117 protein-coding genes, 1 pseudogene and 2 riboswitches (1 of these 120 only partly in view) are annotated in these 115,343 nt (G+C 46.0%); of the genes and pseudogenes, 16 read left to right on the forward strand and 102 right to left on the reverse strand.

Annotation, left to right across the window (positions count from 1 at the left end; all coding sequences use genetic code 11):
• Window positions 1–19 precede the first annotated feature (19 nt).
• From THEAE_RS21365 to THEAE_RS23920, 29 genes are all read right to left on the reverse strand, one after another.
• Window positions 20–1,054 carry a recombinase family protein gene (locus tag THEAE_RS21365; protein ID WP_245605579.1) on the reverse strand — a complete coding sequence of 345 codons (1,035 nt, stop codon included), beginning with the start codon at window positions 1,052–1,054 and terminating at the stop codon, window positions 20–22.
• A gap of 61 nt (window positions 1,055–1,115) precedes the next feature.
• On the reverse strand, window positions 1,116–1,355 hold the full coding sequence (locus THEAE_RS21370; protein ID WP_001071508.1) for an SHOCT domain-containing protein: 240 nt from the start codon (window positions 1,353–1,355) through the stop codon (window positions 1,116–1,118).
• A gap of 178 nt (window positions 1,356–1,533) precedes the next feature.
• Window positions 1,534–2,235: an N-acetylmuramoyl-L-alanine amidase gene (locus THEAE_RS0115570; protein ID WP_000776688.1), complete on the reverse strand. Its 702-nt coding sequence runs from the start codon at window positions 2,233–2,235 to the stop codon at window positions 1,534–1,536.
• A gap of 31 nt (window positions 2,236–2,266) precedes the next feature.
• Entirely contained in the window at window positions 2,267–2,707 is a 441-nt protein-coding gene (locus THEAE_RS0115575) for a phage holin family protein (RefSeq protein WP_000659472.1), read from the reverse strand.
• Between the two features lie 76 nt (window positions 2,708–2,783).
• Window positions 2,784–5,138: a phage tail protein gene (locus tag THEAE_RS0115580; protein ID WP_028988103.1), complete on the reverse strand. Its 2,355-nt coding sequence runs from the start codon at window positions 5,136–5,138 to the stop codon at window positions 2,784–2,786.
• Between the two features lie 13 nt (window positions 5,139–5,151).
• Window positions 5,152–5,655, reverse strand: a complete 504-nt coding sequence (locus THEAE_RS0115585; RefSeq protein ID WP_028988104.1) for a hypothetical protein — start codon at window positions 5,653–5,655, stop codon at window positions 5,152–5,154.
• Window positions 5,656–5,670: 15 nt separating this feature from the next.
• Complete coding sequence (locus tag THEAE_RS0115590; protein WP_028988105.1) at window positions 5,671–7,608, reverse strand: siphovirus ReqiPepy6 Gp37-like family protein; 1,938 nt, start codon at window positions 7,606–7,608, stop codon at window positions 5,671–5,673.
• Window positions 7,609–7,610: 2 nt separating this feature from the next.
• Window positions 7,611–8,462 carry a phage tail family protein gene (locus THEAE_RS0115595; protein WP_028988106.1) on the reverse strand — a complete coding sequence of 284 codons (852 nt, stop codon included), beginning with the start codon at window positions 8,460–8,462 and terminating at the stop codon, window positions 7,611–7,613.
• 13 nt (window positions 8,463–8,475) lie between these two features.
• Window positions 8,476–10,896 (reverse strand): phage tail protein, encoded by a 2,421-nt coding sequence (locus THEAE_RS0115600; RefSeq protein ID WP_028988107.1) that lies wholly within the window; start codon window positions 10,894–10,896, stop codon window positions 8,476–8,478.
• Window positions 10,897–11,098: 202 nt separating this feature from the next.
• Complete coding sequence (locus tag THEAE_RS0115605) at window positions 11,099–11,485, reverse strand: hypothetical protein (protein ID WP_028988108.1); 387 nt, start codon at window positions 11,483–11,485, stop codon at window positions 11,099–11,101.
• Window positions 11,486–11,496: 11 nt separating this feature from the next.
• Window positions 11,497–12,087, reverse strand: a complete 591-nt coding sequence (locus THEAE_RS0115610; RefSeq protein ID WP_028988109.1) for a major tail protein — start codon at window positions 12,085–12,087, stop codon at window positions 11,497–11,499.
• A gap of 3 nt (window positions 12,088–12,090) precedes the next feature.
• Window positions 12,091–12,432, reverse strand: coding sequence for a hypothetical protein (locus THEAE_RS0115615; RefSeq protein ID WP_028988110.1), 342 nt, complete (start codon window positions 12,430–12,432; stop codon window positions 12,091–12,093).
• Window positions 12,429–12,860, reverse strand: coding sequence for an HK97-gp10 family putative phage morphogenesis protein (locus tag THEAE_RS0115620; RefSeq protein ID WP_028988111.1), 432 nt, complete (start codon window positions 12,858–12,860; stop codon window positions 12,429–12,431). The genes THEAE_RS0115615 and THEAE_RS0115620 overlap by 4 nt, the downstream gene beginning before the upstream one ends.
• A 5-nt stretch (window positions 12,861–12,865) precedes the next feature.
• Entirely contained in the window at window positions 12,866–13,201 is a 336-nt protein-coding gene (locus THEAE_RS0115625) for a head-tail adaptor protein (protein ID WP_028988112.1), read from the reverse strand.
• A gap of 1 nt (window position 13,202) precedes the next feature.
• Window positions 13,203–13,523 carry a head-tail connector protein gene (locus tag THEAE_RS0115630; RefSeq protein WP_028988113.1) on the reverse strand — a complete coding sequence of 107 codons (321 nt, stop codon included), beginning with the start codon at window positions 13,521–13,523 and terminating at the stop codon, window positions 13,203–13,205.
• 26 nt (window positions 13,524–13,549) lie between these two features.
• Entirely contained in the window at window positions 13,550–13,762 is a 213-nt protein-coding gene (locus THEAE_RS0115635; RefSeq protein ID WP_028988114.1) for a head fiber protein, read from the reverse strand.
• Window positions 13,763–13,774: 12 nt separating this feature from the next.
• On the reverse strand, window positions 13,775–14,968 hold the full coding sequence (locus tag THEAE_RS0115640; protein WP_028988115.1) for a phage major capsid protein: 1,194 nt from the start codon (window positions 14,966–14,968) through the stop codon (window positions 13,775–13,777).
• Window positions 14,969–14,987: 19 nt separating this feature from the next.
• Window positions 14,988–15,677, reverse strand: coding sequence for a head maturation protease, ClpP-related (locus THEAE_RS0115645; protein WP_028988116.1), 690 nt, complete (start codon window positions 15,675–15,677; stop codon window positions 14,988–14,990).
• Window positions 15,678–16,922, reverse strand: coding sequence for a phage portal protein (locus THEAE_RS0115650; RefSeq protein WP_028988117.1), 1,245 nt, complete (start codon window positions 16,920–16,922; stop codon window positions 15,678–15,680).
• Window positions 16,923–16,965: 43 nt separating this feature from the next.
• On the reverse strand, window positions 16,966–18,570 hold the full coding sequence (locus THEAE_RS0115655) for a terminase large subunit (protein ID WP_028988118.1): 1,605 nt from the start codon (window positions 18,568–18,570) through the stop codon (window positions 16,966–16,968).
• Window positions 18,571–18,658: 88 nt separating this feature from the next.
• A complete protein-coding gene (locus THEAE_RS0115660) occupies window positions 18,659–18,847 on the reverse strand; it encodes a DUF5049 domain-containing protein (protein ID WP_028988119.1) in 189 nt (62 codons plus the stop codon).
• Between the two features lie 78 nt (window positions 18,848–18,925).
• Window positions 18,926–19,153 carry a DUF4314 domain-containing protein gene (locus tag THEAE_RS0115665; protein WP_028988120.1) on the reverse strand — a complete coding sequence of 76 codons (228 nt, stop codon included), beginning with the start codon at window positions 19,151–19,153 and terminating at the stop codon, window positions 18,926–18,928.
• Window positions 19,150–19,842: a hypothetical protein gene (locus THEAE_RS0115670; protein ID WP_028988121.1), complete on the reverse strand. Its 693-nt coding sequence runs from the start codon at window positions 19,840–19,842 to the stop codon at window positions 19,150–19,152. Before THEAE_RS0115670 ends, THEAE_RS0115665 begins: the two co-directional genes overlap by 4 nt.
• Window positions 19,843–19,942: 100 nt before the next feature.
• Complete coding sequence (locus tag THEAE_RS0115675) at window positions 19,943–22,102, reverse strand: DNA cytosine methyltransferase (protein WP_028988122.1); 2,160 nt, start codon at window positions 22,100–22,102, stop codon at window positions 19,943–19,945.
• Window positions 22,095–23,336 carry a site-specific DNA-methyltransferase gene (locus THEAE_RS0115680; RefSeq protein WP_028988123.1) on the reverse strand — a complete coding sequence of 414 codons (1,242 nt, stop codon included), beginning with the start codon at window positions 23,334–23,336 and terminating at the stop codon, window positions 22,095–22,097. The genes THEAE_RS0115675 and THEAE_RS0115680 overlap by 8 nt, the downstream gene beginning before the upstream one ends.
• Window positions 23,317–24,492 (reverse strand): methionine adenosyltransferase, encoded by a 1,176-nt coding sequence (gene metK / locus THEAE_RS0115685; RefSeq protein WP_152910825.1) that lies wholly within the window; start codon window positions 24,490–24,492, stop codon window positions 23,317–23,319. The genes THEAE_RS0115680 and metK overlap by 20 nt, the downstream gene beginning before the upstream one ends.
• A 20-nt stretch (window positions 24,493–24,512) precedes the next feature.
• On the reverse strand, window positions 24,513–25,064 hold the full coding sequence (locus THEAE_RS0115690; protein ID WP_012102995.1) for a P27 family phage terminase small subunit: 552 nt from the start codon (window positions 25,062–25,064) through the stop codon (window positions 24,513–24,515).
• A 111-nt stretch (window positions 25,065–25,175) separates the two neighbouring features.
• Window positions 25,176–25,298 (reverse strand): HNH endonuclease, encoded by a 123-nt coding sequence (locus THEAE_RS23915; RefSeq protein WP_268761089.1) that lies wholly within the window; start codon window positions 25,296–25,298, stop codon window positions 25,176–25,178.
• A gap of 14 nt (window positions 25,299–25,312) precedes the next feature.
• On the reverse strand, window positions 25,313–25,435 hold the full coding sequence (locus THEAE_RS23920; RefSeq protein WP_425426436.1) for a hypothetical protein: 123 nt from the start codon (window positions 25,433–25,435) through the stop codon (window positions 25,313–25,315).
• Window positions 25,436–25,646: 211 nt separating this feature from the next.
• Between THEAE_RS23920 and tnpA the strand changes: the two genes are divergently transcribed.
• The 3 genes from tnpA (at window position 25,647) to tnpC (ending at window position 27,984) form a co-directional block, all read left to right on the forward strand.
• Entirely contained in the window at window positions 25,647–25,967 is a 321-nt protein-coding gene (gene tnpA, locus THEAE_RS0115700; protein WP_028986164.1) for an IS66 family insertion sequence element accessory protein TnpA, read from the forward strand.
• Window positions 25,964–26,320: an IS66 family insertion sequence element accessory protein TnpB gene (gene tnpB / locus THEAE_RS0115705; protein WP_028986163.1), complete on the forward strand. Its 357-nt coding sequence runs from the start codon at window positions 25,964–25,966 to the stop codon at window positions 26,318–26,320. The genes tnpA and tnpB overlap by 4 nt, the downstream gene beginning before the upstream one ends.
• 71 nt (window positions 26,321–26,391) lie before the next feature.
• Window positions 26,392–27,984 carry an IS66 family transposase gene (gene tnpC / locus THEAE_RS0115710; RefSeq protein ID WP_039944592.1) on the forward strand — a complete coding sequence of 531 codons (1,593 nt, stop codon included), beginning with the start codon at window positions 26,392–26,394 and terminating at the stop codon, window positions 27,982–27,984.
• Between the two features lie 267 nt (window positions 27,985–28,251).
• Here tnpC and THEAE_RS0115715 read toward each other — a convergent pair whose 3' ends face one another.
• The 7 genes from THEAE_RS0115715 to THEAE_RS0115755 form a co-directional block, all read right to left on the reverse strand.
• Entirely contained in the window at window positions 28,252–28,665 is a 414-nt protein-coding gene (locus THEAE_RS0115715) for a DUF1492 domain-containing protein (protein ID WP_036174995.1), read from the reverse strand.
• Window positions 28,662–28,883 (reverse strand): hypothetical protein, encoded by a 222-nt coding sequence (locus THEAE_RS0115720; protein WP_028988127.1) that lies wholly within the window; start codon window positions 28,881–28,883, stop codon window positions 28,662–28,664. The genes THEAE_RS0115715 and THEAE_RS0115720 overlap by 4 nt, the downstream gene beginning before the upstream one ends.
• Window positions 28,880–30,241 carry a DEAD/DEAH box helicase gene (locus THEAE_RS21375; RefSeq protein ID WP_039944510.1) on the reverse strand — a complete coding sequence of 454 codons (1,362 nt, stop codon included), beginning with the start codon at window positions 30,239–30,241 and terminating at the stop codon, window positions 28,880–28,882. The genes THEAE_RS0115720 and THEAE_RS21375 overlap by 4 nt, the downstream gene beginning before the upstream one ends.
• Window positions 30,222–30,503: a VRR-NUC domain-containing protein gene (locus THEAE_RS0115740; protein ID WP_019155138.1), complete on the reverse strand. Its 282-nt coding sequence runs from the start codon at window positions 30,501–30,503 to the stop codon at window positions 30,222–30,224. Before THEAE_RS0115740 ends, THEAE_RS21375 begins: the two co-directional genes overlap by 20 nt.
• Before the next feature lie 219 nt (window positions 30,504–30,722).
• Window positions 30,723–33,089 (reverse strand): virulence-associated E family protein, encoded by a 2,367-nt coding sequence (locus tag THEAE_RS0115745; protein WP_028988129.1) that lies wholly within the window; start codon window positions 33,087–33,089, stop codon window positions 30,723–30,725.
• Window positions 33,086–33,520, reverse strand: coding sequence for a DUF7768 domain-containing protein (locus THEAE_RS0115750; protein WP_019155140.1), 435 nt, complete (start codon window positions 33,518–33,520; stop codon window positions 33,086–33,088). Before THEAE_RS0115750 ends, THEAE_RS0115745 begins: the two co-directional genes overlap by 4 nt.
• Window positions 33,520–34,329 carry a phage antirepressor KilAC domain-containing protein gene (locus THEAE_RS0115755; protein WP_425426404.1) on the reverse strand — a complete coding sequence of 270 codons (810 nt, stop codon included), beginning with the start codon at window positions 34,327–34,329 and terminating at the stop codon, window positions 33,520–33,522. The genes THEAE_RS0115750 and THEAE_RS0115755 overlap by 1 nt, the downstream gene beginning before the upstream one ends.
• A gap of 539 nt (window positions 34,330–34,868) precedes the next feature.
• Between THEAE_RS0115755 and THEAE_RS0115765 the strand changes: the two genes are divergently transcribed.
• The 3 genes from THEAE_RS0115765 to THEAE_RS0115780 all read left to right on the forward strand — a co-directional run bounded on the left by THEAE_RS0115765 (window position 34,869) and on the right by THEAE_RS0115780 (window position 38,311).
• Window positions 34,869–35,201, forward strand: a complete 333-nt coding sequence (locus THEAE_RS0115765; RefSeq protein ID WP_019155143.1) for an alpha-helical endospore appendage domain-containing protein — start codon at window positions 34,869–34,871, stop codon at window positions 35,199–35,201.
• Window positions 35,202–35,337: 136 nt separating this feature from the next.
• Window positions 35,338–35,739, forward strand: a complete 402-nt coding sequence (locus tag THEAE_RS21380) for an alpha-helical endospore appendage domain-containing protein (RefSeq protein WP_019155144.1) — start codon at window positions 35,338–35,340, stop codon at window positions 35,737–35,739.
• Between the two features lie 139 nt (window positions 35,740–35,878).
• Window positions 35,879–38,311 (forward strand): choice-of-anchor A family protein, encoded by a 2,433-nt coding sequence (locus THEAE_RS0115780; protein ID WP_019155146.1) that lies wholly within the window; start codon window positions 35,879–35,881, stop codon window positions 38,309–38,311.
• Here the strand turns inward: THEAE_RS0115780 and THEAE_RS23925 are convergent.
• From THEAE_RS23925 to THEAE_RS0115805, 6 genes and pseudogenes are all read right to left on the reverse strand, one after another.
• Window positions 38,304–38,498: pseudogene (locus THEAE_RS23925) on the reverse strand (transposase); the annotation flags it as partial. The gene THEAE_RS0115780 and the pseudogene THEAE_RS23925 overlap by 8 nt on opposite strands.
• Before the next feature lie 267 nt (window positions 38,499–38,765).
• Entirely contained in the window at window positions 38,766–39,536 is a 771-nt protein-coding gene (locus tag THEAE_RS21385; RefSeq protein ID WP_316245673.1) for a DUF4825 domain-containing protein, read from the reverse strand.
• 731 nt (window positions 39,537–40,267) lie between these two features.
• Window positions 40,268–41,251: a tRNA dihydrouridine synthase gene (locus tag THEAE_RS0115790; protein ID WP_019155150.1), complete on the reverse strand. Its 984-nt coding sequence runs from the start codon at window positions 41,249–41,251 to the stop codon at window positions 40,268–40,270.
• A 596-nt stretch (window positions 41,252–41,847) separates the two neighbouring features.
• On the reverse strand, window positions 41,848–42,531 hold the full coding sequence (locus THEAE_RS0115795) for a helix-turn-helix domain-containing protein (RefSeq protein WP_019155151.1): 684 nt from the start codon (window positions 42,529–42,531) through the stop codon (window positions 41,848–41,850).
• 323 nt (window positions 42,532–42,854) lie between these two features.
• Window positions 42,855–44,288 carry a 23S rRNA (uracil(1939)-C(5))-methyltransferase RlmD gene (gene rlmD, locus THEAE_RS21390; RefSeq protein WP_052330076.1) on the reverse strand — a complete coding sequence of 478 codons (1,434 nt, stop codon included), beginning with the start codon at window positions 44,286–44,288 and terminating at the stop codon, window positions 42,855–42,857.
• Window positions 44,289–44,296: 8 nt separating this feature from the next.
• Window positions 44,297–45,406 (reverse strand): site-2 protease family protein, encoded by a 1,110-nt coding sequence (locus THEAE_RS0115805; protein ID WP_052330078.1) that lies wholly within the window; start codon window positions 45,404–45,406, stop codon window positions 44,297–44,299.
• Between the two features lie 171 nt (window positions 45,407–45,577).
• Here THEAE_RS0115805 and THEAE_RS0115810 point away from each other — a divergent pair, with 171 nt between their 5' ends.
• Both THEAE_RS0115810 and THEAE_RS0115815 read left to right on the forward strand, forming a co-directional pair.
• On the forward strand, window positions 45,578–45,919 hold the full coding sequence (locus tag THEAE_RS0115810) for an LSm family protein (RefSeq protein WP_028988132.1): 342 nt from the start codon (window positions 45,578–45,580) through the stop codon (window positions 45,917–45,919).
• A gap of 86 nt (window positions 45,920–46,005) precedes the next feature.
• A complete protein-coding gene (locus tag THEAE_RS0115815) occupies window positions 46,006–46,653 on the forward strand; it encodes a L,D-transpeptidase family protein (protein WP_028988133.1) in 648 nt (215 codons plus the stop codon).
• Window positions 46,654–46,804: 151 nt separating this feature from the next.
• Here the strand turns inward: THEAE_RS0115815 and THEAE_RS0115820 are convergent, their stop codons facing one another.
• From THEAE_RS0115820 to THEAE_RS0115845, 6 genes are all read right to left on the reverse strand, one after another.
• Window positions 46,805–47,011, reverse strand: coding sequence for a DUF1657 domain-containing protein (locus THEAE_RS0115820; protein WP_005585510.1), 207 nt, complete (start codon window positions 47,009–47,011; stop codon window positions 46,805–46,807).
• 84 nt (window positions 47,012–47,095) lie between these two features.
• Window positions 47,096–47,446: a stage V sporulation protein AE gene (gene spoVAE / locus THEAE_RS0115825; protein ID WP_028988134.1), complete on the reverse strand. Its 351-nt coding sequence runs from the start codon at window positions 47,444–47,446 to the stop codon at window positions 47,096–47,098.
• Window positions 47,443–48,453, reverse strand: coding sequence for a stage V sporulation protein AD (gene spoVAD, locus THEAE_RS0115830; protein WP_028988135.1), 1,011 nt, complete (start codon window positions 48,451–48,453; stop codon window positions 47,443–47,445). The genes spoVAE and spoVAD overlap by 4 nt, the downstream gene beginning before the upstream one ends.
• Before the next feature lie 2 nt (window positions 48,454–48,455).
• Window positions 48,456–48,938, reverse strand: a complete 483-nt coding sequence (gene spoVAC / locus THEAE_RS0115835; RefSeq protein ID WP_028988136.1) for a stage V sporulation protein AC — start codon at window positions 48,936–48,938, stop codon at window positions 48,456–48,458.
• Between the two features lie 119 nt (window positions 48,939–49,057).
• Entirely contained in the window at window positions 49,058–49,912 is an 855-nt protein-coding gene (locus THEAE_RS0115840) for a DUF421 domain-containing protein (RefSeq protein ID WP_028988137.1), read from the reverse strand.
• An 11-nt stretch (window positions 49,913–49,923) separates the two neighbouring features.
• Window positions 49,924–50,130: a DUF1657 domain-containing protein gene (locus tag THEAE_RS0115845; RefSeq protein WP_028988138.1), complete on the reverse strand. Its 207-nt coding sequence runs from the start codon at window positions 50,128–50,130 to the stop codon at window positions 49,924–49,926.
• A gap of 138 nt (window positions 50,131–50,268) precedes the next feature.
• Between THEAE_RS0115845 and THEAE_RS0115855 the strand changes: the two genes are divergently transcribed.
• Entirely contained in the window at window positions 50,269–50,721 is a 453-nt protein-coding gene (locus tag THEAE_RS0115855) for a YhcN/YlaJ family sporulation lipoprotein (RefSeq protein WP_028988139.1), read from the forward strand.
• 29 nt (window positions 50,722–50,750) lie between these two features.
• Here THEAE_RS0115855 and trmB read toward each other — a convergent pair whose 3' ends face one another.
• The 12 genes from trmB to coxB all read right to left on the reverse strand — a co-directional run bounded on the left by trmB (window position 50,751) and on the right by coxB (window position 61,901).
• Window positions 50,751–51,392, reverse strand: coding sequence for a tRNA (guanosine(46)-N7)-methyltransferase TrmB (gene trmB / locus THEAE_RS0115860; protein ID WP_028988140.1), 642 nt, complete (start codon window positions 51,390–51,392; stop codon window positions 50,751–50,753).
• 65 nt (window positions 51,393–51,457) lie between these two features.
• Window positions 51,458–51,808 carry a hypothetical protein gene (locus tag THEAE_RS0115865; RefSeq protein ID WP_005585501.1) on the reverse strand — a complete coding sequence of 117 codons (351 nt, stop codon included), beginning with the start codon at window positions 51,806–51,808 and terminating at the stop codon, window positions 51,458–51,460.
• A 34-nt stretch (window positions 51,809–51,842) separates the two neighbouring features.
• Complete coding sequence (locus THEAE_RS0115870; protein ID WP_039945367.1) at window positions 51,843–52,568, reverse strand: pseudouridine synthase; 726 nt, start codon at window positions 52,566–52,568, stop codon at window positions 51,843–51,845.
• Between the two features lie 99 nt (window positions 52,569–52,667).
• Entirely contained in the window at window positions 52,668–54,017 is a 1,350-nt protein-coding gene (locus THEAE_RS0115875; protein ID WP_028988142.1) for a glucose-6-phosphate isomerase, read from the reverse strand.
• Between the two features lie 239 nt (window positions 54,018–54,256).
• Entirely contained in the window at window positions 54,257–54,832 is a 576-nt protein-coding gene (locus tag THEAE_RS0115885; RefSeq protein ID WP_039944511.1) for an SCO family protein, read from the reverse strand.
• 46 nt (window positions 54,833–54,878) lie between these two features.
• On the reverse strand, window positions 54,879–55,811 hold the full coding sequence (gene cyoE, locus THEAE_RS0115890; RefSeq protein ID WP_028988144.1) for a heme o synthase: 933 nt from the start codon (window positions 55,809–55,811) through the stop codon (window positions 54,879–54,881).
• Window positions 55,789–56,730, reverse strand: coding sequence for a COX15/CtaA family protein (locus THEAE_RS21395; RefSeq protein WP_052330079.1), 942 nt, complete (start codon window positions 56,728–56,730; stop codon window positions 55,789–55,791). The genes cyoE and THEAE_RS21395 overlap by 23 nt, the downstream gene beginning before the upstream one ends.
• 233 nt (window positions 56,731–56,963) lie before the next feature.
• A complete protein-coding gene (gene ctaG, locus THEAE_RS0115905) occupies window positions 56,964–57,875 on the reverse strand; it encodes a cytochrome c oxidase assembly factor CtaG (RefSeq protein WP_052330081.1) in 912 nt (303 codons plus the stop codon).
• 118 nt (window positions 57,876–57,993) lie between these two features.
• On the reverse strand, window positions 57,994–58,299 hold the full coding sequence (locus tag THEAE_RS0115910) for a cytochrome C oxidase subunit IV family protein (protein ID WP_028988146.1): 306 nt from the start codon (window positions 58,297–58,299) through the stop codon (window positions 57,994–57,996).
• A 3-nt stretch (window positions 58,300–58,302) separates the two neighbouring features.
• Window positions 58,303–58,917 (reverse strand): cytochrome (ubi)quinol oxidase subunit III, encoded by a 615-nt coding sequence (locus THEAE_RS0115915; protein WP_005585493.1) that lies wholly within the window; start codon window positions 58,915–58,917, stop codon window positions 58,303–58,305.
• Window positions 58,914–60,782, reverse strand: coding sequence for a cytochrome c oxidase subunit I (gene ctaD, locus THEAE_RS0115920; RefSeq protein ID WP_005585492.1), 1,869 nt, complete (start codon window positions 60,780–60,782; stop codon window positions 58,914–58,916). Before ctaD ends, THEAE_RS0115915 begins: the two co-directional genes overlap by 4 nt.
• Before the next feature lie 36 nt (window positions 60,783–60,818).
• Window positions 60,819–61,901, reverse strand: a complete 1,083-nt coding sequence (gene coxB / locus THEAE_RS0115925) for a cytochrome c oxidase subunit II (RefSeq protein WP_005585491.1) — start codon at window positions 61,899–61,901, stop codon at window positions 60,819–60,821.
• Between the two features lie 357 nt (window positions 61,902–62,258).
• Between coxB and cls the strand changes: the two genes are divergently transcribed.
• Together cls and THEAE_RS0115935 are read left to right on the forward strand one after the other, a co-directional pair.
• The gene (cls, locus tag THEAE_RS0115930; protein ID WP_005585490.1) at window positions 62,259–63,683 is read left to right on the forward strand and encodes a cardiolipin synthase; all 1,425 of its coding nucleotides are present in this window, start codon (window positions 62,259–62,261) and stop codon (window positions 63,681–63,683) included.
• A 43-nt stretch (window positions 63,684–63,726) separates the two neighbouring features.
• Window positions 63,727–65,493: a UbiD family decarboxylase gene (locus THEAE_RS0115935; protein ID WP_005585489.1), complete on the forward strand. Its 1,767-nt coding sequence runs from the start codon at window positions 63,727–63,729 to the stop codon at window positions 65,491–65,493.
• A gap of 39 nt (window positions 65,494–65,532) precedes the next feature.
• Here THEAE_RS0115935 and THEAE_RS0115940 read toward each other — a convergent pair whose 3' ends face one another.
• The 6 genes from THEAE_RS0115940 to THEAE_RS0115975 form a co-directional block, all read right to left on the reverse strand.
• Window positions 65,533–66,069, reverse strand: a complete 537-nt coding sequence (locus THEAE_RS0115940; protein ID WP_028988148.1) for a DUF420 domain-containing protein — start codon at window positions 66,067–66,069, stop codon at window positions 65,533–65,535.
• A gap of 262 nt (window positions 66,070–66,331) precedes the next feature.
• Complete coding sequence (locus THEAE_RS0115950) at window positions 66,332–66,772, reverse strand: OsmC family protein (protein ID WP_005585484.1); 441 nt, start codon at window positions 66,770–66,772, stop codon at window positions 66,332–66,334.
• A 142-nt stretch (window positions 66,773–66,914) separates the two neighbouring features.
• The gene (locus tag THEAE_RS0115960; protein WP_005585483.1) at window positions 66,915–67,466 is read right to left on the reverse strand and encodes a 1,2-dihydroxy-3-keto-5-methylthiopentene dioxygenase; all 552 of its coding nucleotides are present in this window, start codon (window positions 67,464–67,466) and stop codon (window positions 66,915–66,917) included.
• 1 nt (window position 67,467) lies between these two features.
• Window positions 67,468–68,187 (reverse strand): methylthioribulose 1-phosphate dehydratase, encoded by a 720-nt coding sequence (mtnB, locus tag THEAE_RS21400; protein ID WP_084213587.1) that lies wholly within the window; start codon window positions 68,185–68,187, stop codon window positions 67,468–67,470.
• A gap of 4 nt (window positions 68,188–68,191) precedes the next feature.
• On the reverse strand, window positions 68,192–68,866 hold the full coding sequence (locus THEAE_RS0115970; RefSeq protein ID WP_005585481.1) for a 2-hydroxy-3-keto-5-methylthiopentenyl-1-phosphate phosphatase: 675 nt from the start codon (window positions 68,864–68,866) through the stop codon (window positions 68,192–68,194).
• Window positions 68,863–70,083: a 2,3-diketo-5-methylthiopentyl-1-phosphate enolase gene (locus THEAE_RS0115975; protein WP_028988149.1), complete on the reverse strand. Its 1,221-nt coding sequence runs from the start codon at window positions 70,081–70,083 to the stop codon at window positions 68,863–68,865. Before THEAE_RS0115975 ends, THEAE_RS0115970 begins: the two co-directional genes overlap by 4 nt.
• 81 nt (window positions 70,084–70,164) lie before the next feature.
• A riboswitch (SAM riboswitch) is annotated at window positions 70,165–70,347 on the reverse strand.
• A 363-nt stretch (window positions 70,348–70,710) separates the two neighbouring features.
• Window positions 70,711–70,882, forward strand: a riboswitch (SAM riboswitch).
• Window positions 70,883–70,958: 76 nt separating this feature from the next.
• On the opposite strand from THEAE_RS0115975, the gene mtnK reads away from it, so the two are divergent.
• Together mtnK and mtnA are read left to right on the forward strand one after the other, a co-directional pair.
• On the forward strand, window positions 70,959–72,176 hold the full coding sequence (gene mtnK / locus THEAE_RS0115990) for an S-methyl-5-thioribose kinase (RefSeq protein ID WP_005585479.1): 1,218 nt from the start codon (window positions 70,959–70,961) through the stop codon (window positions 72,174–72,176).
• Window positions 72,173–73,258 carry an S-methyl-5-thioribose-1-phosphate isomerase gene (gene mtnA / locus THEAE_RS21405; protein WP_039944513.1) on the forward strand — a complete coding sequence of 362 codons (1,086 nt, stop codon included), beginning with the start codon at window positions 72,173–72,175 and terminating at the stop codon, window positions 73,256–73,258. The genes mtnK and mtnA overlap by 4 nt, the downstream gene beginning before the upstream one ends.
• An 86-nt stretch (window positions 73,259–73,344) precedes the next feature.
• Here the strand turns inward: mtnA and THEAE_RS21410 are convergent, their stop codons facing one another.
• The 14 genes from THEAE_RS21410 to THEAE_RS0116065 all read right to left on the reverse strand — a co-directional run bounded on the left by THEAE_RS21410 (window position 73,345) and on the right by THEAE_RS0116065 (window position 85,983).
• Entirely contained in the window at window positions 73,345–73,734 is a 390-nt protein-coding gene (locus tag THEAE_RS21410) for a hypothetical protein (protein ID WP_052330083.1), read from the reverse strand.
• 35 nt (window positions 73,735–73,769) lie between these two features.
• Window positions 73,770–75,272: an FTR1 family iron permease gene (locus THEAE_RS0116005; RefSeq protein ID WP_028988150.1), complete on the reverse strand. Its 1,503-nt coding sequence runs from the start codon at window positions 75,270–75,272 to the stop codon at window positions 73,770–73,772.
• Window positions 75,273–75,582: 310 nt separating this feature from the next.
• Window positions 75,583–76,521: a magnesium transporter CorA family protein gene (locus THEAE_RS0116010; protein WP_005585473.1), complete on the reverse strand. Its 939-nt coding sequence runs from the start codon at window positions 76,519–76,521 to the stop codon at window positions 75,583–75,585.
• 365 nt (window positions 76,522–76,886) lie between these two features.
• Window positions 76,887–77,405: an NUDIX hydrolase gene (locus tag THEAE_RS0116015; RefSeq protein ID WP_028988151.1), complete on the reverse strand. Its 519-nt coding sequence runs from the start codon at window positions 77,403–77,405 to the stop codon at window positions 76,887–76,889.
• A 67-nt stretch (window positions 77,406–77,472) separates the two neighbouring features.
• On the reverse strand, window positions 77,473–78,594 hold the full coding sequence (locus THEAE_RS0116020; RefSeq protein ID WP_028988152.1) for a methyl-accepting chemotaxis protein: 1,122 nt from the start codon (window positions 78,592–78,594) through the stop codon (window positions 77,473–77,475).
• 195 nt (window positions 78,595–78,789) lie between these two features.
• Window positions 78,790–79,743, reverse strand: a complete 954-nt coding sequence (locus THEAE_RS0116025) for a c-type cytochrome (RefSeq protein ID WP_028988153.1) — start codon at window positions 79,741–79,743, stop codon at window positions 78,790–78,792.
• Window positions 79,744–80,143: 400 nt separating this feature from the next.
• The gene (locus THEAE_RS0116030) at window positions 80,144–80,728 is read right to left on the reverse strand and encodes an NAD(P)/FAD-dependent oxidoreductase (protein WP_005585308.1); all 585 of its coding nucleotides are present in this window, start codon (window positions 80,726–80,728) and stop codon (window positions 80,144–80,146) included.
• 199 nt (window positions 80,729–80,927) lie between these two features.
• Window positions 80,928–81,455, reverse strand: a complete 528-nt coding sequence (locus THEAE_RS0116035; protein ID WP_245605580.1) for a hypothetical protein — start codon at window positions 81,453–81,455, stop codon at window positions 80,928–80,930.
• A 71-nt stretch (window positions 81,456–81,526) separates the two neighbouring features.
• Window positions 81,527–82,636: a S8/S53 family peptidase gene (locus tag THEAE_RS0116040; protein ID WP_005585310.1), complete on the reverse strand. Its 1,110-nt coding sequence runs from the start codon at window positions 82,634–82,636 to the stop codon at window positions 81,527–81,529.
• Window positions 82,637–82,718: 82 nt separating this feature from the next.
• Window positions 82,719–83,147, reverse strand: coding sequence for an RNA polymerase sigma factor (locus tag THEAE_RS0116045; protein ID WP_211233510.1), 429 nt, complete (start codon window positions 83,145–83,147; stop codon window positions 82,719–82,721).
• A gap of 96 nt (window positions 83,148–83,243) precedes the next feature.
• Window positions 83,244–83,462: a hypothetical protein gene (locus THEAE_RS21415; RefSeq protein WP_005585425.1), complete on the reverse strand. Its 219-nt coding sequence runs from the start codon at window positions 83,460–83,462 to the stop codon at window positions 83,244–83,246.
• Window positions 83,463–83,846: 384 nt separating this feature from the next.
• Window positions 83,847–84,443 carry a hypothetical protein gene (locus THEAE_RS0116055; protein ID WP_005585427.1) on the reverse strand — a complete coding sequence of 199 codons (597 nt, stop codon included), beginning with the start codon at window positions 84,441–84,443 and terminating at the stop codon, window positions 83,847–83,849.
• Window positions 84,444–84,465: 22 nt separating this feature from the next.
• Complete coding sequence (locus THEAE_RS22260) at window positions 84,466–85,470, reverse strand: hypothetical protein (RefSeq protein ID WP_028988156.1); 1,005 nt, start codon at window positions 85,468–85,470, stop codon at window positions 84,466–84,468.
• 84 nt (window positions 85,471–85,554) lie between these two features.
• The gene (locus THEAE_RS0116065) at window positions 85,555–85,983 is read right to left on the reverse strand and encodes an RNA polymerase sigma factor (RefSeq protein ID WP_211233511.1); all 429 of its coding nucleotides are present in this window, start codon (window positions 85,981–85,983) and stop codon (window positions 85,555–85,557) included.
• A gap of 699 nt (window positions 85,984–86,682) precedes the next feature.
• Between THEAE_RS0116065 and THEAE_RS0116070 the strand changes: the two genes are divergently transcribed.
• Window positions 86,683–87,714: a restriction endonuclease gene (locus THEAE_RS0116070; protein ID WP_005586655.1), complete on the forward strand. Its 1,032-nt coding sequence runs from the start codon at window positions 86,683–86,685 to the stop codon at window positions 87,712–87,714.
• A gap of 813 nt (window positions 87,715–88,527) precedes the next feature.
• Complete coding sequence (locus tag THEAE_RS21425) at window positions 88,528–89,154, forward strand: stage II sporulation protein M (protein WP_005586657.1); 627 nt, start codon at window positions 88,528–88,530, stop codon at window positions 89,152–89,154.
• Between the two features lie 66 nt (window positions 89,155–89,220).
• Here THEAE_RS21425 and THEAE_RS0116085 read toward each other — a convergent pair whose 3' ends face one another.
• From THEAE_RS0116085 to THEAE_RS0116135, 11 genes are all read right to left on the reverse strand, one after another.
• Window positions 89,221–90,921, reverse strand: a complete 1,701-nt coding sequence (locus tag THEAE_RS0116085; RefSeq protein ID WP_005586658.1) for a sugar phosphorylase — start codon at window positions 90,919–90,921, stop codon at window positions 89,221–89,223.
• Window positions 90,887–92,065 (reverse strand): glycerate kinase, encoded by a 1,179-nt coding sequence (locus THEAE_RS21430; protein WP_052330086.1) that lies wholly within the window; start codon window positions 92,063–92,065, stop codon window positions 90,887–90,889. Before THEAE_RS21430 ends, THEAE_RS0116085 begins: the two co-directional genes overlap by 35 nt.
• Window positions 92,066–92,085: 20 nt before the next feature.
• Window positions 92,086–94,440, reverse strand: a complete 2,355-nt coding sequence (locus THEAE_RS0116095) for a glycoside hydrolase family 65 protein (protein WP_028988158.1) — start codon at window positions 94,438–94,440, stop codon at window positions 92,086–92,088.
• 53 nt (window positions 94,441–94,493) lie between these two features.
• Window positions 94,494–95,534 (reverse strand): Gfo/Idh/MocA family protein, encoded by a 1,041-nt coding sequence (locus THEAE_RS0116100; protein WP_005586661.1) that lies wholly within the window; start codon window positions 95,532–95,534, stop codon window positions 94,494–94,496.
• A gap of 84 nt (window positions 95,535–95,618) precedes the next feature.
• Window positions 95,619–96,425, reverse strand: coding sequence for a sugar phosphate isomerase/epimerase family protein (locus tag THEAE_RS0116105; protein WP_005586662.1), 807 nt, complete (start codon window positions 96,423–96,425; stop codon window positions 95,619–95,621).
• A 31-nt stretch (window positions 96,426–96,456) separates the two neighbouring features.
• Window positions 96,457–97,515, reverse strand: coding sequence for a zinc-dependent alcohol dehydrogenase (locus tag THEAE_RS0116110; RefSeq protein ID WP_005586663.1), 1,059 nt, complete (start codon window positions 97,513–97,515; stop codon window positions 96,457–96,459).
• A 35-nt stretch (window positions 97,516–97,550) separates the two neighbouring features.
• Entirely contained in the window at window positions 97,551–98,393 is an 843-nt protein-coding gene (locus tag THEAE_RS0116115) for a carbohydrate ABC transporter permease (RefSeq protein WP_005586664.1), read from the reverse strand.
• Window positions 98,387–99,271 carry a carbohydrate ABC transporter permease gene (locus THEAE_RS0116120; protein WP_028988159.1) on the reverse strand — a complete coding sequence of 295 codons (885 nt, stop codon included), beginning with the start codon at window positions 99,269–99,271 and terminating at the stop codon, window positions 98,387–98,389. Before THEAE_RS0116120 ends, THEAE_RS0116115 begins: the two co-directional genes overlap by 7 nt.
• A gap of 31 nt (window positions 99,272–99,302) precedes the next feature.
• Entirely contained in the window at window positions 99,303–100,649 is a 1,347-nt protein-coding gene (locus tag THEAE_RS0116125; protein WP_005586667.1) for an ABC transporter substrate-binding protein, read from the reverse strand.
• A gap of 50 nt (window positions 100,650–100,699) precedes the next feature.
• Window positions 100,700–101,722, reverse strand: a complete 1,023-nt coding sequence (locus tag THEAE_RS0116130; RefSeq protein ID WP_005586669.1) for a LacI family DNA-binding transcriptional regulator — start codon at window positions 101,720–101,722, stop codon at window positions 100,700–100,702.
• Between the two features lie 223 nt (window positions 101,723–101,945).
• On the reverse strand, window positions 101,946–102,233 hold the full coding sequence (locus THEAE_RS0116135; protein WP_005586671.1) for a DUF1294 domain-containing protein: 288 nt from the start codon (window positions 102,231–102,233) through the stop codon (window positions 101,946–101,948).
• 269 nt (window positions 102,234–102,502) lie between these two features.
• On the opposite strand from THEAE_RS0116135, the gene pepT reads away from it, so the two are divergent.
• On the forward strand, window positions 102,503–103,747 hold the full coding sequence (gene pepT / locus THEAE_RS0116140) for a peptidase T (RefSeq protein ID WP_039944515.1): 1,245 nt from the start codon (window positions 102,503–102,505) through the stop codon (window positions 103,745–103,747).
• A gap of 161 nt (window positions 103,748–103,908) precedes the next feature.
• On the opposite strand, the gene THEAE_RS0116145 is transcribed toward pepT, so the two are convergent.
• The 11 genes from THEAE_RS0116145 to THEAE_RS0116195 all read right to left on the reverse strand — a co-directional run.
• Window positions 103,909–104,856 (reverse strand): C40 family peptidase, encoded by a 948-nt coding sequence (locus THEAE_RS0116145; protein WP_342665764.1) that lies wholly within the window; start codon window positions 104,854–104,856, stop codon window positions 103,909–103,911.
• A gap of 109 nt (window positions 104,857–104,965) precedes the next feature.
• On the reverse strand, window positions 104,966–105,901 hold the full coding sequence (locus tag THEAE_RS0116150; protein ID WP_005586676.1) for a S66 peptidase family protein: 936 nt from the start codon (window positions 105,899–105,901) through the stop codon (window positions 104,966–104,968).
• A 35-nt stretch (window positions 105,902–105,936) separates the two neighbouring features.
• On the reverse strand, window positions 105,937–107,559 hold the full coding sequence (locus THEAE_RS0116155) for a peptide ABC transporter substrate-binding protein (protein WP_005586677.1): 1,623 nt from the start codon (window positions 107,557–107,559) through the stop codon (window positions 105,937–105,939).
• Window positions 107,560–107,580: 21 nt separating this feature from the next.
• Complete coding sequence (locus THEAE_RS0116160; protein WP_039944516.1) at window positions 107,581–108,621, reverse strand: ABC transporter ATP-binding protein; 1,041 nt, start codon at window positions 108,619–108,621, stop codon at window positions 107,581–107,583.
• Window positions 108,622–108,626: 5 nt separating this feature from the next.
• Window positions 108,627–109,544 carry an ABC transporter permease gene (locus THEAE_RS0116165; RefSeq protein ID WP_028988162.1) on the reverse strand — a complete coding sequence of 306 codons (918 nt, stop codon included), beginning with the start codon at window positions 109,542–109,544 and terminating at the stop codon, window positions 108,627–108,629.
• Between the two features lies 1 nt (window position 109,545).
• Window positions 109,546–110,478, reverse strand: coding sequence for an ABC transporter permease (locus THEAE_RS0116170; protein WP_005586679.1), 933 nt, complete (start codon window positions 110,476–110,478; stop codon window positions 109,546–109,548).
• Between the two features lie 12 nt (window positions 110,479–110,490).
• The gene (locus THEAE_RS0116175; protein ID WP_005586680.1) at window positions 110,491–111,315 is read right to left on the reverse strand and encodes a M55 family metallopeptidase; all 825 of its coding nucleotides are present in this window, start codon (window positions 111,313–111,315) and stop codon (window positions 110,491–110,493) included.
• 245 nt (window positions 111,316–111,560) lie between these two features.
• Entirely contained in the window at window positions 111,561–112,766 is a 1,206-nt protein-coding gene (locus THEAE_RS0116180) for a serine hydrolase domain-containing protein (protein ID WP_005586681.1), read from the reverse strand.
• Window positions 112,767–112,997: 231 nt separating this feature from the next.
• Window positions 112,998–113,480 carry a DinB family protein gene (locus THEAE_RS0116185; protein ID WP_005586683.1) on the reverse strand — a complete coding sequence of 161 codons (483 nt, stop codon included), beginning with the start codon at window positions 113,478–113,480 and terminating at the stop codon, window positions 112,998–113,000.
• Window positions 113,481–113,573: 93 nt separating this feature from the next.
• Window positions 113,574–114,929 (reverse strand): aspartate kinase, encoded by a 1,356-nt coding sequence (locus THEAE_RS0116190; protein WP_005586685.1) that lies wholly within the window; start codon window positions 114,927–114,929, stop codon window positions 113,574–113,576.
• Between the two features lie 105 nt (window positions 114,930–115,034).
• On the reverse strand, window positions 115,035–115,343 hold the final stretch of the coding sequence (locus THEAE_RS0116195) for a TatD family hydrolase (protein WP_005586687.1). Its footprint extends 483 nt past the window's final position; the window shows 309 of its 792 coding nt (coding positions 484–792); the start codon falls outside the window, past its right edge — the gene reads right to left on this strand; the stop codon is at window positions 115,035–115,037.

Here is a 115,343-nt window from a genome sequence, read left to right on the forward strand (position 1 = left end):
GCCACCTATATTCATCCATTTATGGAAGTAAGCGATTCGAAAATGGCTCAATTTTTAAGTGATCGACCTGGCTCAATTTATTGTTGACAAAAACAATAATTTTACTGGAGAAAGAATATCGATTTAGATATTTGCTGTTGCGTTTTTCGATGCTTTTTTCTTTTGCTCTCTGATTAAGAATGGCATCTACTGCTTGAAAATCCTCATGGCTGATAATTGCCTCATGATGGTTTTCTACTAGATACATATTTTTCTCACCATAATTAGTGTGCCTGTTAAAATGGCTGTCAGTATAAGTCTTTTGTAAAATAACATCGCCAGTATATTTTTCATTGGTCAGAATCCCTCGAATCGTAGTAGCTGTCCAACGACCGCGTCTTTTTGAAGGGATACCCTTTTGATTAAGATCATTTGCAACTTTCTGTGTACCTTTTCCCGATAATACCTCTGCAAAAATATACTTCACAACTTCAGCCTGCTTGGGGTTTACTATCATCTGACCGTCAATATTTTGATACCCATATGGTGGGTAGGAAATTTTAAAGGTTCCGTTTTGAAATCGTCTTTGAATTGCCCACTTAGTATTTTCTGAAATGGAAATTGACTCACTTTCTGCAAGCCCACTTAAAATGGAGAGCATCAATTCACTTTCCATTGAACCCGTATTGATATTTTCCTTCTCAAAATAGATATGAACCCCAAGGTCTATCAGTTTTCGAACCATCTCCAAGCAGTCTGTAGTATTTCTCGCAAATCGGCTGATGGACTTTGTAATAATTAAGTCAATCCTTCCAGTTTCACAGTCTGATAACATTCTAAGCAGGTCAGAGCGGTTTTCCTTTTTCGTGCCACTGATTCCCTCGTCATAATATAAGCCTGCATATTCCCATTCTGGATTCGCCTTTATATAAGTCTCATAATGAGCCTTTTGCGCTTGCAAGCTGACTAGCTGTTCATTACTATCTGTTGAAACTCGGCAGTAGGCAACTACTCGTGTTTTTGGCTTAATAAAAGAGTTGGCTAGATTCCCTTCTATTTTCGTTATCTTTTTCATCCTCTCACCTCCTTCTTGGTAGGTCACATATTACCTCTGAAACCCTTATATATCAACGGTTTCAGGGCATTATCTCAGCTAAAAAGGGGGAGAATGTTTGGCGATTGAGTGCATCTATCTTGTTGAATTCTACTTCAGTTATTAAGCCTTTTTCGAGCATCTTTCTCAGCAATTTTTCTGCCTGAATATAATCAAACTCACGTTGTAACTGTTCCTGTGACACTCTCTTAAGTGCGGTGGTGTTTTTGTCTATAACCTCATCCGAGATCTTCGTAACTTTTTTATCCTCGTGCTGATTCACTAGGAATCACCTCCTACCTAATAGCCGTGGGAACAGGTCGAAGTTGAGGATTTGTAGAATTTAATTAAATCAAGGCATAAAAAAAGAGCCTGCAAGGGAAGAACCCCCGCAGGCTAGATAAATTAATAGTTTAATATTTTATTTAGGAATCTCGATGATTTTTAACTCGCTCAATTTGTTAATCATACTTAATAAATGCATCCGTAAAGCCTGCCTTTTTAGCCTTGGCAAGCTGTGCCTCAGCATTTGCTTTGTCCGAATATGCACCAATTTGCACACGGTAATATTTCTTATTCACCAGCTCAACTGTTTTATTTTCAGCACTTAATAGTTTCTTCACATCCACTCGAAAGGTGTCCATACTCTTCCCATGTTTAGGAAACCAGTGCATCACATCCCCATGATTGCTGGCAATGCCTCGTTTATAACCTTCGCTATGGCAGATGATATCCTTCTCACTAAACCTATAGAGTTTGCAGAGATATACACAAAGCTCTACAGATTCCTTATAAACGGCAGAAAAATACGAGGCATCGGTTAGACTGTCCTCGCAGATTTCAAATCCTATATGAGTATTGTTCGCAGCTCCGCCAGCATGCCAACCTCGGTGATTCCAAGGCAATGTTTGATAGGTGGCAATAGAGCCATCTGCTAATTTACCAATAAAGGCATGAACACAAACTTGACGACCTCCAGGTTTATCTTGATTCCAATGGTTGTTGTACTGGTTCTTTCCAAGCAAACCGTCGTCTGGGCCAACATATCGCTTGAGCCACGGGTTATTGGCTCCGGTCGAGTGAACCATAATACCCTTTGGCGTTATGGTTTTACCCGCTTTGAAGCAGGCATTGTTCGTAAGTAATAGTTTGCGTAACTTCATTAAAATCACCTCTAATCAAATATTAAGTCAATCATCTTCCACCACCAGGCTTAGGCGGTTCCCCATCACGTCCATGTAGTTGCTGTAAAACCGATTTTAGGTTTTCTGGAATAGGCAGTCCAATATGTCCAGCGTTCTCTAAAATGGATACTCCTTCATTACTTAGGTAGAAAAAGATTACTGCTGTTCGTAAAATGCCACTGTTTTCTCCAATACTAACCAAAATTTGTGTATCGATAATATGAGCGATGCCTACCATTATAAAGATGAGTACCTTTTTGAAAATTCCCTTAGCACCGATTTCGCTATACAGTTTTTTGTTTACAATTGCACAAAAGACACCTGTCAGGTAGTCAATGATCACAAAGGCTACCAGTGCATAGAGAAATCCGTCATAACCTCCGAGAAACCATCCAAGAAATCCACCGACTGCGGCAATAGCCAGCTGTATCCAATTCCAAATCTCTTTCATTAATAGACACCTCCATTTCGTGTATTTCCATATATAAAAGCGCCCTTGCAGATGACAAGAGCGCTGAATATTACCTTTACATTATTTGAATTAGATCATGAATTTGTTGCATTACATCCGCCTTTGGTCGTCCTGTACCGAAAGGTAGCCATGTGACTGGTGGTATATCGAATGCCTGCGAAGAATCAAAGCCATTAATCATTATAATAATTGAATCAATAGCCTTGCGTATTTCAACGATATGAAATGGCCAATTCTTAACAGTGGTCTTTCCTGTGATGATCTCCTCTTTCCAAGTCACAGGAGATAGATTGTAATAGCTACGCACTCTATTTACAGCAGTTCGAAGCGTCTGAATATGTGCTGCCTTCACGTGTGTCACATTTGGAGTGATGATTTCAAAAGGTAATGCCAATATCGTAAAAGTACGAACAACTTCTATACTTGCTGATTCGATATCACTGTCAAGACAACGGAAGGTAACCGTATGATTACCTGCAGAAAGCGGTTCAGCTTGGTAAATTGTCTTGACCCCATTACCAAGATAGCCGCTTACAGAAAACCGCTCAGGATTGTCTACGCTGTTTTGCCATGAACCAGAGTCAATCCTTACCTCCACTATTTGTGTTTGTCCATCCGGTTCAATTCCTGTTGTGATCATAAAACGTGGTGTAGCATTATAAGTAAAATTGCCAGACATTGGACAGTCCACTATCGGTGCTACAGGCGGGCTGTTTTTCTTTACCGCGTTACTAACAACATAGGCAGACACTGCATCAAGTGCATCTGTGACGCTGATTCGATAACGAGTATATCTACCGGCAACCTGTGAGGCATTTACCTGAAGAGTGCCTGAAGTCGCATTGGAAATAACTGTCGTCAGTGCTTCATAAGCAGACCAATTTAGTCCATCTATCGAAGTGGCCTGTTGAATAACATATTGCTTGATGGAGCTGGTTCCAGGTACCGTTCCACTCCACGAAAGGTTTATTGTATTTACTTCATAGATAGGAGGGTTTGCGGTAAAAGAAGTCGGCGGTATTGGTAGTATGTTTTTACGAACAGTATTACTGGTAATAGTCCAGCCTGAGTAAAAATCCTCTCCAGCTGTACCACGGGTTCTTATTCGGAACCGACGATAATGACCACGTGTAGCAGGTGGACTGACATTTAAAATACTGCTTGTTGCAGAAGTATTGACTATCGCCAATGCCAACCAAGCACCCCAATTGCTATTATCTGGCGAATCACTATATTGTATTTCGTAGGAAGTGATGGGATTACCTGCGCCACCAGCTGCTCCACTCCACGAAAGAGTAACGTTTCCTTCAGATAATGTTGCACTTACCGTGCAGGCAGTCGGTGCTGCACAGGCAGTGATGTTGCAATAAATGCTATTACTGATTTTCTCTATTGAGTAAACATCAAATGTGTCAATTGTCCAAATACCAAATTGTGTATATGTTCCTGGGGTCCTCGATACAATTGGATTATAGCTACCACCGCTTGCTGCCAATGTCAACATGGTCAACACATTCCACGCACTCCATGTGCTGTTATCCGTGGATGTGCGACTGGCAATTTGATACCCCTTAATTGGACTGGTACCGCTAGACGCTCCGCTCCAAGTAAGTGTGATAGTCTCATTACTATATGCCGCAGGGGAGGCAACAGCAGTCGTTGCTGGCTTTGGTACCGTATTCCTGCGGACGCTGTTTGTGGATACTTTCCAGCTAGAGTAATAACTAGCTCCTGCTGTACCACGGGTTCGTACACGAAATCTTCGGTAATTACCTCGCGTTGAGGGCGGTGCTACTGATACACTGCCACTTGATGCTGTGGTGGTCACAGTTGTCAGAGCAGTCCATGCTCCCCATGTGATGTTATCGGCAGAATCACTATATTGAATCTCATAACTAGAAATCGTATTATTGATGCCCCCAGAAGCACCACTCCAAGAAAGAGTCACATCCCCTTCCGCAAGTGTCGGGGAAACCGTACAAGATGTCGGTGCTCCACATGCTGTAGTAAGCAATGGAGAGCTTAATACCGTATAACTCGAATTGGTAATTACACCAGAGGATAATGGCAATCGCCCATCAGATACCACTTTGAATGTGACTGGCTGGGTTGCATTACCTGTAGTAGAAGCACAGGTCACCGAAACATACCTGAGTCTTGGTGTAGTTCCATCCCAGTTATCCCCGTCCGCCGCTTTGATTCGCACCTGCGAAGAAGATCCATTTACAGTCATTGTACAAAGCAATGCATAACCATTATGGATGAAGGAACCTGAAGAACCCAATGCAGCGGATATGGTAAAGTTGTATGTCATCTGGCTATTATTAGGTCGGCTTTTAGTATAAGTAATCGTGTAATAAACGGTCGGGCTGGAACCCGCCTGCAGAGTGATGCCGTTAATATCCGCCACTTATATTCACCTCCTATTCATAAACCGCAGAAACTAGCGAGTTTACCAACCCGCAAAGACTAGTATTCAACCGAGTATCAATAATGTTATTTGCTGAAATCGATGTAGCAGCTGAAGGTATTAGAACATCAGCAATACCTAGTTCATAGACATCGCTTGTTCTTGTCAATTCCGGAGCTATGGGCGATGCCGTTGGAGTACCAGTAACAATGGCGAGCTGAATGCTTCTCGTAATTTGACTTAAACGAACCACAACCCTGTCTATGCGAGGATTGCTCCCAGCTGCTGTAGCAAGGGGTTTATTTAAAACATCCGTATTTTCATATCTATAACCATTAATCCATGCACTGCCCGGTGCTATGGTTACTGCTAATCCAATCCCAGGAGATACCAGTAAGTTTGTTGGTGTCGCATAAAACACACCATTCGAGACAAGGCTTCCAAAGTATGCAGCGAAGTCCGTTGCATCATAGACTCTATCACCATCGGATGAATTGAAAAATCCGCTTTTTTCCATCAATCACTCCTCCTTCTATTCCGTTTTTGTATACTCTATTACTACATAGCCTGTATACGCAGTTCTATCATTGCCTGGTTCGACTACAATGTCGGTCTTATTTGCGAAGAGTCCGATTTGCGATGCGAAGTTGTTGTACCGGGCAAGGGGCAGTGGCAAGAATACGGTCCCATTTGTCGCAAAGCCTGTTAAACTGACAATAGTGCTGAGGTTTGATATGCCGTGAGCTACGCTTTTCGGTGTCGCATTTGTAAGTGACCCAAGATTCACTTGCTTGCGATAAATTGTCTTACCATCTATCCATAGTCGCCCAGTGTTTTGTTCTGTAGTTGAATAGTCGCTAAAAGAAGAAACCATTTTAGTAGCTGTAATTGTACGGTCTGCAATTTTTAAACCTGTAACTGCTCCATTGGCAATTCTTGCAGTAGTTACAGGTTCATTATTGATATTAAGCCAGTTTGCTTGTCCAGAAGGGTTATTAAATACGAAAACAGAAATCACATAGAAAGTCAGCGTATTGCGAGAAATAAAGAAACCCATTGCCCGCTGATATCCATTTCCCGTATTGTCCCCGCTATGTTTTATCAAAAAGACATGGCCGTCGTCACTTGGCTGGTCACTAAACTTATTGCCACTCCATGAGGTGAAATAAAAGGCATCTCCAGGTTTCATATAATACAACGCATATTGTCCAATCGATATAGTTCCTCCGCCAACATTGATTTCGAGCGCAGGTAGTTTTCCATACAGATTGTTGATAGTAGATGCTACGTTGTCTCCTTGAATCTTTGAATCTACCTCCGTCAAGTCGCCTAAGGTTTCCTCAACTGTTACTAGCGTATCCTCCACTGCTCCTAAAGCCTGTGCAATTTCAGATATGCCAGTTGGAGCCGATATTGCTGTTTTCACCTCGCTCAAGTCGGAGTGTAATTTTTGGGCTATTGTCAATTCAGCTTTTCCGAATACTACACTGATACTCTGGCCATCTGCGTCATAGGTTTCTTCAACTTCGGTGATGCGTGTCGTCATGGATACACCCCATGCTTTGGAAATGACTTTGACGGTCTGCCCAAGATCGAAGTCTATCTTATATGACAAATTACCGTGTGGATTGACCGATGTATCAAATGAATAGCGTATGGCTTGCTCACTCAGCTTACTTTGACCTCGAAAGATTAGTGTATCAATGTAATCTAAACCAAAGTCTTCTGCCCGTAAGTCCTTAGCATCCACAAAAATTTCGTGCCTTGTCTCACCAGAGCCACTTGTAATTGCAACAAAAGTTCTGTCTGGACCTTCTCCTTCACCACCAACAAGGGCGGTGTTGGCATAATCTCCAGCACTTATTGTATAAATCTGTTCTGTAAGGTTTTCATATTCCTTAGAAAATACAGCTTGTGATTCCGTTCCCATATATAACGCTACGGTAAAAACCCCTGTAGCAGGAGTGAACACAGTCTTAATGCCAACATCCGATGCAACACATAGTTCCGTCACAGCATCCATCAAATTTCGATACGATACCTGTGTGCTGATAGGAACATTAAAGTTTGGAGCAGAAAAGGATATGTTCGCAATCTTCCTTGCTACATCAGAAGGATTGATAAGATTATTATTTAAAAGTTGCTCTACACAAGTAGAAATATCACCAGACAATTTCTCCGTTTGCCAAACAATGCGGCGGGAGAGGAAGGAAGTTGCAAACCGACCACTTGCAGTAATAATTTCATGCTCGGTTTGAGAAAGTTCCAGATGTTCGATGATCCCGACTTCCTCATCATCATTTTTCCAGATGATATTTCCTTCCTTTAATAGCTCTGTATTTTCCGTAGTTGCAATCGCTTTTAACTCAAATGAGCCGCACTGGGAATAGCGTCTCGTCCAGCGTAAGTACTCAAAGGACTCCACAATGCCCACAAGCTCTCGGTTTGAATTGTAGATATACAGTTCCATCTTCACACCCCCAAAAACTGCGGACGAAAGTATATGCTAACCTCTAACAGTTCCATATTGACAGAAGCATCGTAACGCAGTGTATTAAGACCCGCCGCGAGTTGAAAGAACACCGAATTGGTATCCAACAGGGAAAATGCATTTGTAACCGTTGACCCATCAATCTGGACCACACGCTTACTAGCGAAGTGGGTATATACACGAAGTTCATCCCCAGCGCTCATTGTTGTGAGAAGTCGGATATACTCGCCAGTATCTATGTTTAATAGTTCAGGATTCGACACAGTGCCTAATGCCCTAAACACAATTTCACATCCGCAAGATACATCCCCGATATTTTCCACCGTTATAATCTGGCTAGGCTGACGCATTCCAAACTCCATCCCACTCGTTGGAATTTCCAGTTCAAACTCAAACAGTGGTATCCATGATGCCAGTTCCTCTCGCACCTCATTTAATGTCTCGAAGAAAGGGGATGGGCAGAGTAGGCTGATAAAGAAATTAGGTATTCGTTGCCGATTAGAAACACTAAAGCCTGCCTCCTCCACCACACAGGATATCTGTCGGTCACGGTATTGAAGGGTCCCAAGTAGCTTTGGGCTAAATATTTGAAGGAATCGTTGTCTCCTTTTATAGGCTTCATCGGGAGTATCAGCAACAACCGTACCTTCAATTGTTATGTTTCGCATATCTAGCGTGGAAGAAATATAAAAAGCGCCATCCTGATCTGGCGCCTTGAAAGTGTTGACGGTTTGACGCACATTGCCAGTACCATCTACCTTCGTAAGAAAGTACGGTCGGCTTTGCTTAAGCGTAATGCTCTCTCCGTCTCTATTGGTGTATGTTAGCTCCATTGCCGTACCTCCCTTACAATTCAAGTGCCAGTTTACGGGATAGATTCTTAAACTCCCGTGCTAGTTCTTTTTCTGATAGAGCCTTAGGTGTCATAACTGAAATATTTTGAGTGATACTTGCACCAGTGGCATTGCCTTGCCCAGATACACCTCTGTAATTAAAATCAAAGGTCGTTGGTACTGCATTTTGCATATCCTTTGAAACTGCTGTCATTGCATCCTCAAAACCCACGCCGATACCTTCACCCATGTTGTGACCAATTCCAGCAAATAGGGTTGAAGGGGAGCGGATACCCAAGAAGTCTTTAATCCTTGAAACAACATTTCCGAAAAATCCAGAGATTTTACTCCATAGCCATGCACCTGCGTCTGAAATCCCCTTCCACAATCCTTTAATTAAATTTCCGCCTACTTGAGACATTTGACCGATATAACCAGTAAAGGCTCTGACCAGTCCAGAGATAATCTGAGGAACTGCTTTAACGATCTCCACGATTATCCTTGGCAGATTTGCAATAAGTGCCACAAACAGTTGTACACCCGCTAGGATAATCTTATCGATGTTGCCAATAATTGCATTCACCAGTGAACTAACAATCTTGGGAATAGCACCTACAACAGTAGTAATAATCTGTGGCAATGCCTGTATGAGTGATATTAGAAGCCGGATACCTGCATCAATAATCAAAGGAATCGACCCAATAACAGCACTGATGATACTATCGATAATTTGCGGAATTGCTTCCACAACTGCTGTAATAATGGTAGGCAAAGCTGTAACCAGTGAGGTCAATAATTGAATCCCCGCTTCAATAATCTGCGGAATAGATTTAATGATGAAATCCACTATTGCTTTGATGATGACAGGCAACGCAGAAGTAAGCTGAGGTATTGCATCTACCAATCCCTTTGCTAATCCTATAATCAACTGCAATGCGGCATCCAAAATGAGAGGTAGATTATCCATCAATCCTTGGACAATCTGCATAACTGCAGAAACTGCCGCAGGGATGAGTTGTGGTAACGCTATGCCGATTCCCTCCACAAGTGCTGTTACTAATTCAATTGCTGCATTTATTAGCAGTGGAAGGTTATCAATTAATGCACCGACAATCGTCATTAGAGCACTGACCGCAGCCGGAATAAGTTCCGGTAAAAGGTTCAAAATTGTTTCCAGTACTTGCGTGAATATATTTGTGACTAATTCAAGAAGCATAGGAAGCAAGTCACCTACAGCTGTTAAAATTGCACCTGTCGCTGTCGGTAATGCGGCTACGATATTCTCTAAAACCGGTACGATATTGGTGACAACCGCCTCAAAGGCATCCACAAGATTCTCAGTCAGATTTGTCATATCCGCATTGGCATTGCCGAGTCCGGCTGTAAATGAGCCAAGTGCAGCTTGTAACAATCCAATGGAACCGGATATTGTCTGGGTTGACTCTCTCGCAAAATTCCCAGCATACTGCTCCGTATTCTCAAAGAACATCTGCATTGCCACTTCAGCCTTTTCCGCTTGTGTTGCGGTATTCCAAGTAAAATCCAGACCCTTTGCGAGAGCATAGGCTTCGATGTTTGTAGCGTTCATCGCAACACCTAAGTTATCCATCATATCAAAGTTACCCTTTGCCGCCCCAGTGACTGCCTCCAATGCCGAGGACATATCAATACCCATAACAGATGCCATATCTGCCGCACGTTGCATGGCCTTTTCAGTTAGCTCAAGACTCCTCTGTTGCTGTATACCAGAACCTTGTAACAATGCCCCCATTTTATTGGCAGTAGCAAGATACTCACTTTGGGAAATACCGAGGTTTTTATAGGCTTCCTCACCGGTTTTCTGAATCGATGCAGCGTATGCTCCAAAAACCGCCTCCGATCCACCTAGGTTTTGTTCTAATTCTCCGAACTGAGTAACTACCTCTTTACCTAACTTAATAGCCGCGGCTCCAGCTGCAACGGCAACTGCACCCATAGCCACACCAATTCCCTTTAGTACACCGCCAAGCTTTTCAAACCTGCCACCTGCGTCTTCTGCACTTTTACCGGAATCCTCTAACTCTTCACCAAGATTCTCGGCTTCAACTGTGGACTCCTCAAGTTCACGCTCCATAAGGTTCAGTTCTGCTTGTGCCCTGTTCAGCTGAATCTGCCAGTTCTGAGTACGGCGGTCATTTTCACCAAAAGAGGAGGAGGCATTATCAAGGGCAGCCTTAAGGGTAGAAATCTTTTCTTTCTGTGCGTCAATTTCTTTATTCAAAACGGCATTACGAGCGGTAACTGACTGAATGGATTTATCGTTTTTATCAAACTGACTCGTTACAAGGGCCATTTCACTGCCCAATACTTTAAATGATTGATTGATTTCTCGCAGTGCGTTCTTGAATTCACGCTCGCCTTCAACACCTATTTTTAAACCAAAATTGTCTGCCATGCCTTCACCTCCTCCTAAATACCTGGTGGGATAATATCGTCAATGGTCCGTGTTTTCTTTGGCTTTTCAATACGATGCCATTGTTTATGACAAGTCCATAAATCAAAAAACAGCCCAATTGGCATAAGCCAGAATTCCTCTGTCTCCATGCCCATCTGAACTGTTCCATAATAAAGAAGCCGGGTAAAGACCTCATCGTCCGTTACCCGACTTCCACGTTTTTTGGAGTTTCCTCCTCACTTTCTACATTTCGCTTTGTACCTTTGAACATCGCCTCGGTAATTGCAGTTTTATATGCCGATAAATCAAGCGGTGAGGTAAGAAGCTCTACTTCTTCCTCTGTCAGTAATTCTTCTGGTGCATTCTTATTCTTTAGGTTTCGAATCAAAATGGACTGGTTTGCAAGCAGCGTGATTAACCAAACAATCTCGTCCAGTGCCATCTCGAAGTTTTCTGATTTCATCAGTTTTTCTCCAAGGTTTTCAAGACCACCATAACGACCGGCAATGGCCTTTGTAGCTCGTGTAGTTAAAACCAGTTCATACTCTTTGTCACCTATGTTAATTGTGGCACTTCTCTCATTATCCATGATTTCTCCTCCTATGGTACAGGTGTATAAACAGGTTCATAGACCTCAGTGAACCAACCTGTTATGGTGGTCGATGAAACACCAGGATCACCTTCTGTAACTTCCGCTTTCCATGGGTGCTTGCCCAATCCATCCAGCTTATTCCTGCGCATAACGGTTCCTTCAATGGTGGGTGTAGAAAAGGTAATGGAATCAGCCTTTGTCTGTAAGTTGGTAGCTGGTAGTCCAAACTTAACACGATACAGCCAAAAATAGCGGTATGTTCCATTAGCCCTTTGCGCACGAAACCCCACTGCAACAGGTGTACCCACGTTTTCACTAGCAGAGATTAGTACCCCGTTGTCATCAGTAGAAGCGCCAGTTAAATCCGCTGCGACCGTTGGACCAATGTCGTCTACACCGAGAGTGAGAGTACCACTGTTAAAGTCTTTCACAACCTCAGCCGCACCATCGTCAGCATACAGAATTGCTTCCACCAGTTCTACCGAGAGTTCAGCAGTGATGGCTTTTGCAAGTACGGAAGGTTGGGCATAAGTTTCCTCACCGTTAGTGTCCTCGGTTATTTTTGAATAGTACAGTCTATCAAGACCGATTGTTGCCATTTGTTATTCCTCCATTCTATAGTTTTTCGCCACATCGATGGCGTAATGGTGATATCCAGTATCATCTTCGTGACCGATATATCTTCGTTCAGTCACAGTAAAATCCGCATTTATTAAAGCAGTTGTGAGCTGCCATTTCCGCTCTAGGTAGTTATTTTTTGAGAACAGTGATATCCTCGCTTCCTGCACATCAAAGCCTGGACGATTATCCGCATGAACTTCAAAAATATCCGAAAGAGGGAGAATCACGACATACTCATCTGGTGCCAAACCTGAAAAAACCCCGGTTTCCACGGGGAGCGGTATGGCGGTCACAAGTGTATTAAGTTCCTCTAAGATATTCATATTTTGTCGATCTCCTCCTCCAGCTTGGCAACCATTGCGTTGATACAGGGTTTCCTAGATGCATTCCTCGCAGGCTTTAGGAAGGGTTTTGCAGGCTGACCATGCTTCCCATATTCGATGATGCTGGCAAGTTTAGCATTGCTCTCACCATCAGAACGTGGCTCTGCAAAGCCAACTTTTACATTGAAGTTACCGTTTCTATCCTGCTTTGCTCCAGAAAGACCCAGTGAAGATAGCAACTCACCAGTGCTTTTGGATGGATATTTCGTGCCCTTGCCAACCACCTTACTTAGATTTCCTTTGACTTTATCAAGCACCACTTCACCGCCAACTTCCAAAACCTTAGGAAGAATCACATCGGTCTGGTCAGCTAATCGAGATACCTTTAAAAGGAATTCTTCTGGCATCTTTATATTCGCTTTTGCCATATCCATCACCTCACAGTTGGTTCTAGCTTTTCGGCTAAAACCTCGACATACATCCCTCGATTTCTTACATCCTCAACACTTAAAATTTGATATCTGCCATCATCACAGACGATGACCATTTCATTCGTCACCTTAAGCCCAAAGATTTTCCTAAACCTGAATAAGGAAGTTGCAGAAGAAAAGGATGCCATATTCGTCCACCGTTCACTGCCATGCCGATCTTCCTTATAAGCAAGTACACTTGCGAGTATGTTGTCACCTTTTGTGGCGAAACCTTCCTCATCCTTTATTGGTACCGTGCTGATGATATCGATGAAGGTGTTCATCTTTCCAAAACTCATGCTAAACACCCCACTCTCGATCAAGTCGTAAAAGCAAGTTCACTGTGTTCCATACTTGTTGCCCTGCCTGTACGCTATCAGCAAAGAAACCTGCCGTTGAGCCATCCCTGCTTTCATAGAAATGACTCGACAACATAATCACTGCTTGTTCTGTTGTTGGAGGCATGGCATGTGTTTCATAATAGTTTTCAGGAACGTGTTGATAGCTCTGTGCATATGAAATTGCAGCAGTAATAAATCCAATTAGGAGGGCATCATCCTGATCATGCGTTAAAATTAAGTTCGCTTTAACTTTTGGCAAGAGATTATCTGCCACTGCCATACCACCAACCTCCTTTACATTCCACCTTAGTCAGTCTCCATAAGCCCCGCTGCCTTTAGTTTGGCAAGCAGAGCATTGAAGTCCGTAACTAGACCAGCAACATCGGTGGCTGTGCTGTCTTCTTGGTTTTCAAGAACAGGAAGCCCCGTAACCGAGGCCCCCTCTTTGATTTCTAAAACACCACCGATGACAGTTTTTTCTCCGCCTTGTTCGGTATAATTCTTCGTGTTATAACTCATAAAGCACCTCCGTTAGGCTTTCTGTTGGAGTACCTTAACGGCCTCCGGTAAGATAAGCTTTCCGTCAACTCGTTGAGTCGCAATAAATCCTACTTGACCTGTGACAGCATAGAGTTCATTTAGTCGTTTGAATACTCGTCCTTGACGGTCTGCCACCCAGTAATAACTAAAATCACCGAATACCACTGTCTTTGCACCTGCTTCAGCAGTAGGTACATAGGATGAGGTATACAGCGGGCGGTTAAGAATCGTATCAGGTGTTCCCGCTTGGATGGAAGGTTGCCATAGGTACTGTCCATTACCGTCTTTTAATTTGCGGATAGCTTTTATAGTTGCATCATTCATTACGAAAACTGCCTTGTTTCGATAAGGTGCTTTCAAGCTATAGAATAAATCTAAAACCTCATCCAAAGTGATGGCAGTTGCACTTGCCGCAGTAACACCAACTTGACCACCGCCTGTGGCATTTAAAATCCCTGTTGGCTTACCTGTGCCATCACCTACAAAGAAGGCTTCCTCTTCCTTGTTACCAATGCGACGGGCGAATTCTCTTGTGATGTAGCTTTCGAGATTAAATACGGAATCATTTAGCAATTCCTCAGAGACTTTAATCATCGTTGCTAGTTTATAAGCACCGATGGATACTTGACCGAAGCTGTCATCACTTTCGGGAATGGCTCCTTCTTCATCGATCCAGCTTGCAGTGCCTTTGCTTGCAACAACAGGAATCTTACGGTCACCAGAAGATGTAGTGATTACATTAGCCAATCTACGGAAAATATTTTCTTCCTCAAGAGCTTCTACTAGAGTACGTTCAAACTCATCTGGTACAAGAAATCCGCCTTCAGAATCAGTGCCAATCTTTAGAGCGTTTCTTACTTCATAGCTAACATTGTCACGCATCGCATTCCAGAAAGCTTTTTTGTATTCAGCACTTGCACGACCGGTCTTTTCCTCTCCAGTTCTAGTAGGTTCGTTGGTAATTGGGTTACTGGTTGCTTTCGACAGTTCCAAGTCGATAGATGCTTGGCGTTCTAAACGTTCAATTTCCTTACCAAGAGCCACCACATCGGCTTCCATTTTTTCATAGGTGGTCGTGTCCTCAGCGGATAACAGTCCATCACCGCCACGTTTTGAATCAAGGAATGCCTTTGCTGCGTCCCAAGCTTTAGCGCGTTTCTCACGCAATTCAAGAATTTTACTCATTGTTATTTCCTCCTTTAAATTAGTGCGAAATTAAAGAAAGCCGCTTATCCAGCGACTCAATGGGTGTACCTGTTTTCTGTTTTGGTTGTTTTGGCAGTTTGCTGATGAGCGAGTTAGTAACCGCCATCCTGCTAAAAATAAGACTATCCGTCAAATCCGGTGTTTCACTTTCCATGAACATGATTTTGTCTGCAAAACCAAGTTCAATCGCTTTGTTTGCATTCATCCATGACTCTGCATCCATTAGATGGGAGAGTTTTGTTCGAGAGAGACCCGTTTTTAACTCATAGGCATTAATAATGCTTTCCTTGACCTCATCCAATAGAGCCTTTGCCCGCAACATTTCCTCACTGTCACCGATAGCAATTGTTGAGGGGTTATGAATCATAAGCATAGATACAGGAGACATATATACATCTCCACCAGCCATTGCAATAACGGATGCCGCACTTGCCGCAAGCCCATCAATCTTTACAGTGACTTTTCCGGTATACTCCATCAGCATGTTATAAATCTGAGCTGCTGCGAACACATCACCACCAGGGGAATTAATCCACACCGTAATATCGCCAGTGCCTGCCAGCAGTTCATCCTTAAACATCTTAGGTGTGACCTCATCGCCCCACCACGTTTCTTCGGATATCACTCCATTTAAATAGAGGGTACGTACTTCATCTGAATCTCGCACCCAGTTCCAGAACTTCCTCATTTACTGACCTCCTTCGGTTTTGGCAAACGCACCTGCGTCAGCCAGTTTTGTCATATTTCCGTTAACCAGATATAAATCGCCACCTTCCTCAGCCGGTATCCGGTTCATATCCTCCAGTTCACGGATATCGTTGGCTGACATCCAGCCATTTTGTCGACCTGTAGCGTAGCCATTCATACGACTTTGGTAATCACCACGAAGCAAACCGTCCAAATTGAACTTGATAAACAGTGAAGTTTTCTCAGAAGGCAAAATAAGCGATTGCTGGAGACTTTGTTCCCATCGCACCACCCACGGATCGAGGGTGTATTTTACAAACTCCAACGATTGCTGCTCAATATTGGAAAAACTAGACTTCTCAAGATCACCCACCATATGAGGCGGTACTCGGAAAATCCTCGCAATCTCATTAATTTGGAATTTCCGTGTTTCAAGAAATTGCGCCTGTTCCGGCGGGATACCAATGGCTTGAAACTTCATGCCTTCTTCCAACACAGCAATTTTGTGAGCATTTCCTGTGCCTTGGTAGGCGCTATTCCAACTATCTTTGACCCTCTGTATATCTTTGATTACTCCTGGGTGTTCCAGCACACCTCCCGGATTAGCACCATTGGCAAAGAATGCCGCACCGTATTCTTCAGTAGCAAGTGACATACCGATTGCATTTTTTGCCATAGCGATTGGGCTATAACCAATGAGTCCATCAAAACCTAAGCCGGGGATGTGTAGAACTTCATCTTTACGGAGTGTGACATAGCCACCTTTTGGGTTTAGACCACTTTCGTCAGTATCACGGTAATAGGTGTAGACCAGCTCACCATTTGTTGCTCGGCTAACTTCCATTTTGTTGGGGAGTAGGGGATAAAGAGCCACTGCCTGCCCACGACCGTTTCTGACCACCTGTGCATAGGCATTGCCCCAAAGCAAAAGATGACTCATCAGTGTTTCTCGAAACACGAATGAAGTCATCTCTGGATTTGGTTCATCATGAAGAAGGTAATACAGCGGATGGAAAGGAATCTTTTCTTTACCTCCATCAGAACGATATCTATATACATGAAGTGGCAGTCCGGCAATCGCTTCAGCTAATATCCTTACGCAGGCATACACTGCTGTTGCCTGCATTGCAGTACGTTCATTAACCATTTTGCCAGATGACGTACCGCCAAACAGGAAGGAGAACGCACTACCCACACGGTTTTGCGGTTTGTCTCTTGAACGAAACAGTCCTTTTATTAGATTCATAGGCATCACCTCCGAATATAAACATTGTGCTAACCATTAAGGTTTAAAAGACAATCAAACCTCGCTCGTCATACACCGAATCTCCACTATTACCTGAGCCACAACGAATAGCACGATCAAGTGCCATGATAGTTGCCACCGCGCCATCTATTTTTTCTGTACTTTTTTCTTTATCCGGCTTCACGTTGCCAGCCGGATCGGTTTTTATAAAGATGTTGTCCATCATCCAACGAAGCACTGGATGCCCACCGTGCGCTATTCTTTCTTCTAATGTCAATTTCATCAGTTCTTTGGTTGGTGGTGACATATCTTTAAAGCCTTGACCGAAAGGAACGACAGTAAAGCCTAATCCTTCAAGGTTCTGAACCATTTGAACAGCTCCCCAACGGTCAAACGCAATTTCTCGAATGTTATACTTTTCGCCCAGTTCTTCAATAAACCGCTCAATGTAGCCGTAATGCACTACATTGCCTTCTGTGGTTTGAATATACCCTTGCTTCTCCCAAAGATCGTATTGCACATGGTCTCTTCGGACTCGGAGGTCAATGTTGTCCTCTGGCATCCAAAAATACGGAAGAACAATGTATTTATCTGTTTCATCCTCTGGTGGGAACACCAACACAAAGGCTGTAATGTCTGTTGTAGAAGATAGGTCAAGACCTCCATAACATACCCTCCCTTCAAGACTTTCTGGAATAACTGGAAATGCACAGGCATCCCATTTTGCCATTGGCATCCAACGGACAGACTGTTTAACCCATTGATTCAAGCGCAATTGCCGGAAGCTATTTTCCTCAGCTGGGTTCTGCTTTGCACTTTCACAAGCAGCCCTTACCTTGTCAATCCCCACCGTAATTCCCAAGCTTGGATTTGCTTTCTTCCACACTTTTGGATCTGTCCAATCATCCTCTTCTTTGGCACCATAGATTACGGGATAAAAGGTAGGATCGTATTTTCTGCCCTCAATAATATCAACCGCTTTTTGGTGTGTTTCGTAGCAGATACTCTGAGTATCCGTCCCCGCAGTGGTGATAAGAAAATACAGCGGTTGGGTCCTTGCATCCCCAGATCCTTTCGTCATAACATCAAATAGTTTCCGATTTGGCTGAGTATGAAGTTCATCAAAAACAACACCATGTATATTGAAGCCGTGTTTGGAGTAGGCTTCAGCCGACAATACCTGATAGAAGCTGTTGGTCGGCAGGTACACCAATCGCTTAGTTGAAGCAAGCAACTTTACTCGTTTATTCAGCGCTGGACACATCCGCACCATATCGGCTGCTACTTCAAATACAATTGATGCCTGCTGGCGGTCAGCGGCACAACCGTACACCTCTGCCCGTTCTTCACCATCACCGCAAGTGAGGAGAAGCGCAATTGCTGCGGCAAGCTCGCTTTTTCCCATCTTTTTAGGTATCTCTACATAAGCAGTGTTAAACTGCCGATATCCATCTGGCTTTAAAATTCCGAATAAATCACGGACTATTTGCTCCTGCCAATCGATAAGTTCAAAAGGCTTACCTGCCCATAAACCTTTCGTATGGGAGAGTGCTTCGATAAAAGCTACAGCGTAATCAGCAGCATCCTCATCGTAATATGAACCATCAGCTATAAAGGCGGTCGGCTTATATTTCTTCAGTTTCCGCATAAACACCGCCCCTTTATGAAAAAGGACAAAAGAAAAGAGCCTCAATCCTATAGATGAAGCCCTACTTCTTATCCTAGTTTAATTTTATTTACTTATTTTCATCCACTTCCCCCGTCAGTATGAAATGAGCATATTCCGTTTTATGGTCTATTATATAAACTACCAATTCATAAAACCCTCGTTCATTTGCTTCATACTGGACTCGGTTCACATCAAACATATTTGTGACTCCACTTTCTCGGATGGAAAGGATTTGTTCCTTGATTATTTCATTCATTAGTTGACTCCTTCGAAAACAATACTACAATATAAATCTACATATTTACTGCCACATTTGGCTTAAATTGTGTATGTTTTACTCTTCGATTTTCTTGCATAAATCCTCACCAAAGGCCACTCCAAGAGAGCCACCGGAATCCCAACTGACATGAATCGTTCCTATGTCGTCAACACTAGTAACCGTACCTTTAGATCCAGTTTGAAGTTTGGTATAAGGGTCGTTCATTTTAAGTAGCATGACACGAGTTCCTGGAGTGTAATAGCTTCTTAGTTGCTTTAACATTTCAGGGTGAATGATATTCATTGTTCACTCACCTCCTGCTTGAACGTTCCGCTTTTGAAAGCGGAGCTACCTGAAAGCTTCGAGAGGAGAATCTTTCGTCCCATCTTATATTCTGGTCCGATAAAGCCGAGCCTTAGTAGGAAGCAACGGAAAGCGTACTTTTCATTCTCTATTGATTTCTCGGTGGAATTGACACGGGTCTGTTTTTTCGCCATTTCGCAAAGTGCCTTGACAAAATGGGTGTATGCCTTAACCTCCTCTGAGGCGCACTTACCTTGAAACCAAGGGAAGGTAACATATTCCTCATCTTCAATGATGGGAATGGAGTCCGTATCAAGTGCTTTCTTTATAAGAGTAGCTTTACTTTCTACTAATCCTTTTAGGTTCTCGATTGCCGTGTCGGTAAAATCCGCCCGTGGCATTTGAATTATCAGATTGATAGATTCTTCCCTTTCATTTACTTCTGCTTTCGGAAGTGGTGTGTCAAATTCTTCTGAAATTGCTTTGAGATCGTGAAATCTCAATAGATCATCGACCAGTTCCTTATTGTCTGGTCCACTTAGAACTCCGTTTTTGTTAACATTGTAGTCTGCCACCTCATATGCAAATGTAGGTGCTCCGAGATATTTTACAGGGGCATTTAGTTCTTGGCTGATTGCGTTAACCAGTGCTTTTCTTTTTGGTCCTGTAACATTATAGTTAATCTGCATTTTCATACCGCCTTTCTACTTTCGGTACGTACATATATCACTCTAAAAGCTGTTATTATCAAGTCATTTAGAGCATCTTTCTGTAGAAAATACGGTTCCATTAATCGGCGGTATTTTGTGTAGATAACACAATGCCAGTCAGCACAAAACAAACGCATGGAAGTGCTACACCATTACCCCACATTTTATATTCAGCTGAATCAGAATGAGGATTGTTAAGCCATTTTATAATCTGATTTCTTGTTTTTGGTTTTTTACTTTTACCTATAATTTTGCGGTGGGTTTCCCAAACCTCCGTCCAGAATGAAATTTCATCTTCTGTAGGATTTTCCGTACCAAGGTCATCACACCAATCATCGGGGAAGCCTTGCAATCTTGCACATTCCGTTGGTGTAAGCCTTCGAACAATATAGTCCGGTTCAACCAATCCATTTTGATAGCCTGGATTGGTGCCATTGATAATCGTATTTGATGTACCGTCCTGTCTGTAGCATTGACTTTCAGCTTTCATCTGAGGATAAAATGATGCTGGTTGTGCCACTGCTCCAGGACCTTTTGCTGTAAGCGTAGGTTGCTGTTCTTCATCTATAGTCGGTTTATAAAGAGCGTTCTGTCCTTGATTAAAAGCCGCCCGATCAATACCGTAAGAAGGCTGAGTCACAACAGGAGCATCCTTATAATCTCTCGACAATAGAGTAGGTGCTTTATCTTCTTCAACCTGTGCATAGGCTCCGGTAGTCATGGCATAGGCAACAGCATGACGATCAGCGGTATTAAGCGTAAAAGAAACATCTTCATCTATACCGCTTCCTTGGGGACCGTTTTTATCCTCTCTTCCAATCATCGAGCCTTGCAGAGCAACTACTGCAATACCACCTTGATTACATCCCGGATTTCCCCCATTGGCATCAATGGTCCGAGAAGTATCAGCTTCATATATACCGCTATGCGGATTGCTAGACTGCATGGAATTGCTTTTATCAGAACAGATGCCATATGCGGTGGGCACAAAAACGGTCTGATCATTATTGCATCCAAGAGTTGCAGACTTGTCATCCTGTATCAATGCACCCTTGCCACCGCCTTCACAGCCGGAGCGGATTTTTAAAGTTTTAGGAGTGTTCATAACAAGGGGTACATTTCCACCACCAGTTCCCATCCGAGAGGTTAGCGTCTGTACTTTATTATCCTCCGAGAGTTTCACACGGCTATCGGTTGGATGGTTTTCTATTACAACAGCTGTTTGATTATCTCCCATGTTTGCACGAAGTGATCCACTTAAGTTTTCGTCAGTATGGCCACCAACTCGAGAAGCAGCCCCCGGTTCAAAGGACATGACTGCACCTGGGACAACACCTGCTCTAAGTGTAGGGGAGCGTTCTTCCTCATATCCTACACTTCTGCTCTTGGCACTGTGTTCGGTGCAAAAACCGCTTGACTGCATTACACAAGGCTGATGTCCATGTTCCTCTGCACGAAGTGTTGCAGTAATATCCTTTGAAACAGACATCACTCTTCCACCTTGGTCATTTAGGCAAGTTATGCTATCGCCTGTTTTTCCAGTGCAGTTTTTAGCATTCTCGGCAGTTCTTTGCCACGGGCTGCCGCTCGGCGTAAAATTCCTTGGCATGCCTTCGGACTCAAATAGTATTTCTCCGGCACATCTGTCTGCAAAATCTGCGACAAGGTAGATTCTACGACGACGTTGGGGGACTCCGAAATATTGCGCATCGATAGTTCGGTAAGCCACACTCCATCTGTCTCCCATATAGATGTCTGCGTAAGGCCATCGTCTTTTTTCAGGAAAAGGCACCGAGGTGTTCGGTTCTTTGACACCGATGACCGTTTCGAGGACTGCCCTGAAGTCCTCTCCTTTATTTGACGAGAATGCGCCGGGGACATTTTCCCAGACTGCGTACCTTGGATATTGTCCATTGGTCTTACACCTCATTTCTTTAATAATTCGGATTGCTTCATAAAAAAGGACTGATTGCTCTCCGTCCAGACCGGCTCTTTTACCCGCCACACTCATATCCGTGCATGGAGAGCCAAAGGTTATGATATCTACAGGCGGAAGCTCCGCACCATTTAATTTGTTTATATCTCCATAATGCTTCATCTGAGGGATACGTTTAGTCGTAACCCTTATAGGAAACGGCTCAATTTCAGATGCCCATAAAGGTTCGATGCCACAAAGCAAACCACCCAGAGGAAAGCCACCACTACCATCAAAGAGGGAACCAAGTGTTAATTTACTCATCCTCATTCACCTCTGGCAGGTCACAATATCTGAATTTCGAACCATCTCTTAATAGAAATACACCATCAGAATTTCCCACTTGCTCAATATACCTTTTTACAATGACATCACAGTACTTTTCATCCAGTTCAATGGTGTAGCAGATTCTATTTGTCTGCTCACAGGCAATCAGTGTACTTCCTGAACCGCCGAAGGGATCAAGCACGATACAGTTACTAAGGCTCGAATTCATAATGGGGTATGCCACAAGTGCCACTGGTTTCATGGTTGGGTGGTCGCCGTTTTTCTTCGGTTTCTCAAACTCCCAGATGGTGGTCTGCTTACGGTCTGAATACCAGAGATGCTTGCCTTTCCTTTTCCATCCAAAGAGTACAGGTTCATGTTGCCACTGATAAGGAGAGCGACCGAGAACAAGGGACTGCTTTTTCCATATACAAGTACCAGAAAGATAAAATCCTGCATCGGAGAATGCTCTTCTAAAATTGAGTCCTTCCGTATCAGCATGGAATACATAAATAGAAGCGTCCTTTGCCATCGCTGCCTCGGTGTTTTGAAATGCCGCAAGCAGGAAATCATAGAACGCTTCATTCGCCATATTGTCATTTTTGATTTTTCCAGCAGTGCCTTCATAGTTGACGTTATATGGAGGGTCCGTAACTACCAGATTTGCAGCTTTCCCATCCATTAAGACATCAAAGGTGTCTTTCTTTGTACTGTCTCCGCAGACTAATCGATGCTGTCCGAGTATCCAAACATCCCCTAAATTCGAAACAGCGGGCTTTTTCAGCTCGCTGTCTACATCGAAATCATCTTCTTTTATATTATCCTTAAGGGAATCTTTGAAAAGATCCTCCAACTCTCCTGGGTCAAATCCTGTAAGAGAAACATCAAAATCAGAAGCATTTAGGTCTGTAATGAGAAGTGCCAATTTATCTTTATTCCAATCGCCACTTATTTTATTTAGTGCAATGTTTAGAGCCTTTTCCTTTTGCTCATCCATTTCGACAACTACGCATTCTATTTCATCCATGCCCATACTCAGCAGGACTTTCAAGCGTTGATGCCCTCCGATAACTTTGCCTGTGGTCTTATTCCATATAACGGGTTCTACATATCCAAACTCCTCAAGGGAGCGTTTAAGTTTCTCATATTCCGGATCACCCGGTTTTAAATCCTTCCTTGGGTTATATTCAGCGGGGATGAGTTGTTTCGTTTTAATCTTCTCTATCAACATACTTTTCCACCGCCTTTCTAAATTCACTGTATTTATTTACATCCTCCCACGGGAACAGACAACTATTAAAGTGACCATAAGCCGCTGTGTCAGAATAAACCACATTTCTAAGACGTAGTTTTTCAATGATGGCCGCAGGTCTTAAGTTGAAAGTCTCCTGAGCTGCAATAGTTAATATTTCATCAGAAACAGTTCCAGTGCCAAGGGTATTTACAGTAAAGGCTACTGGATTTGCCTTACCAATGGCATAGGAAATACTCACTTCACACTTCTTTGCATAACCACACCAAACAATATGCTTGGCAATATACCGAGCCATGTAAGCACCGCTTCGGTCAACTTTGGTTGGGTCTTTACCACAAAGAGCACCACCCCCATGGGATGCAAGCCCTCCATAGGTGTCGACCATGATTTTTCTTCCAGTCAAACCCGTGTCGGCAGCGGGTCCACCAAGAACAAACTGACCAGATGGATTGACGAGAAGTTCTGTTTCATCATCAAAAGGGAAATCCTCAAAGCATTGCCATAAGACATTGTTAAGAATATCCGCCTTAAGTTCTTCCTGTGTTTTATTCTTATCATGCTGCACCGAAATCACAATCGTCTTTATTCTTACTGGAGTGTCATCTTCATACTCCACTGTTACCTGTGCTTTACCATCAGGAAGAATCCCTTTTATCAGTTTTCCTTTGCGACAATCATCCAGTCTCTTTACGATTCTGTGGGAAAGCACAAGAGGTAGGGGAAGCATTTCTCTTGTTTCCTTTGTAGCATAACCATACATAGTTCCCTGGTCTCCAGCACCGATAGAACCGTACTGTTCGTTTATCCCATTTCGTGCTTCCAGTGCGGTGTTCACACCAGCCGCAATATCTACACTTTGATTATGTACATATACATAAATCAAAAATTTTAGAGGATTGTATCCCACATCCTTCAGTACAGTTTTTACAATGTCTCTAATATTTACTTTCTCGCTGCAGGAGATCTCGCCCGCCACGATAATTTTCCCCTTAGTTGCCATTACCTCACAAGCGACACGTGATGCCTTATCTTTACGTAGGCATGCTTCCAAAATGCTATCTGCAATAATGTCGCATAGTTTATCAGGATGTCCAGCACATACACTTTCTGCTGTTAAATATCTCTTACTCATTACACCGTATCTCCTCATCTTTATTTTCCTCTGCGGGCAGATAGCAATCGCTCCATCACATCGTCCTGTGGGTTTAAACCAGAGTACTCTGTAGCACAGTTCTCCCTAACGATTTGATATATCTCCATCCATAGCCTGTTTGTCTGACTCATAAAGCTCTGGCTCATCGCTACATAAGGACTTTGAATTGCATTGCCGGTAGTTGGATGCTTTGCTAGAAAACCAAACTCGGTTACCGCTTCCTCACACTGTATCCATCTGGCCGCACTCATGGCATACCGTTCTAGAAGCTGTGGAAGTACCAAATGGGCACATTCTCGCTCCTCAAGCCATTTCCATGTAATTTCATAGATTTCACTCGCTTCTAAGGTTTTCCCATCCTTTTGCACTGCGGAGAGCATGGCCCTTGGCTTTGGCATTTCCTGCCCCTTCAGGTCAGCAGTATTCTTGAACTCGACGACCTCAAGCTTTCTTTTACCGGGATTTCCCTCTGCAATTTTGTCAGCAAGTGGTTTTTTCTTTTGACCGGAGCCTATACGGGCGCCGCCTCGGTTTGTTCCGTCTTTGGCCATTCACTCACCTCTTTTCATCGATGGACCTATTACCCCGTTTGAAACCGCGAATTTTCACGCGTTACCCCACGCCCGTTACACAAATGAAAAGCTGTAGAGATTTGACTCCCCCTACCGGGTTCCCCAACGGTCTCCATCTCTTGCAGTGATTGCAGAGTGGCAAGGAGTACAAAGAGCCATCAGATTACTTCTATCGTGAGTTCCTCCTCTTGCAAGAGGAAGAATGTGATGCACTTCAGCTGCTGGGGTCAGCTTTCCTTGTCTTTTACATTCCTCACAAAGAGGATGGGCTGCAATGTAGCGGTCACGTATCCTTTTCCAAGCACGACCATAACGCTTGCGGGTTGCTGGATCGCGGTCATACTTCTCATACCGTGCAGCTTCCTTCTTGCTATGCTCTTCACAAAAGCGCTTGTCAGTTAGCTCTGGGCAACCGGGGTAAGAGCACGGTCGCTTAGGTTTCTTTGGCATACTTGCACCTCCTTTTGCCCATAGAAAAGTAAGCGTCAAATAAAACCCACCTACAATCTTCACCGCCTTCGTGAGATAATCCTCCAAAAAGAATAGAATGGAGGCTTTTTCATGACGAAACTCACTTTACGTGAAGAATGGGAAGCTCGGGTGGCTGACTTTAGGGCAAGTGGGAAGACAGCGAAAGCATGGTGTGACGAACATCAATTAAAGCTACATCAGTTATGGTACTGGGTTCGAAAGATTGAATCCACCAGACTGTCTAAATCAAGTGGGAAAGCCTTGTCTCCTCAATGGGTTCGCCTCCCAATGGAAGGTCCATCATCCCATGATGCCTTGACTTTAAAAGTGGGAAATGTCGCCCTCGAGGTAAGGCCCGGAATTGATCTTGCCTTCCTCGCCGATGTAATCAAGGTGCTGAAGGCGTTATGATCCCAGACGTGAGTGCGGCACAGGTTTATCTTGCCTTGGGCAGTACCGATATGCGTAAATCGATCGATGGACTCGCTGTACTTGTGAAAGAGAGTTTTCGGCTTGATCCTTTCTCCAATGCCCTCTTTGTTTTCTGTAATCGGAAACGGGACAAACTAAAGATCCTCTATTGGGAAAACAATGGTTTTTGGCTCTATTACCGGCGCCTTGAACGGGGGAGGTTTCAATGGCCGGATCACGTGACAGACCAAACGATGCATGTGACGAAGCGTCAGTTGCGCTGGCTGCTCGATGGGCTTTCCCTTGACCAAAAACAGGCGCATCCCCCGGTTACGGCGCGTACCATCCTTTAAATCCCGGGAGAATTTTTTCTTTTCTTTCGCTATTAAAAGGGTTTAAGGGGGGAATGTCGAATAAAGAAAGTATGGACAAAACGACGACCCTAACCATCGAACAACTTCAAAATCAAATAGAAGAACAGAATCAGCAAATTGCACTTCAAAATCAGCAAATTGCTGAACTAACGTTAAAGCTGAAATGGTATGAGGAGAGACTTCTCCTAAACCAGAAAAAGCGGTTTGGCTCATCCAGCGAGAAAACGGATGAGGCTCAACTAACACTTCCCCTCTTTAACGAAGCGGAAGAAACCGCCGATCCTGCTGCCGAAGAGCCGACGCTTGAAACGATTACTTACAGCCGTCATAAACAAAGTGGAAAGCGCGAGAAAGAGCTGAAAGACCTGCCGGTAGAAGTGATCGAGTACCACTTACCTGAGAACGAACAAACCTGTTCTTCCTGTGGGAATCCCCTGCATGAAATGAGCGTAGAGGTCCGGCAAGAGTTAAAGGTCATTCCTGCTCAAGTGAAGGTTGTAAAGCATGTCCGGCACGTTTATGCCTGCCGCCACTGCGAGCACCATGAAGCGCACACCCCCATCGTCACGGCACCCATGCCTACGCCAGTATTTCCAGGGAGCTTAGCTTCTCCGTCCGCAATGGCCTACATTATGTCGCAAAAATATGTGTATGCCCAGCCGCTCTACCGGCAAGAGAAGCATTTAGAACGCTTGGGAGTGCCCTTATCCCGGCAAACCTTGGCCAATTGGATGCTCTATGGTGCTCACCAATGGCTTCATCCGCTCTATGAACGGATGAAGGAGCACCTCATTCGTCAAGAGATCCTGCATGCGGACGAAACGACGGTACAAGTACTCCGGGAAGAGAATCGGGCTGCGGAAACCACCTCCTACATGTGGCTATACCGTACCGGAAGAGATGGACCGCCCATTATCCTCTTTGATTACCAAAAGACAAGAGCGGGAGAACATCCCAAAGCCTTCTTAGCTGGGTTCCGCGGATTCCTCCATGTGGATGGATATGCCGGATACAACCAATTAAAACCGGAGGTTACGCTAGTAGGATGTTTCGCCCATGCCAGAAGGAAATTTGATGAGGCACTAAATGCCCTTCCTCCATCGGATCGAAATAAAAACGTAGCAGCCAAAATCGGGCTTGGGTTTTGCAACCAGCTTTATGCCGTCGAACGGGATTTAAAAGAGGCTTCCCCGGAAGAACGGTATGAAGAACGCTTAAAACGAAGTAAGCCCATTTTGGAGGCTTTTTCCGTATGGCTTCACCAAATGAAGGATCAAGTCCTACCCAAAAGCACCTTTGGGCAGGCGGTTCAGTATTGCCTTAATCAGTGGGAGAGCCTCACAAACTATCTCAAAGATGGGAGACTTGAAATCGATAATAACAGAAGCGAACGCTCTATTAAGCCATTTGTCATTGGGAGGAAGAACTGGCTCTTTAGCAACACACCAAGGGGAGCGAAGGCGAGCGCGATCATCTACAGTATCATAGAGACTGCGAAAGAGAATAACCTTAATCCGTACAACTACCTCACCTATCTCTTTGAGCGGCTACCGAATATCGATTTGAAGGATAAAGACATGATCGATCAGCTCCTTCCTTGGTCGGCCGCCTTGCCTTCAAATTGCCGGGTAAACCAAAAGTAAATTTAACGAAACGAAGCTTCGTCTCCTTCTTGGTGACGGAGCTTTTAATTTTGGCGGCATGTGGTCCGTATTTGACGCTTACAGAGCACGGTCGCTTAGGTTTCTTTGGCATACTTGCACCTCCTTTTGCCCATAGAAAAAGCCCTCGCAGGAGAAATGCTCCCGTGAAGGCTACTGTTTATTAATATTCCATACTACCATTATATAACTTTCACCACGGACAAACAGTGTCATCGTATGCCAAACTGTGCCAAAGTGTGCCAATTTTTATTTAGGTACCTTCAAATGTTGTAAAGCGGATGAATGAAGTCTATGCACGGTTCTCATAGAAACATTAAGATTGACACAGATTTCTTCCCAGTTAAGAAAGTTAATGTATCGGTAGCGAAGAAGTAGCTTCTCATCCACGTTTTCCATCTGATTAATCGCTTCACGGATATCTGATTTCAGCTTTATTAATCGCTCAACCTCTTGTTGTATCTGTTGCTCCAAATCTACTATTCTTATCACATATTTTTCAAAAGGTGGATCAGTACTTTTTGTTTTACTGACTTTTTCCTCAAGAACGGGTGATGAAACACTTCGTGATAGATCTCTTAAGTTTTGTAGCTCTTCAAGGTCGGAATTAATCAATTCATTCAAACGGTAAGCCTGTTTTAAGAATTCCTTAGCTGTCATCATCGCACCGCCTCCTCTTGTAGCTGTTGAATTAATATGTCAGGGTTTAGGGATGTGAGGACATTAAACAATCCAGAATGAAAGAAGCACTCAACCTCACGTTTTGTATATAAAGCAGAATCATTGCGAGGGTGTTTTGCTAATCTTTTCAGTGCAAAACGATAATCCTTGACCGCCTGTAGAATAATGGCATTCGCCAGTTTTTCAAATGCATCTATCATACAACACCCCTCGCTTTCCCAAGATTTGCTTTGACCGCATTGATAAGATCAGATTGTGTCTTTTCCTTTCGTTTCAAGGCCCTCATCACATCTTCATCAATCGTTCCTTTAGTAATAATGTGATGGATAACCACCGTTTCATTTTGTCCTTGTCTCCAAAGTCTTGCATTGGTTTGCTGATAGAGTTCTAGACTCCAGGTAAGACCAAACCAAATAAGTGTTGAACCACCACTTTGTAAGTTAAGGCCGTGTCCTGCTGATGCAGGATGGATAACCGCCACAGAAATATCGCCGTTGTTCCAATCCTTGATATCCTTGGATGTTTTAATTTCTCTAACATTAAATCTTGCTTTAATACGCTCTAAATCGTGATTATACCAATATGCAATAAGAACAGGTTTGCCGTTTGCACCTTCGATTAAATCTTCAAGAGCATCCAGCTTGCGGTCATGGATAATATGAGTATTTTTATCATCATCATAGACAGCACCGTTTGCCATTTGCAGGAGTTTGCCAGAAAGGACTGCTGCATTCATGGCATCAATCTCCTCATTGGCAAGCTCAAGAACCATCTCTTCACGAAAGTGATCATATACGGATTGTTCTTTGTCATTCAGATACACGGGCACTTCATTGATAACGCACTCTGGCATTTTCAGAAAATCGACTGATTTCATGGAAATGGTGATATCCGAAATGAGCCGATATATGGCATCTTCAGCACCTGGCAATGGTTTATATGAAAATACGATTTGCTGATTACGTTTATCCGGTGTAAAAAAGGAATTGCGGTAGTGAGTTATGTATCTGCCGAGTCTTTTACCCATGTCGAGAATACGAAACTCTGCCCACAAATCCATTAACCCATTACTGGAGGGTGTACCCGTAAGACCCACGATCCGTTTTGCCCTCGGCCTTACTTTTAGTAAACTTTTAAATCTTTTTGCACCATAGGATTTAAAGGATGATAGCTCATCGATTACCACCATGTCATAGTCAAAAGGGATGCCACTTTTGTTTACCAACCAGTCCACATTTTCTCTATTTATAAGGTAGACACTTGCAGGTTTTCTAAGAGCCGCCAATCGCTCCTGCTCTGTTCCAATCGCTACCGAAAACTCCACCCTTTTTAAATGCTCCCACTTATTTATCTCAGCTGGCCAAGTATCCCTTGCTACCCGAAGTGGAGCAATGACCAGAACCTTTCCAATTTCAAAACTATCAAGACATAAATCAAATATAGCTGTTAGAGTAATGACGCTTTTGCCAAGACCCATTTCTAAAAACACCGCAGCGATGGGATGCTCAAGTATGAAGTTCGTTGCATAGGTCTGATATTTATGAGGATTGTATTTCACCCAGTATCCCTCCAATCTGCTTAACATCATCAATGACATAGCAGGTAAAGCCTAACTTCTGTAATTGCTTTATTCTTCTAATCTGTAACGGACGAGGTTTCTTTCCGGGAGCCTTTAATTCCACAAAAGCCATCTTCCCATATGGTAAAAGCACAAGACGGTCTGGCATTCCATCTAAACCTGGACTAACAAACTTCGCCGCAATACCTCCTATCTTTTTTACCTCAGCCACCAGTTTCTTTTCGATATATTTTTCAAGCATAAATACCTCCCATATAAAAAGGCTCGGAACAAGAAAACAACTTTGACCCAATTTTCCTATACGCGCGCGTATGCGTGTATGCACAGGCTACTATTACTTCTTTTTACTATTTATAAATAAATAGGATACTTCTTGTTCCACTTGTTCCGAACCGTTGATTTTCCTTATCATTACTAGCTTTAGGGAAAGAAAGAGTATGGGAACAAGGTAAGGTACAACTTAGCGTTGTTCCTCGACTCGGGAATAAGCTCGTTGCTTTCCGTAGACAGGAAACGTCACAACACCATTCTTGTTCCCAGTGTACTTGTTCCACTCACTGATCTTTCTCATAATGGCACCGATGGCATAGGAATCTGAAGGCTTTAGCATGGATGCCTCTTTACCGAAACACTCACACCAAATTTCCATATTACAGACAAGGGTCCTTTTTACGGTTCCAACACGGGTGCCGCCGCCAAATTCGCTACCGCCGAGAAAATTTCTACGCTCGTACAAAGACATCGTGTCCCAATCATCCGGCAAGAGCGTATCCAAGTAAGTACGAACCAGTCCTTCTCGTTCATCTGTTTCCATAGCATCTGCCTGTTCACTAGTTGCCATGGATACATCATCACCTTCAAGGTAGAGTTTTTCGCCCTTCTCATATAATACTAGTGCCTCTGCCCAAATCTGCTGTACTTCTTCTTTAGTCATCTGCCAAGCTTTCTTTCTACTGTTACCACTAATGCGGACTGGCCAAAATCTGCGGTTGCCCGTAATATCACGAAGAAAACCGCTTTCCGCATTGGTAGAACCTACAATCACGCATTGACGGGGATGGCTTTCGACGTTGACCCCATAACTTGCACGGTACTTATCATCTGCCCTTGAAATAAAGGACTTCACAACCTCCACATCCGTCTTACGCATTCCAGCAAGCTCTCCTAGTTCCAGCAACCAATATCCCTGAAGTTTCTCAGCCCCGGATTTATCCTTCATATCTGTAATAGTCAAACTGTCTGAAAACCAGTCTCCAGCAAGCTTAGCAAAGAAGGTTGATTTACCGATTCCTTGAGGACCGTTTAAGATAAGAACACTATCAAACTTTGTACCTGGTCTATAAATACGGGCTACCGCTGCAACCATCGTTTTGCGTATGACTGCTTTTGTATAGGAATTATCTGTTGCACCGAAATAATCAATTAATAGATTATCTACTCGGCTAATACCATCCCATTTTGGCAGGGAGTCCAGATATTCCTTAACAGGATGGTAGGCTCGTTCTGACGCTACAGCTAACACAGCATCTTTGGTCTTGGTAGGGGAATAGACTCCGTATTTACTGCTTAAGTACACCTTAAGAAGCGCGTTATCCGAATCATTCCAACCAGCCTTGATCTGTTCCCAAGGCAGACCACCTTTGGCATCAATCCCATCACGGTGGCAGTTGAAAGCGATATGCTGTAAATTCTCATCATGCCGAATAATCAGAACGATGTTATCCAATGTGTCTTTTATTCGGCCTTGCTTATCCAATTCCAAAGCTGTCTGCCAATCCTCATCACTAAACTCCTCTTCAGCCTGAGCCTGTCTTTCCTTTGCGAACTCAGCTTTTACCGCTTCATCTTTTATAGCAAACTCGCACATTGCCACAAAAGATGGCATCTTACCAGGAACCGTGGTGGTAGAAGCTTTATCATCTAAAGAACCAAATTTATGAATACGAACAAGATCAAAAGCATTGAGGAGCAGGCTGCTTGCTGGGTCTGTGGCATGGTGGCTGTATGCAAATTTATCATCATAGATAATCACACCCGCACTGCTGTCAGCTGGAATATAATCGTACCGTCCTTCCATAGCAGAGGGGGCATAAACAGCACCTAAGAATTTTTCTATAGCTTCACGAACGAAATAGGCACGACAGAATGTTCCTACCACACCTTCCTTTAAAAGCGGATCTGCTTGTTCTTTCAGACTTCGATTAATCACTTCAGACTGCCTGCTTGATACCGGCCAAGTTGATGTATCCCGCCAGTTTTGATATTTTGAAAGATAAACATCCGGGTCAAGTAATGCTCCATCCTGCTCTTCGTAGACAAATTCACCATTAGAGGAAGTGGATGGCCAATACATAAGGCGATGTGCTTCATATGTCGTATCATCGAAAAGGTCCATACCAATTTCTTTTGCCACCATACGTCCAACGGCTGCATATTCTTCTTCACTGATCTCACGAGCAAGAGGAACGATAAGTCTGAGTCTCGGATTTTCCGGTGTGTGCTTATGGGTGGAGTAAACACAACATTTGAAATCGAAAAGTATTGAGATTTGTTCCCAAATATCCGGTCTACCGTAATCCATATCAAGGGTAAGCAAAGAGCGACATAGAACATTGCCCTTCTTTCGCCTTCCTTCTTTTAAATGTCCTCCGACAAAGCCACCCACGTCTTTGATATCATCTTGTTGACCTTTTTTAAGTTTCCGATATTCCTCTACCGTTTCTGTAGTACGTTGTGTTGTCTTTACACGGGAGCAAAAATCCTCCCAGGATATATCTTTGTTTTTCCATTTTCTATCCATCCGGCTATTGCCTACTGCAATTTTCATAAACTTTCGACCTCCTCATGCTCCGGACTAAAATATCTAACCGTTTGTCTGCGTTTCTTGGCGACTTCAATTTCCCTCTCCATACCGTTTGAGATGGTATTGCCCAGCACCCACACCTCGGAACATTTGCCCATGAGCACAATGTCCATAAATATGGCAAGCTCCCGTTCCTCTGGATTTTCATCATCCATAAACTGTGGAAACATAAGGTGGGGAGCAATTGGAATACAGTTACTTTCCAAGGCAAACCTGCAAAAACTACGAGCCTTTTTAACGTTTTCTTCTACATCACCGGAATAGGGAGAACAGATATATACAAGCGGCTTAAAGGCAGATTTTTTCTCTGCCTTTTCCTTTCTCATTATGTTGGTCAGTGCTTCATGGGGAGTTGGGTCATGGTATCCTTCATGGTTAAATTTGTTGATTCCCATTACACACCCTCCATTTCTATTTGAGGCAAAATACCGTCTGCCTTCATCAGTTCGTAAATGAAGAGTCTGCCTTTTTGTGTCCAATATGTATGGACCTTTGTATGCTGTTGCCCGTTACTGCCAAGGTAGTTATGTGTCTTAGTACTGGTGTATCCTTTTTCCGCATACTTCTGATATAAAAGCCAAATGCCGCCTTGTTTAAATTGGATGCCCTTTTTATTAAGATAGCGGTTCATCCAAATAGCTGACTTACCATAATCTTTGGCGATTGCTGATGTGGAAATGAGGTCTTTGCAATTTAAAACCACATCGTAATAAGACACTTTCGGTTTCATTTCTGCAATTTGCTGATTCTGAACAGCAACTGTACCTTCAAGCACTTTATTTTGTTTCCTTACTTGTGTTAGCTGTTGATTGGCAATCTGAAGTGCCCTTGCCATGATTGCTTCTGGAGAGTTCCATCGTCTTTCAATTTCAAGAAAGTACCCGCGGCATTGTTTTCCTTTTGGAGTACGCTGTATCATGCATAGCTCTTTTGCCATATCAATTGTTATTTGGTGGTCAACAGCTGGTCTTCCACCTGTACTTTCCGACAGAAATGTCGAAAAGTCCGTACCCTCCACAAATCCATACTCACACATTCTTGGAAACCATTTATCATATTTCGGAAGTTTAGAATGAATGTCATTTGAATCCGTTTCCAGAAACATATCCACTATATCTGTAACAAAATGCATTGTGCTCATAAGTTCCTTGACAAATTGGAATTGATCTAAAGAATTTCCTTTCCAAATCTTTCGTAATGTCATCACATTGTAAATGCAAGAATATGTAGTTTGATTTTTATTTCAGCCTCACGATACATCTATGATTTTGCGGAATTTTTCTTTATTAAAAATATTACATAGTCCTTCAACTATTTTATAGCTCGTGTAATTAGTGCTAAACAACAATTAAAAAGATAGTCATAATAACGGAATTTAGTTATTTCAATCTCATGATGTCGTATACGATATTTATTTCCAATGTCCGTCAACATCTTAAATTCATTATGAAACAGATCAGTAAAATCATCATTTCCTTTTGCCATATCACTTACTATTTTTTCTGATAAATAGTTCTTATCTAAATCTAGTATGCCTTTAATCATTAAACTTCTTTACTTGTCAAACTGTTACATGATAGACGACAGCACAATCACATAGTCAACATTGACATAATATAGCATAAACACTTTCACTGAGTGTCATATATCTCATCTGCTTTAATAATCGTTATAGATTTGATTCTATGTTTGAAAGCGTGAGATATCATTAAGCATTAATACTTGAAAGGAGGAATTTACTCTATGTCAATGCCCAATATACCTAACATAAATGCAACCATCAGTATCACTCTTGAAGATTCTGTCAATCTTTTGCTTGCTTCCGTGGCCTTTGAGGAACTGGGGCTTTCTCATATCATCAACGCCGAAGCTGAAAAGATTCAGTATGCCCTTGGAACGCTCAGAGGACAGAATCCCCCCACTACGCCCCCGACGATTGATGAACTTCTAGGAATCAATGAGTCGGTTAGTCAAACATTGAGAAACGTCATTAAAAACCAAATGCTTCTTCATTTTAAGTTGAAAGATACGCTATCCATTTCGACATCCACAACGACGACTACCGGGACGCCATAACTTTGTAATTGCAAATTTTAATGAGTAGATAAGCAGACACATATGCACCGCCTTGTTATTCATTTAGTTTTGAGCGTTGAACCAATGTCGAAAAAACATCTTGTGATATAAAAACCAAATAGAAAGGAGTCCAATTATGTCATTTCCAAACATGCCTAATGTAACTCCACATATCAATATTAACCGAGATAGCGTCATCAATCTTTTGTTGGCGTCCATAGCATTGGAAGAATTAGGATTGTCTCATATCATCAACGCCGAAGCTGAAAAGATTCAGTATGTCCTTGGAACACTTGACGGGCAAACCCCACCAGAGCCCGCTACAATTGATGATTTATTGAAAATCAACAATTCGGTGAATCAGACGCTCAAAGATACTATTAAAACCCAGATACTTCTTCAGTTCCAACTCGAGGATCTCATCAATTATGAACAGCTTGGCATACACGTTAATACTGCAAGCGTAACGGCCGTATTCGAAGGCAACACCTACTACGCCAGCGACAGTGCATATTATCATACAACGGGAGGAATGTAATAATGTCAACGAATTTAAACTGCATTAACACTCCTGTTAAATGGAGTAACATTCAGAAAAGGTTTCACTATAACCTCAACGATGTTCGTAATATGACGATTATTGGCTCGATTTTCGTTGAAAAGGAGGGAATGGAAAAATGGCAGTAAACCTTGGACCAATAGGCATTTACAATGTGTTTGTGATACAAGATATGAATATGAGCAATACAGATGCCGAAGGAAGAGTAGCCGTAGGAGGTAATGTTACCTTGCAAAACTACGGAATAGGCGCTTCCATCTCACCATTACCACCCTTTGGAACGGATGCCTCTTTTGTAATTGGCGGTAATGTAAATGTTACAAGTGGTTCGAATTTTAGTGGCAATACTATCAGAAGAGCATCTAGTTCAGTAATCAATTATACTATGGGAAACCCAAACGGTACTTTTGTAACTGGGAATCCAATCAATTTTACAGAGAAAGCAACTTATTTAAAATGCGCAAGTACCTTTTGGGGCAATCTGACGGCAACTGGTACTGCAAGTGTAAGCTTTGGGGGATTAACTCTAACCGGTACCGAGCCAGATTTGAATATATTTGAAATAAATGCAAATGATGTAGCAGGGTCAGGATTGTCACTGAATCAGTTGAATGGCATCAATATTGTAGCTCCACTAAGTTCTACAGTTTTAATCAATGTCATAGGAACAAACATTGCATTTGGTAGTTACCAAATTTTTAGAAATGGAGTAACCGCAACTCGAAGCGATGCACGATTAATCCTTTGGAATTTTCCTCAAGCAGCAACATGGACTAATAGTACGACCGCAATATATGGCTCGGTATTGGCCCCATTTGCAGATGCAACTACCGTATCTAGCCAAATTAATGGCAATATTATTTTTAACTCTCTTACGGGAACTTCCGAAAGTCATAATGAATTGTTTGAAGGAACTCTGCCTGATCCGCAGTCATGCTTAACTGAAATCGCTTCCATCTCGATAGAAAAAGAGGTTTCGCCTGATAATGGTGTAACATGGTTCTCGGCAGATACTGCCCCAGGACCGGATGTGCCTTCTAACACAAATCCGCGTTTTCGTTTCACTGTTACAAATAATGGAACTGCTACACTAACCAATGTTATAGTTACGGACGATGTTTACGGTTTAATTGGAACAATAGCTACACTGGAGAAGTCCGCTTCGGACCAATTCATTTTCGATGGAACATGGGTACTTGGTCAAAACGTGAATACCGCGACGGCAACTGGTGAATATGACGGCAATACCTTCTCTGACACCAATTCGACATATTGGGTAGGTGTGGAAGCGGCACTTCCGGCGATTACCGTGAAAAAGGAAGTATCGCCAGACAATGGGGTTACATGGTTCGATGCAAACAAGCTTCCAGGCCCGAATGTAGTTTTTCCCAACAATCCGCAGTTTCGATTTACAGTTACAAACACAGGAAATGTTACGTTGACCAATGTTACCGTGACGGATAATGTTTATTTAACGGTTATCGGTCCAACGGATTTGAACCCCGGCGAATCGGAAACAGTAACAATTAACGGCACATGGGCACTTGGCCAGCAGTCCAATATTGCGACGGCAACATGTGATCAGGGGGTTACCCATGAGAACACGGCATTTTGGTTTGGGGTTGAAGCGGCCGCACCGTCCATTGAAGTAGACAAATACGTTTCACCAGATAATGGGGTCACATGGTTTGAAGCAAATGCTCCTGTAGGCCCACCTGTACCACAAGGCACAGATCCACAATTTCAATTCACAGTTGTTAATACGGGCAATATCACGTTGACCAATGTTATAGTAAATGACAATGTTTATGGCTTAGTGCTTGGACCAATCGCAAGTTTAGCCCCCGGTGAATCATCATCCACAATAGTTGTTGGTACATGGGCACTTGGGAATCAAATGAATATTGCAACAGCAACATCTGACGAAGGAGTATCCGATGCTGATGTCGCATATTGGTTCGGCGAAGAAGCTCCACAGCCAGAAATTAATATAATAAAAGAGGTATCTAACGATAACGGGATTACCTGGTATGACGCGGATACACCTCCAGGATTAAATGTTGCCATAGGGACCAATCCTTTGTTTAGAGTTACAGTTACTAATGTGGGAGACGTAACCTTAACCAATGTCCAAGTAACGGACGATATATACGGTTTTGTTGGGACCATGCCCGTTCTGCCACCGGGAGATTCAGCTAGTTGGATTATTGTCGGTACCTGGGTGCTTGGACAAAACGTGAATGCCGCAACGGTAACTGGTGAATATGACGGCAATACTCTCTCTGACACCAATTCGACATATTGGTTTGGCGTCATCCCTTCCATCACCATTGAGAAATATGTTTCGGTAGATAATGGAGCAACATGGCAGGAAGCCGATACGTCTCCAGGACCGTTGCTTCCAGACGGAGTAACACCGCAATTTAAATTCATCGTAACAAATACTGGTGATGTGACGCTTACCAATATTGAAGTAACCGACAGCGTATTCGGCGTTATTGGAACCCTCCCATCACTTGATCCCGGTGATTCCAACGAATGGATTATTTAACTGATTCAAAATACAATGAAATATGCTTCTTAGATAACAGAGAGCAATGTTTTTCTATACGTTTTCGGGGTTTTGGCATACTTGGATAGTAACTGCCTTTGTGAGGTTTTCGAATCTTCAAATCTAGTGTACCTAGCCATGTGTCCAATTCATGATGATAACCATTTCTTTGCGTGGCGCGTTCCGGACTTCGTTTGTATCAACCTGGGACGCTGCCACAACTTCCAATAATGAATTAACAAGAACATTCATAACCTCTCTCAAAAATCAAGATGACCGTCAGATACACTCCTGCGCAAAAGATTTAAAAATGAAATTCTATTTATAAAAGCTCGGCGCGATTTTACATCACTACTATAAGAGTGGACTATAAAATCCAAGTGTAGATGTCTTGATTCGAATTTTGCAACATTATAATAGCAAGATTTTCTTCCACAAGTTGTGCTATATCATTTTAATCTCTATATTTTCCATTATAAGATGTACCCTTAATCAGCTTACTAAATTCTTCTTCGCTTATGGCAAAATCACGCACATCTTTTCCATATTGATCATTTGCCCATTCTCGTGTGTACTGCATATTATAGGAGGTTAGCCCGTCATTTAGGTTAAAATTGATATATTCTACGTTTCCAATCAAGGCAAACATAATGATAGCATTAACTTCAAACTGTTGTTGATTTGCTTCATCACTATAAAAATTTCTAGTCTCTGTATCCGTTTGTAAATTTACAGTTATTGCAAAAGGCTCACTATCAGTAGAAAGCTCAAAGTAATCGTAATCGATGTTTTTAGGGAACGTTAATAAAAAGATGATACCTCCAACTTTTGAGTTATTGCCTACATACTCGGTTTTATTTTTTAAAAACTGAGAAACAAGAGGGTCATCACCTGATTTAGTTGTAATTAAATTGGTAACTAGAGCAACCACAAGTACTACAATTGCAACTAAAGTAACAGCAATCACCCAAAATTTTGGCTTTCTATAATTTAACACGTTTTTAATCCTCCCCTTTACATTTCCCTTGTCAAAAGCTAGAGAAGTTCCTCTTAAAATACGCTTTCCGATAGCAAGCAACAGCAATGGATTAACATAAGTTTTTTGTGTTTTCATGCATACTTTTAATACGCTTTCATCACAGAAAAGTTCCATATCCTTACTCATTAAAAAAAATGAAAGCCATACAAGAGAATTAAGCCAATGTAATATTAAGAAGGCTAATATCTTAAAGTAACTATTACATCTACCCCTATAGCAATAGTATCAATTTCTAATAGCTTTTCATAGAGATTATGGCAAATGTCAGATTGGTAAGCACTATAATCGGCTTTATCCCAAGCTATTACAAGGTATCGTTTTATTCTTTGAACGTTAAAATCATTATTTAGTGACATGCAAATAAAATTTGAAGCAACTCATCTGTTGCTCCATTAACCTGTGATAATCTATTTTAATAAGATGAATTGTTTCTCAATTAAAATGTACAAAATTCCGGCTTAGACTCATAAGCTATAAAGTACATTGAAACAGTTTGCATTAAAGTGAATTATTTACTTTGCATGCGCCTTATCTAAGTTATCGTAATCACCATTTCTACGAAAAGCTAAGTTATGTTAAAACCACAGAATACAAACAAACCAATAAATTAATATTCTTTAAATATGAAAAAATTTAATTGCAGCTAGGACAAAACCCTCCTTTAAAACATTAAAAAAGCCAGTGAGGTTTTACTCGTCGTAAAATTTCACTGGCTTTTCATTTTTCAAAATAAAATAAAGATTATTTCTGATAAAATGAATTTTTCTACCTAATCATATGGAATGAAGGATTCTTAACATGAATCAATTAACTTTACCTTTTCGATTTAATAGTAAAATTATAAATACACATGAGTTGATAGGATTCATTTTCCCTCTAATTTTTATGCATTACCTCATTCTACTGTCCCTGTCCTGTCAACACTTTTTTTCAAAATGATCAAGTAATTGACGTACTTCATCCGTTGACTTTGTGTTCATCAATTGATTTCTTAACATGCTTGCTCCAGGAAATCCTTTGACATATATTTTGAAAAAACGATGGAGCCCAGTAATTGGACGTGGCAGTTTTTCTAAATAGTAGTCATAAAGATCAAGATGATATCTTAGAAGATTGAGATACTCCATACTACTATGCTCTTTCGGCTCTTTTTCAAAGGCAAATGGGTTTTTAAAAATTCCGCGCCCAATCATAACCCCATCCACACCATATTGACGAACAAGTTTCAGTCCTGTTTCACGATCAGGAATGTCCCCGTTGATGGTTAGTAGCGTATTCGGTGCCACACGATCACGTAATTTCTTGATTTCTGGAATCAGCTCCCAGTGTGCCTCTACTTTGCTCATTTCCTTTCTTGTACGTAAATGAATAGAAAGATTTGCGATATCCTGTTTTAAAATATGCGTTAGCCACTCCTCCCATTCATTTACATCCGAATAGCCAAGTCGTGTTTTCACACTGACAGGCAGTCCACCCGCTTTTGCTGCTTCAATAAGTTCTGCTGCGACTTCTGGACGCAGAATAAGTCCACTACCTTTCCCTCTCGATACCACATTCGGTACAGGGCAGCCCATATTAATATCAAGGCCTTTAAATCCTAGCTCTTTCATCCCAATACTCATTTGTCGGAAATATTCGGGCTTATCTCCCCAAATATGTGCCACCATTGGCTGTTCATCTTCTGTAAACAACAAACGACCCCGAACACTGTTCTTTCCCTCAGGATGACAATAGCTATCCGAGTTTGTAAACTCTGTAAAAAATACATCCGGTCGACCTGCTTTACTTACTACATGGCGAAAAACAACATCCGTCACATCTTCCATTGGCGCAAGTATAAAAAATGGTCGTGGTAAATCACGCCAAAAATTATCAATCATTGCAAACTCAAATCCTCTCATTACTGATACAACTTTAAACTATCTGTCAGTCAAAAATATAAAGTGAAACTTTTAATCACTGGGGTTTCTTCATCCTCCACCGAACTAGAGAAACTCAGGTTAAAGGCGCCATGTCCTATGACACCTGAAGAACCAACATCTTATTAGCCTGAACCAATTGGGTTTTTATGGGCAATTGATTCCTTTCCTAACTTCTTTGCTTTCGCTAAATTTTGAGGTAGAAGCATTACAACCCATTAATGCGGGATAAAACCGCTTTTTTTACACTAACATCATGTTTCCTAACTTACTATCATACACTAGTATATTTGAATATGGATCATTTATGAAAATCGCCATGTATATTTTAACGAAAATCAGTCCTGAATGGTATTTTCACAAACGAAAAAGCAGATAGTATAGACTTTTTACGATATCAACTGCTTTTATGTATATGATATTTGAAGTATCAATTCGTGTGTATTTTACTTTAATTTTTCTTTATATTAAAGTCTCCCATACAAAAATCGAAGCATAAAAAGGCTCCTCGCCGCCATAATGGTAGTTGAGGAGCCTTGGTTTGTCTAATACAAACTGGGATTTATCTTTTTTTGAACTTATTTTACAATTTCAATTCGTTCATACTCCGTTCCGGGATTTTTCTGAACAGCTTTAAAAAATAAAGTCTTATGAACAATTTCATCTGGATTCAGTGAACTGTATGATTTCTCATAACTAAATCTGGGCACCTGGTTGAATTGAGTGACTGCAAGATAATCTGAAATAGTAAAAATTGCAAATAATAGAATGGCACATCCGACAACACTCAATATACGTAAGCTTCTCTTTACGAATACAGATTTAATCATGAAGTAAGCTCCAATTATTAAAATGATACTTCCGATAATTGAATAAATACTTCCCCAGCTGCTATCATTGGGGAATATCGCTAAGGCCGAAATAATGATGAATATACCGAATAATGACATCAGATAACTAATCACTTTTTGTTTTCCGTACTTTATCTCGTTTTGTCCATATTCTGCCATTTTAATAGCAGTATCTCTTGTCTCTTGATTCATATTCTCGCTTTTCCTTTCTCCATTGACAATCTCAGGAATACTAACATCATAAAAATCTGCTATCTCGATGAGCAGACCTATATCTGGCATATTCCTGCCGGTCTCCCATCTTGATACTGTTCTGCCAGAGACATTCAGCTTTTCAGCCAATTGCTCCTGCGTCAAATCTTTTTCTTTTCGAAGCTCTTTTAGGAACACTCCGATTTTGATTTGATCCATATGGATGACCTCCTTTTCTCTGCCAGATTACTACCAGCAGGCATTTTTTAACACGACACAAAGCGAGAAATGCCCTGTTAATGCCTATAGACAACCTTGTCTAATTGCTATATTTCTCTATTTTCTGCTCAGACATCTAAATCACAGCCCGAGCTCGATGTTATCCAAATCACTAACTCAATCCTAACGCAAAAACATCCCAATCGGCTACTCAAACCCTCCGAAGAAAAGTGTAGATAAGTTTTCTTAGAGTGATAGTTCGATTCTCACGTTCAAAGCAAGCCTCCTCCTGCGGCGCTTACGCTCAGACTTCCGAAAAGTCTTTACTTCAGGCAATTTTTGTTGGTCATCCCTTTTACCCTTGACATCAAGGCAACGCACTCCACATGCGCCGTCTGCGGGAACATATCGACCGGCTGGATCCACTTCACCTCGTAGCCCTTCTCCATGAGATAGGCGGTGTTCTTCGCCAGTGTGGAGGGATTGCAGGAAACATAGACGAGGCGTGCAGGGCGTACCCTAACGATGGCATCCATCATTCCCTGTCCCATTCCGGTGCGGGGCGGATCCACCACCACCACATCGGGGCGAAAGCCCTCCTTCACCCAGCGGGGCATGATCTCCTCTGCCCTGCCCGCCGTAAAATGAACATGGGAAAATCCGGCTACTTTCGCGTTCTCCCGGGCATCCGCCACCGCCTCAGGAACCTCTTCGATCCCTCGGATCTCCTTCGCATCCGGGGCGAGCCAGAGGGCGATGCTCCCTACGCCGGAATAAGCGTCGATCACCCGTTCCGAACCCGTAAGGGAGGCAGCCTCCGCCACCACCCGGTAAAGCTTCACCGTCTGCACCGGATTTAGCTGAAAGAACGCCCTGGGGGAGAGACGGTACTCCACCTCCCCCAATCTCTCCATCATCTTCTCCTTTCCCCAGAGGAGAAGGGTGGTGGGGCCAAAGACAAGGGAGGTCTTCCCCGGATTTACGTTGAGACTTATGCTCGCCAGGTGGGGAATCCGCCGTCTTAATTCTTCGACCACTTCCTCCTCATGGGGGAGCCTGGGTTCTGTGGCGACCAGGGTGAGCTGGATCTCTCCCGTGGCAAAGCTCACCCTCGCCACCAAGGTGCGGATCAATCCCTTATTCTTCCTTTCATCATAAATGGGCAAGCGCCACTCCGTGATCACTTCCTTCGCCTTACGGATGGCTTCATTTACCTTTGGATGTTGGATCGGGCAATCGGAGAGGTCCACCAACCGATGGGAACCCGCCGCATATAGACCGGCGATCACTTTCCCCTTCGCCATGCCCACCTGCAGCTGTCCCTTATTCCGATATCCCCACGGCTCTTCCATGCCGATGATCGGCCGAATGGGAGGATGCTTCAATGAAGTGTACCGGACAAAAGCTTCACGCACCTGATCCTCCTTTGCCTTTAATTGGGCCGGATAGGAAAGATGCTGAAGCTGACAGCCTCCACATTCCGCAGAAATGGGACATGGTGGCGTGCGCCTTTCCGGAGAGGGTTTGATCACCTGAAGAAGTTCCGCATGGGCGAACCGCCTCTCCACCTTGGTTACCTTCACCTTCACCAACTCGTTGGGAAGGGCTCCCGGAATAAAGAGAACCTGTCGCCTGTCGTATCCGATGCCTTCTCCGTTAATCCCGATTCTCTTAACGGGCACCGTTAAGATCTCCCCTTCTTTAAACTGGGTGAGACTCTCCTTCCCTCTTGCCAGGGGAAATCCCTCCTTGTGCATAGATTCGTTTAATCAAGAAATGAAATGGGCGGGCTCCATTGATACGTCAAATAAATCAGCCATCCTAGGGCTCCGGCCAAACCAAAGTAACTGATCCCGTAAAAAAGGCGTTGTAATGCCGGCACCTTATAATATTCCGGTTTCTTGAGGAAGTAAGAATCCTCATTCGGAATATACCGGATCATTAACGGAATATATAGGGCTTCCTCATTTGCCTGCTTGATCCCCTTCATTTTCACTTCAACAATTTCCCCATGGGGAAAAGAGATCTCTCCGAGTGAGCCAGCCCCCGGATAAAAGATTTCTACCTTCTCGCTCCGATCCTCTAAAGAGGAGTAATGGGAAAAATCTAAGACCCGTTCATGCTCGGTCCCCGGCATGAGGAGAATCCTCTCTTCGAAAACCTGACGGTTTATTTTCAGGTACTCTACGGCTCTCCGTTCATTGCTCTTATTCTTGCCGATATAAGAATGAAATAATTGCCATGCAAAGAGAATCCAAATGAATAAGAAGAGAAAAGAACGAAGATAGAGGATGACGCCTAAACCTCCGATTAACCCCAGAAGCCAGAGCCACCTGGAAATGGCGACAACGATTCGTCCCCCATCGAGGGGGTGAATCGGCAAGAGATTGATGAGATTGATGGAAAAACCGACCAATGCGATGAGATAAAAGGGAGGGTGATTGATTCCTAGGGCCAACAACAATACAATGAAAGCTCCGATGCTGCCCAATAATGGTCCGCCCAGGGCGATGAAGGCCTCCGTAGCGGCATTCTGCGGCTGTTTTTTTAGGGTAATCAATGCCCCGAGAAAAGGGATAAAAGCCGGAGCGGAAACAGGCACTTTTTTCATATGAGCAGCCCAAACATGCCCCATTTCGTGAAGAAAAATCATGAGGACCACCCCGATAGAGAACTCCAGCGGGTAGATGAGCGTATAAGCCCAAATCATCAGGAGCATGCTCCAGAGGGTACCGCCCGCCTGGCCCAGCTTTAGAAATGGGAGAAGAAGTTTTAATTTCGATCCTAAAAAGGATAAAAAGGCAAGGACACCCCCCCACTTTCCCCATGACTTAAATATCCTTCCCGTTTTCTCACCTTCACCTGAGATGCCCATACTGCTCTCCTTCCTACGTCGTGATACTCTAACCTCCCTCTATTTTAGACCATTTCAAACCGCTTTGCCTCAACTATTTTTCATACGATCAAGAAAATGCGCTTCTGCGGACATCGATTCTCTCCTTCGTGCCATATGATGTAGTACCCTGCGAGAAAGGAAGTGAAAGCTTTGGCCTTCGCTTACGCTCATGCGATGAATTATGTTGGAAAGCCTGTCATCGCCGTCACCTCGGATGGACGACGTTATATGGGATTGGTTCACCATGTAACCCCCACCCATTTAATTCTCCGTCCCTTCCCATCCGGTTATCTTGCTCCTATGAAAAATCGCGAGGATCATCCGGATATTCTCCCCTTAGGAGGAGAAACCCATGAACAGCAAGTTGATGTGGAGACAGCCGCATTTCTGGGGTACCCCTTGGCAGGGGTGCGTCCTTTTGCGCCTTGGTCCGGCGCATTTATTGCCTTGCCTCTTTATGTATTGCTCGTTCTTTCCTTATTATGGTGGTAATCTAAAAACGCCGCATAGGCCGCCTCCCTTTTATAAAAGATAGTAAATGTATAGAAGTGACACATTTTAAAACGAGGGATAGGACCATGCGGCGTTTTTTTCTGCTTTTTCTCCTCATATTTTTCCCCGCGGAAGAAACATGGGTTCCCCCGGAACCCTCCAAGATGGAGATCTATGTGAATCTTTGGAAAAAGGAACTCCTTCTAATGAGGGACGGAACCGTGATCAAGAGATACCCTATTTCCGCAGGTACTTCCGACACACCCACCCCGATCGGAGATTTCCGTATCGTTCAGAAATCGGCGGAGTGGGGGAGCGGATTCGGTTCCCGCTGGTTGGGCCTTAATGTCCCTTTCGGCATCTATGGCATTCACGGGACAAACAAGCCCCATCTGATTGGGAGATATGTAAGCCATGGCTGCATTCGAATGCGTAACCGGGATGTGGAGGACCTGTATGATCGGGTGAGTCTAAATACGCCGGTGCGCGTGGACGGTCCCATACTTGGAAAAGAAGAGTTGAATTATCGGATCTTGGTACGCGGGTCGATGGGATCCCTGGTCCAACTGGTCCAAAACCGCCTTTCGGCAGGAGGGTATTACGCCGGTCCCCCCCACGGGATCTTTGATTATGCCACTGAACAGGCGGTAAAACGATACCAGAAAGAAAACGGACTCAACGTGACGGGACAGATTCATTTCATCGATTTAGTCTCCCTTGGGATCGTGGAGTGAGAGGATAGGAATGAGCTCCGGGAACGTTGAATCCTCATGAAACGGGACGAATCAAGGCAGAAAGCCTTTCCGGATGAAACCATCTAGAAAGGCTTTCGGTTTTTAGAATCGGTTTTCAGAATCGGTTTTTCGGATAGAGGCTTTCGGATGATTAGCTTTGGCGATATTGGGGTTCCTGTCCTTCGATATATTGCTGGCGTTGTTGCAAGGATTGGACGGCATTGTCCATCTCCTTGGCTAATTGTTGAAACTGCTGCTTGGCCTGTTGATCTTGGGTTTGGAGAGAAAAGTTTTTCAGGGTGGCAGCGGCACTTTGAATGCTGGCAATGGTTTGTTGTAATTGAGTCGCTACTGTCATCTTTACTCACCTCCGTTTCACGTTCATTATTGTGACCCAACCCGGTTCGTTTACACGAGGAAATCACATCCTTCTTTTCCCTCATTATCCTCTCGAACGGAAGATTAATGCAGCCAGGAAACCAAAAATGATGGCTGAGGAGATCCCGGCGCTCGTTACCTCGAACATACCGGTTACCACGCCGATCAACCCATGTTTCTCCGCTTCCGCCATGGCACCGTGAACGAGAGAATTGCCAAAGCTGGTGATGGGAACCGTTGCCCCCGCCCCGGCAAAATCGATGAGAGGCTCATAAAGATCAAAACCATCCAGGATCGCACCCAGCACCACCAATGTGGCCGTGGTATGAGCAGGCGTCAGTTTGAGTACGTCCATCATCAATTGGCCGACGACACAAATAAGCCCCCCTACGACGAAAGCCCAGAAAAAGATCATTTCTCATCCATCCTTTCTACTGCAACGGCATGGGCGATCCCGGGAACGGACTCTTTCTGTTGATAGGTGACGGGAGAAAGGAGGGCCCCCGTCGCCACCATTAAAACCTTCTTCAACCTTCCCTGTCTCATTTCCTTCAAAATATGGCCGTAAAAGACGGTGGCAGAGCAGGCGGCACCGCTCCCTCCCGCAAATACGGGTTGGTCTTCCCGATATATCATGATCCCCGAATCGGCATACTTCTCCTCCTTTATGGGGATTCCATGCTCTTGAAAGAGGTCGAGGGAGATTTTATGGCCCACCCTGCCCAAGTCGCCGGTCAGAATCAGGTCATAATCATCAGGATCTATCCGAAGATCCTTGAGGTGATTCGTGATGGTATCCACTGCGGCCGGTGCCATGGCGGCTCCCATATTAAAGGGATCCTTGATCCCCATATCAACAACTCTGCCTATGGTGGCGGAAGTAATATGGATGTTTCCCCCATTTTTCGCCACGATCCCAACCCCCGATCCGGTAACGGTCCACTGGGAAGTGGGAGGTTTCTGGGCGCCATATTCGGTGGGGTAGCGAAATTGGCGTTCCGCCGCCAAGTTATGGCTTGCCGTCCCTGTAAGGACATAATCCGCCTTGCCGGCATCAACCAATAGTGCCGCTAAGGCAAGCCCCTCCATGGAGGTGGAACAGGCACCAAAAAGGCCCAAATAAGGCGCCGCGAGCGTCCTGGCTGCAAAGCTGGAGGTAACAATCTGATTCATCAAGTCCCCGGCTAGGAAAAAGTCGATCTCCTCTTTCTTCATTTCCGCTTTTTCGACGGCAATTTCGCTTGCTTCTTCCAAAAATTTTTTCTCCGCCTTCTCATAGCTATCCTGGCCTAACCAGAAATCTTCGTGAAGGCGATCAAAATCTTGGGCTAAAGGGCCTTGGGCTTCAAAAGGCCCTCCAACGGCGGCTGAAGCGAGGAGGACAGGCCGATTCGGAAAGATCCATGTTCTTCCCTCCCTCATCCTTACATTCCCCCTTGGGTAAACATAAGCCACAAGGTTTTCAAGATGGCGACGACAAAAGCCGAAAAAACCCCAAAAACAATAACAGGCCCCGCGATTTTAAACATATTTCCCCCTACCCCCAATACATAGCCTTCGCTCCGGTAATCTATGGCTGCGGATGTGATCGTATTGGCAAAACCGGTTACGGGTATAGCCGCTCCCGCTCCCCCCCACTGTCCAATGTGATCATATACACCAAACCCCGTCAGCATTGCAGAAATCAAGATGAGGGTACTTACCGTCGGATTGCCAACCGTCTTTTCGGTAAAGTCAAAGTAAGTCATGTAAAAGAGGGAGATAAACTGTCCTACGAGGGAGATGATTCCCCCTACCAAAAAGGCTTTGATCACATTGGCCAATACGGGACGTTTCGGTTCCCTCTCCTTGGCAAACTTCTGGTATTTATCCTGGGTCGTGGTTATCTTCTTCTTTTTCTGCGCCATGTTTCTCTTCCTTTCCGTTGAATCTTGTTCACCATGGGAATCCAATATCCATGGTTCAGCCATCCCCATCGTTTTCGGAGGGCAACACTCCCTTCCTTTCCGTCCATTTTATTTCACTTTCATTTCAAATATGGTTTTAGTTCCTTTAGAATGGTTTTTATCTCCTCCCTCCCCCGTTTATACAGGTCTTTCGCCTTTTGATCCTTTGTCTCCAGTTCATAGGTTAATAGGTCCGCCTCTACGGATTGAAGCTGGGCTTCGAGCAGCCTGCGGGTAGAAGGGGCCGGAATCTGTACCGCATCATCAAATAGATCGACATAAAGATCTCCCGACGCATCCACCTGTCCGATCAGGACATTCTCAGGGAGCACACCGATCTTCTCTAACTCCGTTTTCAGCCAATCCCTGCTTAAGCCTAAATTCCCCAACCCTTCATCCAGGACCTTCCCATCGAGGAGGACGGTTTGGGGAGCCGTAGCCGCTTCGGCATGAACGCCTAAATCGATGGGGGTGATGGGTCGTTTATCCGATTTCAGGAGGACGTTAATCTCCCCATCGGACTCCATTACAGCAAATTCCACATCCGCCACTTGAAAGATCTGCTTGGTTCTAAGCTCACGGAGGAAGTCTTCCGGCGTCATCCCTGTTTCCTTTAAATGATCCTCCAATACCTTCCCATGCTGCACCACCACGACCTCCTTGCCTACCAGAAGGTCCCGGATTGCTTTACTCCGTTCCATGAGAAAATTGGTGAGAAGGAGGAGAAAGAACCAGGTGAGGATTGAAAAGATCCCCGCTTGGAGAGAAAAAAGATTCACTGCGGTCCCTGCAATGAGGAACGCTAAGACGATCCCGCTTAGCCGTTCCCAACCGGTTCTCCCATGAACCCAGCGTCGTCCCAAGATCCTGACGAGAAAGACCAGGCCGATAAATAGGAAAAAAGACTTCACGATCACTTGAAGTGCAACAGGCATTCCCATTCCCCCTATAACCCTTTATATTGCGGCTCTTCAAATTCCAACTTCATAATCCTGTTTTCAAGAAGATGCACGACCGACCACGCTCGTGGGACCTGCTGTTGCCAAACCTTTTTCGCGTCAGGATGCCGGGTAAGTTCCGCATATTGTTCCAGTTGCGATGCGATCCCTTTGATCGTGGCCAAGGTCTTCTTCACATTACTTCCTACCGTCATGCCTTATCCTCCTTCCTCATTACCCTTCCCTTCTATCCCTGCCTTATCTATCCTTGCCTTCCAATATTTTTCCCCATAATGCTTCCTTCCATGTGAAAAATTAAAGATAAAGAACTTCTCTCGTAAGGAGGCCTTGTGATGCGCATTCTCTTCTTAACCCTGAGTCTTCTCCTCCTGTTAACAGGTTGCAATCCAAAGCCGGGCGGGAAAATCGAAGCCGCCCAAAAGCTGAAATGCGATCAATTTTACATCAGGGAAGAGGAAGTGGAGAAGGAAGCCATCTCTCTGGCTAAAAAGGTCTCGGGGGTTGATGATGCGGCGGCGGTGGTATTGAAGGAGAATACGAAACGGAAGATTGTTGTAGGAGTTAAAGTGAGCAATTTTAATCGATTGCGCATGAAGGGAATTCGGAAAGAGATTTACGATGACCTAGAAGCGAAGTATAAGGATGGGGAGATTCATGTAAGTACGGATGCGAAGGTATATAAGGAGATCGAAACGTTACAAAAAAAAGGAACTCCCGGAAGTAAAGAGGAGTCCTGTAACCAGAAAAAAGAATTAAAAAAGATCGAAAAAGACATGAAGGGATAAGAGAAAGAGGGAGGAGGTGCCGTTGAATCTCAAGGAAGGAAAGCCTCGGCCCGGCATACGGGTACTCCCTGCTGCCAAAACTTCTCTTCATATTCGGTCATCACATTCTCTTCACGGTAGGAAGAGCGATGCAAATCAAGGGTAACATGGCGCAACTGAAAGCCCGCTTCGGACAGGGTCTTCAGAGAGTACTGAAAATACGCGATGTGATCGGTTTTTAAATGGATCTCCCCGCCCGGTTTCAGCAGTTTCTTGTACATCTCAAGGTAACGGGGGTGGGTAAGTCTCCGCTTGGCATGGCGTGCTTTTGGCCAAGGGTCTGTGAAATTCAGGTAAATGCGAGTTAACTCCCCCTCCTCAAAAACCTCCTCCAACCGATCGGCGTTTAATAGGAGAAAACCAATATTTACAGGGGGCTGGATTTCTTCCGCCTTTAATACGGCATATACCAAAGCCTCCGGCTTCATCTCGATGCCTAGAAAAAGGTTTTCCGGATGAAGGGAGGCTAACGTGTTCAGAAATTTCCCCTTTCCCGTCCCAATTTCCACATGGAGGGGACCCTCCCTGCCGAAAAAGGAAAACCAGCGCCCCCGGTAGAGAAGGGGATCGGTTGCGACCAAGGGGGATTTTTCTAAAGTGGGGAGGGCCCACTGTTTCTTCCGCAATCGCACCGGTATGACACCTCGGCAAATCGTAGTCTGGTCATAAAGAGGTTTTGCTTGATCATGCGATTCACTCACGAACGATCTTTAATCGTCTCCGGAGTATCCCCTGAACCTGGAGGGGGAGAACCAAACCAGTCGTTCAATACCTTCCCTTCCAGCACCTTTTTCTCCAGGAAAGCCCGCTGTTCGTCGGTAAAGAGCCCTTCCCAATCGATCTCCAATTCCCGGGCGATCTGAAGATAAGTGATTAATTCCGTCCAAGCCACATACCGCTTATACCAGAAAAATTGAGGATGATCGCCCATATAGGGATAAAGATCGTCAAATTCCGTGTGTTTACATTCGATGGTTCGCTCAAACTGAAGTTTTGCCCCTTCAATTTTCTCCAAGATATATTTCTGCATGGCTTTCGATACATTCATGAAAAACCTCTCCCTCCTCCTGTATTATATCGCGTTATCCCCCTGATGCCGCTTCCCGTAGGTCGTTCATCTCATCCTCGGTGAGAGGGCGAATCTCCCCCTCCTCAAGATGGGGATCAAGGCGCAATGGACCCATCGAAATCCGTTTCAGATACAAAACTTTCATCCCACAGGCTTGGAACATCCGCTTAATTTGATGGTACTTCCCCTCCGTTATGGTCACCTCAGCCTCCGATACGTCCCCTTGGGATAAAATCACAAGCTGGGCCGGCAAGGTTATATCTTCCTCTCCATCGAGGCGGAACCCTTCCGCAAACTTTCTTGCTTCCCTTTCCGTAACGCGCCCTTCTACGCGAACAAAATATCGTTTCGGCACATGATGCCTGGGGGAGGTGAGCCGATGAGCCAACTTTCCGTCATTGGTAAGCAGGAGAAGTCCCACGGCATCTTTATCCAACCTTCCGACGGGAAAGAGATTAAAGTGCGCGTACTCCTTAGGAACCAGATCCAGTACGGTTGAATCTACGGGGTCATAGGTCGCGGAGATGTAACCTGCCGGCTTATTCAACATGAGATAGAGATGTTGGATATATTTTACTTCTTCCTCCCAAACCTGGATCACGTCCTCCTCAGGATCCACATGGATGGAAGAATCGGTAACCACTTCTCCGTTTACCATGACCACCCCTTCCCTCACCAGCTTTTTTAATTGGCTTCTGGTTCCAAATCCAAGATGGGCAAGCATTTTATCGAGACGCATCCGTTTCGCCAAACGATTCACCGATCCTTTCCCTTATAGACGCCCTCTTCTCCTGAGTGAACAACCCGTAGAGGATTTCATGGCAGACCTACCTCAGGATTACCGGTTGAAGCGTTTGTTAAGGCGCTCCCTCTCCTCTTCATATCCCGGTTTTCCCAGGAGAGCAAACATGTTTTTCTTGTAGGCCTCCACGCCCGGCTGGTCGAATGGGTTTACACCCAGCAAGTAACCGCTCATCCCACACGCCTTTTCAAAGAAATAAACCATCTCTCCAAAGGTATATTCTTTGAGGTGAGGGATCTCAAGGACCAGGTTAGGAACTCCACCATCCGTATGGGCGAGCAGGGTCCCCTCAAATGCCTTATGGTTGACAAATTGCAGGCTTTTCCCCGCCAGGTAATTCAGCCCGTCCAGATTCTCCTCCTCTTCCGGAATGAGAACCTCCTCTTCGCTTTCCTGTACCACAAGAACGGTCTCGAAAAGATGCCTTCTTCCCTCTTGGATATATTGGCCCATCGAATGGAGGTCTGTGGTAAAATCGACGGCGGCAGGATAAATTCCTTTATGATCCTTCCCTTCACTCTCTCCATAAAGCTGTTTCCACCACTCGTTAAACATGTGGAGCCGGGGTTCATAGTTCACCAAAAGCTCAATCTCATACCCTTTCTGGTAAAGGGCATATCGGGTTGCCGCATAACGGTAGGCTTCATTCTCCATTAAATCCCGATTCCCATAACGCTGCATGGCATCTTGGGCTCCCGCCAACATCTCCTCCACATCAAGCCCGGAGACCGCGATGGGAAGAAGACCCACAGGCGTGAGAACGCTGTAACGCCCTCCTACATCGTCCGGTATAATAAAGGTCTCATACCCTTCCTGTTCGGCCATCGTCCTTAACGCCCCTTTGGCCCGGTCGGTAGTCGCGATGATTCGTTTTGCCGCTTCCTCTTTTCCCACCTGTTTTTCTAACCACTGTTTTAATATGCGGAAAGCAATGGCCGGTTCAGTTGTGGTCCCCGATTTGGAGATCACGTTAATATAAAATTTCTTTCCTTCCAGAACCTCAAGGAGATGTTTCATATACGAAGGGCTTAGCTGATTCCCCGCATAATAAATCTCCGGTTTCTTCTGCCGCGCAGCAACCGTGTTATAAAAGGTATGGTTTAACATCTCGATGGCTGCACGGGCCCCAAGGTAAGATCCCCCAATCCCCACGACGACCAGGGCATCCGCCTCTTCCTTTATTTTCTCCGCGGTCTTTAACAAGCGAGCAAACTCTTCCTTATCGTAAGAAGAGGGTAAGGTAACCCAACCCAAAAAGTCGCGGCCCGTTCCTTTCTTCTCATGCAGTGCATCATGGTAAAAAGAAACCGCCGGCGCCAATTGGCGCAACTCTTCCTCCCGCACAAAAGGACGTACTTGTTGATCCTGAAATGAAATATGCGACACGAAAATCCCTCCACCCTTTTCTATTCAAAATCCCTTTCGCTTTAAGTATAGCAAAAAACGAGGGAATAAATCTAAAAAATTATGAAGCAACCGCATCCCACTTTGAAACATTAAGGAAATGGCATAAAAAACCACACGAAAGAAGGAGAAGTCCTGTTGGACCTCTCCTTTATTTCCCATTCCGATTTAAATGGCCATTCATTTCCCTCCGGCTCGTTTTCCACTCGGAGGGAGAGAAGCTATTCGTTAACCAAGTCCTTCATATCCTTTAGGACCTCAGGCAGGTTTAACCGACTTCCCACATAGGTTTTCCTCACTTCACCCTTCCCATCGACTAAAAAGATGCGGTCGGTATGAATGAAGTCGTTCTCCACCTTTTGAACCAACACACCGAAATCGGCCGCAGCCTTTCCGGTATCCTCCACGCTGCCGCGGAGGAAGGCCCATCCTGTGGGGTCCATTTTCCACTTTTTCATATATGCTTTTATCACTTCGCCGGTATCGTTCTCCGGATCAAAGGTGATGTTATAGAGGTAGACCTTGCTTCCGAACAAGTTCTCCTTTTTCAGCTCATCCTGGAGCTTCACCATCCAGTGAACCGTAGCCGGACATACCGTGGTGCAATTGGTATAAATAAAGGAAACGAGGCGGACCTTTCCATTCTGATCTGAAAATGAAACAGGTTTTCCGTCTGCATCTTCCAGATGAAAATCAGGGGCAGGCATTAAAACAGGAAGCTTATCTTTCCCACAGCCAACGAGGATTAAAATCATCGCGCTGAGGAGGAGGAACAGGCGAAGCAATGGATTACGCATCAGTTAAAACCACCTTAATCCTTAAAATTCATTTCCTCTTGTACGCTTACGCCGCATCGACCATCATCAATAGATAGAGAAGCGTCAGATAGATGATGGAATAGCGGAACATGAATGAAGCCCATCTTTTTTCTTCTTCCCCTCGCCGGTGAAGCCCTTGATAAGCCTTAATGAGATAGACCGTCCCTAAAAGAAGAGCTCCGACCAAATAGAGCCAGCCCACCGCTCGAAGAGGATAAAGCATTAAACTGACGGGAAACAGGCTTACGGTGTAATAAAAAATCTGTTTCTTCGCCTCTCCAAACCCTTTTACGTTGGGAAGCATCGGAACGCAGGCATTCTTGTAATCGGTATGGCGGCGCATCGCCAGCGCTAAGAAATGGGGAGGCTGCCAGAGAAACAGGATGGAGAAGAGGATCCAGGCGGTCAGGTCCATCCTTCCGGTCACCGCCACGTATCCCATCACCGTAGGCACCGCCCCGGAAATCCCTCCGATCACCGTGTTTAGGGTGGTAATCCTCTTTAACCACAAGGTATAAATGATCACGTAAACCACAAAGCCGATCAAGGCAAGCAAGGCAGCTTGAGGATGCACCCCGAAGGCGAGCACCGCCTCTCCTGTCACGGCCAGAGATAAGCCGAAAAAGGTAGCGGCCTTAACCGATACTCTTCCCGAATGAATGGGACGGTCTTTTGTCCTCTCCATATAGCCGTCTATATCCCGGTCAATCACATTATTTAAGGTAGTCCCCCCGGCAATGACGAGGGCAATCCCGAGCAGACTGAAGAAAAAAGTAACCATGAGATCAGGAGTGAACGGCGCCCCTTTCATCGCCAACAGAAACCCGGCAACGGTTCCCAGGAGGTTGGCAAACACGATTCCCGGTTTCGTTAACCGATAATAAACCCCCAGTGAGGCCCTCTCCCCCGTCCGTTCCATAGAATCCGATTGAAGTTCAACGGCCATGGACCGTTCCATACACGCTCCCCCTTTCCGGTTGTAGGATCGAGTAATCATCCCCAAAGAGAGATTTCCCCACGATATAGGAAGAAAGACCGATCCCCGCACTGGCTAAGATCATATGCAAGGAGACGGAAAAGGCGGATAAGCGGGTAAAGACGGTAATAAATCCCATTCCCATCTCCAAAAGAACAACCAACGTTAAGAAGAGAACCGCATTCTTCTCCTTCTTCATCCGCCAGGACCGAAAGAGAAGGCGAAGCAAGAAAATGAGGACAACAAAGGCGAAAATCCAGTGGGTAAAGAAGAGGAAATGAGCCCAGTACGGGGATTGAATCAGCTGTTGATGGGGGGTGATCCCCATATATACATCGGCAGCGGCACTATGCTTGAAAAAGGCTCCCAAGATGGTTTCCGCATAAAAAAGGAGAAGTAAGGTGAGCGCCGGTCCAAAAAGCTTTGACCCCCTCTCACCGCCTATCGGTTCGGGAGATTTCTTCTCCTCTGTTCCTCTTCTCATTAAGGCGGTCGTCAAAAAAACCAAGCTGCTAAAGAGGGCGAGGCTCACCGCAACATCGAGGGTGGTAAAACCGGGAGGAGTCCCCAGCATCACGTTAAAGCCTCCCACCAGAACTTGTAAGAAAAGGAGAAATAGAGAGAGGGGAGAGAGGATGGATACCGCCCGTTCACCCGGATACTTCTTAATCCATGCGAAAATCGCGTTAATGAGTAAGATGAAGCCTAAAAGTCCCACCACGAGACGATGGGTATATTCAATCACTTGTTTATAATCGGTGATGTCGGGAAAGAGACGGCCGTTACATCCCGGCCAGTCCGTCCCGCACGCATCCTGCGACTGGGTCGCTGTAACCAGGACGCCCATGAACAGTACAAAAAAAGTAAACCCGACTGTGAATAGAGCAAATCGATGTCTCACGGATGATAACCCTTTCTTTCGGTATTGTCCAATCCGTCTTGTACGTTGCGGCTGTCCGAAAAGATCTCCTCATAATCTCCATGGCAATAAAACATAATCTTTAAAATATCCTCTTCTCTTGCACAAAAAATCTTCAAAAGTTCAACCACTTTTAGATTAATCAGTTCTCCATATTTTTGATAGGCCTTTCAAGGGCTGAGTGGTGACATTTTTGTGAATTTCCTTACCCTGCCCTATTTTTTATTGGGTTCCGTGAAAGGAGGAAGGGGAAGGCGATCTTTTTCCCTCTCCTTTTTTACCCATTGATAAAAAACATACCCCAAAAAGATACCATATATAATCTCCTGCATGATTTTCATGACGACTCCCCCCAATTGCTGATCTTGCAAGGGGGGTAGAATGCGGAAGAATTTGGCCGTCACGATGGACATATCCACCGTAACCCCGGTGGGAAGGCAGAAACCGATCATCGCCGCCCAAGCCTGGGGATTGGTGTAACTCCGGTACAATTCACTGTCTGCAAAAGTGATTAACGCGCAAGCCGGGGTGATGAGAACCCCGTTGGCCACAATGTAGGCGATCTTCCGAAGTTCACTTAACTGGTCCGTTTCCCCTAAGGGATTCAAGATCGGCCACCACATGAAGATGGCGGCCAGGAAGAGAAGGATCCCATACAATGCATTTAGGTTCACATCCGCGTTCAGGGCATCCAGGACAGCAGGCAAATGATAAATGGAGAAGAGTCCGTTAAACCAGAGAAGGGCCAGCAACGGTTTCGTAAAAAAGCGAATGATGCTCCGCAAAAATTTCGGCTTCAACAGATATTCATAGAACCACGTGGGCGAGCCTAAGATAAGAAGGGGAGGCACGATCAAATAGATGACGGCCATCTTTGCCATATGCAATGTGAAGATGATATGGGACAACAAGTAAAAGGGGCTCCCCTCAGCAACATAATAGAAAAGGAGGCCGCTCAGAAAGGTTAGTTTCTTTCCGAGAGATACCTCGGTTGCCCCCGGGATATCTTTCCGGAATGGTCCGGTTAGCAGAAGGTAGAGTCCTGCGATGATGAGGACCAAGACGATTTTATTGGGATTCCATAAGGCGATAAATCCAAAGGTTTGCAGGTTATACCAAAGGGTCATCTTCATCACTCCAGAAGTGTAACGGTAAACCCGTCCTTCCTGCGTCAAGAAAGAAAGGCTGTATCAAAGCCCATTATACCACTTGATACAGCCGTTCATCCAATGATTGAGATTGCTGTTACCACCAGATCATGAAGAGAAAGGCCATGATGGTGATCCATACGACCAAGATAGCCACATAGACATAAATCGTCGGGAAGCGATGCTCCTTATCCTTCATATGCATCCAAATGTAAAGCTGGAAAGCGGCTTGAATCGCCCCCAAAACGACGATGAACGGAATGGTGAAACGGGGATTTACCCCATAGGCAACCGGATAAAAAGCTAAGAGCGTCAGAACGATACTTACAAAAAAGGCAATCAGGTGATGTTTCGTCTCGCTGCGCACTCTCTGAAATTCCCCCCTATTCATTTCCTCAGGCATTCTTTACCCCACCTTTCCCATCAGGTAAACAACCGTAAAGATGAAGACCCAGACCAGGTCGACGAAGTGCCAGTAAAGGCTGGCAAGATAATACTTCGGGGCATTATAGAGGGTGATTCCCCGGTTCCAGTTCCGGATGAGGAGCGTGCTGATCCAGAGTAAGCCAAAGAGAACGTGGCTTCCATGGAAACCGACTAACGTGTAGAATGCAGAACCAAAAGCGCTGCTGGTAAACGTATGCTTCTCCTTCACGTACTCTGTAAATTCATAGATCTCCAACCCTAAAAAAGCGGCGCCAAGAAGGAGGGTCACGATGAACCAAGCCTTCATTCTGGATGCTTTATTTTCCCGCATGGAGAGAATGGCCATGACACTGGTCATGCTGCTGGTTAACAGGAGAACCGTCGCGAGAAAAACCGTGGGCAGTTGGAAAAGTTCTTTCCCCGTCGGTCCCCCCATCGTAGAATGGCGTAAGGCCAAATAGGTGGCGAAGAGGGAAGCGAAAAGAACCGATTCGGCCGCGAGATAGAGCCAAAAGCCTAGAAACTTATTTTTTCCCTCCATGGTTGCGCGCTCGGGGTGGGCAGGCAGGGATACCGTTTTTGCCTCATTCATCATGATAGAGACGCCCCTCCTTCCATGCTTTCTACCTCTTCATGGTGGATATGATGGCCGTGATCATCGATGACGGACCGAAGGAACATGGTGAGCAAGGTAATCGCCAGTCCTCCTATCCCGACATAGAGAAAGGCCGGATTATATTGATCCTTGAAGATAAAACCAAGTCCTGCGATAAATAATCCGAGAGACATGAGGAAGGGAAGAAAAGAGGCGTTGGGCATATGGATATCTCCCAAAGGCTCTGCAGGCAACATCTCCTTATTGCCTGCCTGTTTTTCAATCCAGAAGGCATCCAGTCCCCGTACCAGAGGCAAACGAAGGAAATTATACTCCGGAACAGGAGAGGGCAGCGTCCACTCCAAGGTCCTTCCATCCCAGGGATCATTCCCTGCCACCGCCCCTTTTCGGAAGGTGACGGCAATATTGGCCACGAAGAAGAGCACCCCAATCGCCATGAGGAAGGCTCCGATGGTGCTGATCAGATTTCCCAACTCAAAGCCCTGGCCGGGAAGATAGGTGTATATTCTCCGCTGCATACCCCAAAGTCCTAAATAGTGCTGAATGAGAAAGGTTAAATGAAACCCGATGAGGAAAAACCAGAAATGCAATTTTCCGAGCGTCTCGTTAAGCAATCGCCCGAATATCTTGGGCCACCAGTAATAAAGGCCGGCAAAGATTCCGAAAACAACTCCTCCAACCAGGACATAATGGAAATGGGCAACCACAAAGTAGGAGTCATGAAACTGAAGGTCGGCCGGCGGCAGTGCCAACATGACCCCGGTCACTCCCCCCATGACAAAGGTGGGAATAAATCCCAGAGCGAATAGGTTTGCGCTGGTAAAGCGAATCTTCCCTCCCCACATGGTGGCCAGCCAGTTAAAGATCTTAATCCCCGTAGGAACGGCAATCGTCGTGGTAGCGATGGCGAAGATGGCATTGGCCACCGGGCCAAGACCAACGGTAAACATGTGGTGAACCCATACCATAAAACCAAGGAAGGCGATCAACATGGTGGCAAACACCATGGAATGGTAGCCGAAAAGGCGCTTTTTCGAAAAGGTGGGAATCACCTCGGAAAAGATTCCAAAAGCAGGGAGTACGAGAAGGTATACTTCCGGATGTCCAAAAACCCAGAAGAGATGCTCCCAGATGACCACGTTCCCTCCGAACGCAGGATCGAAAAAGTGGGAACCAAAAAGCCGGTCAAAGATCATGAGGAACAGCCCCACCGTAAGCGGCGGGAAGGCGAAAAGGATCAAGGTGGAGGAGACCAGGGTGGTCCATGCAAACATCGGCATGCGCATCAGCGTCATCCCCGGCGCCCTCATGTTTAAAATCGTGGCGAGAAAGTTTATTCCACCGATCAGAGTACCGGCTCCGGAGATTTGCAGCCCTATCGCATAATAGCTTAATCCATGCCCGGTATAATTATTGTCGGAGAGGGGGAAGTAACCCGTCCAGCCCGATTCCGGCGCGCTCCCCGTAAAGAGGCTAACATAGGTAAGTGTGGCTCCGAAGAAGAAAAGCCAGAAACCTAGGGCGTTCAGGAAAGGAAAGGCGACATCCCGCGCGCCGATCTGGAGGGGAATGACGGCATTCATTAAGCCGAAGACAAGGGGCATGGCGACAAAGAAAATCATCGTTGTCCCATGCAAAGTCATGATTTCATTATACGTCTTCCCAACGAGAAAGGTGTTCCCAGGGAACATCAATTGAATCCGTATGAGCAATGCCTCAATTCCGCCCAATACGAAGAAGAAAAGTCCGGACCAAAGATAAAGGATGGCGATTTTCTTATGATCAACCGTAGTCAGGTAATCCCACAACAGCGGTTTCTTCCCTGCATGAGCCATCTGCGACATCAGCGAACCTCCTTTTAATCAGCACTATCTATCCTTTTATTGGTTCATATTGAGCCCTGAAAGGTATTCGATCAGGTTATTTAGGTCTTGATCCTTTATTTTCCCGCCAAACGCAGGCATCTTAATGGTCTTCGGCCCTTCATTCTGCGGCTTCACCTTGGAGGGGTCTTCAATCCATTTTTTCAGGCTCTGTTTAAACTCCTCCGGGGAACCGTTCGGCAAGATTCCCGCAATCGTCTTTCGATTGGCCAGGTTATCCAGATTAGGACCTACTTTGATCGATTTGTCCGTGCTATCGACCGCATGGCAAGAGGCGCAATTCTGGGTAAAGACCGCTTCTCCGGCCTTGGCGGCATTGGTGGTCACCGTAACCGGCTTCTTCATTCCATCCACCCAAGCGTTAAATTCTTTCTCGGTCACGGCGATCACTTTAAACTCCATTAACGCGTGGGACGGTCCACACAGTTCCGCGCATTTCCCCAGATATACTCCCGGTTCTTTCGCATCAAAGGAAAAACGGTTCACATTCTTCTTCCCGTCCGTGCCGATCATTCCTGGATTGGCATCCCATTTCCCGGAGAGAGCAGGAACCCAGAAGGAATGAATAACGTCGTTCGAGGTAAGTTCCACGCTAATTTTCTTTCCTACAGGGATGTATAAATCTTCAGCGGTTTTAATTCCCAGATCGGGATACTCAAATTCCCACCAATATTGGTGGGCGGTCACCTTTACCTTGAGCGCATTCGGATCATTCGCATGATCCTTGGCTAATGCAAAGGTCTGCATCACTGTAGGCACCGCTAAAATAAGGAGCAGGATAATGGGGATCACCGTCCAAATCACTTCGAGGAGATGATTTCCCTCCACTTGTTTTGGAACCCCTTCATCCCCTTTCCTTTGGCGGAAGCGGAATAATACATAGATAAATAGGATAAAAACGACAGCCATGACGAAAAGCATAACGCCTAAGCTTAAAATCATCAATTGATACGAGGATTCGCTTGCAGAACCCATCGGCTTAAGGGTAGAGAGGTATGGATCCCCGCTACAGCCGGATAAAATCGAGATCATGGCGAGTGCAAGCAATAAGATCTTCCAACCGTGATGAAAACGCTTCATCTACAACCCCTCTTTCTGTCTCACTCTTTTCCCTCTACTTCCTTTCTTCCGGGACTCCCCTTCTCTCATGAATGAAGTAGTTTTTTAGAAGATATTTTGTTTAATCTATGAACTGATTGCTCCTCCTATTTTAATTTGATTCACTTTTATCTGTCAATAATTCGCCATAAACAAAGCCCGATGTCACAAAAAATACATATTTTGTTCACATTTTAAGGGGAAAATTCCCTCATCCGCATACCTTTTTATGTTTTTTATATTCGTTATGTTTTTTATTGGAAGGGCAGAGTTGAAAAAGTTTGCCCGCATCCTTTGCCTTGTATAAAATAAGGAAAGAGAGGGGAAAGGGGAGATCGAATGACTCTTTTCTTAGAATGGATCGGATGGATTTTTTTACTAACCAGCCTCTTGATTAGCATCGTTATCATCTTGGAAAAAAGAGATCCGGAGAAGACCATCGCCTGGCTTCTGATTCTTACTTTTCTCCCTATCGTCGGTTTCCTTTTGTACCTGCTGTTTGGCCGGAATATGCGAAAGGAGCTGGCGGTACGCACCAAAGAGGAGATCAGTTTTGCCCGCCTGGATGAAGTTCATCATACCCATGATTGGCCTGAATTGTCCCACCCCGCCATACGCCGGCTCATCGCGGTGGGGTACAACGCCTTCGCCTCTCCGGTCACTCTGAACAATGAGGTTGGTTTTTTCTATGAAGGAAAGAGCCTGTATGACTCTCTCTTTACAGAAATGGAACAGGCGACACATCATATTCATCTTGCTTTCTTCATCATCCGGAATGACCATGTGGGAGAACGATTGAAGGAAATTCTCCTGCGCAAGCGCAAGGAAGGGGTGGAAGTACGGGTCATCTACGACGATGTGGGTTCGGTCTGGTTAAATAGGAGATATAAAGAAGAATTGCAGAGGGCCGGGGTGGAGATTTATCCTTTTCTTCCCGTTACCTTCCCCCTCATCGGTAGAAAACTGAATTACCGGTATCACCGAAAAATCGTGATCATCGATGGAAGAATCGGCTATCTTGGAGGGTTTAATATCGGGAGGGAGTACCTCGGGGAAAAAAAACGGCTGGGGCACTGGAGAGACACCCATCTCCGCATTCAGGGGGAGGCGGTTTACAGTCTACAGCTTCTCTTCCTCCTCGATTTCGAGTTCGTCAGCAAGAAAAGCCCGGATGGTTGGGAATACTTTCCGCCTGTCTCTACGCCCGAAGTCCGGCCTTTGCCGATCCAGATCATCAGCAGCGGTCCTGATTCGCCTCACCCCATCATTTTACATACCTATTTAATCATGCTTACCAACGCAAAAGAGCGGATTTGGCTCGCCACCCCTTACCTGATCCCCGATGAAGCCGCCCTCGTCGCCATGAAAATGGCCGCTTTAAGTGGGGTGGACGTTCGAATCCTCATCCCGGACAAGCCGGATCACCCCTTTGTCTATTACGCCACCTCTTCCTATTTGGAGGAGCTCCTCAAAGTAGGGGTTAAGATCTATAAATATAAAAACGGCTTCATGCATTCCAAAGTATTGCTCTGCGATGATGAAATCGTCTCCGTCGGTACAGCCAACATGGATGTCCGCAGCTTCTATCTTAATTTTGAAGTGAACGCCCTCATTTATCGCCGCGAAGCCGTTCAAAAAGTGGCGGACCAATTTGAGCAAGATTTTCAAATGAGCGAACTGCTTGATCTAGAGGTGTATCAAAAACGCCCCTGGTATCGGCAATTTATCGAATCTATCGCCCGGCTCTTCTCTCCCATCATGTAATGGGTAGGGCGAACCAACCATTATAAAAATTAGGAGGCTCCCTATGTTCCTGAATCTTCGCCAATATTTAGAAACCTTGAGAAAAGAAAAAGACCTCGTCGTGATCGAGGTACCGGTGGACCCATATCTGGAATTGGCTGAGATTCATCGCCGAGTGATCGAAGAAGAAGGACCTGCCCTCCTCTTCACACAGGTAAAGGGAAAGTCCTTCCCTGTCGTAACCAATCTCTTTGGAACCATGAGGAGGGTGGAGCGGGCCATCGGGACAAAACCGGAGGAGATGGTAAGGGGTCTGGTTCAGCTCTTGCCCGAACTCATGCCACCGAAATTAAGCAAAATTTGGGAAAAGAGAAGCCTTCTCTTTCAATTCACCCGCTTCGGCACGAAAAAAGTGGAGAGGCAAACGGCTCCTCTCCTCGCGATCGAAGAGGCCGATTTTGACCTGGGGACGCTGCCGGCGCTCACAGGATGGCCGCTGGACGGGGGGCCCTTTTTTACCTTGCCTCTCGTCTATACGGAGCATCCAACCACCCGTGAGCATAACCTTGGGATGTACCGGATGCAGATCAAGGGAAGGAATAAAACAGGGATCCATTGGCAGATCCATAAAGGAGGGGGGTTTCATCATTTTGAAGCGGAAAAGAGAAAAGAGGCCCTGCCCGTCACCATCTTTCTCGGAGGACCGCCGGCGCTCATCGTAAGCGCGGTCGCCCCCTTGCCCGAACCCGTGCCGGAGCTTCTTTTCGCCTCTTTTCTTATGGGGGAAAAGCTTCCCCTGGTAAAGGTGGAGGGGCACCCTCATCCCCTCATCGCCGAAGCGGAATTTGCTTTTCTGGGGGAAGTTCCCGCCGGTATTCGGGAACCGGAAGGCCCTTTCGGCGATCACTATGGTTATTACTCGTTGACTCATGATTTCCCTGTTTTTAACCTGAAGAAAGTTTACCGGCGGAAAGGAGCGATCTATCCGGCTACAGTGGTAGGGAAACCGCGGCAGGAAGATTACTACATCGGAGAGTACCTGCAGCAACTTCTCTCCCCCCTTTTCCCATTGGTGATGCCTGGGGTAAAGGAACTCTGGACCTACGCCGAAACCGGTTTTCATTCCTTAGCGGGGGCCATCGTGAGGGAGAGCTACAGCCGTGAAGCTCTTTCCCACGCTTTCCGCATCCTCGGAGAGGGACAACTCACACTGACCAAGTTTCTCATGGTAACCGATGCTCCTGTATCCTTGCGGAATTTCCCTCAATTCCTGGAAGCTATCCTCGCCCGCTTCCGCCCCGAGCGGGATCTCATCATCTTGCCCCATACCTCTATGGATACCCTCGACTACACCGGGCGAACGTTTAATCACGGCAGTAAGGCGATCATGCTGGGAATAGGAGAGGAGATTCAATCCTTGCCCGAAACATACACGGAAGGAGATCTTGCGGGCGTGGAGAAAATTTCCGTCTTCTGCAGAGGAACCTTGCTCCTCTCCGGAAAAAGCTATGAGGAGGACGAGGGGCTGCCGACGAGGATCACCGCAGGATTACATGGACGGGACTTTCCCTGGCCTCTCCTCATCCTCGTCGATGATGTGGAAGAGATTACCGATCAAACTTCTTTCCTTTGGACGGTTTTTACCCGTTTTGATCCCGCCCACGATCTTTACGGAAATAAGGAGATCGTAGGAAATCACATTGCCTTTCATGGCCCGATCCTGATCGATGCTCGTATGAAACCTTTCTATCCCGACGAACTGATCCCTGATCCGGAGACGGTCACCCTCGTGGACAAGCGCTGGCGTGAATATTTCCCGGAAGGGATTTGACCCGCTCCATCCCTCCCATCCCCCTCAACTTCATCTTTCCTACGCATAATAAGGCGAGATCATGAGGTATACGATGACTCCCGATGCCGCCACGTAGAGCCAAAGAGGCATGGTCCAGCGGGCAATGCGGCGGTGTTTCTCATCCTGGCGGTTCAATCCTCTCGCTAATGTGGTGAGTGCCAGCGGAACAATGACGATGGCGAGCAATATATGGGTAAGAAGGAAGAAGTAATAGAGATAACGAAAAACATCTTCTCCTCCATAAGGGGTAGACTTCGCCAAAAAATGGTAGGTGACATAGGTAATCAGAAAAAGAGCCGTCGTGATAAAGGCGGCAAAGATAAAGCGCCGATGCATCACAATGTTCTTCCGGCGGATGAAATAGAGCGCAGACAAGAGAAAAACAAAGGTAAAACTATTAAAGACGGCGTTTAACATCGGGAGAACGGTAAGATCGAGTTGATTTCCCCTCTCCATCTTCGGCATGAAGAAAAGGATGGCCACGATCAAGTTAATCGCGATTGAGAGAAATACAATCCAGGGGGTATAATTCCGCTTTTCTCCCCTGATTTCCATTTTGTCGGCATGGTTTTGTTTCATCTTCATTCCCCTTTGTCCTCATTTTCTCCTTCCATGATAAGGAAAGCACAAGAATTTCGCAAGGGGAATGGGTTAAACTCCCTCCTTTTCTGCTCGTTCTTTTCTCTCTCTTCTATGACTCTCTTCAAATGAATCGTTTCTCCCTTTTCAAAGATGGATCCGAAAGGGAGAAAAACCCGCCGATGAAAACCGACGGGCAGCTTTAAACGCATCCTTTTCATTCTCACCAAACCTGAACTTACTTCGTCGATTCCACTTCTTTGACGGTTACGCCCGACAACGTATCTTTAACCGGGCAGATTTTTTCGATATGGCCGATCAGTTCGCGGATCTTCCCCACATCCGAAGGAGAATCGACCTCTATGCGATAACGAATTTCCTGAAATCCCGGCCTTACGGCAGGGTTCTTCTCCATGAAACCGTCCGGATCCAGGTCCCCTTCAACATGTACCTTAAAACCGTTCAGTTCAACTTGGTGGGTCTTGGCATGAATCGATAAAAGAACCGATAAACAACCACCCAAGGCAGCCAAAATCAACTCGACCGGATTGGGACCTTGATCCGTCCCTCCTAAGGATTTCGGTTCATCGATGACAATCCTCTTGTCTCGGATCACCGCTTCGGAGCGAACCCCTTCACCTGACCAAAGCACGTCTGTCTGAAATGTGATCTTTGCCACAGATTATTCCTCCTTCTCGTTTTAGCCTTTCCAAGCATTTATGGATTTCTGTCTTCTTCCAATTCCTTCAACCGGTCCGTATAACCCTGACGGCTTCCGCCCCATCCCGAAACATATTGGCTTAACTGATTTGCATCATGGATCATTTCGATTCGGTCACTTGGAACTCCGGATCTTCATAAGGATGCGCGATCCAACCGGACTGATCGATGAAAAGACGGATGGCGACGACCTTTCGATTTTCCAAAAGCGTAAAGAAATGAGGAGTATTTTTCGGAACGGAGATCACATCGCCTGCCTGAAGAACCGCGTTAAAATAACCGATTTCGCTCGTCCCCTTGATCGTAAATGTCCCGTTTCCGGAGACGATCGCCCTGACTTCATCATCACTATGGGTGTGGATCTGTTCGAACTTCTTTAACAGCTCCTCCAGATTAGGCGTTGCTTCGGATAGTGAAATCACATCCCATTTCACATACCCATTCCTTTCAGCCAGGGAGCGGATCTCCTGATCAAATGCGTGAAGAATCTCTTCCTTTTCCTCCTCGCTTACGTTGTATTTCTCCCTTAAACCTGCCGGCAGTTTACCGGCATCCCAACGTTCATAGAGAACTCCCTGTCGGGCCAAAAAATCTTTCACCCGCTCTTCATCCTGAATCTTCTCACCGGTCTTCCGAATGACAATTTCGGCCATTTTAGCTTCCCTCTCTTTCATGTTTCGTTTTATGGAAATGGAGTTTCCTCCCTTTTCCCAACGATACGTCGGCAAATGTGTGAATCGGCAACAGCCCGAGGCTCTTCATCTGGAGAAGCTTTACGTGGTAATCAAACAAGAATTCAAAAGCCTCCAGATGCTTCTTCGCCTCTTCGGGGTTCCTACCCCACGCGTAAATACCATGGCGCCGTATCAGGATACCCGGGGTTTGCGGCCGAACCGCATCCCTCACCAACTGCGCCAGGGTGGGAATGTGGGCCTTATTTTCGACGATGGGGAGACGGATGGCGCCATCCTCTTCCCAGATATTGAACGCTTTGATCAGTTCATGCCCGGAAAAGAGAATCTCCCCATGATCCCCGTAAAGTTCGGAGAGGAGATTGTTGGCCACCGTATGAACATGAAACACGGCACCCGTATCCGGCAGGCGGTCGTAGATGGCCGTGTGGATCATTGTCTCGGCGGATGGTTTTAGCCGGGTAGGGAATACAGGTACTCCATCCCGATCCACAAGAAGAAAATCCTCGGAAGTCTGAAGACTCTTATCTTTTCCGCTGGCGGTAATCACAATCGCCCGCTTACCGTCCTCACAAGTCGCCAAGACGGAGAGATTGCCGCTCGTGGCAGGAAACCATCCCCGGGCAGCAAAACTCTCTTTCACAACCCGGAGACTGTGGACGGCGCTCATTATCTCTTCCATGGGTTCACCCCGCTTTTTCCGATGTATTCTGCAGATAATCGATCACGTCGTAAAAGGTTTCAAAGGGGACATAGGGGATGGAGAATTCTTCGCATTTGATTCGGAGAAAGTCGCGGGCGATCACCCGGTCGGCGATCCGAGCCGCCGCCAGATCGGTTATGCTGTCGCCGATGACAATTCTTTCGTATTCTTCCTGCGGAAAGGACCGCAAGAGGGTTGTCTTGCACATCCCGCAATCACGATGGCACTCATCATCGCAAGGATGAGGCCAGAGGATACGAATCTTCTCCCCGCTAAAATCACTGCCGTTGCAATAGATATCCCCATACGGGATGTCATAGGGGACAAGCAAGGGGTAGAGGAAAAAATCGATCCCTCCGCTCGAAATAAGCAGCCGTATTCCTTCTTCTCTCGTAAATCGGATCAACTCAGAAAACCCCGGCCGAATCTCCGTATGATGGAGCACGTAATTTCGGATCTCCTCTTCTTTTGAGACCGGAAGCAAGGAAAACATCTTCCCCACTCCTTCCCGAACACTTACCCGCCCTGCGAGAATCTCCTCCTTCAACTTCTCCCATTCCGGAGGCGCAAACTCCCTCATGATTTGAATGATGGTATCCTGCACCGTAATCGTCCCGTCAAAGTCACAAAAAAGTACCTTTCTCCTTCCTCTGCTCATCCCTCAACCACCCCCCATTTCTCAATCGCAAGGCTTAGTTTTACGGAACGGGCCGCGGCTTCCCGGAGAGAATAACCTGCCATAATGGCTGAGATGGCATCCAGGAAAGCCCTTCCCCCTGCGGTCGATCCTTGCGGATGACCATGAATCCCTCCGCCCGCATTGATCACCAGGTCAGGTCCAAAATCCCTGATCAGGACAGGAACGAGGCCGGGATGAATCCCCGCCGACGGCGCCGGAAGAGAAGGTTTGATATTCCCATAGGGACGGCGCAACCGGTCCGCAACCGACAACGATTCCTCTTTAGGCATAGCGACAGAACCATAGGGAGAGGGATAGAGGACAATGTCCGCCCCTGCCAAACGAAGAAACTTGCCTAATAGAAGGGAAGAGGATACCCCATGTTCCGGAGATGCGTATATCGCTCCGGCAAACGCAGGATGGGCAAGAATGGGAACCGGGATGTCGGGGTCCGAAGCCAGGCGATGGAGAATATCTAGGCCGTACACAAACACATTCAGGAGAAGGCCGGAAGCACCCGCTTCCACCAACCGTTTCGCCCTGTCCACCATTTCGTTCACCGGCCCTGTCAGGTTGACAGCATAGAGGGCCTTTCTCCCGGTCCGCTCTTCTCTTTGACGATTTAACGCTTCAAAACGCTTCACCCTTTCGATGGCGGGAGCTTTCCCATCTGCGAAAAAGATCTCGTCATCCTTTACCAGATCTACGCCGCCTTCAATCTGTTTCCTGTACTCTTCCTCCAACTCATCGAGGGAAAGACCGATGCATTGTTTAAAGATGCTCATCAGGAGGGGTCGATCCTTCATCTGCAGCAAATCCCGAACCCCCTGAATTCCAAAACGTGGGCCCGGAAATTGGGAAAGGAGGGAGTCGGGAATGTGGAGATCCAAGAGTTTGATCGAACCATCCAGGGATAACTTTCCGAACACCGTGGTAAGAATGGATGGAAGATCAGGGGTCACGTTGACGATCGGATATGCGATGGTAATTTTCCCCACGGGCTGCTTCCCTTCTTCCTCCGGAAGTGGGACGACATCGACCACTTTCCCCAAATGTTGCGCCATGCTTTCCTTTTTCTCACTCGGCAGCTCGGTCCATGTCCCCACCGTAAGCCCGACGGCAATCCCTTGCGCCTTTTTGTATAGATCCTTTTCCCCTTTCAGCAGGTAAGTCGCCAAGATATATTCCTCATCCAACGACAATCCCATCACCGCCTTTTTTTACAAAAATAAAAACCTCTTTCGTTCTGAAAGAGGTTGTAGAAACAATATCCCACACCCTTATCTTTCAGAACATAACGTTCTGCAGGAATTAGCACCTTACCTTCACTCCTGAAAGGATGGAGATCCCCCCTACGATCCCTGGGAGAAGCTCCTCCTTCCAGTCGTTTAGCCCATAGGTATGGGCAGCAGGTTGCCGGGCGTCATCGGGCCAGTCCCTCAGCCTTCTCTGGATAAGAGTAATTCTTATTTTCAATTGTCACTCGATGGTCATAACTATAAACGCAGCATACTTCTCTGTCAATCCCCAAAATGTCGCTATTTTTGCATTTTTTCTGATTTCATCCACCTCCCTTGAGATCATCACCGAACCTTCCTGCAATCTATCCGCCTTTTCTGCAATGGGTTGTGAACCGATCCCATGCTGGCACAAGATTTATATCTGCAAACATTCCACCTCTCACCTTTAAATTTTTCCCTTGACAAACGTTGAGAAAAAAAATAAATTAATCACCAAAACCAAGTGAATTTGATTCTGATTCTCATCAAATCGCTTGGGGCAAATGTATGGATGTAAAAACCGAATAGAGTTTGACCGATTCGCTCTTATCAAGAGATGGCGGAGGGACTGGCCCAATGATGCCCGGCAACCTGCATTTCCCTATACGGGGTGACGGATCGGAGAGGACGGCAGGATGTTCCTGCACGAAATCTTTGTTTCCGGTCACAGCAAGGTGCTAACTCCTGCAGAACGTACCGTTCTGAGAGATAAGGGGTTGGATAGATTTTAAACCTCTGCCCTTTCAGAAGGGTCAGAGGTTTTTTCATTTCACACGAAAGGATCGATGGGAATGGCACATTATCATCCTCTAAACGAAGCGGAAGCGGTAGCCTATGCGAAGCGCCTTAGGATCTTCCCGGAAGATGCCCGACTAACCGCCCGGGAAATCGGCGATGGGAATCTAAACCTGGTATTTCGCATCCAAGAAGAAGCTACGGACAGAAGCATCATCATCAAACAAGCGCTCCCTTACGCCCGGGTGGTCGGGGATTCGTGGCCCCTTACCCTGGACAGGGCACGCATCGAGAGCGAGGCCCTCCACATGGAGGAAGCGCTCTGCCCCGGTTCAGTCCCGAAAGTATATCATTATGATCCGCATCTTGCCCTGACCGTCATGGAGGATCTCTCCTCCCATATCGTGTTAAGAAAAGGGCTGATCCTTAGGCGGCGCTATCCAAAATTGGCCCAGCATATCGGAACCTTTCTGGCCAGGACCCTCTTTTACACCTCCGATATCGCCTTAAACTCCCGAAGGAAAAAAGAACAGGTGGCACAATTTATCAATCCGGAGATGTGCCGCATCACCGAGGATCTCGTTTTCACCGATCCATTTTACAACGCCGAGACCAACCGGTTTAACCCGCTCATTCTCGAAGAGGTGCGCAAAATCTGGAGCGACGGCAGATTGAAACTTGAAGTGGCGGCTTTGAAAGAAGGGTTCCTCACCCGAACTCAAGCCCTGATCCACGGGGATCTTCATACGGGGAGCATCATGGTGACGGAACAGGATACCCGGGTGATCGATCCGGAATTCGCCTATTACGGGCCGATGGGTTTTGATATCGGAGCGGTACTCGCCAACCTGTTCTTAAACTTCTCCGCTCAAGAAGGCTTAACCGACGACCCTGCTGAGAAATCGGAGTATCAGGTGTATCTTCTCAGGACGGCGGCCGAAATCTGGTCCGTCTTTGAAAGGAATTTCCGCCAGTTATGGTGGAATGACGGATTGGAAGCCTTCACTTCCGTTCATGGATATTTGGACGATTACCTGGAAAGGATCCTCCAGGATACCGCCGGGTATGCCGGCTGCAAGATGATACGCCGCGTCATCGGTCTTGCCCATGTGGCCGATCTGGAATCGATTGAAGATCCTAAACTCAGGGCAAAAGGAGAGACAATGGCTCTTGCCATCGGCAGGGAACTGATTCTGGCACGGCATGGAATCCAGAGGATCGAAGATATATTGCAAATCGTGCAATCAATCCGGGAAGAGAGGATTGCCTCATGACCCATTCCTTTATCCAATCGGTTCAATGGAAAGAGAATCATCTCCTCCTTCTGGATCAGAATCGGTTGCCTGAAGAAACACGCTATCACAAAATTGACACGATCGAAGAAGTATGGAAGGCCATCCGGCAACTCACGGTCCGGGGAGCTCCGGCCATCGGCATCACGGCCGCCTACGGACTCTATCTGGGAGTTCAACATCTCTCTTACGGAAATGTACCGGAACTGATCGAGGACCTAAAAGGAAAGGCGGAATTCCTCTCCCAAGCGAGACCTACCGCTATTAATCTTCGCTGGGCACTCATGCGTCTGCTCACCAGGGCGGAGATGGACGGCGCCCATGGCTGCTCGACAGAGGAAGTGAAAGCGGGCTTATTGGCGGAAGCCCTTCGGATTCAAAAAGAAGATGAAGAAACATGCCGCCGGATCGGCGAGCATGGACTAACATTACTGAAAGACGGAATGGGCATCCTGACCCACTGCAATCCTGGAAGCCTGGCGACGGCCAAATATGGAACGGCCACCGCTCCTATCTATCTGGCCCGGGAACAAGGGATGACGCTTAAGATTTTTATTGATGAAACCCGCCCCGTCTTGCAAGGCGCTCGCCTTACCGCATGGGAACTGATGCAGGCAGGCATTGATTCGACGCTGATTTGCGACAATATGGCGGCCCTGGTGATGGCTAAAGGGTGGGTCCAGGCCGTCATCGTCGGTGCCGACAGGGTGGCGGCGAACGGGGATGTGGCCAACAAGATCGGGACCTATGGACTGGCGATATTGGCGAAAGCCCACAACATTCCTTTTTACGTGGCGGCCCCCCTATCCTCCTTTGATCCTGAGACGCCAACGGGTGAGGAGATTCCCATTGAAGAAAGACCGGCGGAAGAGGTGACCGAGGGCTTTGGCAAGCGTACCGCCCCTGTGGGAATGAAGGTATACAATCCCGCTTTTGACATAACCCCTTCTTCCCTCATCACGGCCATCATTACGGAAAAGGGCATACTCTATCCCGATCAAGACGGATGCTATGGAAAAGCGATCAAGGAGATCCTGGGACGAAAATCCCAAACCTTATCCTGATCCCTCCGAATCCCATAAAAGGAGGGCTGTGCCCTCTGTGCTGTTCGGCATTTACCTGACGGCCGCCTTACAGCGGGTATCCGGCCTTAGAGTTTCTCCACCTCCGTGAGTGCTTGGTCCAGTTCCTCTGCCGCTTGTTTCAGAGTCTTTGCATCCAAGGGAGTAACTTCCACCCCTGCCCCAATCGTCTTAAGAGACCTTTCCGTCTTTTCATAAAGATCGCCGGACTTCTCTTTTACCCCATCTTCGAAGCTTTTCCATTTCTCTTCCAGTTTTTGCCCCAGTTCCTTTACCTTCGCAGCATCATTCTGGTCCAGGGCCATTTTTAACTCAGCCAAGGTTTCCTTCATTCCCTTCGCCCCATCCCTGATGGGGTTATTTCCGCAAGCGGCAAGCAGAAGGGTTGAGATCAAAAGGAGGGAAAAGAAAAAAGTCCATTTGCGAAATGCGTTCCTTTTTGCTCTATGATTGATCATAAAAAACCTCCTGTTCTTCGGTTGTTATGCAGCAATCAATTGGCTTCCATTTTTCTCCGGTAGGAAAAGGCTCTATACCGCTCCCATACCGCAAAGAATAGGACAACGACGAGCAGTGCCGCTTGTAGGATCAGCCCCTCCGCCGTGGGGTAAATGGAGAAAAACTCAATGGTCGGAAACCACTCCACATGGGTTGCCGGGAGAAGACCGGCCAATTGGAGGCTCTTGATCCCCATGCCGGTAAACTTAAGACTTAGGTAAAAGACAAGCAGGCTGGAGAGGAGGAAGAAAGGCCGCAATGGAATTCTCATACCCACTTTCAGGATTAAGATGCCGAGTATGATGAGGAGAATGATTCCAAAGGCGATCCCCCCTAATAACTGCGTAAGAGAAATGGAAGAGGCCATTCCGATGAAGAACAGGACCGTCTCGGTTCCTTCCCGAAAGACCGCCAGAAACGAGAGAACAGCCAGGGAGAGAAGACTACCGGTGGCTAGCGCCTTTTCGCTCTTCGTCTTGATGTACTTTCTCCAATTTTCGATGCTTGCTTTGTTGTGGAGCCAGTATGTCATGTAGAGAAGCATCGCCGCCGCGAACAGGCCGGTCCATCCTGCGATGAGGAAATTATTGGTGCCGAAAGCTCCTGAGGTGAAGAGGATTTGGACCAAGATCCCCAAGAAGAGGCTCCCTCCTAACCCTGCGCCCACCCCGCCCCAGACCCAGCCTTTTTTCTCTCCGTGGCCTGATTTATCCAGGAAGGCAAGCAGCGCGACAATCACCAGAAGAGCTTCTAATCCCTCCCGAAGAAGGATGGATACGGCGTCAAAGAAGGTATATTGATTTTTCGCCAGCAGGGGAGCCAGGTATTCTCTCATGTTGGAAATCACTTCTTTGCCTTTTTCCACATCGGGTGGTGTGGACGTAAGGTAGGCATAGGAGAGAACCATGTCCCGTTCCGCATCTTGGTAAGCTTTCTGGGATTGGGTGAGGACAATTCCTTCAATATCCAGCCACATTTCGCGAAATTGCCTGATGCTTTGGGCGGCCCCCTTCACATCTCCCTCCTTTAATCGGGAGAGGGATTGATCCAGGAGGGCAATCAATTCATTTCCATCCTGTTTCCCCGAAGAGGCTCCGCTATCCTCCGCAGGATACTTCCCATCGATAAAATCTTGATTTACCTTGAGAAGCTGATCCAATGCGGACAAGATTTTTTCTTTATTCGGCGGATCCTGGCTGAAAACAAACTGAACCATCCCCATGCTATCCTCAATATCCCCATATGCCTTCTTTGATGCTTCCTTAATCCCGTCCTCTATCTTTTTCCACATTTGCGTGAAGTCCTCATACGCTTGTTTGGCCGCCGCAACCTCTCCCTTCTCTATCTTCTCCCGCGCCTGGATCAGCGATTGATTCGCCCCTTTCAGATCATCGGCCGGGGTAAAGGCGAAGGCATATGCAGGCACGAGGAAAAAAAGGAGTAAAAGAAAGCTTAACCGTTTTCTCCCCCCCATTTTCTTTCGCGCGATTCCTTCCATGTGTTCTCCCTCCTTATCCATTTCAAATCATTTTTAGCGTTGTTACCCATATGAATGAGAACCTTAGAATCAATTTAAAATAATATTTCTTATTGATAATAATTCTCATTCTCATTTGCTCAACAACAAGATACCATTCCTTTTTCTCAACTGTCAAGGGGAAATGGCGTGAAAGATTTAATGCGCATATCGGCAGTGGGGAACTTCTCCGGGATGCACGCCGGCCCAAACCGTGAACGAACGGAAAGCTGAACATGGAAAAGCCTGCGGAGAAAGACCGCAGGCCTTCGATGCGAACATCAGCGGTTATTTAAAAGAAACGTCGCTTCCAAAAGATGACGGCCGTGGCCGTGGAGAGGAATGCAGAGATCAAGATGGCGATCCAAAAAGAAAAAGGATACGTCTGAAACGGAATCGGAACATTCATCCCGTAGAAACTGGCCACCATGGTGGGTAAAGATAAAATGATGGTAAAAGAAGCGAGAAATTTCATGACGATATTTAGGTTATTCGAGATGACCGATGCGAAAGCATCCATCATTCCGCTTAAAACGGCGGAATGGGTTTCCGCCATCTCGATGGCCTGCTGGTTTTCGATGATGACATCTTCCAGGAGATCCTGGTCATCCTCATACATCTTTAGAAGCCCATTGCGCATCATCTTTTGCATCACGATATTATTCGACTTCAGGGATGTGGCAAAGTAAACCAAGCTCTTCTCCAGATTGAGAAGGGTGTATAATTCTTGGTTTTTCATCGATTGGTGAAGCTCCCGCTCAATCTCATTGGTCCGCTTGTAGATCAACTTCAAATAACGAAGGTAATGGGTAGCAATCTGATACAGAATCTGTAAAGAAAAACGCGTTTTCTTGAAGGTGAAGAATTGCTTGATTCGATTCTCCATAAATTCATGGAAAATGGGATGATCTTTTAAGCTGACCGTGATAAAAGTTTCCGGGGTGATAATCATTCCAAGCGGTAAGGTGTCGAAGATGGGGGAATCCTGATCATCCGTCAAATATACGGGAATATTTACGATGATAAGGACTATTTGATCCTCTTTTTCAATACGGGAACGTTCTTCTTCATCCAAAGGGTCTTTCAAGAAATTAAGGGGAAGCTGAAGGTGTTCCGCCACGCGGAGAATCTCGTTTTCCGTGGGGGAAACAAGATGCACCCAACACCCGTTGCAAATCTCCGTCCGTTCTTCCAGTTGACCGTCGTTGTTGGTGAAAAAGATTCTGATCATGGTTACACCTCCTCTTTTTTTGAGGAAGCTGCCCATCCGGACGATCGATTCAGGAGTCGGCCTTTTGGGCAGACGGACTCCTTAGACGATCCATCTTCTGCAGCATCCTCGGGCATAAATCGGGATCAGGTTCACCGGTACTTCGACTACCCATTCAGGCACAACTCCTTTCTTCGAAAAATAGTTGAGAACTATATTATAATACTCTTTTCCGCAAGAATTGTACATAGATTCTTTCGGGATGGGAAGCCCTTTTTCGTCAGCTTGATTACTAGGATAACCAAAAAAAGATTCCCCACACGGGGAATCCAAGATTCTTCATCGGACAACCGAGAGGGTCGAAAAACGATAGGCTACAGAATGAGTTATGCCGATCCCAACTTCCTCGGAAGTGCAGAAGAGATCTCCACACTCTTCAACGGCCGCTTCTCATACCCGGTCATACAGCCTTGCTCAAAACGGCAATGATGGTCATAGAGGCCTTTTTCTTGAAGCATAACGGGGAGAAAATAAGGGATGTTGCTCGCTACCCCTTCATTCCGGGGATCTAAGACCCAATCTAACGATTTCCAATCGAGAATCCCTTCCCGTATCTTTTTAGGGGTTTCATATATGTAATCTTCCGGAAGATACGCCAGGAAAAGATGCATTCCTCCCTGTTCCACACCCTCCCCGGACCAGGTGACAATCCCTTTATAGGAAACCTCCTCCAAGGTGAGGTCCGTCTCTTCCCTGATCTCCCGTAAAATCGATTCCTGAGGGGTCTCTCCCGGTTCGATCTTCCCGCCCACGCCGTTCCAACGCCCCATCCACGCCGGCTTTTCACGATTTAACAGGAGGATCTTATCCCCCTGGAGAATAAAGCAAATGGTGAAGCGCAGCACTTTTCTCCCCCTCTACTTCAGCGGGTCGGCTCTCCCTCCGACCCTGTTTGTCCCATTATAGCACTTTTTAATCGGATTGGCCCATAATTTGGGCTAAGGATTGGATCGCTTCCTTTCCTCTCTCGCTAGCCGTGCGGGCGCTCATGTGAATCCATTGGATCTTCTCTTTCGTCCCGTCGATGGTAGAAAAAAGTTTCCTAAACATCTGAAAAACTTCCGAAAGGATCCCTTTACTTTCTTCCATCGTTTTACTTCCTTGCCGGATCAGTTCAATGGTCCTCTCAATCGTTTCGTTCATGGCAAAAATGGATTCTGCGATTTTTCTAGCGGAACCTTTTGTTTGCTCCGCCAATTTTCTCACCTCTTCTGCCACCACGGTGAATCCCTTTCCATGCTCCCCTGCCCTAGCCGCCTCGATGCCCGCATTTAAAGAAAGAAGGTTAATTTGATTCGTCAACTGGGTTATGGTATCGATAATCTCTGTGACCCGAGAATTATATTCCTTTAGTACCTTGATTTGATCCACTTGTGTTAAGACAAGCTCCAAGAGAACGGCAACGGTGTTTTGAAACGATTGGAGCACCTGTTCTACACTCCGGGTTTTCATCAGCATCTCATCAGCCGCTTTTGTGCCCTCAACGCTTCTCGTTCCTACTTCCTCAATGCTTTCATTCATCTTTTGGATCAGAAGCCCGGCATGTTCTAGCTGTGATTTCCGGATCTCCTTTAATTCTTTCTGCTTTTCCGCCGACAAGAATAAAAGGTCAAGGATTGTGATATACCCTAAAAACCGCTTCCCCTCAAAAAGGAGAATCGCATCGTAAATCTTCTCCTGGGGACGGTCCATCGCCAATTGGATCATCTCTGCAAGGGGGATTGCCATCTCAACCCTGAGGGGAGAAACATCCATGATTTCGCCCATTTTCTTTAAACTGTAAAGGCTTAAGCCATAATTATACCCCAATATCCGATAAACTTGCTCTTTCATGATCAGGCCGGCAACTCTGGAATCCTCCATAATAACGGCACACTGCTCCTTGGATTCAAGAAGCTCCGAGTAGCACTCTTCAAAGCGTGTTTCTGTGGAAAAAAAGAGAGGCTGTTTTATGAGAAGAGTAACGGCATTTCTCTCTTCCCTTCCTCCCTTTTCCTGTGTCTCAGGAAATACCGGTTCTCTTAGTGTTATCATACGTGCTCTCCTCTTCTTCCTTATAGGTATTTATTCATAGGAATTTACTCGTTCTCATTCTTCATCTTACAACCGCATTGTCCGAAATCTGTAAAGAATAAGTAAAATTTATGTAAATTATTTGGATTTACTATGTTTCAAGAAAAAGGAGGCCCATAGCGGACCTCCCTTTTGAATTACCATAAAGAATACCCTTTATTTTTTCTTAGCGGTTGTTTCATAGGGAACATCATCAGGCGCATCTCCGTTCGGCCAGTCGTTCGCCTTCGGCGCGAAATCAGGTCGATCATGGGATAGGATGTAAGCGGCCAGGTCCACAGCTTCCTGATCGGTTAAATCCCCTTTATTGATGCCGCCCATTGGGGCAAGAGGCATGTTCCGTTTGATGTATCCCGCCATGGTTCCGATGCGGGCCATACCGGCTCCGATGTTAAAAGAATTATCACCCCAGAGTGCCGGCCCCGTGGTGGGCCCCGTTCCCGACCCATCGGCACCATGACATTGCATACAAGCCTGCTGATATAATTTCTCCCCATTCTCCTTATTGGGGGTCGGTCTGTCAGAGATATAATTTTTTACCACCCAGGGGCGTTCTTTCGTACCGGTGGGCACCCCCTCCGAAATGTAGGTGAGATAAGCGACCATGGCCTTCATTTCATTACTTGTGTAATCTAAAGGTTTTCCGTTCATGCTGCGGAGAAAACATCCGTTGATCCTTTCTTCAATCGTTAAGACTTTCCCTGCCCGGGCGTTATATTGGGGAAATACGGCGGTAACCCCAATAAAAGGAGAGGTGGAATCTAGGCCCGCATTCCCATGGCAGCTGGAACAGGCCAATTGATTCCCCACGTTGTTGGGAAGCAATGTGTTGGTTTCATTCATCAGCTTATAGCCCAGCTTAATGGCCTCTCCAAGAGGGCCTTCCGGCACCTGATCCATGCTGGGAACCGGAGGGAGCGCCGTATCTCCCGAAGCCGTCACCCCATTTGATGTTGACTGGCCTCCTTGGGGAGAGGGGGCACCATCCGAAACTTGGGAAGAAGCCGTTTGATCGGGAGCGATCGTCGCCAAGCCATAAATTACGATGCCGATGATCGTCAACGCTAATAAAAGGGTGATCGCGGTCCACATCCATTTTTCGCTATTCATCTTCTCTCTCCTTTCTCCCTGGTGCGAGGGTCCTTTGCGTTAACGTTTAAAGAATGTAAATTACCCAACCCAGCACCCTATTTTCGCATCCCTCTTCATCATAGTTCTTTAAACTTTCCTTCACAATATTTCATTCATATTTTTCACAGATGTGTTTAATTTGCGAAGTATATATACTACTGCCATAGTGTTATATTTTGGACCCTTTGCCTCATTTTTAGAGAAATAATGGCCGTTCTGTTACATTTCCTTTTGTTTCTACCTCGTTCTTGTGTGAAATATCGCCTTCACCTAACCATAAAAAAACCGCTACGGTTTTATACCGTAACGGTTTTTTTCTATTTGAAGCGTTCAGGGGAATTTATTTCCTCTCATGTACTGATGTAAAACGCTTAGACGTTCAATGCTTCGCAGCGGCATCCGTCTTTAGCACATCATGGTCTACATAACGTTCCCCATTCATCTCGCTGATGAGGTTGATGGCCACTTTCGCCCCATCCCCGGCGGTGATGATCGTATGGATGCTCACTCCTGCCACGGTACCTGCCGCCCAAATGCCGGGTTGACTGGTCCGTCCTTCTCGATCCACGTCCAGAACCGTCTTCACCCGCGGCTCTGTTCCAGGCTTTGTCTTTAAGCCGATCTTTTCCGCCAGGTCTACCATCAGTCCTGTGGCAAGAATGACATATTTTGCTTCAACCTGCTCCCCTTTATCGGTCTCGATGGTGAAACCATCCTCTTTTTTTATGATATTGGTCACTTTCCCCTGTTGGTACCGTGCTCCAAACTTCTCCGCCTGTTTTATTCCCGTCCCTACCAGATCCGGACCGGTAACTTCCGGCACCCCATAATGGTTCTCAATCCAGGCCCGTTTGGTGATGCTCTGGTCGCTGTCAATGAGAACGGTCTTCTTGCCTGCTTTGGCCGTAAATAAGGCTGCGCTGGCCCCTGCCGGACCTGCCCCGATAACCGCTACATCGTACATCAAATCACCTCTTCCTGAAATAAGGCTGTTATTGGTTTCCACTTTCTTATTATACCTCCCGCATGTACGCTATGCAAATAATAAGTAGTATGTAAAAATGATTATTGGATAAGGTTCAGATTCCCCTATATAACACCGCATCCCGATCCACGAACCAAAGTGAATCGGGATGCTTATTGACCGACGTGTCGTCAACTCTTTAAAAAGTTTTTGTTTGATCGGTCATTTCCGTAAATTTGCCTGAAGGGACGTTAAACTTCCATTTGAAGCCGTCTTCGGCCTCAAGAATCAGATCAAGCCCTTCATAATCCACCACTTTAACTGCACCACGTTTTTCTGGAGTTAAGTATTGATGCCCTTCAAGTAATCCTGATGGATATTTCCAGATTCGCATCAACACAACCCCTTGAGTTTTATCGTTGGTTAACGCACCCACTCCTACTTCTACGACACGACCTTTCATTTGACCTTTCGTTTCACTGATCCACCCATTTACAAAATTGATCTCTTTTTTGTCGATGGGATCTTCAAAGTGATCTAAAATTTCAGTTTTAATCGGTTCCGGGGGCTTGGGTGCCGGTCGTCCTTCTTTGTCCACTTTCTCTTTCACGTTTAAAAATTGTTGGTGTTTCGCCTCTAACCTCTCCAAAATTTCCCGTTTTTCCTTGGGTAAATCAGCATATTCCGATTGATCCGCCGACGCATTGTTCATTTGGTATCCGATCATTAACGCCAACCCAGCGATTAGAAGGAGAACGACCAATAAAGCGGCGATTTTCTTTCCCTTTTCCGTCATGTTCATCCCTCCGGTCGTATCTGTCCAATAAAATCGACACTATACTGACCACCTCCACTATATGCATAAATCCCTACGGTATAGTTACCGGTACTCGTCGGTTTAAAAGATATTACTTCTTGTGGATCTGTTCCAATACTCGAATAATCAGGTGCATCCGTATGTGGGTCTTTGCCCGGTCCCCAAACGTACAGATCAAAGTCATCACCATCCTCGTCTAACATTAATAGAGTGGTTGCGAAATAAAGATTCGTGTCAGTATGATAAACATTTATCGTGTAAGTGTGAATGAATCCTTCATCTATGGAAGTTTGACCAATAAGATGATCTCTGAAATCGTCGAATGAACCTGAGAAAGCCCCCTTTGCTTCTTTTATCGAGTCGTAAGCCAAGATCTCTCCATTGCCATATACGGGATCAAAGCCACTTTTGCCAAAATCCTCGGTATAAATAGTATAGATTAAACTACCATTGCTTGCATCATTCATAAGTGCAAGAATCCCAGCAACTGCCGGTGCAGACATTGAGCCGTCCCTGTTTCCTGTCACGCCAAAATCCTTCCTAGCTTTTTTTGTTCCTGTCATTTCAGTGGATGCATTTAAGAAAGGTACAATTATACTATCTTCATCCTTCATTGAGTTGATGCTTTCGTCTATTGTTACAATTTCCGATGAAAGTGAAATCCATAAAACTTCTTTGTTTTGAGCAAGAAGTTGAATTTGTTGCCCCGTTAAATTAGTGTCAAAAGTATATGCAGATGTTATCTTTGCAATTTCTTTTTCGACTAAAGAAAGATTAGAAAGGAAATTTTGCAGATTATATTTGTAAGAAATACCGACCGTCACTGCGATTGGGGTATCCAATCCGACTTTTTGGATTTTTTCTGATACATATTTAGAAATTTTGTTATAATTTTCTGTTTCTTCAATTGATTCTTTGCCCACATGATAGCTGATTTTAGTTTTATTGATAGTTTGTGTTTTCTTTGGAATATACTTTTCTGATTCCAGTAAATGGGGTGTTTCCTTTAGAGTAAAACCATTTGAAACTGGAATAAAGCTCGATAAGACGAGAACTAAAGTAAAAATAAAGTACATATATTGTTTTTTCATTAATTTTACCTCCTTATATAATTTTTTGATCTTTAGTTAATTTTTTTATCTAATATGAAAACTTACTTTTCATCCAACAACCCTATTCCACCTCTGGATAGAGTTCATCTCTCAACCTTCTGACCGCCCTTTGCTTTATTCTGTTGACCGCCTGTTTCGAAATCCCCAATTGCTGGGCAACTTCCCGTTCAGAATGCCCTTCGAGCACAACCTTCGTGATGACCATTCTTTGTTGTGATGACAATTGTGAAAGAATTTCATAAAGTAAAATATCCTCCTCAATCCCTCGATGTTTTCCTAATCTGGCAACTAGATAATCTACCAGTTCGGTTGCATTCTCTTCTTCCAAATCACTCATTTTCTTATCGAGGATTAACAACTCTTTTTCATTCATCCGTTTATGCTTTTTAGCTAATCTGATCGCCTCATGGTGTAGACCTGTGAGAATCCATGCTGCTAGCTTGGCATCTTCATCATCTAAAATTCTGATTTCAGTATGAGGCGGCAACAACCACAACACCTCCTTTCTTAAAAAAATCTCCTTCTAATGTATAAAGAGAAAAATGGGCTCCGTTTTAACAACCCCCTCATAAATTTTTTTCAAAAATTATTCTTTGTCTTTCTCCTCTCTTTTGTCGGAAAAATCATACCTTTTAATTGCTGTAAGTAGCCACAAGATTAAGTCGGTTTCGGCACCATCATAGCCCAGTAAATGACTAAGATGATTGATCTTAGGTTTGAACCGTTCAATCAAGGGTTCAACAGCTTCACGATCTCCCTGCTGTATTCTTCTTACCCATTCACTTAGTTTTTGTTTTTCCTTCAAAGGGTTTTCCCCCTTGTTTGTTCCCGCCCTCCTCGTGGGAAACATCCTTATTCTAACAATATAAACGTACTGAAATGGTAAATGTTTCAACTTAATAGTTTTTTTACATACAAGATTTGTCAACGGCTATTCGCATCGGTATCAAATTAAGGTAGACAGATAACGTCTCATCGTACGATAGGAGCCTATAAATCCACGCTTCACGATTTCCTTGAACGTCTTTTCACATTCAATTTCGGAAGCTCACATCATCTTTCTCGAAGGTCATCTCTGAAAGGTTCGATTTGTTTCAGGGCGGCCTTCTTTTTTTGGAAAAAAGGCACAAAAAATCCCGATCCACGATCGTGAATCGGGATGCTTATTGACTGACGTGTCGTCAACTCTTTAAAAAGTTTTTGTTTGATCGGTCATTTCCGTAAATTTGCCTGACGGGACGTTAAACTTCCATTTGAAGCCGTCTTCGGCCTCAAGAATCAGATCAAGCCCTTCATAATCCACCACTTTAACTGCACCGCGTTTTTCTGGAGTTAAGTATTGCTGTGTATCAAGTAAACCCGAAGAATATTTAAAAATCCTAATCAAGACAACTCCTTGAACTTTATCTTCGGTTAACGCACCTACTCCCACTCCTACGAAGTGACCTTTCATCTGTCCTTTTGTTTCACTGACCCACCCATTTACAAAATCGATTTCTTTCTTGTTAAGAGGATCATCCACAAAATCTAAAATTTCAGTTTTAATTGGTTCCGGGGGCTTGGGTGCCGGTCGTCCTTCTTTGTCCACTTTCTCTTTCACGTTTAAAAATTGTTGGTGTTTCGCCTCTAACCTCTCCAAAATTTCCCGTTTTTCCTTGGGTAAATCAGCATATTCCGATCGATCCGCCGACGCATTGCTCACTTGCAATCCGATAATTACAGCCGTTGCAGCAATAAGCAGTAATGCGAAGAGAAAACCTGCGATTTTCTTTACCTTCTGCGACATCGTATATCACTCCTTCTAAAAATTATTCACCATGCCAGCTTACATCTGTAGAATATGGTAGTGTGGATTGCCTGGTGTCTGAATCAGCATCTAATTCATTCCAGAGTTGTGTCCAACCTTGAGCAGGAGAATTGTTAACTCCTGAACATCCACCTCTTTGAGCACAAGCTCCCTGTTGGGTAATTGAACCATGGATATAGAAACTTCCCTTGGTCACATTTCCGTATTTGGAAATGTTCTTCCATTGTTTTGCGTTTTTCCCACTCTCATTATAAATTTGTGGGATTACCAATGCCGGAGATGCACCGTATGAAATATAATAAACATCATTGATCGTCCATGTTTCTCCGTCTACTCTATCACAATTTAAAACTGTTTTTCCATCATAGCTTGTATCATAAGAACATCCGCATGCATCCCCTGTGTCATAGTAAAGGTAATTATTTACCGAGTCATAACCGTCTACCCAATTTTTCGCTTTACTCGGCGCTCCCCATCCACCTTCAATATCATTCCCTCCAAAAACCCAAACTTGGGAATCATAATTGTTTTCACTTAGATAAGCACCAATGTTATTGATCATCTCTGCCCAAGCTTTGCCAGCATTATAAGTGACATAACTACCAGAATTATTCGTCGATACTACCAATCGAATTCTCGATGCTGTATCATACCCTGTACCAATATAATATCCACGTCCATACGCTTCGATCCCTGCTTCGATTTCGCTTGTCGTAACATCTGGATTGTACCACAGAGTTGCCCCGTAATTCGACGTCTGCGCACCTAAAAATAGAATAACAAGTGTGTCTTGAGCTCCTGAAGCAAGCCGATCTTCTTCACCTTTGGCATAACCCATGTCATATAGAGTATCGGGATCAACGGTATTCATGTAATAACTGATCGTATAATCAGGTGCGGTAACGGCTGCCTCTACCGAAGTTGTAAAATTTAACAATGGTTTGATAGAAAAGCTTGCCGTCAAAAAGAATAGAAAAACAACAAGAGATGCAAGTAATTTCTTCACGAGAATACCTCCTCTCACATTTTTTACATTACAATTATTGCCATTTAACTGAATGCTTGCTTATTACCATCTCAACCAACTATCCTATTTCAACATAAGATAAAACTCATCTCTCAACCTTCTGATTGCTCTTTGCTTTATTCTGTTGACCGCCTGTTTCGAAATCCCTAATTGCTGGGCAACTTCCCGTTCAGAATGCCTTTCGAGCATAACCTTCGTGATGACCATTCTTTGTTGTGATGACAATTGTGAAAGAATTTCATAAAGTAAAATATCCTCCTCAATCCCTCGATGTTTTCCTAATCTGGCAACTAGATAATCTACCAGTTCGGTTGCATTCTCTTCTTCCAAATCACTCATTTTCTTATCGAGGATTAACAACTCTTTTTCATTCATCCGTTTATGCTTTTTAGCTAATCTGATCGCCTCATGGTGTAGACCTGTGAGAATCCATGCTGCTAGCTTGGCATCTTCATCATCTAAAATCCTGATTTCAGTATGAGGCGGCAACAACCGCAACACCTCCTTTCTTAAAAAATCTCCTTCTAATGTATAAAGAGTAAAATGGGCTCCGTTTTGACAACCCCCTCATAAATTTTTTCCAAAAATTATTCTTAGTCTTTCTCCTCTCTTTTGTCGGAAAAATCATACCTTTTAATTGTTGTAACTAGCCACAAGATTAAGTCGGTTTCGGCACCATCATAGCCCAGTAAATGACTAAGATGATTGATCTTGGTTTGGTCTTTTCACATTCAATTTCGGAAGCTTACATCATCTTTCTCGAAGGTCATCTCTGAAAGGTTCGATTTGTTTCAGGGCGGCCTTCTTTTTTAGGAAAAAAGGCACAAAAATTCCCGATCCACGAACCAAAGTGAATCGGGATGCTTATTGACCGACGTGTCGTCAACTCTTTAAAAAGTTTTTGTTTGATCGGTCATTTCCGTAAATTTGCCTGAAGGGACGTTAAACTTCCATTTGAAGCCGTCTTCGGCCTCAAGAATCAGTTCAAGCCCTTTTTTACGATCTACTGCACTTATCCGAGTTATTCTTCTTACTTCAAAAGTTTACTATTTGAACGGGAACAAATTTATCGGACAAATAGTATCCTCAAAATGTATGAGATGAGAAATTGTTAAAAGTATTGTCTTTTCTGGAAAATCAGGATATAATAACCTAGGATACATTTATATCCAGAGTTAGGAGGGATTCACCTTGCAAAAAAATATGTATGGAGAGATCCCTGTTGTTGAAATTGACGAAAATCAAAGGTATTGGTTGGTAAGAACGCAATCAGGGGAATACTACCAAGAGTTTTTTCATGAAAATTTTATTGGAATTGGCTGGGACGAACTTGATCTCAGACGAATATACAAAACTCCTAATGAGGAACAAATGATTGAACATATTAAGACCCAATATCCTGATGAAAAACAACCTGGTAGAATTCTAAACCAGATAAAACGCTTTCTATACGACATGAAAATTGGTGACATCGTATTAATTCCTAGCCATTCATCATTGTGTGTATCCTTTGGTACTGTAGAAAGTGATCTATACCTCGAAGAAATTACGATAGAAGATGTGTTCGCTGGTAAGTGCCCATTTCAGAAAAGAAGAAAAGTAAAATGGTCAAAAACTGTTCAACGTGAAGAGCTTGACCCATATTTATACGGTTTGTTGAACTCGCACCATACGATTACCGATGCGACTCCATATTCAACGTTTATCGATCGCACCCTTCACTCATTTTATATCAAAGGAAACTCAGCACACTTAATCTTAGGAATTCAAAAACCTGATCATATACCGGCAGTAGAGCTCATTGATGTCTTAAACAAAACATTAGAAATAATACCGTTCATCAATTCATTAACAGATTCAAATTATAAAAAAGAAGACATCGACATTCGTCTTACGCTCAATTCGCAAGGAATAATTGAAATCGTTACCTTTACATCTCCAGTGCTTATCCTTGGGATCGGAGTATTATTGCATTATTTGATTGGGGGAAAACTATCCGGAAAAATGAGTATTACATCCGAGGAAAAAAAAGTGGAATTAGAAAGTTCTTCAGATGGTCTATTAGGGAAATTCTTGAAAATAAAACAACATATTGGCCGCCAAAAATTGAAAGAAATGGAATTAGCGCATAAAATGGCTTTTGAGAAACTACAAGCAAAATTACCTACTGAGCTAAAAAATCTTCCTGATCCATCGGAATTGAATTCCAAAAAGGAAGATTAATTATTTATATGGAGAAGTCACTCGAAAAAATTTAAACGTCACATAAGTAGAGGTTAGTACAAATACAGAAAATCCTACCGGCAAGTATTCAAGGACGATTAAATTCCTAACCCATGGAATTAAGCCAAGGGTATACTGTTGCAGAGATAGGAAAAAGCCGAAAACCATCATATACGAGCCTGTACACGACAGTACGTGCAGAATTTTCTTCAAAAAAGGATCTATCTTTATCTCGTTATCCATAAATACCTCCACTGAATACGCGATCTAATTGCTATTATATACAAAAAAATTAAAAATGGAACGTCAACTTTACTTTAATATCTCAAAAAAATTTTAATCCCCACCGAATCCTAACCACGATGGGGATTCCCTCACGTACTTCCATATATCCAATTAAGCATTGTTCAGAGGCGCCACAGAAAAACATAGGCGCACTGCCGAGCCAACCGCGCCGAGCGAACCAAACCGTTTCGTTCATTTTTTGTCTCTTCTTTTTTTCACACGATTTACAGACCACGGAGAGCGTTTCGTTTCCTTCGGAATCCCTGTATAATAGGAAGAGGGAAATTCATTCTTTCGTTAATGGATAGTTCGTCAGAGTAAATAATAATGATTGGCTAGGACGCAATGCATCCTTATGTAACATGGAGCTTTCTTTCCGTGGTATGATCGTTTTCACACAACAACCGGTTGCAACTGGGCATTGAAAGCAAGAGAGATTGTATTCAGTGGATCGGCATGGAATGCCGGCCATAAACCCTGTTAAAATGAAAACATACGGCGAACTAAAAATGGAGAAAGGGGAAGAAAATGAAAAGATGGCTTTCATTCTGGAGGGAACATGTACGAGCGATGGGCTTGGCTGTCATCCTGTTTATCTTCGGTGGTGTCATAGGGTTTCTTTTTTGGCAACCGCTGAGCCACGTGATGCAGGACATTTTATCTCAACTGGTGGAAAAAGTGGGGATTGAATCGAACAAAGAAGTCAACTCCCTAAGCCTTTTCTTTGGGCTTTTTATGAATAACAGCATCGCTGTGGTCATCCTGATCCTAAGCGGCTTTCTCTTTGGAATTTATCCGGCTTGGGGAATGATCCTGAACGGATTACTTCTCGGGTATCTCCTGGCTGCTACCACCTACAGCGGTGGGAACCCATTCGCCATGTTCATTTTTGGGATCCTCCCCCATGGAATCTTCGAAATTCCTGCCCTTATCTTGGGGGCTACCTACGGTCTCATTTTTGGAGCCGCCGTCTTTAAATGGATCATTCGTCTTTTCAGTCCAAGACTACGTGCAGAAGATCCGGTTCAATGGAAAAAAATGTTTCGGCCTCTTCTCCCTACGCTGGGAGTAACATTGCTCCTTCTCCTCATCGCCGCAGCCATCGAGAGCACCGTCACGGTTTATTTGGTCAAAACGTTTGTTGCTGGGGTGTGAAAAGTTGGAACACTGAAAGTTATTTAAATTAAGAAAGGGGGGATGAAAAATCCTCCCTTTTTCCGCTCACGACATCTTAATCCACATCACTTGATAGGGATCTAATGATATTGAACCTGAATGATACGTCCCATCGATCAAATCAAACCCTTTTATTCGATCATTATGAAGGTGAACTTTTTCATCGGAGACATTTACCATGGATAAAATCTCTTCCCTCGATTCTTCATGGGTTCGGAGTACAGAGAACAAACGATCATCGAAGAATAAGATCTCTTGTTTTGAGTTTGGTGAGAATGGACGCTGTGAACGGCGGATTCGTATCAAATGGCATAGGGATGAAAAAATTCGGCTTCTCAGAGTATCCGATTCAAGTTCCCAAAAGAGATGCTGTTTCTCCAACTTCTCCCTGTTTATTCTTCGATAAATCCCCGATTGCTCCACGCCTTTCCGGTCGCTCCGGGAGCCCAACAAGCTGTGGATGTAGATGCCCGGTACTCCGACCATGGAGAGGAGAATCGCGTGTGCCGCCACAAATCGTTTGATCCGCCTATCCTCCGTTTCTTGGGGATGCGTCAGCGCATCCAGGTAGTTAATATTTAACTCGTACGGACTCTGTGTTCCGTCGCCATTACCCTTATAGGAAACATATCCCCCATGCTCCAATGTTTTGGTAATCATGAGATTACGCTCATCCTCATCAAGGATTCCCTCGGTAGGCCGCATTCCGATCCCATCATGCGAGGCGAGAAAATTAAAGAAAGTGGTATTTTCCGTCGTCGCCTCGATGCCGTCCGCCCACGCCATCAATTTGCGGGCATTGCCGGTTAAAAATGAGAAGAGGACAAGGGGCGGCAGCGGAAATTGGTACACCATATGAGACTCATCATAACCGTTGCCAAAATACCTTATATTTTCATGATGGGGCACATTTGTTTCCGTCACCAATATCGTCCCAGGGGCCAGTTGATCCAATATTGCCCGAAACAGTTTCACCACCAGATGGGTTTCTGTTAAATGCATGCAGGAGGTCCCCTTATTTTTCCATAGGAATCCGATCGCATCTAAACGGATAAACCGCGCTCCATGAAGGACATATTGAATCAGAACCTTAAGAACTTCCAGGAGGACATTGGGGTTTTTATAATTTAAATCGATCTGGTCTTCACTAAAAGTAGTCCAAATATATTTTTTCCCCTGGGAGGTCTCAAAAGGCGTTAATAAGGGCAACGCCCTTGGACGTATCACCGCACTGTAATCCTCTTCCGGATCCGCCTCAATAAAATAATCCTTGTATCGTATATCACCCTTCAGATATCCCTGAAACCAGCGGCTTTCCCTAGAAATATGATTAATAACCGCATCAAACATTAAATCATAATGATTTGCAAGATGATGGATATCCGCCCATGTTCCAAGTTTCGGATTCACTCTTTCATAATCGACCACCGAAAACCCGTCATCCGATGAATAAGGATAAAAGGGGAGAATGTGGATGCCGGTAAAATGATCTTTAACGTACCTGCCCAAGAACTCTTGAAGGGTTTTCAGGGAAGGCTTTCCTTCCTCTCGAATGGTATCTCCGTACGTAATCAGGATTACATCGTTTTCACTGACCCACGGCCGATGGTGCCGAATTTTTCCGCGATAGTTCCCCATGAGGCGGTTTATCTCTTCAAGAACTTTCTCCCCCTGATCTTTGTAAAGAGAATGCATGATTTCTCGTACCTTATCATTCGTCTGTTCTTCTATTTTTGCTTTCGACATGCTCTTCCTCCACTCCAGATGCTCTCTTTATGATTCGCAGAACGTTTTCAGCGGTTTTTTCCAAGTTTTTAGCCCCGTTTTGAAGCGCTTCATCCAAATCTGACGGGGAGATGGTAATGCCATGTACGGAGGTGAGTCCCTGTTCGTAAAGGGATTCATAACCGGGGCAAATGCTCCCGGCAAAGGCGATGACGGGAACGTTTTTCTTTTTTGCCCTCCTTACGATTCCCGCAATCACCTTGCCATAGGGAGTCTGATGGTCAATCCTTCCTTCCCCCGTGAGTACCCAATCCGCCCCCTCCAGTTTCTCCTCAAAGGAAAGAATGTCCAAAACAAGGTCAATCCCTGATCCCAACTTTCCTCCGCAAAGCAAAAGAGCTGCCCCTAATCCGCCCGCCGCTCCTCCCCCTGGCACGCTGTGAATTGGAATCCCTGTGTCTCGTTCCACGATATGAGCGTAATGCCTCATGTTTTTCTCCATCATTTCTAACATTTCAGGCGTCGCCCCTTTTTGCGGGCCAAATACCAGGGTGGCGCCGAGGGGGCCGATGAGCGGATTGGACACGTCACAGGCGACGTAGATTTCCGTCTCCTTTAACCGCCGGTCCAGCCCGTCTAGATGAATGCGGACGATCCTCCCTAATTCTCTCCCCCCGAAACCGACCTGCTTCCCCTGCTCATCCAAGATCCCGGCGCCTAACGCTTGCAGCATTCCTACTCCCCCATCATTAGTGGCGCTGCCTCCGATGGAGATGATCAGCTTTCGTACCCCAAGACCCAGGACGGTCCGAATCAATTCCCCGACGCCGTAAGTGGTCGCCTTGGAAGGATCCCTTTCCTGGGGGGAAATGAGGTGAAGTCCGTTTGCCTCCGCCGCTTCTACGACGGCCGTCTCCCTGTCCCCCAAAATTCCATACCGGGCGATCACCCTATTCCCCAGGGGGCCCGTCACCTCCTTCTCTCCGATCTCGCCTTCGGTGGCGTATACGAGAGCTTCCAATGTCCCCTCTCCCCCATCTCCCACCGGAAGAGGGAGGATCTCAGCATCGGGAAAAACGCGAAGAACCGCTCGCTCTAATGCTTTTGCCGCCTCATTTGCCGACAAACTCCCCTTAAATTTATCCGGAGCCAATAGGAACTTCATCTTTCGCACCCCCTATTTTGTTATTCATCAATTCCATTTTTACCCATAGGTCCTTCAGGCGAATCAATAACCATCTCCCGATCCAGCATGTAGGACTTCCCCCAAATGACCACATTTACAGGAGGGGTAAACCCTTTTATTCGGCGAAGAGAGATGCGATGTGGGGTGATCTCAATCCGGAGGGTGTTCCCTTTCCAATGAAGAGGGAACGCTATGCGCCTCCACTCCTTGGGGAGAACGGGATAGATATGGAGAATTCCTCCCCGGCTCCGAATGCCTGCGAACCCTTGAATCGCGGCCCTCCAAATTCCCCCCAATGATGCGGCGTGAATTCCGGCGTCGGAAGAGCTGGGATTTGGGCTCAAATCAATGCGGCAGGCCTTTTTGAAGAATTGGTACGCCAAGTCCCGTTCACCCGCATCGCATGCGACAATACTGTGAACGGCCATGCTTAAGGAGGAATCATGAATTGTCCTAGGCTCATAATAATGAAGATTCGCCTGCTTCACGGATGGGGGGAACTCTTCGCTCAGCAGATCCATCAACATCACCACATCGGCCTGCTTGGAGACCTGCATCCGGTTCACTTCTTCACGGCTGTAATCGAGAAGAATCGCCTGAACCCTGTCGGAATTCCGGTAAGCGTGCAGAGGAATTTCCGGCTTCGTAAGATAGGTGTCATCCTGGGGGATCACTCCATCTTCCCGGGGCTTGGGAAGATAGAGGGCGGAAAGAACCTTTTTCCAGAGGATCGGACGATCCTCCAGACAAAGGGATGTCTGCAACCTGGCAAATGCCTCTTTTTTCCCCTTGCACTCCTCATAAGCCGCCAGCGCGGACGCGAGGTTTCGCGCAACCATGTAATTCGTATAAGCGTTATTATCCACATGCTCCTTATACTCGTCGGGACCAATCACATTCCGGATCGCATAGGCATTTCTCTCTTCATCCCACTCGACGCGGCTCGTCCAAAAGGTGGCTGTTTCAAATAGCATTTCGTACCCGTACTTTTCCATGAAGTCTGTGTCACCCGTCGCCTGGTAATACTGCCAGATGGAATAGGCTATATCGCAGGTGATATGCTGTTCGATATCCCCGGACCAGATCCTCGTCGCTTCTCCGGTTAAAATATTTACAGCTCCCCATTTCGGGGTTTCTTCCTCTCCGGTAAAGGCCGATTCCCAGGGATACATCGCCCCTCCATATCCGTTTTCTTTCGCCTTTTTCCTGGCGCCGCCCAGGGTGTGATAGCGATATTTCAATAATCCCCGAGCTATTTTAGGCTTCATGAAAAGAAAGTAGGGGAGGATGAAGATCTCGGAATCCCAGAATGAATGCCCTTTATACCCCTCACCGGTCAATCCCTTGGCCCCAATTCCAAAGCGGGGATCATGGGCAGGTGTCATGATCAAGAGATGATATTGGGCGAACCGCAGGGCGGCCTGATCGAAAGAATCTTCACTATCCAGCTCGACCGTCACATCATTCCAATAACTTTCCCATTCCTCAGCACTTTCCTGAAGCAAGGAGAAATACCCGATCCCCGACACGCTACGAAACCGGCACAGGGCATCCTCCGCCTGTTTCTCCAGCCGATAACCAGGATGATCATATTCTCTATCCCGGCTGGTATGAATCGTTGCCACTTTCTCCATTGCGATGGTGGTGCCCATGGGGATGGAGACGGTATAAGAGAGATCGATCCGACGCCGCTCAAAAAACATCTTCGGTTCTACCTGGACCTTTATCCCGTCTCTCCACCAGGAATGGGAAACATGATAAATAAAATGGATCTTCGATTGGGTCGTGGTCTGAATGAAACGGAGAATTTCCTTCCCGAAAATTCGTTTCTCCCCTTCCCGAAAATGCTGCGTTCCCGAATTGGTCATCCGACCGTTGACTCCTGAAGTAAGCGTAAGCGTGGAAGTAGTTGAGAGGGGGGTGATTTCTACCCTCATCGCCAACAGGTGTAAGCGTTTGAGGGAAACGAATCTGCGAAAAAAAAGGCGATATTGTTTCCCTTTTTGGCTTTCCCAGATGATTTCCCGGATTAACTCCCCAATTCTCATGTCGAGGTGTCGACGATAAAAATGGATCTTACCACGCTCCAGGGTGAAACGCTCTCCGTCCAACAGAATCTCCATTCCAATCACATCGGCTCCGTTCGGCAATTCGGTCGCTTCCGATCCGTCAAAGGCATTAAACGTTCCCGCCACAAAGAAATTGCGAACCTGTTTCAAATACTCCTCTTCATGGGAGGCTCGGACCCCCATATAACCATTACCCTGTGCAAAAAGCGATTCCCCTTTCCCAAGGAAATCGGGGTGAAAGGCTGTTTCTGCGATGATCCAACCGTTCTCTTCAACCTTTATCATGCCGTTCTCCCCTTCGTTCGCCGATTACTCACCGATATTCTCCCTTTTTCTTTTTAAAATCTGACGGCCATCCCCGATTGCGCCGAATCATATAACCCGTTTATGATCCTCTGGACGAGGAGCCCTTGTTCCGGAGTGACCAAAGGGGTCCTCCCATACAAGCAACAATCGATGAAATGATGAATACTTCGTTCATATTTGTTCACATCCGGAAGAAACGGAAGCTCCGTATCCATGAGGTAACCGCCTTTCTCCAAATGAAGCGATAAGGGAAAAAGTTCCGCTCCACCCCGATCCCCATAGAGAAAGACATTCATCACCGATTTTTCTTTCATATTCAGGGCAAAAGAGGTTTCCAACACCAAAGAGGCGGAATTTTTAAATCGTATCATTCCCATGGCCGCATCCTCAACCGTAAACTTCTCGGGATCCCAGGAACCCATTAACCCTACCCCCGGGCGATTCCCAATCCGGGTATGGGTTACTCCCATGAGAAGTTCCGGTTCCGGATCGCCCATAAGATAGAGGGCCGTATCCAGCATATGGATGCCGATATCGATAAGCGGTCCTCCCCCCTGAATCTCCTTATTCGTGAAGACGCCCCATCCCGGAATTCCTCTTCTCCGTAATGCGAGAACCCGCGCCGCGTAGATTTCGCCCAATTCTCCCGCATCGATGATTCGTTTCAACGCTTCCACTTCGGCGCTGAAGCGGTAATGGAAATTAAATGTTAAAATCTTGTTCCTCTCTTTCGCCGTGTCCGCCATCATCTTCGCATCCTCTTCAGTGAGAGCCGGGGGTTTCTCGCATAGAACATGCGCCCCCGCCTGCAAGGCGGCAATCGTCGCTTCCGCATGGAACTTATTCGGTGTGCAAACACTTACCACGTCCAACTCACATTGGCGAAGCATCTCCCGATAATCTGCGAACACGTGGGGAATGGAATATTTGGAAGCCACAGAATCGGCTTTTTCTTTGATCAAGTCGGATAGGGCTACGATCTCAACTTCATTCGGCCGGGACAGGTAACCGGGTATATGGGCCACCTGGGCAATCTGACCTGCCCCGATGATGCCGACCCTTAATTTCCGCAAATCTTTCATCTCCTTCTCTCACAGGATAGAAAAAGAGGATTGTACACGAATACAATCCGTTTTCGGTAAGAATAAAAAACATCTTTATTTCTTCGCTTTCTCCAGGCATTCACCGATATAGCGAACCGATTGTTTATACGCTTCTTCAGGAGGATTGCCGATCACCCGACATTCAAACGTTAAATACCCGTCATACCCCATCTCCGTAAGCGCCTTAAAACCGGGGATAAAATCGAGGTGGCCCGTTCCCGGCTCATAGCGGTGACTGTCGGCCAGATGGATGTGTCCGATCAAATCCTTCGCTTCCCTTAAGCTCTCATCAATTCTCGGTTCCTCGATATTCATGTGATAGAAATCGGCAGTCACCTTAACGTATGAAAACTTCCCTTCGCGAATGATGGAAACCGCATCGCCGAGTCGGTTTAACATATGATCTTCGTACCTGTTAAGGGGTTCCAGATAAATCAACGTACCGGTCGATTCCGCCACACGGTTTAACCGATCAAGCGATTCCAACAGGACCTTGCGATCCTCTTCCTCCGATCTCGGGGGAACCATGGGAGGGAGCCTCTTCGAGAACATCCCCCAGGCCGCAGGAACAACAATCCCCTTCCCGGATAAAAGAGACAACCTGTTTAAGATTTCGGCGATATCCTTTATGCAAAGCTTTCTTTTCTCTTCATCAAAATCACCGATCCAGCCTCTATATCCGCCGCATACGGTGACAACGGGTAAATCGGCATCAGCCATGGCCTTTTTTACCTCATCGAAGCGGTTCAACAATTCTCTGCCATCGATTTCAAACCCATCAAATCCCATGGATTTTACCAGGGTGAACTTTTCGAAAAAAGATTCCGGAAAAAAAGGTTTATCCTGTGTTGCCAGCTTCATTTGACTCTTCCTTTCCCTTCAGCAGTCACCATCAGTCAAAGGTAACGCCCAATTTAATGCTGGATTCCGGATGTTGATCTACATAACGGCAATAGGCTTCCGCAGATTCTTCAAAGGGAACGACGGGAAAGATGATCTCCTCGCAGTTAATTCTCCCAGAGGCGAGCATTTCCCAACAAGTCTCCTCGATTCTCCGGCGGTTCCATCGGGGATAGTCGGGATTAGGTTCGCTGGCCACCCGGGAGAACACAATTTTTGCATTGTTATAATGGGCTTCACGACCGAGATGAAGGCCTCCGGGAAATTCCTTGGCCCACCCCACATAGGCAATCGTTCCTCCATAGGCCAATCCGCGAAGTGAAGCTTGAAGGGCCTGGACGCTCGCGCTGGTTTCTATGATCACATCAACGCCCATTTTCCCCGTCGATTTTTTTAACTCCAATCCAACATCCTGGCTCAGCGGGTCAAACGCTTCATCCGCCCCCGCCCGCAAAGCAACTTCCCGGCGGAGGCGAATGGGATCCACCACCGCTACATAACTTGCCCCATACTGTTTCGCCATTTGGGCGGCAATTTGTCCGATTGCCCCAAGTCCAATAACGGCCACACGATCTCCAGGACGCATATGGGAATCCCGGATGCCGCCCAATGCGAACTGGGCCGGATCATAACAAACCGCGTTCTTCCAGGTCATTCCATCAGGCACTTTTCGGAGCCGGTAATTATCCACGGCATTCACGATATGGGTTTCCCTAATCCCGCCGTAACTGCATACGATCTCCCCTACGTGAAATTCCTTCACTTCGTTCCCGACTTCAATGATCTCCCCAACCCACTGATTGCCCAGATTCCATGCCCCGAACCGGACGCCCCGTTCCTCTTTTGGATCCCGTGGCAGAAAGAGTTTCCACTCCGGATCGTATTGTTCATTCATAAACGGAGTAATTCCCCGGAAATCGGCCAGCTCGGAACCATGCTTGGGAGAAGCATACTTAACCTTTACCTTTACCTCATTGGGTAAAATTTCCCGATCCTCGTATTCCCTTAATTCCGCCTTTCCGGGCGCGACTGCAACAAGTTGTTTGTACATATCCGTATCCTCCCTAGGGAAAATTGGTGCCATTTTTATTCCTTCACTCCGCCTTCCGTTAGACCACCAGTAAGATACTTGTCCACAAGGGCGTAAAGGATGACGATCGGAACCGCCGTTAACAGTGATGCCGCCATCATTCGTCCCCAGACATAATGTTTCGTATTAAAGAGATGACTCAGCCCGATCGGCAACGTCATGTTTTCTTCCGAAGTGATGAAAACAGAAGCGAACAGGTACTCGTTCCATGCAATCATAAATACATAGATAAACACAGAGACGATGGCGGGGAGAGAAAGGGGTATGACGATCTTATAGATCACCTGAAACCGGCTCAACCCGTCGATCATCGATGCCTCTTCCAGCGATTCCGGTATCGTTCGGAAGTAGTTGCCCAGCATATACAGACTGACCGGCATCGTTAATACCAAGTACGTAATAATCAAGGAAAGTTTTGAATCATAGAGATTGATCGCCGTGATCATCTGATACAAGGGTACGACCAACAACACGCCCGAAAACATGTAAATCAGCATGACCCCTTTTTGGAAGAGGTTGCGTCCCTTGTAATTCAACCGTGCAAAACTGTAAGCCCCCATCGTCCCGATGACCACCGAAAAAAACGCGGTAATAAAAGAGACTTCAAAGCTATTTCGGAAATAGATCCAAAACGGAAATTTTTCAGGATTCAATACATCCTGGAAATTTTCCCATGTAATCCGTTTAGGGATGAGCTGCGGCACAACTTGAAGGGCTTCCTCATTCGTTTTCAAGGCGGTACTTAACATGACCAGAAACGGAAAAATAGTGGTAATGAGAGTCAGGGTTACCAGGCAGAAAAAGATAATTCGATTTACGGTGCGATGTCTGGTTACCATTTCAACACCTTCCTTACCGCCGTAAGCACGAAGAACATGACCAGGATGAACAGGGTGGCGGTGATGGCGGCAGCCATTCCGTGATTATAAGTGGAGAAGGCGGTCTCATAGGTATACACGCTTACCACAGGAACTTCTTTTGTAAGAAGGTAAATCTCGTCGAATTTGTAAAAGTTCCAGATGAACCGGAGAATGACCAATGAACCGAGAACAAACTGTATTTCGGGCAAGGTAACATGCCAAAATTTTCTCCACCCATTTGCCCCGTCGATCTCGGCCGCTTCATACAAGGTGGTATCGATCGACTGAAGACGGGCTAAAATCATCATGAACGAAAAAGGAAAGAGATGCCATATATCGAACAGGACGACCAGCCAAAAGGCTGCCTTCGGGGAATCCAGCCAGTCCACACTCAACGGGAGGACATGAAGCTTTTGAACCAATGCGTAGTTTACCATCCCATAAACCGGATTAAACATATATTGCCAAACAAACACCAAAGAGATGACCGGAGCCACATAGGGTAATAGTATTACGGATCGTGCCAATCTCCTGCCTCTAAAAGGCTTGTTCAAGAGGATGGCGGTCCCGAGGCCGACTATAGTAGCCCCGGCGACCGTTATGAGTGTATAAAGCAGGGTGATGGAGATGGATTGCCAGAAGTCGGTATCCCTAAGCAACTCCAGATAATTTTGTAAGCCGATGAAAATGTCCGGTTTTTTCGGATTGAGAGAGACCTTATGAAAACTTAGCCAGATATTGTAGACGATCGGGTACAAAATAACCGTTACGATGAGAAGGAAAGCAGGGGCAATGAGCAAATACCCCAATCTTTCTTCCTGAGCCTTTAAGGAATTCCTCTCTCTCTTATTCAGCATTTACTCACTTCCTTATTAAGGCTGTTCTCGTTTATTGCGTTACTTTTTCCATCGCCTCTTGAGCCTTGTCGGCCGCCTCCTTGGGTTCCATTCCGTGTTCCGTCATGTTGTAGATCGCGTCGCCGATGATAAACTGCGCCGAAATCGATCCCATTTGCGGATAGGTAATGCCGTCTTGGAAGCCAAATCGTTGTAAATTGTCCAAAGCAAACGGAATCGTGCTTGCGAGTTCTCCAAAGGTTTTGAGCACTTCATTATCCAAATAAACAGGATCTTCGGCAATCGACTTTCTCACAGGGTTCGTTCCACCGGGCGACAGGTGCAAATACTTGATGTTACTTTCCTTTTCCATCATAAAGAGCACAAATTTCTTGGCAGCTTCTCTTTGTTCCGGGGTGATCGTGTTCATGACGGCGAGGGAGGAGATTTGCCCGAAAGAAGCCTTGCTCTTTTTCTCGGGAACGGCAAATCCCGTGGCTTTGGCCAACTCCTTATTCTGAGAGAGGTCCCCCATAATATAAGTGGAGTACATCACCATCGGTACGCGGCCCGCAAGATACATCTCCCGTGCTTCACGCCAGCTTTCTGCGCCGGGGGGCGTGTATTGGGCTAACTCTTTGTAAAATGTGAGGGCTTCCACCATTTCAGGCGTGTTAAAATTCACTTTGCCGTCACGGTCGAATACCACGGCGTTATTCGACAGGGCGAATTGGCTGAAGGTCTGTTCCGAAAAATCATCTTTTTGTGTCCCGATCACGATGCCATATTTTTGATTCTGCGGATCATAAAAAGCCTTTGCAGCCTTTAATATATTTTCCCAAGTTGTAGGAGGCTCCAGCCCTTTTTCTTTGAACAATTCCTGATTATACCATATCCCCTGTACCCAACCGGAGATCGGCACGCCGAAATATCCGCCTTTTGGATCTTTCATGTTGTCCAGCGGACCTTTGAAAAAGTCATCTTTCCCAATCTCATTGATGATTTCTTCATGGAGGGACTCATCAAGAACTTCCGATTTCCCAAGGAACATCATCTGGTCAATCCCGCCCTCAATGATGGCAGGCAATTTATTGGCGCCGAGCGCAGCGGAGATCTTGCTTGGAAAGTCTTCTTCCGCCGTAGGTACCTGCTCCACATGAATCCCCGGATTCTCCGCTTCAAACTTGGCAATGAGATCTTTGAGCACCGAGACCCGTTCTTCCTCAGTCAAAGTATGCCAAAATTGGATGGTAACATTTTTCTCTCCCGAATCATTTTTCCCCTGGTTCCCGGTTGAGGAAGAGTCGCCCTGGGTGTTCCCGCTTCCTCCACCGCAAGCCGTTAATACCAACGAAAAAGATAACAGCAGACTCAGAAACAAGGTAATTTTACGCTTCATCCTTTCATTCCTCCTTTTACAAAAACGTTTTTGGCCAAAGGCATAAAAAACTACTTTTTAAGACGGGATGTGGATGACCTGACGACGAGCTTGCAAGGTAATACGACCGGATGGATTTCCGGTTCAGGATTCTCAATGAATTTCAGAAGGAGACCGGCCGCTTCGCTGCCCAGCCCATATTTGTCTTGCCGTACCGTTGTCAGGGGAGGTGAAAACGTTTTAGCTTCCTTAATGTCGTCAAACCCTACAACAGAAACATCTTCAGGAACTTTGTATCCCAACTCAGTAAGAGCGTCAATCACACCAAACGCCATTTCATCACTCGCCGCGAAAAATGCAGTGATCTCGGGATGTTTCAACATGATCTCCTTTGTCGCCGTGTATGCCTTTTCTCGAGAAAAATAGCCCAATTGAACATACGTAGGATTAAATCCGATTTTTCTTTCCATCAGAGCATCCTGATAGCCTCTTAATCGGTCAAAACTGGTCTTGCTGATCTCGTCACCTCCAATAAAGGCGATCCTTTCATGTCCCAAATCAAACAGATGTGACATCGCTTCTTTTGATCCGTGATAGTTATCGGATTCTACATAGGTGCAGACCCTCCCCTCCATAGGAATGTCGATGGCAACACAAGGGATATCGCTTTCCTGAAGTTCAGTGAGCGTCTCCGTTTTTTTCTTTCCCTCACCTGTTAGCAAAAGAACAACTCCATCCACGCTTCTCTCACGGCATAACGTCGTATAGGTTGCCCTCTCCTTATTCTTGTTCGTAAAGATGAGGAGATCATATCCCGCATTCCCCACTACTTCCCTAACCGCTGAGATGACATCGAGAAAAAAGGGATGGTCGAATCCAGAATTCACTTTGTTGCCAAAGAAGATGCCGATCGTATATGTCTTCTTCTGGACCAGACTTTTGGCTACGGCATTCGGAAAATAATTCAATTCTCTGGCGATCCGAAGGATCTTTTCCCGGGTCTCTTTACTCACATCGGAGTAATTGTTTAGGGTTCTTGATACCGTAGAAACAGAGACTCCTGCTCTTTTCGCAATATCTCTTATGGATGCCATAACAACCCCCAATATTCATTCAAAAACGTTTTTGTTAACGTATACATCATAACACGATCCATGTTATTAATCAATAGGTGTCATGATTTCGTAATATAGTAATGTAGAGATGATCTATTGCTCACCAAGAGAATAAAGATCCGCCGGTATTCCTCACTTTATTTTATTGTGGGTGTTTTGATGAGAACATTCCTTATCAATGAATAAGAGGGCATTCATTTTATTACATAAACCGATGGTCGTAATAAAAATAGAATAAGAGGATCTGCAAAAAAAAGAAAACCGGAATCCACAGAAGAAAGCGAAAATGTTTCGTCTTATGCCGGAAAAATCTCATGCCGAGCCAAACTCCAAAAGCTCCGCCTAAAGCCGAGAGGAGAAAAAACGTCTTCTCAGGGACCCTTCTTCCTCCCCGTTCGGCTTTTCGTTTATCAAACCCCATGAGGATAAGCCCCAGGAGATTTATGAAAATCAGGATGGATGCAATTACCGCTTCAATCGGAGAAATCATCAACTATCCCTTCCATAAAAGATAAAGAAACCTTTTTTCTCCCTTTAAGGATGAATCTTTCATGTCCTTTTGCCAAATGAGGAATCCTAAAATGAGCTTTATCCACATATGGCGTTAAAATAATCGTATCACAGGTCCTTGAAAAATTAAACCTAAAAATCCCTATTATTTTCCTTCTCCCGGTGGTAAGTTTTCCGCATCTCTTCCACTTATGGTAAAATGATTGGTAAAATGGTTTTATCCATACAGAATGGAGATGAAGATCATTGATGGATGAATTAAAACAAGAAATCGTTGAACGGTTCTTCACGTATGTAAAAGTGGATACCCAGTCCAATGAAGAGAAGAGCACCTGCCCCTCCACACCGGGCCAGTTCACCTTGGCCCGCATGCTCGTGGATGAGTTGAAAAAAATCGGTATGGAAGAGGTGACCCTGGATGAAAATGGGTATGTAATGGCTACACTGCCGGCCAATACGAACAAGCAGATCCCCACCATCGGCTTTTTGGCCCACCTGGACACTTCTCCCGACTTCACGGGCGCCCATGTGAATCCGAAGATTATTGAACATTACGACGGAGGAGAAATCCTCCTCAACGAAGCATTACATATCGTGATGTCGCCGCACGATTTCCCCCAACTTGCCGATTACAAAGGGCATACCCTCATTACCACCGACGGAACGACCCTCCTCGGCGCAGACGACAAGGCCGGCATTGCGGAAATTATGACCGCCATGTCTTACCTGATCGCCCATCCGGAAATCAAACACGGAAAAGTGAGGGTCGCTTTTACCCCCGATGAGGAGATCGGCAGAGGTCCGCATAAATTCGATGTGGCCGCCTTTCATGCCAATTTCGCCTATACGATGGATGGCGGACCCCTGGGAGAATTGGAGTATGAAAGCTTTAATGCAGCTTCCGCCAAAATCACGATCAAGGGAAAAAACATTCATCCCGGAACGGCTAAGGGGAAGATGGTAAACTCCATGAAGATTGCCATGGAATTGCACCGTCGTCTACCCGAAAAGGAAGCTCCGGAATATACCGAAGGCTATGAGGGTTTTTATCATCTCAACTCGTTTCAAGGAGATGTGGAACAGACGAAACTGCACTACCTTATCCGGGATTTTGACAGGGAAGCATTTCATGCCCGCAAAGCAGCCTTGGAAAAGATCGTAAATGAATTCAAGGAGAAATACGGAGAAGATAAGATCTTGCTGGATATGAAAGACCAATATTACAACATGAGGGAAAAGATTGAACCGGTGAAGGAGATCGTCGAGATTGCCCATCAGGCGATGGTCAACCTGGGGATAAAACCCATCGTGAAGCCGATCCGTGGCGGAACCGACGGCTCCCAGCTTTCCTATATGGGGCTGCCCACGCCCAATATCTTCGCGGGTGGCGAAAATTTCCATGGAAAGTACGAATTTATTTCGGTTGAGAATATGGTAAAGGCAACCCAGGTCATCATTGAAATCCTAAAGCTGTTTGAACAACGGGGGACATAACGCCTCGATCTATCCCAACGGTAAAGGGAATCCCTCTCATCAGAGGAATTCCCTTTATCGGAAAGAAGCTTCTCCTCAAATCTTAATGAAAGGACCTCAGTTCCATTCGCCTCTTTCGGTCATCGTTTACCTTTCATGGTTGCTTATGAAAAAGGAAGCGGTCAAACATACCTTCTCGATATGGCGTGTTCCTTTTCCAGCTTATATCCCGCAAGGGATACGATTTCCACGCAGCTCGATGTGTCGGGAGAGTGAATCATTCGGTTATTCCCGATATACATCCCCACATGGTGAACCCTCCCCTTCCCTTCTTCGTGGGCAAAGAAGAGAAGATCCCCCGGGAGTAATTCATCCCTCCCGATCTTCCTGCCATGCTCCGATTGGACGGAAGAGTCCCTCGGGATGATGATCCCATGAGCCTTGTAAACCGAATAAACAAATCCTGAGCAATCGTAACCGTACGCCGAAAGCCCGCCCCAGAGATAGCGGAGGCCGAGGAAACGTTTTGCGGTCTTTACCAACGCTTCACCGATTTCGATCCCGGTCGTTTGCCCTTCCCCCTTATCCCCTTCGGAAGCAACTACCGTCACATCTTCCTTACGAAGGAGCCGAGGTCCGTGCGGCGTCGCCACGGTAATCCAGTCTTCCCCCGGGTTTAGGATCGGAAGCCGGGTGAGGAAACTCAGTTCAATCCCCGGTTCTTTCTCCGTAGAATAGAGATTCGTCTTGTGAGCGGTAACCATCGCAACGCCGTGCCTTTTCTCCTCCATCTCGGGAAGCACGGGGGATAACTGACAGGTTGGAATCCATCCCGGATAGCCGAGGGGGTTCTTCGGCGTCGGCTGATCGGGAATGGCAATTTTTGCCCAATCCCCCCTCTCTTCCAAGAGAATAACCCGAGTCCCATAAAGCGCCTGCGTTTGTATACGATTGCCGGTATATAAATCAAGCCTATCCCCATCATCCATCCGGGCGAACCAGCCGTAGAGATCGACGGGATTGAGCAACGCGCTGCGGTCCTTATCCCTAGGGGAATCCGGGGATGTCCAGACCGTGGCTACGGAGACCGATATGATTCTTTCCTTTCCTGCCATTGATGCCTGATTCAACAAAATCGACTCCCTCGTTCTTTCCTTATCGATTCATAACTCTCTTCCTCATAAGAGAAAGACCATCTTCCATTCTATGGTTGTCCTTTGTTACCGGCACGGCAACGGATTAACCTTCAACCCCCGCCTCTACCGTTATAAACATCTTGCTCCCGGTCGTAAGTCTCCCTCTCGCTCCGACGGGGATAGCTATATGGGGTGAGCAATGTCCGATCTTAAAGCCCGACATGGCCGGTTTTCCGATCGGTTTAATGTAATAATCGAATAACTGCTCCAGCGTAAGAGACTCCTTCCTTTTTCGAGGCCCGCAGTTATTGAAATCGCATAACAGAAACCCTGCGGCTTCCTCCAGTTTCCCGGCCATCTTCAGTTGGTTCAGCATCCGGTCTATGCGGTAGGGTTCCTCATCGATCTCCTCAATCAATAATAGCTTTCCTTTTGAATCAATCTCAAAAGGGGTACCTAAGGTACTCGTTAATAGAGAGAGATTGCCCCCTACGATTCTTCCTTCCGCCTCTCCTTCCACCAAAACCTGCAAGGGAGAAATCTCCTCGGTGTAAGTGATCTCCTGAGGATGAAAGGCTTGGCGGAAGGATTGCAGGGTGAGGGGATGGATCTCCTCCTCTCCCAGATCGGAACTTAACATGGGCCCATGAAAGGTGATTAGCCCTGTCCGTTGGAAGATGGCATTTAATAGAAAAGTAATGTCGCTGTATCCCCAGAAAATCTTCGGATTGGCTCTAATCAGATCATAATTGATATGAGAAGCGATTCGACCGCTCCCATATCCGCCGCCGGCGCAGAAGATGCCTTTTATATTCCGATCCGCAAACATCTCGTGCAGTTCATCGAGTCTCTCTTCATCGGTTCCCGCCAGGTATCCATACTTCCGCGTCAGAGAACGGCCGAAATGAACCCTTAACCCGAAGTTTTCCAAAAGTGCGGCCGCCCTCTCCGCCTTTTCCGGATTGGGCGGGCTCGCCGGCGCAACCACCCCGACGGCATCTCCTTTTGCAAGCGGGGCAGGTTTTAGAACCTTTTCCATTGCGATCACACCTTTAGGAGTAAGCTTAGGAGCCTCTACTTCAAATCGGCATATTTAAAGTCGATATAGCCAAAGACCGGCCGTAAAACGCCCGTTACATTCTCTTTTTCCAGATAGACATTGTTGTAGAAATAAAGGGGAATGATAGGGAGTTCCTCCATCAAGATCTTTTCTGCTTCGTGCAACATAGCGAACCGCTTGGCATTGTCCGGTTCCAAATAGGAATCCTTAATCAGCTTATCAAACCGCTCATTTTTCCAGCCCGTACGGTTGGAGGAATTGTCCGAGACCATGATCTCCAGCGTATTGACCGGGTCGGCAAAGTCAGGGAGCCATGAGGAACGGGAGATCTGGTAGTTTAAGTTCTTCTGATTTTCGGTCAGCACTTTCCGGTCCATTCCGGCCAATTTCACCTCGACGCCAAGGTTCTCCTTCAACATTTCCTGGATCGCTTCGGCATTTTTCTGGTTCACATCGCTGGTGTTATACGTGATGGTCACTTCGGGGAAGGTCTTAAGCCCCAATTCCGCCATCCCCTGCTCTAGGAGTTTTTTCGCCTCAACGGGGTCGTACTTCACCAGCGCTCCGCCTACATCGCGGAATTCCCCGCCGGCCGGATCTTTAAACCCATAAGAGACGAAACCGACGGCCGGCTTCTGTTTTCTCTTCTGCACCAAATCGACGATTTTCTGACGATCAATGGCGTAATTAAAGGCCTTGCGAATATTCAAGTTATTGAACGGAGGAACCGTGGTGTTTAAACGGTAAAATTCAATCCCCGCCGAATCGTTCACTTTCACCTTGCCTTCGGCAAACAGCTGATCGCTCATGTCGGAAGGAAGGGAGGAGCTGTCCAGTTCGCCGGACTGGTACAACTGGTATTCCGTATTGGTATCCGAAATCATCTTAAAAATAACACCGTCCAGCTTCACATTCTCTTTATCCCAGTAATATTCGTTCTTTTCCAATCTAATTTCACTGTCATGTTTCCATTCGGTAATTTTAAAAGGACCGTTGCTGAGGATCGTAGCGGCTTCCGTATACCAATTGGGGTTTTTCTCGGCCGTCGCTTTATGAATGGGATAAAAGGCCGGATTGGCAACCAGTCCGATGAGCCAGGGAACCGGATGCTTTAACCGAACCTCCAGCGTCTTGGCATCCAAAGCCTTAATACCGACATCGTCCGCCGATCCTTTCCCTGAATTATACTCCTCCGCCCCTACGATGGGATAGGCGAGGAAAGCGGCATCGGAGGCGGTCTCAGGATCCAGCATATGTTTCCACGCATAGACGAAATCATCGGCGGTGACAGGATCGCCGTTCGACCATTTCGCCTCTTCCCGGAGATAAAAGGTATAGGTCTTCCCATCTGGCGACACTTTCCATTCTTTCGCCACGGCCGGAGCCGGGTTTTCGTCCTTATCCAGACGGGTCAAGCCTTCCAAAAAGTTGTTCACCACATCATAAGAGGGTTGATCATACCCGCGGGAGGGGTCTAAGGAGGTGGGCTCCCTCGTGCTGTTATAGCGGATATACTTCCCCCCGCCCGCTTGATTCCCCGTATTGTCCCCCTGCGATGCGGGATTGGACGAACAGCCGGCCAGTAAAAAAGAGAAAATCAGAGAAATGCCGACTAAGATCGAAAAAAGCCTCTTCATAAGATCTCCTCCTCGTAAACGTTATTTAGAAGAAATGAGAAACCTCGGTTCACTTGCTCTTTTATCCACCAGTTCCTTAATCGGTTTCGCCCGAGGATCCTGCAGCCAGCAAGATACGGTATGGTCGGGATGGATCAGCGTCTCTTTCGGCGCTATGGTACCGCAAACCTCCATCGCATACTTGCATCGCAGGGCAAATGCACACCCCGGCGGGGGCGCGTAGAGATCGGGCGGTGTTCCGGGGATGGGTTGAAGGGGGACTTTGCGATCCGCATCAATGCGCGGCATCGATGCCAGGAGACCTTTCGTGTAAGGATGCTGGGGGTGGTAAAAAATATCCTGCACCGAGCCCGACTCCACAATTCTTCCGGCATACATGACACCTACCCGATCGGCCATCTTCGCCACCACCCCAAGATCATGGGTGATGAAGAGGATGGAGACTCCCGTCTTCTGCTGCAGCTCTTTGAAGAGCCGGATGATCTGTGCCTGGATGGAGACGTCCAGGGCCGTGGTCGGTTCGTCGGCGATCAGGATCGACGGCTTGCACGCGACGGCGATGGCGATCATGATCCGTTGCCTCATCCCCCCGCTCAGCTGGTGAATATGCTGCTTCAGGCGGATTTCCGGATTGGGAATCCCGACGAGCCCCAGGATCTCCACCGCTTCTCTCCGTGCTTCCTGCCTGGATACCTTGCGATGCCTCAGGATCCCCTCCATGATCTGTTCTCCGACGGAAATGACGGGATTTAAGGCGGTCATGGCATCCTGGAAGATGATGGAGATCTCCGCACCCCTCAGCTTTCGCATCTCTTTTTCGGATAAGGCGGTTAGTTCCCTTCCTTTATAGCGAATGCTTCCCCGGATGATCCGGCCGCTCCGTTCGGGGATGAGTCGCATGATGCTGCGAGCCATCACGCTCTTACCGCTGCCGGACTCACCGACGATCGCCAACGTCTCCCCTTCGTTTAAGGTAAGGTTTACCCCCCGCAGTGCTTTCACTTCACCGCCATGCGTTTTAAAAGAAACATGGAGGTCATTGATTTCCAGCAAGCTCGGCATGCCCGTCACCTCCTCTGTTTCGGGTCGAAGGCCTCTTGCAAGCCATCCCCCAACAAGTTAAAGGCCAGCACCGTCAATGATATGAAAAAGGAGGGAAAAAAGAGCCGCCACCAATGTCCGGAAAGAATGGTCGGCAAACCGTCATTGGCCATCACTCCCCAACTGGCCAAAGGGGGCTGAATCCCTAAGCCGATAAAACTTAAAAAGGCTTCGGCGAAGATGGCGGAGGGGACGGTAAAGGTAATCTGCACGATGATGATTCCCATCGTGTTCGGGAGCAGGTGGCGCCGGATGATATACCACGTCCCTGCCCCCATCGTCCTGGCCGCCAACACATAATCCGAATTCTTAAGCTGCATCACCTGGCCTCGGATGATACGCGCCATTCCGATCCATCCCGTCGCCGTAAGCGCCACAATGATGGTGGCAAGCCCCGGACCCATCACCACCATGAGCAGGATAACGACCAACAGATAAGGCAGTCCATACAAAATGTCCACAAACCTCATCATGATCTCATCGGTTTTTCCCCCCACATATCCGGCCACTCCGCCATAGATCACCCCGATGAAAAAATCGATCAAGGCCGCCATCAGGCCGATAAATAAGGAAATCTTCGCGCCGTACAGGATCCGGGCAAAGACATCCCGCCCTAAATGATCGGTGCCAAACCAATGTTCCGCCGATGGGGGCAGATTGGCTTGCAGAAGAACCTGCTTATCATAGGTATAAGGCGTAAGGAATGGCCCGAAGATGGCTAAGAGGGCGATGAGCAAAATGGTGACGAGGCCAAAGACGGCCGGTTTGTTCTTCAATAACCGGAGCCACACCTCCCACAGGTAAGGGAGCTGGGGCCGGACGATCGCCTCTGCGGCGGCTTGATCTTTGTTCATGAGAACAAATAAATGATCGGGCGCCTCCATCTTAACCCTCCCTCCTGTGCAATTTCATTCGGGGATCAACCACGCCATATGCGATGTCCACCAGAAAGATGAGAAAGATCAAAAGAGCGCTATAGAAGACCGTCGTCCCCATGATGACGGCATAATCACGGTTTCCTACGCTATCCACAAAGTATTTGCCCATACCGGGGATGGCGAAGATTTTCTCGATGACAAAACTCCCTGTCAGGACATTGGCCAGCATCGGCCCAAGAAGCGTAATCACCGGAAGGATCGCATTCCGCATCGCATGCTTTACCACGACGGTCAAAGGAGAGAGTCCCTTTGCCCTGGCGGTCTCGATATATTCCTGATTTAAGACCTCCAACATGTTGGCCCGGGTGAACCGGGCGATAATCGCTAAGGGGCCGGTGGCCAAGGCGAGCGAAGGCAAAACCGCATGTTTCCAAGTTCCCCACGTAGCGGCGGGTAAAAGGTGCCACGTTACCGCCACATATTTAATCAGGAGGGAGGCGATGACGAAATTGGGTACGGCAATGCCCAATACGGCAATCACCATCGCCACCTGGTCAATGACGCGGTTGTGCCGCAGGGCGGCCACCGTACCCAGACCTACACCGGCCACGATGGCAAAGGAAAGGGCGATGAGCCCGATCGTGAAGGAAACGGGAAACGACCGGGCGATCATACCGTTTACCGTATCGGTTGGGTTGGCGATGGAAGGGCCTAAGTCAAAAGAAACGAGGGATTTCAGGTAGAGAAGGTATTGTTCCCACAAGGGCTTATCCAGGTTGTAGTGCTCCATTAAATTCTTCCTCACGGTTTCCCCTAAGGCCTTTCCTTCCTTGTCAAAAGGAGAGCCGGGTACGGCATGCATGAGAAAAAAGGTGGCCGTGACAATGAGCCATAACGTAATCAGCATAGAAACCAGTTTTCGTGCTAAGTATCCGGCCATATTCCCACCCGCTTAACTAAAGGTTGTCCGCATCGCCAGTTCGGTCATCACCAACATCCCTTGATAAGCTTCCAGGATATTTTTCGCCCGGAAATGAACCACAGGGGAACCCAGATCCATCTCCGTCCCCGGCATGAGGTGCGCCCATTCGGCCTGGCCAAAGTTGGCAAATTCTATGCTAAGCACCGGGTTATCCGGAGGAATTAACGGCTTTACCCGGTCGCGGCGGGCAATCGCCTCTTTCGTTTTCTCCCGCAAAAGTTGGGCGGTTTTCTGCGGCGTGAGGCAAAGTGCGGAGGTACGGGAGATATAGGTCTTCACCGCCGCCGTCGTTACGCCCGGAATCAGTTCCTCCGCCTCCGCCGCGGTTTGATCATCCCCTGCCACCATCCAGACCGGAATCCCGTAATAACCCGCCACATAGGCATTAAAGCCCAGCTCCCCTATCGCCACCCCATTGATGTACATATTCCGCACACCGAAGATCATCGTGTGACTTAAAACCCCTCTGCGGGCCGCCCGTGCATGATATCCCAGAAAAATCGCGCCGGAGAATCTCCCGTCCAGTCCCTGAACCATGGAAAAAGGCTTCACATCCCCCGAGATAAGGCGTGCCTCCGGATGAAGTTTCTCAATCAACAGATTGTTCATTTTGGAGTGGCTGTCGTTTACGATAACCTCCTTTACCCCTTCCTCCAATGCCGCTTCTATCACATGATTGGCTTCCGCCGTCATAATCTCCTGGCCGCGGGTGTAATGACGTTTATCCGAATCGATGAAGGTGGGATCAACCAATCCGGTAATTCCCTCCATATCGACAGATAGATAAAGTTTCACGATCGTATTCCTCCTTCTCTCCCTGGGTAAAGATAGCATAGATCACCATTCATGTAAGATAATCTAACATACAATTGGTTCAATCGTATCAGAATTGCTCGTTTTCTGTCAACATTAAAGCCTTAAATATGCTTTTTTCTATCGAACAAATGTTTTGATCCCCTCTATCCTCATCGCTCCGCATCGATCGAGGCGGAGTAAGAACACCCTAATTACGAATGATATGGAAAGGCAGCCTAAAGATCCTAACCGCAGATCTGTTTTTGATAGAGAAGTTCGGACAAATCCTCCTCTACGTCAAAAAAACCGGAACGCCTGCCCTTACCGTACGCCGACCCGTTCATGATAAAAATGATTCCGAACCGTTCTTCTTTATGGAAATACATGGAGCTTAATAACCCGTACGCTTCCCCGGAATGCCCGATCATTCGCTTGCCGGGAACAAACTCCTCCGTGATATGAAACTGCAATCCGATCTTACGGAAAAGCTCCCCGGACCGGGGATTGATAAAATGGGTTTGATGCATGAGCCGAGCCGTATCGGGCGAGAGAATGCGCACCCCTTCATGCTCCCCGTCATTCATATGGGCAAGAAGAAATTGGGCTAAATCCCCTGCCGTGGTGCGAAGCCCTCCCTGGGGAGAGAAGACGGCCCCTGTGGTTCCCGGGACATAATCCCGTAAATCGAGGGGCTCCGGCCTTCTTCCTTTCAGGTCGTCCGTTCCCACGGTAAACCGATTTTGAGCGGGATCGTACTCGTATAAGACGGCGAGGTCATCCATGTTTTGAAAATCCCGCAAATGAAAACTGGATCGGGTCATGCCCAAAGGAGCAAAAATATGATCTCTGCAATAAAGATCCATACGTTTCCCCGACCATCTCTCCAACAGCGTGGCCAGGATGATCGTCCCCAGATTGGAATAGGCAAACGACTCCCCCGGTTTGGACGGCGACCAGAGATCATGGGTGTAAAATGCGCCTCCCGGAAGGAATACCTCCTTCAGGGAGGGAGGGTGACTGCATTGGCAGGCCATTGAATAGCGGACATAAACTTCCCCCATCTCTTCGTCGGACCTAAGGCCGGTGGTATGGGTCAAAAGATGCCGATAGGTGATTTTTTCCCGGGGATGGTGGGGGTTCCTGACGGGAAACCCCAGGGCATCGCCGATATCATCGTCTAGGCGAAATTTTCCTTGTTCATACTGCTGCATAAGCGCCGTTGCCACCACCGTTTTCGAGATGGAGGCGACACGGAAGAAGGTCGTCTTGCGAACAGGAATCTTTCGGCCCAGGTCCGCCCATCCATAAGAATTGGACCAAAAAATCTTCCCCTCGTTGATCAGATGGATGGATAGTCCGACCACCTTATACCGATTCATGAGATCAAGTACCTCTCGGTCGATTTCCGTGCTTCCCTCCGGTACACCATGGGGATGAAATCCAAAAGACATCTTGCTGCATCTCCTTTCCGTGTGATAACGAACTCTACGGGACTTTTTTAAAACCTCTTTGCACAATGGAAATATGTAGATTAAATAACTTTTTTCATTTCATTTTTAATCATAATATCGCGAAAAGTGAAAACTGTAAATAAAAATCGTGTGCCCAAATCACCGACCGATTTAAAAAAAAAAAGCGCTTCTTCCGATTTGGAAGAGCGGTCTCATCCGACGTAAATCTCTTTAGGATTGGTCTGCCATTTCCCTCAGATAATAAATGTAGTCCGTCGATACGCCGGTTTGCCCCAGCTGCCTTAACATCGCAGCGATATTTCCACGATGATAGGTCCCGTGATTCACGATATGGTGAATGATTTCTTCAAGACGGTTGGTAAAACTTTCTCCTTTCGAGTTTCGATAATGAATCGTCATCCGGGGATCCTGGGTGCGAACGAAACTCACCATCTCATGATGGAGGCTCTCAAATGCGGACAAGGCGTTCCGGATGTTGTCAAGATCTCTTTCGACTCTTTGAAAATCCTTGTTGATTCGGGCATACCAGATTTGGTCCACATCGTACAAATGATTCACAACCTGCGAGAGAGACGGAAAAACACTGACCATCGATTCCCGATATAAATGGCTTGGCAGCTTTGCCAAATGGTTAAGAATTTTCCGTGTCGCCCAATCATGATAACCGAGCAATTCCAATAAATGTTCTTTCATCAGGGCCTCCTCTCATCCCTCTTTATTTACATTTAACTGTGGTTCCTGATTCACATCCTTCTCCGAAGGGTTGATCGGGTGCCTTCCCATCGGCTAATCCCCATAAAATTCATGATAGAGAGCGATGACCGCCCGTTCTGCGTCGGCGGCCTTCACGCCGAACATCATGCTAACCTCCGAAGAACCTTGGTTAATCATCTCCAAATTAACCTTCGCTTTGGCCAAGGCGGAGGTTGCCCGCGCCGCAATTCCGATATTTTCCCTCATTCCCTCGCCCACGATCATGATCAGCGCCAAATCCCGCTCGATCGAAACATGATCGGCATTGAGCTCCTTGTATATTCGTTCCACAATCCGTTCTTCCTTCGCGCGGTCCAAAGCCTGTTCACGAATGATCACCGAGATGTTGTCGATCCCGGAAGGAGTATGTTCATAAGATAGGCCTTCCTCTTCAAAAATCTGCAGCAGTCTGCGGCCGAAGCCGATTTCTCTGTGGAGTAAATATTTGCTCACAAAAACACTGCAAAAATTCTGTTCACTCGCAATCCCCGTAACGGGATTCCCGTTCAAGGTACGCTCAGAAACAATCATGGTGCCGGGAGCCGATGGATTATTCGTGTTCTTCACACAAACCGGGATTCCTGCCCGGTAAGCGGGAAGAAGTGCCTCTTCATGAAAGACGCTGAAGCCTGCATAGGATAGCTCGCGCATCTCCCGGTACGTAATCTCCTGAATCTCCCGCGGGTTTGGAATGATCCGGGGATTCACCGTATAGATGGCATCCACGTCGGTAAAATTCTCATAAAGTTCCGCCTGTACGGCCGCCGCCAAGATGGAGCCGGTAATATCGGAACCCCCCCGGGAAAATGTGACGAGGACACCCTCCGGTGTGTATCCGAAAAAGCCGGGAAAAACAAGAATCCCTTTCCTTTCTTTTAATGAACGCAGACGGTCGTAGGATTCGGGGAGAATCTGGGCGTTTCCCGCTTCATCGGTCAAATAGAATCCCGCATCCCACGGATTGACATAAAACGCCTCTTCACCCAGAAGACGAAGATAATGGGCAACGATCCGGGCATTCGTGTCTTCCCCGACAGCCTTGATCGCATCGAGAAAACGTTCCGGCCGATCTTTGGGAGCCGATCGAAGCGCTTTATTTAAATCCCCTAAGATCTCCTCTTTTTGATGATTCGGAAACCCCAACCCCTCCATGATTTGTTGAAAGCGGCTTAAGACAGCCTCCTTCTCCGCCTCCGCCGTACCTCGCTGAAGGATGCCCTGCCCGTATGCAATAAGAAGGTCGGTCACTTTTACATCTTCTTTAAACCGTTTCCCCGGCGCGGATACCACAATAATGCGACGGGATGCATCGGCCCGGATAATGGCTCCGACCTTTTGGATCTGCTCTGCACTGGCCAGGGAAGTTCCGCCAAATTTTGCGACTTTCATCTCTCTCCAACTCCTCCAAAACCCCTTTGTAAGGTTTTCTCTATCTCTATCCTATACCTGTCTTAATATGTAAGAAGTATACGCCAAAAATGAAGGTTTGTGAAGTTAACCCAGATGATAAAATGCCTTCGTGTTGTTTAATATTTGCAAAGCCGCCACATCGGGGTCAATCCCTTTGATCTCCGCTATTTTTTCAATCGATTTCCGAATCATACGAGGATGGGTAAGTTCCCCGAGGAACGGGCCTTCGAAAGGCCAGGGTCCATCCGTCTCCACCATCATTCGTTCGATGGGATACATCGAAACGAGCTTCTGGATCTCTTCCTCATAACAGACATCCGGAGTGATTGAGATAAAGTAACCCCGACCCGCCATGCGGCGGGTCACCTCCTCCGGCCCTTTATACCAATGAAA

It is taken from the genome of Thermicanus aegyptius DSM 12793, from assembly GCF_000510645.1.
Taxonomy (GTDB): domain Bacteria; phylum Bacillota; class Bacilli; order Thermicanales; family Thermicanaceae; genus Thermicanus; species Thermicanus aegyptius.

Bases quoted from the DNA above. Each gene is read 5' to 3' on its own strand.
- THEAE_RS21365 (WP_245605579.1), bottom strand. From the start codon at position 1,054: ATGAAAAAGATAACGAAAATAGAAGGGAATCTAGCCAACTCTTTTATT.
- THEAE_RS0115570 (WP_000776688.1), bottom strand. From the start codon at position 2,235: ATGAAGTTACGCAAACTATTACTTACGAACAATGCCTGCTTCAAAGCG.
- THEAE_RS0115575 (WP_000659472.1), bottom strand. From the start codon at position 2,707: ATGAAAGAGATTTGGAATTGGATACAGCTGGCTATTGCCGCAGTCGGT.
- THEAE_RS0115585 (WP_028988104.1), bottom strand. From the start codon at position 5,655: ATGGAAAAAAGCGGATTTTTCAATTCATCCGATGGTGATAGAGTCTAT.
- THEAE_RS0115590 (WP_028988105.1), bottom strand. From the start codon at position 7,608: ATGGAACTGTATATCTACAATTCAAACCGAGAGCTTGTGGGCATTGTG.
- THEAE_RS0115595 (WP_028988106.1), bottom strand. From the start codon at position 8,462: ATGGAGCTAACATACACCAATAGAGACGGAGAGAGCATTACGCTTAAG.
- THEAE_RS0115600 (WP_028988107.1), bottom strand. From the start codon at position 10,896: ATGGCAGACAATTTTGGTTTAAAAATAGGTGTTGAAGGCGAGCGTGAA.
- THEAE_RS0115605 (WP_028988108.1), bottom strand. From the start codon at position 11,485: ATGGATAATGAGAGAAGTGCCACAATTAACATAGGTGACAAAGAGTAT.
- THEAE_RS0115610 (WP_028988109.1), bottom strand. From the start codon at position 12,087: ATGGCAACAATCGGTCTTGATAGACTGTACTATTCAAAAATAACCGAG.
- THEAE_RS0115615 (WP_028988110.1), bottom strand. From the start codon at position 12,432: ATGAATATCTTAGAGGAACTTAATACACTTGTGACCGCCATACCGCTC.
- THEAE_RS0115620 (WP_028988111.1), bottom strand. From the start codon at position 12,860: ATGGCAAAAGCGAATATAAAGATGCCAGAAGAATTCCTTTTAAAGGTA.
- THEAE_RS0115625 (WP_028988112.1), bottom strand. From the start codon at position 13,201: ATGAGTTTTGGAAAGATGAACACCTTCATCGATATCATCAGCACGGTA.
- THEAE_RS0115630 (WP_028988113.1), bottom strand. From the start codon at position 13,523: ATGGCAGTGGCAGATAATCTCTTGCCAAAAGTTAAAGCGAACTTAATT.
- THEAE_RS0115635 (WP_028988114.1), bottom strand. From the start codon at position 13,762: ATGAGTTATAACACGAAGAATTATACCGAACAAGGCGGAGAAAAAACT.
- THEAE_RS0115640 (WP_028988115.1), bottom strand. From the start codon at position 14,968: ATGAGTAAAATTCTTGAATTGCGTGAGAAACGCGCTAAAGCTTGGGAC.
- THEAE_RS0115645 (WP_028988116.1), bottom strand. From the start codon at position 15,677: ATGAGGAAGTTCTGGAACTGGGTGCGAGATTCAGATGAAGTACGTACC.
- THEAE_RS0115650 (WP_028988117.1), bottom strand. From the start codon at position 16,922: ATGAATCTAATAAAAGGACTGTTTCGTTCAAGAGACAAACCGCAAAAC.
- THEAE_RS0115655 (WP_028988118.1), bottom strand. From the start codon at position 18,570: ATGCGGAAACTGAAGAAATATAAGCCGACCGCCTTTATAGCTGATGGT.
- THEAE_RS0115660 (WP_028988119.1), bottom strand. From the start codon at position 18,847: ATGAATGAAATAATCAAGGAACAAATCCTTTCCATCCGAGAAAGTGGA.
- THEAE_RS0115665 (WP_028988120.1), bottom strand. From the start codon at position 19,153: ATGAATATCATTCACCCTGAAATGTTAAAGCAACTAAGAAGCTATTAC.
- THEAE_RS0115670 (WP_028988121.1), bottom strand. From the start codon at position 19,842: ATGCAGATTAACTATAATGTTACAGGACCAAAAAGAAAAGCACTGGTT.
- THEAE_RS0115675 (WP_028988122.1), bottom strand. From the start codon at position 22,102: ATGAGTAAATTAACACTTGGTTCCCTCTTTGATGGTAGTGGTGGCTTT.
- THEAE_RS0115680 (WP_028988123.1), bottom strand. From the start codon at position 23,336: ATGTTGATAGAGAAGATTAAAACGAAACAACTCATCCCCGCTGAATAT.
- metK (WP_152910825.1), bottom strand. From the start codon at position 24,492: ATGAGTAAGAGATATTTAACAGCAGAAAGTGTATGTGCTGGACATCCT.
- THEAE_RS0115690 (WP_012102995.1), bottom strand. From the start codon at position 25,064: ATGGCCAAAGACGGAACAAACCGAGGCGGCGCCCGTATAGGCTCCGGT.
- THEAE_RS23920 (WP_425426436.1), bottom strand. From the start codon at position 25,435: ATGAGAAGTATGACCGCGATCCAGCAACCCGCAAGCGTTATGGTCGTG.
- tnpA (WP_028986164.1), top strand. From the start codon at position 25,647: ATGACGAAACTCACTTTACGTGAAGAATGGGAAGCTCGGGTGGCTGAC.
- tnpB (WP_028986163.1), top strand. From the start codon at position 25,964: ATGATCCCAGACGTGAGTGCGGCACAGGTTTATCTTGCCTTGGGCAGT.
- tnpC (WP_039944592.1), top strand. From the start codon at position 26,392: ATGGACAAAACGACGACCCTAACCATCGAACAACTTCAAAATCAAATA.
- THEAE_RS0115715 (WP_036174995.1), bottom strand. From the start codon at position 28,665: ATGATGACAGCTAAGGAATTCTTAAAACAGGCTTACCGTTTGAATGAA.
- THEAE_RS0115720 (WP_028988127.1), bottom strand. From the start codon at position 28,883: ATGATAGATGCATTTGAAAAACTGGCGAATGCCATTATTCTACAGGCG.
- THEAE_RS0115740 (WP_019155138.1), bottom strand. From the start codon at position 30,503: ATGCTTGAAAAATATATCGAAAAGAAACTGGTGGCTGAGGTAAAAAAG.
- THEAE_RS0115745 (WP_028988129.1), bottom strand. From the start codon at position 33,089: ATGAAAATTGCAGTAGGCAATAGCCGGATGGATAGAAAATGGAAAAAC.
- THEAE_RS0115750 (WP_019155140.1), bottom strand. From the start codon at position 33,520: ATGGGAATCAACAAATTTAACCATGAAGGATACCATGACCCAACTCCC.
- THEAE_RS0115755 (WP_425426404.1), bottom strand. From the start codon at position 34,329: ATGACATTACGAAAGATTTGGAAAGGAAATTCTTTAGATCAATTCCAA.
- THEAE_RS0115765 (WP_019155143.1), top strand. From the start codon at position 34,869: ATGTCAATGCCCAATATACCTAACATAAATGCAACCATCAGTATCACT.
- THEAE_RS21380 (WP_019155144.1), top strand. From the start codon at position 35,338: ATGTCATTTCCAAACATGCCTAATGTAACTCCACATATCAATATTAAC.
- THEAE_RS0115780 (WP_019155146.1), top strand. From the start codon at position 35,879: ATGGCAGTAAACCTTGGACCAATAGGCATTTACAATGTGTTTGTGATA.
- THEAE_RS0115790 (WP_019155150.1), bottom strand. From the start codon at position 41,251: ATGAGAGGATTTGAGTTTGCAATGATTGATAATTTTTGGCGTGATTTA.
- THEAE_RS0115795 (WP_019155151.1), bottom strand. From the start codon at position 42,531: ATGGATCAAATCAAAATCGGAGTGTTCCTAAAAGAGCTTCGAAAAGAA.
- rlmD (WP_052330076.1), bottom strand. From the start codon at position 44,288: ATGCACAAGGAGGGATTTCCCCTGGCAAGAGGGAAGGAGAGTCTCACC.
- THEAE_RS0115805 (WP_052330078.1), bottom strand. From the start codon at position 45,406: ATGGGCATCTCAGGTGAAGGTGAGAAAACGGGAAGGATATTTAAGTCA.
- THEAE_RS0115815 (WP_028988133.1), top strand. From the start codon at position 46,006: ATGCGGCGTTTTTTTCTGCTTTTTCTCCTCATATTTTTCCCCGCGGAA.
- THEAE_RS0115820 (WP_005585510.1), bottom strand. From the start codon at position 47,011: ATGACAGTAGCGACTCAATTACAACAAACCATTGCCAGCATTCAAAGT.
- spoVAE (WP_028988134.1), bottom strand. From the start codon at position 47,446: ATGATCTTTTTCTGGGCTTTCGTCGTAGGGGGGCTTATTTGTGTCGTC.
- spoVAD (WP_028988135.1), bottom strand. From the start codon at position 48,453: ATGAGGGAGGGAAGAACATGGATCTTTCCGAATCGGCCTGTCCTCCTC.
- spoVAC (WP_028988136.1), bottom strand. From the start codon at position 48,938: ATGGCGCAGAAAAAGAAGAAGATAACCACGACCCAGGATAAATACCAG.
- THEAE_RS0115840 (WP_028988137.1), bottom strand. From the start codon at position 49,912: ATGCCTGTTGCACTTCAAGTGATCGTGAAGTCTTTTTTCCTATTTATC.
- THEAE_RS0115845 (WP_028988138.1), bottom strand. From the start codon at position 50,130: ATGACGGTAGGAAGTAATGTGAAGAAGACCTTGGCCACGATCAAAGGG.
- THEAE_RS0115855 (WP_028988139.1), top strand. From the start codon at position 50,269: ATGCGCATTCTCTTCTTAACCCTGAGTCTTCTCCTCCTGTTAACAGGT.
- THEAE_RS0115865 (WP_005585501.1), bottom strand. From the start codon at position 51,808: ATGAATGTATCGAAAGCCATGCAGAAATATATCTTGGAGAAAATTGAA.
- THEAE_RS0115870 (WP_039945367.1), bottom strand. From the start codon at position 52,568: ATGCGTCTCGATAAAATGCTTGCCCATCTTGGATTTGGAACCAGAAGC.
- THEAE_RS0115885 (WP_039944511.1), bottom strand. From the start codon at position 54,832: ATGCGTAATCCATTGCTTCGCCTGTTCCTCCTCCTCAGCGCGATGATT.
- cyoE (WP_028988144.1), bottom strand. From the start codon at position 55,811: ATGGAACGGTCCATGGCCGTTGAACTTCAATCGGATTCTATGGAACGG.
- ctaG (WP_052330081.1), bottom strand. From the start codon at position 57,875: ATGACCCTTTGGTATAACCTGCAAACCTTTGGATTTATCGCCTTATGG.
- THEAE_RS0115910 (WP_028988146.1), bottom strand. From the start codon at position 58,299: ATGCCTGAGGAAATGAATAGGGGGGAATTTCAGAGAGTGCGCAGCGAG.
- THEAE_RS0115915 (WP_005585493.1), bottom strand. From the start codon at position 58,917: ATGATGAATGAGGCAAAAACGGTATCCCTGCCTGCCCACCCCGAGCGC.
- ctaD (WP_005585492.1), bottom strand. From the start codon at position 60,782: ATGTCGCAGATGGCTCATGCAGGGAAGAAACCGCTGTTGTGGGATTAC.
- coxB (WP_005585491.1), bottom strand. From the start codon at position 61,901: ATGAAGCGTTTTCATCACGGTTGGAAGATCTTATTGCTTGCACTCGCC.
- cls (WP_005585490.1), top strand. From the start codon at position 62,259: ATGACTCTTTTCTTAGAATGGATCGGATGGATTTTTTTACTAACCAGC.
- THEAE_RS0115935 (WP_005585489.1), top strand. From the start codon at position 63,727: ATGTTCCTGAATCTTCGCCAATATTTAGAAACCTTGAGAAAAGAAAAA.
- THEAE_RS0115940 (WP_028988148.1), bottom strand. From the start codon at position 66,069: ATGGAAATCAGGGGAGAAAAGCGGAATTATACCCCCTGGATTGTATTT.
- THEAE_RS0115960 (WP_005585483.1), bottom strand. From the start codon at position 67,466: ATGGCCGAAATTGTCATTCGGAAGACCGGTGAGAAGATTCAGGATGAA.
- mtnB (WP_084213587.1), bottom strand. From the start codon at position 68,187: ATGGAAGAGATAATGAGCGCCGTCCACAGTCTCCGGGTTGTGAAAGAG.
- THEAE_RS0115970 (WP_005585481.1), bottom strand. From the start codon at position 68,866: ATGAGCAGAGGAAGGAGAAAGGTACTTTTTTGTGACTTTGACGGGACG.
- mtnK (WP_005585479.1), top strand. From the start codon at position 70,959: ATGGCACATTATCATCCTCTAAACGAAGCGGAAGCGGTAGCCTATGCG.
- mtnA (WP_039944513.1), top strand. From the start codon at position 72,173: ATGACCCATTCCTTTATCCAATCGGTTCAATGGAAAGAGAATCATCTC.
- THEAE_RS21410 (WP_052330083.1), bottom strand. From the start codon at position 73,734: ATGATCAATCATAGAGCAAAAAGGAACGCATTTCGCAAATGGACTTTT.
- THEAE_RS0116005 (WP_028988150.1), bottom strand. From the start codon at position 75,272: ATGGAAGGAATCGCGCGAAAGAAAATGGGGGGGAGAAAACGGTTAAGC.
- THEAE_RS0116010 (WP_005585473.1), bottom strand. From the start codon at position 76,521: ATGATCAGAATCTTTTTCACCAACAACGACGGTCAACTGGAAGAACGG.
- THEAE_RS0116020 (WP_028988152.1), bottom strand. From the start codon at position 78,594: ATGATAACACTAAGAGAACCGGTATTTCCTGAGACACAGGAAAAGGGA.
- THEAE_RS0116025 (WP_028988153.1), bottom strand. From the start codon at position 79,743: ATGAATAGCGAAAAATGGATGTGGACCGCGATCACCCTTTTATTAGCG.
- THEAE_RS0116030 (WP_005585308.1), bottom strand. From the start codon at position 80,728: ATGTACGATGTAGCGGTTATCGGGGCAGGTCCGGCAGGGGCCAGCGCA.
- THEAE_RS0116035 (WP_245605580.1), bottom strand. From the start codon at position 81,455: ATGATCGGATACCAAATGAACAATGCGTCGGCGGATCAATCGGAATAT.
- THEAE_RS0116040 (WP_005585310.1), bottom strand. From the start codon at position 82,636: ATGAAAAAACAATATATGTACTTTATTTTTACTTTAGTTCTCGTCTTA.
- THEAE_RS0116055 (WP_005585427.1), bottom strand. From the start codon at position 84,443: ATGTCGCAGAAGGTAAAGAAAATCGCAGGTTTTCTCTTCGCATTACTG.
- THEAE_RS21425 (WP_005586657.1), top strand. From the start codon at position 88,528: ATGAAAAGATGGCTTTCATTCTGGAGGGAACATGTACGAGCGATGGGC.
- THEAE_RS0116085 (WP_005586658.1), bottom strand. From the start codon at position 90,921: ATGTCGAAAGCAAAAATAGAAGAACAGACGAATGATAAGGTACGAGAA.
- THEAE_RS21430 (WP_052330086.1), bottom strand. From the start codon at position 92,065: ATGAAGTTCCTATTGGCTCCGGATAAATTTAAGGGGAGTTTGTCGGCA.
- THEAE_RS0116095 (WP_028988158.1), bottom strand. From the start codon at position 94,440: ATGATAAAGGTTGAAGAGAACGGTTGGATCATCGCAGAAACAGCCTTT.
- THEAE_RS0116105 (WP_005586662.1), bottom strand. From the start codon at position 96,425: ATGAAGCTGGCAACACAGGATAAACCTTTTTTTCCGGAATCTTTTTTC.
- THEAE_RS0116110 (WP_005586663.1), bottom strand. From the start codon at position 97,515: ATGTACAAACAACTTGTTGCAGTCGCGCCCGGAAAGGCGGAATTAAGG.
- THEAE_RS0116115 (WP_005586664.1), bottom strand. From the start codon at position 98,393: ATGGTAACCAGACATCGCACCGTAAATCGAATTATCTTTTTCTGCCTG.
- THEAE_RS0116120 (WP_028988159.1), bottom strand. From the start codon at position 99,271: ATGCTGAATAAGAGAGAGAGGAATTCCTTAAAGGCTCAGGAAGAAAGA.
- THEAE_RS0116125 (WP_005586667.1), bottom strand. From the start codon at position 100,649: ATGAAGCGTAAAATTACCTTGTTTCTGAGTCTGCTGTTATCTTTTTCG.
- THEAE_RS0116130 (WP_005586669.1), bottom strand. From the start codon at position 101,722: ATGGCATCCATAAGAGATATTGCGAAAAGAGCAGGAGTCTCTGTTTCT.
- THEAE_RS0116135 (WP_005586671.1), bottom strand. From the start codon at position 102,233: ATGATTTCTCCGATTGAAGCGGTAATTGCATCCATCCTGATTTTCATA.
- pepT (WP_039944515.1), top strand. From the start codon at position 102,503: ATGGATGAATTAAAACAAGAAATCGTTGAACGGTTCTTCACGTATGTA.
- THEAE_RS0116150 (WP_005586676.1), bottom strand. From the start codon at position 105,901: ATGGAAAAGGTTCTAAAACCTGCCCCGCTTGCAAAAGGAGATGCCGTC.
- THEAE_RS0116155 (WP_005586677.1), bottom strand. From the start codon at position 107,559: ATGAAGAGGCTTTTTTCGATCTTAGTCGGCATTTCTCTGATTTTCTCT.
- THEAE_RS0116160 (WP_039944516.1), bottom strand. From the start codon at position 108,621: ATGCCGAGCTTGCTGGAAATCAATGACCTCCATGTTTCTTTTAAAACG.
- THEAE_RS0116165 (WP_028988162.1), bottom strand. From the start codon at position 109,544: ATGGAGGCGCCCGATCATTTATTTGTTCTCATGAACAAAGATCAAGCC.
- THEAE_RS0116170 (WP_005586679.1), bottom strand. From the start codon at position 110,478: ATGGCCGGATACTTAGCACGAAAACTGGTTTCTATGCTGATTACGTTA.
- THEAE_RS0116180 (WP_005586681.1), bottom strand. From the start codon at position 112,766: ATGTCTTTTGGATTTCATCCCCATGGTGTACCGGAGGGAAGCACGGAA.
- THEAE_RS0116185 (WP_005586683.1), bottom strand. From the start codon at position 113,480: ATGAAAGAACATTTATTGGAATTGCTCGGTTATCATGATTGGGCGACA.
- THEAE_RS0116190 (WP_005586685.1), bottom strand. From the start codon at position 114,929: ATGAAAGTCGCAAAATTTGGCGGAACTTCCCTGGCCAGTGCAGAGCAG.